Here is a 115,343-nt window from a genome sequence, read left to right as displayed (position 1 = left end):
AACTAGGAGCATAAGGAATTGCTCCATATCTTGAAATAGAACCATAAGTTGGTTTGAAACCAACTATACCTGTTAAACTAGCTGGTTTTCTAATAGAGTCACCTGTATCTCCTCCAGTAGCAAATGGCACAATTCCCTTTGCAACTGCATAAGCACTTCCACTTGAACTTCCCCCAGCAATTCTATTTTTATCATGAGGATTTCTAACTTCACCATTAAATGAGAATAAACCAGTTCCACCCATTGATAATTCATCCAATGCAGCTTTTCCTATTAGAATAGAGTTTGCGTCATTAAAGCATTCAGCAATTCTTGCATCATATGATGGGATATAATTAGATAAAATTTTTGAACCTGCAGTTGTTAAAATATTTTTTGTTGTAATATTGTCTTTATGAATAAAAGGAATTCCACTTAAAATATTTTCTTTGTCTATTTTATTTTCTATTTCCTGAGCTTTTTCCATTGCTTCTTTTTCACATAAAGTGATTAAAAAATTACTATCTCAATCAGCTTTTGATGAATCTAAAACACTCTTAATTAAGTCAGTAGTTTTTAACTCTTTATTTACTAATTGATCATGTAATTTCTTTAATGTAGTTTTTTTAAAATTCATATTATTTAACCACCTTTACAACTGTTATGAAATCCTCAAAAGTGCTAGGAGCATTTTTAAGAATTTCATCTTTTGATAAAGATTTTGTTTCTTCATCTTCTCTCAAGTCCTTTATAAAAATATCAAAGGGGTAATGAAGTTCTTCAACATTATCAGTATTAACTAGTAAAACTTTTTCAAATTTTTTTAATATACTATTTTCATATTTTAAAATATTTTGTAATTCTTTTTCTGATAAATCTAACATAGCATCATCTTGAAGCTCTTTTAATAATTCTAAATTAATTGTCATGTTTATTCTCCTATCATTTCTAAAAAATCTTCTTCTGATAAAATATTAATTCCTAACTTTTGAGCTTTTTCTAGTTTACTTCCAGCCTCATTGCCTGCTAATAAAAAATCAGTTTTTTTACTTACTGTATCAATAACTTTTGCACCATACTCTTCAAGTAAATCTTTGAAATAATTTCTTGGTCTGCTCAATGTCCCTGTTATAACAAAGCTTTTCAATGTTATTTTATCATTATTTTTAGTTCCTTCATTACCCAAATATTGCATATTAATTTTAAGTTTTTTTAGCTCTTTAATTAATTCTCTATTTTGTTTAATTTCAAATCAATCACAAACTGATTTAGCCACTATTGGCCCAACATCATTAACTTGTTCTAATTGATCAAAAGTTATTGAAGATATCATATCTATGTTTTTAAAATTAAGTGATAAAGTTTTTGCAGTTTTTTTACCAACATGTCTAATTCCTAAACCAAAAAATAATTTTTCTAAGGAATTTGTTTTTGAAACCTCTATTGACTCTAGCAAATTATTAACAGATTTTTCACCCATCTTATCTAGTTCTATTAATTGATCTTTATACTTATGTAATTTATAAATATCAGAAACTGTATTAACAAATTTATTATTAAAAAGTTTCTCAATAATTTTTATACTTAGTCCTTCAATATTCATAGCATCTCTTGAAACAAAGTGTTCCAATCCTCTAACAATTTTTCTCGGACATTGAGAGTTTATACAGTATTGATCAACTTCACCATCTACTCTTTCTAGTATTGAGTAACATTGTGGGCAGTTTTTTTCTTCACTTCATTTTTTTAAAGTCTTATAATTATCATCTTGTATTGGTGAAATGACTTCTGGAATTATATCACCAGCTTTTTTTACTTTTACTTCTCCACCAATTCTAATATCTCGTTGAATAATAAAATCTGCATTATGAAGAGTTGCTGCTTGTACTGTTGTTCCTGCAATTTGAACAGGTTCCAAAGAAGCATTATATGTAATTCTTCCTGTTCTTCCAACAGTTGCAAAAATATTTTTTAACTTAGTTTGCTTAGTTTCAGCAGGGAACTTAAAAGCTATAGCTCACTTTGGAGACTTTGCAGTATAACCTACTTTTTCATATAGATCAAAATCATTTATTTTAACTACAACACCATCTATTTCATATTGTAATTTTTCTCTTTGTGAAAGAATAAATTGAATATGACTATATACATCTTCAATGGTGTTACAGATTTTACCCAAACTATTTATTTTAAAATTCATTGTTTCTAAATAATTTAAAGAATCACTGTGAGTATGAAATTTTTCTCTATCCATAAAGTAATACAAGAATGCATCAAGTTTTCTTGAAGCAGCAATGCTTGAATCAAGTTGTCTTAAAGTTCCCGCTGCAGCATTTCTTGGATTTGCAAAAATCTCTTCATTATTTAATAATCTTTGCTTGTTTAATTTTTCAAATTCATTTTTGGATAAAAAAACTTCCCCTCTAATTTCTACATAATCATTTTTATCTGATATTGAAAGTGGAATACTTTTTATTGTTTTTACATTTGAAGTAACATCCTCACCATAAATTCCATCACCTCTAGTAACACCTTTGAATAGATTTCCATTTTTATATATTAATGAAATTGATAATCCATCTATTTTAGGCTCTACAAAAAAATTATATTTTTTATTTTCAATCTCTTTTATGATTTGATCATTGAAATTTTCCAAATCATCTTTATTAAAGGCATTAGCCAAACTTAACATTGGTTGTTTATGTTTATATTTCTCAAACTTATCTATAACAATTCCCCCAACCTTTTGTGTAGGAGAATCTGGTGTAATTAGTTCAGGATATTGTGTTTCTAATTTTATTAATTCATTTAAGCTTTTGTCATATTCTGAGTCATCCACTAAAGGCTTATCCAATACGTAATAAGCGTGACCTCACTTATTTAAATTATTTTTTAATTGTCCAATTTTTTCTAAAACTTCTTTCATTAAAATACCTCCTATTAAAAATTCACTCTTGAATATTTTTTTATAATTACTACATCATTTATTTCTTCAATTGTTTTCTTTGTTCTTATAGCATAAGGCAAAGTATTTACAAATGTAAATAGCAAGACTATTAAAACCACTCCATTTGTTTCAAACATTTTTGGATAAAATGTACTTATGAATCTTACAGAAATTGGATTATAGAATGTTAAATAACTAATTAAGAATAGATCAATAGAGTTCGTTATTAAATCATACTTAATTTTTTTTCTAAAGAAAACTCATACAAATGAACAAGTTAGTAAAGTCATTGATATTATAAAAGTTAAAAACTGTTTTGCAATATCATTCTTTATTAATGAGGTTCATATGTAAATTATATTTAGAGAGTTATACTCTTCAGATAAAATGTTTTCATTAAAAGTTAAAATAAATCCTGTTGATATCATCATAAAAAATAAAGGTACAAGTAAAACAGTGAATAGACTTCTTGTCTCTAAAAAAGTTTCAAATTTGACAACAAAAGAATATCTCCTATTCATTAAGTATGAAGCTAGTAACATAATTAAAAGTATAAATCCAAAAATAATAACTTGGAGATATAAACTTAGAATAATATTATAAAATATAAATCCAATCATGGGAAATATTGCAATTTTTAAAATATCTTTTGTAAAATTTTGATTAAATCTTCTTTGAATTGTAAAAATAAATGCATACAATAAAAATAATATTTGATAAGAACTATCTCAAGAAAAGGATATATATCCTCCTAATACAAACCCTATAAAAATTGGACTATACCTTTCCCTAACATTAGCTGTTGTATATCTTAATAATAGCGTTGCAGCATAAAATATTAAATAGAGAAGAATCATATCACCTGTAAAAATGGAGTAATCTAATCATCAGAAAATTATTCTTGTAATAATGAATGTTATAAAGCTAATAATAAAAACAGTTATTCTATTATTTATTTTCATTTTTGGAGTAAAAGATTCATAAAATAAGAACAATATTGAAGTAATTATAAAAGCATCTAAAATAATTAATAACGGAACAATTAAATCCTTATACTGATATGGTTCAATATTCACCATCATTATTACTGAAAGTTGAAAAGTATATCAACCCTGAAACGGCTTAAATCCAAGAAAGTTAAATAAAGTTGAATCATTAAAAAAGGATACAGGGTTATCTTTTAATCAATACAAAATAGCCAAAGTATTTTTATGTCTACTAAAATTTTCTTTTGAGATATAGTTAAGTGATGCATAATCAATAGCTATAAAAATAACCACTACTAATATAAATATTAGCGAGTCAATTTTTAAAAAATTAGTGTTTAGTCAAAACTTTATAAAAATAAAACAAAATAAAAGATAAATTAAAGAAATTGCAAATGTATAATACACAAAGAAAACATAAGGAAGAACTGATATTAATTGCAATGGAAAAGTGAATACTGATATAAAAGTAAAATAACTAAAAAAACCTGTAGCTATTGCTACAAAGTGATTCTTAATTTTAAATTTAAAAAATTCAATGAATATTAAGCCTGATGTATAAAACATAAACAAATATAACATTGATATTCCTATTGCAATAAATATTGAAGAACTTATCATATTTTCACCTTTATAAATTATAGCACCTAGAAAGTGCTTAAAGATTCTTAAAAACTAAATAAAAAAAATTGATTTATATCAATTTTATTTGCCTTTTAGAACATAAATATTTTCATTTTTTGGATTAACGTTAATTACTGTTGATTCATTAATTACTGAAGAACTAACTGTTGTATCTTCAATACCATACATAGCATGAGAAATTTGATTTCCTTTATCAACAATTTCATCTACATCTATTCCATATTCTTCTAAGTTTTTCTTTCTTGATTGAGAATTTTTTCTTAAAAGAGTTTTTTGAATAATTGGAAGATTTCTTATAATACCATTAAATAATTTAGCATTAAGAATATATGAGAATAAAATTAGAACAAAAATTGTTGAGAATATTGTCCCAAAGAATAAACCAATTAGAGGGGCAATATGAGCTCCTTCTCCTGTGGCACTTCTAATATCTAAATATTTACTAATTAAAAATGCATTTAATAAAATAGCAATAAATGTAGGAACAATCAATATTAAGAAATTATTTACAACATATTTTTTATTAGAGTTGTAAGTGACATATTTTCAAACATAAATTCATAAATAACCATATCTAATAATTAAGCAAAGTAACTTAATTAAATACATACTAACAACTCCAATAACTAAACTATTAATTCCCCCAACACCAGCTGTAACTAATATAAATGGTACCAAAACAGCTGTAATTATATAAACAACCCCAATTATATTTTGAAATTTTGAAACTTCTCCATATCTTCCTTTTGCCTGAATTAAAGTCATTTGACTATCACAAAGAATTGTAAATGCAGTAACTGCAGCATAAAGCATTGAAAAAATTGGTGTATAAAACATAAATTCAAAAGCCTTTGTACTTGGGTTTGTTGGGTCAGTTAAAGTAATATTTTTACCATAAAGTGCACTAACAAAGTATGGAGATAATATAGACATATTAATAAACGTAAAGGCTGCTATTAAATAGCTATAGAGCTCGTATTTTGCATAACTATTTCAATTAATTCTTCCTCTTCTTGCAACTAATGTAACAAAAAATTCTCTAAAGGATACAATAAAATTTGTCATTATTAGCCTAACGTTTAGAGCAACAACTAAATAAAGTGAAAGCGTTGATGAAACATTTAGGCCAAAAATTACTGAAGCTATTGCAATATCTGAATTTAATAATAATGTTGACCCTAAGTTAGATCAAGTTATTTTTGAAGTTGTGGTATTTAATTTAAAACTATTGAAATCTCGATAATATTTCAGTCATAAATATTTTTTTCTAACATATAAATATATTAATAATCCCTTTACAGGCGAATAGAGTAATATAGGAATAAATGCTATTACTGGATTACTAGCCTTTGCCAATAAATAGAAAGTTAATCCATTTACTAAAATATCTGTAAAAAGAATTGTTATTCTTCTTATAACATTTTTATTATCAGCTATAATTATAGTTTCATAAACACTAAATCAATAAGCAGAAACAAAGTTTTTTGATCCAAAGATTAAAGCAATAATCATTAATTGTCAATATGGGGCAAATTTGTCATCAGTTAAATTCAAGCCAATATTAGTTCAACTATTTGGATCAAAAATGCTACTATCTTGTGCATTTACTCCTGCATATAATGGGTAAGCAAGTGCAGTTACAGTAACTAAGACTAATCCAACAATAGCTGATCTTCTAAAACTTTTTTTTGCTGTTGAGTAAATCTCATTTGCACTAATTCAATCATTAGTTACTAGTGGTTTTACAAGTAAAATTGACGCAGCAATCCCTAAGGCTCCCTCTGCTGTTGCAATAATTGCAGAGAATGATGTTACTAAACGCACAAACCCGTTAAACTCAGTTCCAAATTTTTCTAAAACTCAGTACATTGTTAAAAATTGAATTATTGCATTTAGAGTAGATATTGTTGTACCAACAATAACACTAAAAATACCTTGTCTTGTAGATAACATCTCAAACCTCCTAATATATTATTTTAATTTTAACATTAAAAGCTATATTTTGATTTGTATTCATTACCATTTAAATATTCCAAATGACCTTCAAAATTATTAAAAACTATCTTATAGGCAATTAAATCAATTTCTCTTAAATGACTTCTCTTCCCACCATATCTAAAATCTTTACATATTGGAGATTTATAAAAATTGCAAACAGCTCTAATTTGGTGCTTTCTACCTGTTAATATTTGAACTTCATATATATTATTTTTTTCATCAATTAACTTATTTACTTGTTCAACCTTTTTTGCATTATTAAATTTATCAATTCTAAATTTTGCCTTTTGATTATCATTATCATATTTAATATATCCTGATATTTTTCCTGTCTGCAAATTATCATTTTCTGTTTTTGCTAAATAAAGTTTTTTGATTTTAGTTTTATTATTTAACTCATTTAAAAGAATATCCAAAGTAATTTTATTTTTTGCATAAATGACTAACCCCTTTGTTAGCTTATCAATTCTATGAACATGACTAATGACAAAACTATTTTCCAAATCTGGATTATATTCATTTTTATTTTTTAAATAACTCTTTACCATTTGATCTAAATTTATATTCACTGGTGAGTGCACTTCAAGATTAGCTGGTTTATCTACAATTACAATATTTTCATCTTCATAAACTATTTCTAGTTCAGAAAAGTCCACTTCCAAGAACTGATCTCTTTTCTCAGTTTCACTACTATCATAAATTTTAACCTCATCATTTAACTTTATTTTTTGTTTTGTATCTTTAATTTTGATATCATTAATTTTGATTTTTCCTTTTCTAAACCATTTATAAATGATAGATAAATTAGTGGATTTAAAATTTTTTTTAATAAAATTAAAGACTGTTTGATCAACATCGTTTTGATTGACTTTTATTATTGTCATAAGTAACCTCTTTTTTCTGTTTTTAAATAATAAATAAGATTAGAATAAATGCTAATAAGTTATTTAGCAAGTGTACTATTCATGAGAAAGTCATATTCCCTTTAGTAAATAAAAATACTCCTGATAATATAAAACCTGCTGAAGAATAACTAAGAATATGTTGAAAATCAAATGCTGGTCCGTAATGAACAAACCCGAAAAACATTGCACTTCCTACAAAACCTAATCATCTATTTGAAGCATTTAAATTGAAACAATTTCTAAGACATAATTCTTCACAAAATGGAGCGACAACAACAGTAAGTATAAATAATAAAATAATATATGTTATTTTAATTGACTTATCACTATCTCTCAGTATACCAATTAAGTTTTTTTGGTTTTCACTTTCTGAGGCTCCCATTAACTTTGTTTCAATTAAATTTAAAAAAATAAAAGTTGAAACGAAATACAGTATTACTGTACCTACAATTCCTATTATAATAATTTCTTTTCATTTATTTTTTAAAGTTTCTTTAAATCTTTTAAAGATTTTTCTATCATAAAATATAGCCAAAATTATGATTATAACCTCTATTAAAATCATAGTCAGAATTGAAGAAAAGGCAGATATTAATTCTTCATCATTATTTAAAGCCGAATTGATTAAAAGCATTATAAGCCCAGTAAAAATAAAAACTATTTGTGGACCTATAATTAGTAGATAAATTCAAAAATAGCCACCTTTAAAAAATCCAGGTCCATTTCTTAAAATATTAAAAACCATTCCAATAATAACTGATACTAAATATAAAAGAGCGAAAGCTTCCTTATTATTATTACCAAAAAGAGCAATAAATATAGACAAAATAAATGGGACTATTAGTACGGAAGTTATAAAAATCATTCCATCAGTTTTATAATTTAATATATCAAATCTAAATTTTGCCTCTTCGCTTAAACCGAAGTGTTTATCTCTAAATTTGCTTACCTTTTCTTTCATTAAATCACCTTTTTAATTTTACTCCAAAAAGCTTCTAAAAAAATAAAAAACACTAACTAATAGGGTCTTTTAAATATTTAAATTACTTAACTTCAATTATTAAATCACCTTTTTTTACTTTACCAGTCTTTAAAACTTCAAATTTTCTTCCACTCATAGAATCAGTTGTAAAAATTAATGGTGTATTCATTGAAGGTACTTTTTTAGATACCTTTGCCATATCTACGTTTACTAATAATTCTCCAGCTTTAATATTTGATCCTTGTTTTACTTTAATATCAAATCCTTCACCATTTAGTGAAACTGTATCTAATCCAATGTGTAATAATATTTCAACTCCATTTGAGTTTGCTATACCATATGCATGACCACTTGGAAAAACTGTTACAAGTTTTCCATCTATTGGTGCTACAAATTCTCCATTATCAGGAATAAATGCTATTCCATCTCCAAGCATTTTTTCTGAAAATACTTCGTCTTCTACTTTTGATAGGTCAATAATTTCACCATCAACTGGTGCAAAAACTTCTAACTTTTTATTTTTTGTGAATAATCCCATAATTTACCTTCTCCTCAAACATTATTTTACAATAAAAAAATGTTATTATTATATTTTTAAATAAAAAAAATAATTCTTACGAATTACTTGTTTTTCATTACTTCTTTAACTAATTTTAAAACCTCAGAAGAAGTTTCACATTCTAAAGCTTTATCTGCCAATTGCTTTACTTCTTTTAAAGTTAATTTTGACATAATGCTTCTAGCCTTTAAAATACTTGTTGCTGACATTGAATACGCATCAAGTCCTAAACCCATTAATAAAGGAAGAGCATCTGGTTCTCCTGCCATTTCTCCACACATTCCAGCTCATTTTCCGTGTTTGTGTGCTCCATCAATTGTCATTTTTAATAATCTTAAAATTGAGGGATTATATGGTTGATATAAGTAAGTAACGTTTTCACTCATTCTATCAGCTGCCATTGCATATTGAATTAAATCATTTGTTCCTACTGAAAAGAAGTCAGCATGTTTAGCAAAATTTTCAGCATTGACTGCTGCTGCTGGAATTTCAACCATCATTCCAATTTGTAAATCCTTACCAACTTTAATTCCTTCTTTTTTTAATTCTGCTTTACATTCTAATGTAAATTTTTTTGCAGCTAAAAATTCATCAATTGTTGCTATCATTGGAAACATTATTCCTACTGGACCAAAAGCACTAGCTCGTAGTAAAGCTCTTATTTGATCTCTAAAAATATCTTTTCTATCTAAAGTAAATCTAATTGCACGATATCCTAGAAATGGGTTCATTTCGTGTGGAAATGAGAAGTATGATAACTTTTTATCACCACCAATATCTAAAGTCCTAATAATAGTGATTTTACCTTTCATATCTTCAACAACTTTTTTATATGAAACAAATTGTTCTTCTTCTGTTGGAAAATGATCATTGTCCATATATAAGAATTCACTTCTAAATAAACCTATTCCTTCTCCACCATTTTCAAGAACAGATTCTACATCCTTAGGACTTCCAATATTTCCCTCTAAAACAAAGCCGTCAAATCCATCTTTAGTTAAAGTTGGTTTATCTTTTAATTTTTTTAATTCTTCTTTTTCTTTTTCAAAGTTTTCTGCTAATTTTTTTCATTGATTTTTATCTGAAGGATTAATTTCAATATCACCAGTTTCACCATTTATTGCTAAAACATCTTTATCTTTCACGTCACGTAAAATAGTTTTCAAACCTAAAACTGCAGGAATTTCTAAACTTCTTGCCATAATAGCGGCATGACTAGTTCTTCCTCCAATATTACATGCAAAACCCTTTACAAATTTTGGATTTAATTGTGCAGTTTGAGATGGAGTTAAATCTTCAGCAACAATAATAACTTCTTCACTAATTGTTGCTAAATCTGCTACAGGGAGATTTAAAACATATCTAATTAATCTTTCAGTTACATCTTTAATATCTGCAGCTCTTTCTTTAAAATATTCATCATCCATTGCTTCGAACATGGCCATATATTTATCGGTTACTTCTTTAATAGCTTTTGCAGCATTATAATTTTTATCTTTAATTAAAGTTGTAAATTCTTCTGCCATTGCTGGATCTTCCAATATTGAAGCATGAGCTTCAAAAATAGCTGCCTTTTCTTCCCCTAGTTTTTCTTTTGCAATTACTTGCAAATTTTCTAAATCAACTTTAGCTTTTGCAATTGATGAAGTTACAAGAGTTAATTCTGATTCAATATTTTTTGGTATTACATCTGAGATAATTATTGGTTGTTCATCTAATATATAAACCTTAGCGATTGATATACCATTACTTGCACCAATTCCTGACATTTTTTTAGACATTAAAATCTCTCCTTTAAAACAAATATATTATAACAAATATTGCATATATAGAGTGTAAACAGAATATAAAAAAACAACTATTTATTAGTTGTTTGATATTATTATTTTAAAAAGTTTAGGTTTTTAAATACTTAGTTAGAGATAATAATTTATCTAAAATTAGTTACTAAGACCTTTTTTCTTAATTTTTTATTTGATAAAACAATTAAATATTGCATAACCTATATACTTATCAGTTTCATTTGAGGCCAAAGCAAAATGCTCGCCACTACCTCCAGCATTATTTCCTCATCCTCTAAAGTTTATATTGCTTTCATTTATATCTTTATTTTTACTTAATTCAAGACCTAATTTAATGGCTTCATCTGAATCACGACTTTCTAGTTCAAGTTCAGTTTCTGAATAATTAAATTGTTCACTAAATGCTGTTACTTCTCTTCCTTTTAATCATCATGAGCGTATTTCCTTAAAATTATCTATCATTTCCTCAAGACCTTTTATTGACTCTGGAAATTCTGATAGATCTTGTGCTATCATTAGGTCTAGATCATGAAAAGCCTAATTTTCATCATAAAAATCTGATACTGATGCATATTTTCATAACACCATTTCAGTTTCTACTAATACATTATCTTCATTATACTCTCAAACACTAATGACAGTATCTTCGCTTTCCAATTTTACAATTTTATGGGCCGCTACCAGTATAATTGTATAATATTCCTCAAATCTACTTTCTATTTCAAAATTTTCAATTTCAGAATCATCTTTTCCCTCCTCATACATTTCAGCAGTTTTAAATTCAGTAACTGCTTGTTTCTTAGATAAATCTAATATAATTTTTTTAGCCTCATCCACATTAGTAGGGAATTTTGGAAGTTTAAAATCACTATTTTGTATTGTATTACAAGATACAACTGCTACACTTGCTGAAGCAACTAAACTAGTTGTTGCTAAAATCGATAATATTTTTCTCATTTCATTTTCCTTCTTGTCTTAATTGACATAAAAATTATATACCTATTAGGTATACTTTTATAGTTAAAAAGGTATAACTTTAAATTTTTTTTAACATTGTACTGTTCCTTTTTTTCGGACACCTATATTTTATAACTAACTCTATTATTATTATAAAAATATTGATACATTTTCAAATTATAAATATATTGATTTACAACATTGTATTTATAACCTTCCTTGATCGCTTCTCTTTTAAGAGTACTTCAAAAACCTTCAATATATCCATTGTCCGTTGATCTACCAATTCTAGACATACTTAAGCCAAAATCAAATCACATTGTAGCTAAGCGATATTGATAAGATTTAAATTCTGAGCCATTATCAGAGTGAATAATTGAGTTTGGTTTAAATGTTCCAAATTCATTAACCATATTAAAAAATGACTCTAATACTAATTTCATACCTTTAATATTTTTAGTTACCAAACCATAAACTTTTTTAGTGTTTACATGATAAAAGGCGCAAGTGTATAGTTTGCATCCTGCTATTATTTTCTCGGTAATATCAACAGAGAAAATATCTCCATAATTTTTCAAATCTGTTTGATATTTAAATAATCTAGGATACTTACCATTTTTTTCTGGAGTAACTGATTTATTCTTTTGTATTTTATAGTTATTAGGTTTTAACTTTAAAAACTTCATTATTCGCAAAACTTTTTTATGACTACAATTTAGATCTAAATACTTCATTAATCTTCTAGAACCATAGATTTTAACTTCATTTTTATAAACATCATTAATTCTCAAAACCAAACCTCAATTAATTGCCTTAATTTTTGGTTTACCTTTTGATAATCAATCATAGTAAGTACTTTTTGCTAAATCAATTATTCTACAAAGTCTTCTAATTGCAATATTTGGGTATTTAATTGTAAAGTTATAAACTACTTTTGATTTAAATGTATTTAACTCTCACTTATTTACTTCTTTCTATCAATCATTTCTCTTAATTCTTTAAAAATTTCATCTCTTAATTTTAAGTCTTCACTCTCTCTTTTTGATTTTTTAAGCTCTCTTTTTAAATTTATAATCTCCTCATTATTGGCTTTAAAGGATTTTTTAAATCCACTTCTTCCATTTTCGTCATAAATTTTTATTCAGTTTTTCAATCTTGATTTATCAATTCCTACTGCTTTTGAATACTGTGCTAATAACAAATTAGATTTGTAAAAATTTAATACTAATTCAATTTTTTGATTGATTGAATACTTAGTCAAAATAAAACCTCTCTTCGTTCACAAATATTTTATATCAATATATAAAGTATTTTTAAAATGTGTCCGAAAAAAGGTTACACTACAATTTTTTTTAACATCTAGATTTTTACTTTTATCTTGACATATTTTTGATGTTTAATAATAGACTTTACTGCTAAATTAATTTGTCAACAAAGTATTCTAATAACTATATTTAATTATAAAATTATGAGCTACTATTACTTTCATTTTATTTAACTCTTTAGATTAATTCTTATTTTTTTAAATCTCAATGCTTAATTTAAATTCTCTTTATCTCTTTTTATTTTTTTAAATTTATAATATCTTCATTACTATTTTTAAAAACTATTAAAACAAGGTCTTTTATATTAATCATATATTTTATTGACTATTTCAGTCTTAATTTATTAATTCATAATGTTTTTAAATAACAAATTGATAACAAATTAGATTTATAAAAATTTAATAGAAATCCAGTTTTTGGTTCATTAAATACTTCTTAAAAGATAAAACCTTTTTACATTAACAAATACTTTATATCGTTATATAAAGTATTTTATAAGTATGTTTGAAAAAATATTAAGCTACAACTAATAATTAGTTCTTTATAATATTTTTAATTTTTTTATTATCAATTATTTCTTTATTGACCTTATATGTTACTTTTTTTTCTACATAAATATTGTAACAACTCATAATTATGAAAATGGCTGCAAAAATAAACATTAAAGCTTGTTTCAATTTTCCTAATCTTGCCTTTTTCAAAACTTGCTGAGTAACTTTCCCATATGCATCAATTCATTGAGCATAAGCTACCATATAATTTATTGTACTCATTAATAATAAAAAGGAAGCTACCAAAATAATTGATGCACTGACAATTCTTCTAGTACCACCAGTTTTTTTCAATAAATTAAAATGATTTAATGTAAGCAAAAGAAGAAAAAAGAACCAACCAAAATAACCTCAAAGATTTTGATATGTGAATAAAGCAAAACTATAATCAAAATCTCAGGAAATTTTAGCTTCATAATTCTCTATTTGTTTTTGTGCAAAATAAATTGAACCTTCATTTTTACCAATTAGATTTAATTTTATGAGGTTTCCACTTTCCGCTTCAAATACCATAGGCATAAAAAATAATATAAGAATTGAAAGTAAAGATAAAATCAAATATAAAATAAATGTGGTTTTTCAATTATTTTTAGCATTAAAAATATTTTTAACTTTTATCATTTTAACTTTCTCCCTTATCTACTTCATATAAATCCTTAAATAAACCTTCTTTTTTTATTAACTCGTTAAAGGTTCCAACTTGTGCAATCTTTTTGAATGAGTCTAATACAAAAATCTTGTCATAATTTTTAATTGTAGTTAATCTATGTGCTATTGTTATTGTAGTTTTTCCTACTATTAATTTATCCAGTTCAATAGAAATTTCCTTTTCAACCAAATTATCTAAAGCACTTGTAGCTTCATCTAAAATAATTAGGCTTGGGTTCTTTAAAAATGTTCTTGCTATAACAAGTCTTTGTTTTTGACCACCTGATAATTGTTTTCCTCTTTCAAATAAAAATGTATCATACTGATTTTCTCAACTCATTATTAAATCATGAAGTTTGGCTTTTTGACAAGCTTCTACTATCTCATCATCAGTGGCATCATTTTTAACATAAAGTAAATTTTCTTTAACTGTTCCTGAAAGAATTTGTGGTTCTTGATCTACATAACCAATATTTTGAAGTCAGTTTTTTAAATCTATATCTTTTAATTCCATATCACCATTTACTTTTATTGAGCCTTCATAATTTTCATAAAATCTTAAAAGTAATCTTGTAACTGTAGATTTACCACATCCTGAGGGTCCAACAAAAGCATATGATTTTCCTTTTTCAAAACTTATTGATAAATTATTAAGAATATTATTTTCAGGAGAGGTTGGATAAGCAAAAGAAACATTTTCAAAAACAATGCTTTCTATTTCTTTTTCTTCAATAAATTTAGGTTCTTTAATATCAACTATGTTATCTTCATCATTTACAATACTTGCAATATTTTGAGATGATTTATTTGTTGAACTGATACTTTGGAGAATTGTATTTAATTGAAATATTGGTGTTACCATAACAAAAATACCTGCAGTAAATGTAGAAAAAACAGTTATTAATTTACTTGTATCTGAAGCATAAATGAAGACTCCAAAAACTATTGATGATAGAGTTAAACATCCTACTGCTCCAATTATAATTCCTGGAATTATAGATATTGCAAAATTTAATTTTTTATTATACTTATTTTGTTTTTCATTTTCTTCACTAAAATGTTCAATTTCTTTTTCTCATGTTCCTGTTGATTTAATTAATCTTATTGCAGATATTTTTTCAGTAATCTCAGAGTCACTTTTTGATTTAGCTTCCATACTTTTTTTTACTGGTTTTGCAATTAGTAAAACTACAAATAAAGCAATTAACATTACTCCTAGTATTAAACTAAACATTAATATGGAAATTAATTTATCAATATAAACTAACATTGCTGTAGATCCAATTGTTGAAAAAACTATAAATAATAAAATTATAGGTGCAACTTTTAATTGCTCAGAAATATTTTTACAATCTTTAACTATTGTTTCAGTTATTTTTCCTTGAGAGTTTTTATTATAAAAGTCCACATTTTTTGTTAATAAAGATTTAATTAATTTATTTTTTAAATCAGTTTGAGCTTCCTCACTAATAATCCCACAAAAACAATAAGCTATATACATACAAATTATTACAAGTACTATTGTTGCCAAAAGAATATATACTCATTGAATTTTTGTAATAGAAAGTCCTAAAAAGATAGCAACCACATTTTTACCATCATAACTTAAATAATCAAAATAAAATTTTTGTAAAATATTATTAATAAGTTCCTTTGGCATTTCTAACTCATTGCTCAAAATAAACTCTTCAATTTGGTTAAAAATTTCTTTTTGGTCTTCTTCAATAAATGGAATTAGACCGTTTATAATTTCAGATAATAATTCTTTATTATTTAAAGTTTCTATCAAAGACTCTCCAATTAAAATAGAGGTTATTTGCCTTGCTATTAGTATATTAAAAACAGAAAGACAAGAAACCAAAATTATAAAAGATATTGCAAAAATGGATTTTACTTTATGTTTTTTTCAATAAAAAAACCAGAGTCCAAAAAAGCCTTTGCTTTTTTTAAATTCTGTTTTTTCTTTATATTCAATTAAAGATTCATCATCTATGTATCTTATAAAAAAATCTTTATTCATTTATTTTCCCTTTTTATATTTTTGACTTTCTTGATCAAACTAAGTAAGCCAAATAGTTTAATCCACATGATAGTAATAAGTATATCATATAAATCACTGGTACGTTATAACCTATTTTTCTCTTTAAGTTAACTTTTGAAAAAATAGGGCTTAAAGGTTCATTACCCTCATTTTCTCTTAAATCATACTTAGCCAAATCTGTATAGTTAGAATAACCTGTTGTTATTCCTGTATATGATAATACAGAAGCAGAAAACATTAGGTCTTTATTTAAAGAACTTCCAAATAATTGACTATGCATTGATGAAAAATGTTGAAAAATATTAATATTATTTTTTAGAATAGATTCATTTGTCCAATTTTGATATGTATCATAAGCTTCATAAGGAGTCTTAAACAAATTACCATCTTCTGATGAACCAGAAGTTCAATCTGCATTATAAAGCTCTCCTCTTCAAAACATATTATTTAGTCATGCTTCTGTAAGAATATTATTAATAATTAATAGTTCTGGGTATCTTAGATAAACTTTATATATCTCGTCATTTTCTTCTATATCATTATTACTTATTGAAGTAGATAAATGACTAAAATTACTTGCAAATACATAAGTGCTATTATCAAAAAGGTCTCTTGTTGCTGATAAAGCAAAAACATACTTAGAGTAAATTGAATTTGTTCAATTTAATAGAGCGCTATATTTCTTTGTAGCTTCTTGTTTTTTTAGTCATTTAATTAATGGTGATAAATTATGAAATTCAAATTCACTCTCATAATCAAAATCTATATAACTGCCTTGATATCCTGGACTTGAAATAGTAGGTTTATTATTATCTGATTTCATACCTTGATAAATAGTTTGATAAATCTCATCCAAAATTTTAAAAATCTCTGTATTTTGTAAGACTGGTACTGGCTTTATTTCATCAATCTCAATTTCTTCATCCTCTTGAAAATAAACGCTTGGAGCTCCTCCATATAATGCAGCCATTAAAGTATTATAAGCATGACCTTCTTCTTTGCCCAATTTTGATAATTTATAATAATTAATATCTTCAGCATTTAAAGTTTCTATGTTCAAATTTTTTTGAACCTCACTTAAAAAAACTGAGTTACTTTGATTAACTACTGAATCTACAAAGATTGAGTTAACTGCTTCATCATCTTTAAATGTTTCATAAAATGATTTAGAAATATTTATTTTCAGATTTGTTTTCATAACTGAAATATTATTAATAGGTTTTGAGAACTCTATAATTGATGGTATTGAAGTAAACATTGATGATAAGCAAAGAATCATTGCTATCATTATATTTAACATCACACTTCAAGCAATAGAACAAATAATTGTTACTAAAAATACAATAGGACTTCAAGCAATAGTTAGAAAAAAATAAAATATACAATTGCTTAAAATAATACCTGATATTAAATCAAATTTAAACACAATTGATGAAGATATAATTATTTTTATAGCTGAATTTATAGCTGCCACTCCACCAACAAAACTAATAAATACAAATCATCTTAGCAAAAATGATTTTTTAAATTTAATACCAGATCTCGTTTCAATATTTTGAATACCATCCTGCATTTGTTTCTTTATTAATTCCGTCGAGATTATAACCATAAATACTATAAAGAAGAATACTTCACATATAAATGATATTGAGACAAATATAACTCCGATAGTAATAGCATTAAAAGGAGTTTTTAATAAACCTGCTGTGGTTGAAGAAAAGATAAAAGTTACAATAATTGAAATTATAGCTGTAGATAAAACTGCTTTATTTCTTATCAAACGCTTAAGATTAATAAGAAATAAAGTTTTAAATCCATTAAACTCTTTTATTTTCTTACTCTTTGAAGTTTTAATTTTAATTGCTTCCATATTAAACCACCATTTCCTTATTCATATAAATTTCCTTTAAAAGCTTCTCACCGTTATTTTTTTCAGCCATTATTTCCTTATATAATTTTGCAATTGATTCACTTTTATTATCAAAATCTTTTTCCAAAACTATTTCTCCATCTCTTATAAAAACAACATAATTTGCAACTTCTTGTAACTCTTCTAAGATATGACTAGTAATTAAGATTGTCACTCCTATTCGAGAAAGTTCATGCAAGATATTCATAAAAGATAATTTAGCTTCCACATCAACATTTGCTGTTGGTTCATCAAAAACAATATATTCAGGTGCTCTTACAAGTACACTTGCCATAATTGCCCTTTTCTTTCAACCAGCACTTAAACTTTTAATTTTTTTATTTTTATATGGTTCTAACGAAAGCATTTTAAAAACCTTATCAGCATTTTCCTTGGCTTCATTTTTCGATATATTATTAACTGCACAAATATATGCAACATAGTCTTTTAATTTCATATTTAAAGGAACACTATTTGAATCTGGGAAAAAAGCAATTCTTTGAAGATTTTGCTCTTCAAAGATACTTTTACCATCCATTAATATTTCTCCTTGCTCTAATTTTAATTCTCCGAAAAGAGCCTTAATTGTTGTAGTTTTACCAGCACCATTATCACCTACAAAGGCTACTACTGAACCTTTTTTAATTGTAAAACTAACTTGGTTTATAACAAAACCGCCTAAGTCTCTTGTAATATTTTTTACTTCAATCATCTTAAAGCTCCTTTCTATAATTTAGCTTTCTTATCAAAAATTAAATATCCAACATAGCCCAATGGCATAATAATTACAATATAGCAAAAGTAAGCAAGTGGTATTATGAATGATGTACTTTTCTTTATCTTGTTTTTTTCATAAACTGGTTTCATAGAAGAGCCTCTTGACTGATTTTCTGAACTAGAATTCTCAAAATCAAAAATATTTTTTATACTTAAAAATTGTCCTTGAAAGAAAACAGTACCTGTCGAATTATATGAATCATTTAATAATCTAGATGAAAATAATCCAGTTGACATTGCTGCAAAGTGTCTAGATATATCGGTTGTTAAAGTATTAGATTTTTTAGAAATATTAAAGTAAGAATATAATCCCTCGTCAATAGTTACCTCTTCATTATCTGGTAATATTGGCCTAACTACATCAAACTCCATTGACTCTTTTCATAAATTTATAATTAATGCATTAATAATTGTTAACTCAGGAAATTTTTTATAGACTTTAGCCATTTCATTATTTTGCTGTATAATTTCCTTATTTTGGCAAACTTCTAAATTTGTTTTACCATCTTCATCTGTTAAAGTTAAGTTACAAAAATCATCCGAGAAATTATCACTAAAATTTTCTTGACCAAATTCATATACTTTCTTTCAAGAGAAAAAATCAAAGTTTTTATGATAACTTAAACCTTTACTATTTACAAGAGCTAAGTCAAATATCTCATTATAAGTTTTATTGTTTGAATAATTTGAATAATTATTATCAGCAATAATTGAGGTTTTATATTTGTTATAAAAATTTTTAATAAATACAAGCATATTTGAATATTCTGGCAATATCTCAGAAATCTGATTTACAAAATTATCTATATCTATATCTTTGGATTCTACTTCGTTGGCATTATAATATTGAGATTCACCCTTTACGAATAATGAAGGAACCTCGTTTTCATTTTCAGAGATAAGTACATCCTTATTCTCCAGTGTAGTTTTATTTATTTTTTCAATTATTTTTCAAATAGGTGTTTTTTCCAATAAATATTGTTGCTCTACTTCATCGTTTGTTGAAAAAATATTATAGTTATAATAAACTTGACCAAATCCAATATTTTTAAGAAGAATATGTGTCGCCTTTTCATAATTATAGTTTCCATTATTGCTAAACTCATTTTTACTTAAATATCTTTTTGAATTTCATCCAGGGAAAAACTCTTCTGTAGGAACAATTTTATATGAAAATTTTTTATTAGCCTTATCTTCAATCTCTTCAGTTTCTTCATATTGCTTTAAAGGATCTAAAGTATTAATTAAGTAACTATTCATTCCTTGTAAAGACAATGAATTACCATTACCATCATCGTCATTAAATAATTCCTTATCTTTTTTAAAATTATTATAAAAGTCTTGTGCAGAAAACATTTTAATATTTGTTTTTCAATTATCTACTTTTGTTGTACTTATAATAAATTTAAGTGAAGCAAACATTGGTGCTAATCCTACAGTAATCATAAATATCATTGAGAATAAAGTTGCAAGTGATGTTTTAAAAACAACCATTATCAAAGATATAAAAATAGTTGAAAATAATGCTAAAAAATAAAAGAAGAACGTTTGTGAATAATGTAAATTAAAGAATAATGTACTATTATTTAAACTAATCAAATTTAAAAATATAGCAAATAATAAAGGTATTGTTATATAAATACAAGCTACAGTAAAAGTGATAAGAATTCTAATTAAATAAGATTTTCAGGTTTTATATCCAGCTCTTAATTCAATAGACGATATACCATCTTTGACTTGTCTTTTAAATAGATACAATGAATTTAATAATATATGAAAAATTAATGATGTTGCACCTACTAGAAATGTAAAATATTTTAATGATGAATAACTTGATATATCTGAAGTTTTAATAATTTTTGTATACTCGACTATAAAAAATATTATTGTTGCGAATGTAAATATTATTCCACTAATAATTGAGCCAATATTTTTCATACTTAGTTTTAAATTAATTGAATAAAGTAAAGTGAAATTTTTAAAATTTTTCTTTTTTAAGTTTTTATCTACTACAGTTTTTTCCATATTACCCATTTTCCTCTTTATTTCGATATAAATCTCTTAGAATATGCAAATCCTTAATTGGTTCATTCATATGTTTTTTATAAATATCCATTATGTGTTCTTTTTTTCTATCAAAATCATTTGCATAAACAATTTGTCCTTTTTTAATTAATACCAGATAATCAGCAAGTTCTTGTAATTCTTCAATTATATGACTTGTAATTAGAATTGTTATTCCCACTTTTGATAGTAGTTTAAAAATATTCATAAAATATAATTTTGATTCAACATCAACATTTGCTGTTGGTTCATCAAAAATAATATACTCTGGTGATCTAACCAAAACACTTGCCATAATAGCTTTCTTTTTTCATCCTGATGATAATTCTTTTATTTTTTTATCTTTATACGGTCTAAGCTCTAATAATCTATATACGTTATCAATGCTTAACTCTGTTCTATTTTTATCCATATTATTTGCAGCACAGATATAATGTAAATATTCATGAACTCTTATATCCAAAGGCACATTATTTGAATCTGGAAAAAAAGCCACCTTTGAAAGGTTATTATTTTTAAATAGACTTTGTCCATCAATTAATACTTCACCACTATCTAATTTAAGTTCGCCAAAAAGTGCTTTTATTGTTGTTGTTTTACCCGCACCATTATCACCAACAAAGGCTACTACTGAACCTTTTTTAATTGTAAAACTAACATCTTTTAACCCAAAACTCCCTAATTTTCTGGTTATATTTTTTATTTCAATCATAACATTCCCCTTTACAACTATTGTAAATTAATTAAACTGTTTTTTTTAATAAAAAAAAAAAAAAAACATCTTTTATGAGTAATAATCGATTATGTCCCTACATATTAACAAGCGACTTTGTCCTCCTTTATAATCAATAAATGGAGGTTTTATGAAAGGACTACTATTAAATACCATGAAACAAGAACAACTAAGATTAATTAAACAATTATCTTTAAGAAAAGACTCTATTAAAAATACAGCCTTTAAATTAGGTTATAGTGTTAGACACACAAGAAGAAAACTTAAGGAATATCAAGAAATTGGAGCAAAAGCTTTTATTCATAAAAATACAAATAAAATACCTATAAATAAAATTTCACAGTTATTTAAAGATGAAATAATTGAACTATTTCAAACAAAGTATTATGACTTTAGTATTAAACATTATTGAGAACTAACTTGAAAAAAGAAAATAAGTTACTCTGCAATTAGGCACATATTAATAGAAGAAAATATTTTAATTGAGACTCTTAACAGAAAAACAAAAAAAGATATTCGTAAAAATTTAAAGGCCGGAAACCAAGAAAATTTAACAAGCGAGTATCTTTCAAAATCAATTATAACAAGCAAACCCCATCCTACGCAAAAGAAAATTGTAAAATTTGGAGAGATATTTGAAACTGATGCTTCAAATCATCAGTGAATTAAAAATTTAAAATGTCATTTGCATATTGTAATTGATAAAGCTAGTAAAAGAATTTTGGCAGGCTATTTCAGCGAACAAGAAACTACTGAAAGTTATTATAATATCTATAAAAAAGCCTTTAAACATTATGGTTTACCAAAATTAAATGTTAGTGATAATCGAAATGTTTTTAGTAGTAAAAATAATCGTGATCACTTTGGTGATAGTGTTTCAAATACACAATTACAATTTATTTTTCACTCTTTAGGAGTAAATACAAAAACAACTTCAATTCCCCAAGAAAAAGCATTAGTTGAAAGAACTTTTGGAACATTACAAAGAAGATGACCTCAAATAATTAGACTCTTAGATTTAAAAAATATTGATCAGTTAAATGATTATTTACCCTATCTTATTCAAGAATGCAATCAAGATTTTTCAATACCTTTAGACCAATTAGAATCAGTAACTAGAAAGTTTGATCAAGATGAAGATATTGTTTTCTCTTATCGAAGTGAAAGAATTATTGATAATGGTCATAGTATTAGTTTTAAAAAAGATAAGTGATTTATATGTAAGGGTTATACTCCAATTTACTTTAAACCAAAATTAAAAGTAATGATTATGGAAACAATAAATAAAAAACATTATGCATTAATTGGAAATGACATTTACAATCTTATTCAAGTTGAAGATGAACGCTTACATGGAAATATTAAAACACTATCTAATGAAGAATTTGAAACTACTAAAGTACCCAAAATTGACTCTCCTTGAAAAGCAACTAACTGATATTTTTTTGATAGAAAAAGAAAAAATACAAGATCTATTTATTAGATAAATCTTGTATTTTGGGACATAATCGCTTATTATCTACAAATATAAAAAAAAAAAAAAAACATCTTTTGAGAAAATTGATAAATAGTAAAATTTATTTTATTATCTATTTCTTTTAAATGTTTTTGTTTAAAAATTTTTAAATAACACATGCATCACATTCATAATTTTCACTATCTTCAAGAACTTCTTGACGCACTCTAACATAGTATATTGAAGCACATCCTTTTTTAAAGGCTCTTACATATGCCTTATTTAAGTCTCTTGTAGTTACTTGATCAGTCATAAATAATGTTAATGATATAGCTTGATCAACATGTTGTTGAGCTGCCGCTGCAATATCAATAATAGGATCTGGACCAACTTCATAAGCTCCTAATGAATAGTAACCCATATTTTCAAAGTCAATTTTATATGCTGGCACATAAACTCTTCCAAGTTTTCCTTCTTTTCTAACTTCAACTGGTGCAACTACTGGTTGTAAGCTTGGAGTACAAGAAGATAAATAACTTATTGAACCTGTTGGAGCAACTGCCATTAAGTGTGAGTTTGCTAGTCCCGTTTTTTTAATTTCGTTTGATAATTCTATTCAATCTTTTTGAGTAGGAATTGAAACTTTATATTTATCAAATAAATTTTTGATTAATTCTGATTGGGGAGCTCACTTATTACTTTCACATTTTGTATATTTATTAAAATATGATCCATCTGCAAATTTTGAGATTTTAAATCCAGCAAAAGAACCATACTCTTTTGCCAATTTATTTGAAGCTTTAAAAGCATGAAAAGCCATTGTGTAAAAAAACATATTTGTAAAATCAATTGCTTCAGGTGAATTATAGTAAATATGATTTGTTGATAAAAATCCATGTAAATTCATAGCACCTAATCCAACTGCATGATTATTTTTATTTCCGTTTTCAATTGAAGGTGCACTTGATAAATCACTATTTCTTGAAACATGATCTAAAGCAAGAATTGAGTTATAGATAACCTCTGAGAATTCTTCTCCACTTTCCATTGTTTTAGCAATATTCATACTTCCCAAATTACAACAGATATCTTCACCTGTTTTCTTAAATGATAAATCTGAATTATATTCACTTGGAGTTGAGACTTGAACAATTTCACTACATAGGTTACTCATAACAATTCTTCCAGCTACTGGATGAGCATTATTATTATTTACAGTATCATCGAATAGTAAATAAGGATAACCACTTTCAAAATGTAATTCAGCAATTGCTTGAAATAATTTTCTAGCATTAATATATGTCTTTTTAATATTTTTATTTTTTAGCATATTTTCATATTCATCAGTTACTGAAATATCTGAGAAAGGTTTCTTATAAACTTTCTCAACATCATAAGGACTAAAAAGAGCCATATCTTTATTTTCTTTTGCTAAATCAAAAGTTATATTTGGAACTACTACTCCTAATGATAAAGATTTTATTCTTATTTTTTCATCAGCATTTTCACGTTTTGTATCAAGGAATGACATTATATCTGGGTGATGAACGTTTAAGTATACAGCTCCAGCTCCTTGTCTTTGTCCCAATTGATTTGCATAAGAAAATGAGTCTTCTAAAATTTTCATTACAGGAATTACACCTGTTGCTTGATTTTCAATGTTTTTAATTGGAGCACCAAATTCTCTTAAATTAGTTAAACAAATTGCAACTCCACCTCCACGTTTTGATAATTGTAAAGATGTTGTAACTGCTCTTGCAATTGACTCCATGTTATCTTCAATTCTAAGCAAGTAACATGAGACATATTCCCCTCTTTGTTTTTTTCCTGCATTTAAGAAAGTTGGAGTTGCTGGTTGAAATCTTCCTAATATTATTTGTTTTAAAATATTTTTAGCTTTATCAAAATTTCCACCACCTAAAAATAGTGCATTTAAAACTACTCTATCTTCATAAGTTTCAATATATTTTTTACCATCAAAACTTTTTAAACCATAAGCATTAAAAAATTTTAATGCTCCCATAAAACTAGGAAATTTAAATTTGAATGAATATGCATATTTGCTTAATTCATCAATTTGCTTAATTGTATATTTAGAAATAACTACTTCATCATAATATTGATTTTTTATTAAATAATCAATTCTTTCCTTAGTGGTTGAAAATTTCATCATATTTGGTTCAATATGTTCTTTCATATATAATTCTGCTGCTTGAATATCTAGTTTAAAGTTATCCTGACCTGGCACAAATAATTTTGCTCTAGCATTTAATTTTATATACTCATCTGATTCATTTGTACCAGAAAGATTTTTTATATTATCTTTGTTCATTATTTTATTCCTCTCAAAAATCTTCCAAGATTTTTCTTATTGTCTCAACATCATGTGCAGTTCCCAAAAGCTCAAATTGATATAGTAAAGGAACATTTAACTTCTTAGAAATTATTGGTCCTGCAATTGCAAATGTATCACCAAAATTAGTATTTCCAGAAGCTATTACTCCTCTACATAAATTTCTGTTATTCTCATTATTTAGAAATCTTATAACCTGAGCTGGTACAGCCCCTTTTGTATCTCCGCCACCTCCAGCATAAGTTGGAGTTATTAAAACATATTCCTTTTGAACAATTAGTTGATCATCTATTTCATAGGGAATTCTTGCATCATTTACATCTAGTTTTTCCATAAATCTATGGGTATTATTAGACACTGAAGAAAAGTATACAACAAATACTTTTCCCTTTGGTTTTTTAATATCTTTATTTGATATTTTAATAACATCGTCATGCATTAATTAAAATTCTCAATCCTCATCAGATGTTTCCTCAGTTACACCCATAACATAAGATGATCCATTACCTGAGAAAAAGTCATGATTTTCATCAGCTCTTGCTGACAATTGTGTAAATATTTCTGGTTCAATTCTAGTTTCTTCTTCTGTAAATGGAGATTCATAACCCAGGTTTTGTAAAAACTTACCTGCGTTATATAAACTAAATCTTACAGCATCTTCTGCAATACCAAACCCATCATATAATTCATATAAAAATTTATTTTCTAACTCTATTAATTCATATAGTAAGTCAAATACAAATTTTTTCATTTCTGCTTGTTTTGCAGGAGATAATTTTTCAACTTTTCTTTGATATTTGTATCCACTGTAATAATTATGAATAACCTTATCTCTTAAAATTAATCTTATAATATCTGAAGTATTTGGTAATTTTCCTCTTGCAGATAAATAAAAAGGTAAGTAAAATCCTCCATAAAGTAAAAACCCTGGCATAAGTGCTGCTGCAACTTTTGATTTTAATGGATCATTTCCTGTGTAATATGGTATTAATGCTTTTGCTCTTTCTTGTAAACTATCACAATTAATTACTCATTCATGTGCTTCCTCAATTTGGTCACTTGAACATAATGTTGAAAAAATTGTTCCATAAGATCTTGCATGAACAGCCACCATAAATGCAAAGTTAGTATAAATAACTTGCTCATGATCTGTTAATGAATTTGGCACTTGTGCAACATCTCCAACAGTTGCTTGAATAGTATCTAATAAAGTAAGTCCAGTAAAAGTTCTTGTTACTAATTCTTGTCATTCTGGAGTTAATGTTTTTCATGAAACTAAGTCATTTGAAACTGGGACTTTTTCAGGTAATCAAAAATTTTGTGTAGCTCTATTTCAAACTTCTAAATCCTTATCATCATTCATTACATTTCAATTTACCGATCTCATTCTTCCATTGAATTTATTCATAGCAAACTCAATTGGAGAAAGTGAGTCATAATAATATTGATTTTTTTTCTTTGCCATTTTTATATTTTCGCCTTTCATTTAATTCTATTTTTATAGAATAATGCACTACAATAGTGCCTGTAATTATAAATTATACCTAGAAAAGTAGATCATTTCACGTAACACTTTTTACTAAATAAATATTAAGTGAAACAAAAACACTATATTTGTATCGTGGTTAGAATATTATCTTATATTAATCCTTTTATAACCCAATAAAAAGATTAATATAAAAAACCCTTGTTTAACCTTAATTGCTATAAACTTACTCATTTATACTACTTCTACACATTTACCCCTAAGATAAATGTGTTGATATCCTTTATGTGAAATTTGTGTTTTTTATTTCTATAATGTTATAACTAAAAAAACCTAAAAAAGGTATAGTTTTTTCAAAAAAATTTAAGAAAATAATTCATTTAACTTCTCTAAATAAGATTTTTTTTCTAAAAGAGAATGTTAAGAATAAAAAAAGCCTTATAAGGGCTTATTAATACTAGATAATTGAGTTATCTTTCATTGCTTTCTCAATTGCCTCAATAGCTTCGTTTTCGTCTTCGCCATTTGCTTCAATTGTAATTTCAGCACCAGTTTTAACTGCTAATGCCATAACATTCATAATTGATTTTAAATTACCTTCTTTATCTCCACATTTTATTTTAATTTCTGATGCGTATTTTGAAGCTTCTTTTGTTAAAACTGATGCAGGTCTTGCATGTAATCCAACTGGATCAATTACTTTAGCTGTGAATGAAGTCATATATTATCCTCCTTAACAATATTATTGTATATAAAAATGTTAGATATACAATAAAAAAGACGCTTTAAATTTTAATTAATTTATTCTATTTTTTCTCAAGAAGCAGAGTTTATTGGTATCATTTTAACTCCTTGCTTTGGATCTGTAAAAGCCACCGAAATATATCTATCAATAATCTTAATAACTAGTCCATCTCCAAAAATCATATGCTTTATTTTATCGCCTTTAACTACGCCAGCCTCTAATTTATCAGGTTTTAGTTCTAAATTTGCTTTTCCTTTATAAGTACTTGAAACATCAGTATTAGAGTGAAAATAAATGCTTTTTTCTATTTCATATAATTCAGGATTAAGTTCTTGAATAAATCTAGAGGGTCCTAATTCACCATTAGATATATAAGAATATTCTCCTGAAACGTAAGATATAAAAAGTCTTTCTTGAGCTCTTGTGATGGCCACATAAAATGCTCTTCTTTCCTCTTCTAGATTTTCAATTGATAAAAAACTCATTTTTGAGGGAAATACATCTTTATTTAACCCAACAATAAATACAACCTTATTTTCCAATCCTTTTGCTGAGTGAATTGTTAATAATGTAACCTTATTTATCTCATTTTGATTTTCTTCATCACTTGACAAAGCCTCTTCTTGTAAAAAGATAACTGCTCTATTTAAGTCATTTTCAGTTTCATTATAATAAGTATCATATTTTTCCATTTGATCATAATAAGCTTCTAAGTTTTGTAATGCTTCAATATCTTCTTTATCTTTTAAATCCAAGCGGTCTCTATAACCAGATTCTTTAATTAGAATTTCTGTTAATTTTAATATACTTTTATTTTCTTCAAATATTTTTCTTGCATTTTTTAAACATTCTATAAGATCATTTAAATTTTTTGATATTTGATTAACTTCTTGACTTTTTGTAGTTAATAAATCAAATAAGTTTAAATTTAATTGTTCTGAAGCTACTTTTAATTTAGAAGCTGTTACAGCTCCGACTTTAGGAGTAAATGTAAAAACTCTTTCCATAGATAAATCATCTTTGAATACAACTGCTCGTAGTAGAGCAGTTACATCTTTAATTATTTTTCTATCTCTAAATTTAAACCCTCCAATTAGTTGAAAAGGAACTTTTTGATTTTGAAATTCCTTTTCAAATTCTTGAGACCAGGCATTTGTTCGATAAAGAACGAAAATATCTGAATACTTATAATTATTTTCCTCAACAAGTTCCTTTATTTTTTTAGATACAAATTTTGCTTCAAAGTTTCTTGAAGCAACTTCTTTAACTTGAACTATTTCACCCTCTTTTTTTTGAGTAAAAATATCCTTCTTTTCTCTATTTTTATTATTATCAATAAAGTTATTTGCAATATCCAAAATTGGTTTTGTTGATCTATAATTTTCATTTAGAATTATTGTGCGAGAGTTTGAAAACTCATTTCTAAAATTAAGAATAATATTTACCTTTGCACCTCTTCATGAATAAATAGTTTGATCTGGGTCCCCAACAACAGTCAAGTTATTTTTTTTGCCTGTTAATCATTTTACTAAATCAAATTGTATATAATTTGTATCTTGGAACTCATCGACCAATATATAGTCAAATCTATTTCTTCATTTTTCTCTTATATTTATATTATCGTTGAATAACTTATGAACTTTTAAAATTAAGTCATCAAAGTCCAAATAATTTTTTTCATATAAATATTGTTGATAATCTCTATAAGCTTTTGCTCATTTCTTTTCTTCAAAATTAAAAGTTTCTTCATATGCTTCATTTCAATCAATTTGTTTCGACTTTCAATTACTAATTTTAGATAGAATTTTTCTTTCTGGTCTATTTTTTTCTGTACTAATATCAAGTTTTTTAATTATATCTCTAATTACTTTTGCTTGATCTGAAGCATCAATAATGGTGAAGTCCTTTGATATACCAATATCTTCGCAATCTTCTCTAAGCACTCTAACGCAAAAAGAGTGAAATGTTGTGATTAAAGGACTTCTATCTAAATTTGGAATTATTTTACTAACTCTATCTTTCATTTCCTGAGCTGCCTTATTTGTAAAAGTAACTGCTAATATCTTTGATGGATAAATTCCCTCTTTTTCAATTAGATATCCAATCTTTGTTGTTATAACTCTTGTTTTACCACTTCCAGCTCCTGCTATTATTCTTACAGGCACATCAGTAGTAATTACTGAGTCAAGTTGCTCATCATTTAATTCTTTTAATAATTCTTTTATCATGTAAATAACTCCTATAACTTTTCTATAATATCAATTTTTAGAGATAAAACTTCAGAAATTAAAATAATTATTTAAATACTTTTTAGATCTTGATAAAGTTTTTCAAAAAATTCTGATTCAATTAATTTATTATGTCCCGGTTTAGAACTTAACATTAAACATACACTAAATTTATTTAAAGGATCAACTAATCCTGTTGAACCTAACAAGCCATCTCATCCAAATTCTCCAATTTCAGTTAGTGGAAAATTTTTATTTTCTATTCTTACTCTAACACCATAACCATAACTATAATCTTCATTTAAAGTTCATCTAAAATTTGATCTCAATTTTTTTAGTCTGTCTGTTGTCATTTCTTTTAAAATTTTTTCACTAATTATTTGCTTTCCATTTATATCTTTTCCATCAATTAAAAAATCTAAAAACTTCAAATAATCACCTACTGTTGTAAATAAACCAGCTCCACCCATTGGCATATTTGGAACATTGTCAATTTCTTGAATAAAGAAATTAAAATTCTCAACTTTTTCCAAAATAGGTTCATCTTCTAATAAACTTCAATTATAAACTTTTGCTTCTCTTTTTCTATCTTTTAAGTAGAAATCACTATCTAACATTTCTAACCTGTCAAATATTCTTTGCTTTACAAAATCTCTATAACTCATTGATGTTGCTTTTTCTATTACAGCTGCAATAACATCTAATGATAAACCATATCTTCAATTTGTTCCTGGTTCAAATTCTAAAGGTATTTTTGAAAGTTTATTTATAAAAGTAGAGTAATCCATAAATTTACCATCGATTGGTTTTGCAAATTCTGATAATAGTAAAGTTGTCTGTTTTTGGGTTATAGTTTTATTTCCAAAATATGCTAATCCTGAAGTCATTGTTAATAAATGTTTAATTAAAATTTCATTCTTAGCATCAACTATTTCATTATTATTTTGACTATTTAAAACTTTCATATTTTTAAATTCTGGAAAAAATTTATGTAGAGGATCATTTAAATTTATCACCTTTTCATCAATTAAAGTTAAAAATGCAGCCACTGTTACGGTTTTTGTTAGTGAATAGCCCCTAAAGATTAAATTTTCATTCATTTCAGATTTTGTATCTACATCATTAATTCCATAAGAGAAAGAAAAAATGTTTTGTTTCTCTTTATTAATTTTTAAAACTGCTCCTGTAAAATATTTTTTTTCAACTAACTCTATCAATTTCTTTTTAGTATTTTCAAAATTATTCATCTTCTTCTCCTATTATTTTTTTTATTTCTTCTAAATCAATTTTACCTGGCCTATTTTTTTGTAAATGAATATGTTCAATAGTTTCATCTTTTTTTTCAATAACTACTATTTTTTCTAAAAAATAAACTCTTATTTTTAATTTTAAATCTATTGAAGCAATATTATCTTTTTGTAAATAGATTGTTAAAGGAATATAAATAAATCACATTGCCAGAAAGGTATATCCTATATTATTTATTATTTTTAAAATAATCATATTATCAGAATCCTTTGGAGTAGTAAATAAAATAACTCCCATAATAATTTGAATAATTAATAAAAAAATTAAAGGAACATATAGAAAATATAATTCTCTTAAGAATATATCTGATATTCCTATTTTTTCATTATTTATTTTTTTTAGTCTTAAATTAAAAATTAATTTTCCCAAAGTATTTCCTTTACATAAGTATGGTAAAATTACAAAGTAAAAGAACAATACTATTTGACTTACAGGAATATTTATAAGTAAGCTTTTTAAATCATGGATAGGATTTAAAAATGACAATAGTAAAGTTGGAACTGAACAGATAATAATATCAAAAAGTCTTGCAAAAAAGATTCTTCCTAAATGTGGCTTAACCAAATTATGAGAAAAATCATTTTTATTATTTTGATTTATCATTAAAAACCATCCCTTTTATTTTGCTAATTTTAATAGGTTTTTCATATATGACGAAAAGCCTTTTACTACTTCTTTAAACTTTTCATCTTTGGTTTCTAGAAAAGCTTTATTATTTTTCATAAACTCTTCTCTTTTATCTTCAAATTTTCTGCTTGCAAAACTAGATGCCTTTTTAATTAATAATTTATTATCAAATTTTCTAATATTTCACAATCAGATATGTATCATAGTTTTATAATAAGCATAATTTAAATAATCTTTTAAATTTTTAAATTTACCAATTCTTCTAAAGTAATTTAAAATATGAGTTCATTGATTAACTAAGTCAAAAACTGAATATTGAACTTTTTGCAAACTCATTTCTTCTAATGGCTCTTTTATGTTTAAAAATAAATATGAACTTGCTTGTCCTAAAATTTTATATGCAAATAACATATCGTATCTTACAAATCTTCTGAATTTAAAACCAAATTCTTTTAATAAATTTGTTTTAAATAATTTGTTTGATAAAGTGCTACTTAAATAGGCAAACGGTTCAAATTCATTATTTAAATTATAAATTTTTCCTTTTTCTAAAAAAGTGTCAATACATTTATCTGATAAACCAGTTAATTGAGTAGTATATTCTAAAATATCAATTTCTTGATTTTTATATTTTCCTAATTCCTTTTTTAATAGACTAATAAAATTAGGATTAATTTTGTCACCTTGAGATATAAAATGTATATACTCACCATCAGCTAAATCAATAGCTGTATTTCAACAAACTGCAGCTCCTTGAATTGAACTATTTATAACTATTTTTATATTTTCAATATCTCAAAAATATTTTCTTGATATTGAAAGTTGTTCATTACTTTCTAGCATTTTATCTGCAATTAAAATTATTTCATAATCATTTTCACTTTGATCTAAAATACTTTGTAATGTAGTGTCTATATTTTCTTCAATATCTTGTCATGTAAGAACAAATGAGACTAACATAGAATACCCCCCTACTTATTACAATAATTTTACACTAATTTATAAGTACAAAAAACCTTTTCTAGAAATACATAAAAAAAAGCAAAGTAATTTGCTTCTAAAATATTAAATTTCTAGGAGTTCTTGGGAAAGAAATTACATCTCTTATATTTGAAGCCCCAGTTACATACATTATAAGTCTTTCAAAACCAAGACCAAATCCAGATGATTTATAATAACCATAATTTCTAAGTTCATTATATCAACTTAAATCACTTGGCTCAATTCCCATTTCTTTACATCTCTGAATAATTTTATCAAAACTATCTTCTCTTTGACTTCCACCAACTAATTCCCCAATACCTGGTACTAATAAATCTGCTGCTGCCACAGTTTTATTATTATCATCTTGTTTCATATAAAAGGCTTTAATATCTTTTGGATAATTAGTTACAAAAGTTGGACACTTATTAACAACTTCACATATGTATCTTTCATGTTCTGTTCCTAAATCAAGACCAAATTCTATATTTGATTCTTCAAATTTATGTCCATCTTTAACAGCTTTTTTAAGAACTTCAATAACTTGTTCATATTTATTTATAGCAAATTTTGAGTTTCTTACATTATTTAATTTATCAATTAATCCTGCTTCTAAATTTTCATTACAGAATTCCAATTCTTCTTTTGCAGTTTCAAAAATATAATTAATTGTATATTTAATTAAACTTTCAATAATTTCTAAATTTCCCTTTAAATCACAAAATGCCATTTCTGGTTCTATCATTCAAAATTCAGCTGCATGTTTTGATGTATTAGAATTCTCTGCTCTAAAAGTTGGACCAAAAGTATAAATATTTTTAAAGGCTTGTGCATAAGACTCACCATGTAATTGACCAGAAACAGTTAAACTTGCCTTTTTACCAAAGAAATCATCTTCATAATTAGCATCTTTTATAGTAGTAACTGTAAATGATTCTCCTGCTCCCTCAGCATCATTAGCTGTTAGAATTGGTGTATTTACATAAATATAGTTTTTTTCTTGAAAAAATTTATGAATAGCAAAAGCTGCTACTGACCTTATTTTAAAAATAGATTGAAAAGTCTTAGTTCTTGCTCTTAAATGAGATATTTCTCTCAAGAATTCAGGTGAGTGTTCTTTTTTTTGAAGTGGATAATCTTCAATTGCTTGATCCAATAAAATAATTTCTTCAGCTTGAACTTCAAATTCTTGCTGTTTTCCAGGCGTTAATACTACATTTCCCCTTATTTCTATAATAGAACCCACTCTAGATTGACTAGCTTGTTCATAGCCTTTAACATCAGACTTATAAACTACTTGAACATCTTTAATTGTTGTTCCGTCATTTATAATTAAAAAACTGACAGCTTTACCTTGTCTATTATTTCTTACTCTTGCAATCAAATTTACTTGCTTTGCATTTTTATATTTTAAATATAATTCTTTAATATCGTTCATATTAATACTTCCTTTTGCAATATTATTATACAAAAAAGAGAGTTAAAACTCCCTTTTATTTTTATTAACTAATTTAGTAATAAAGAAATTTTATCTTTTTTTTCAAATTTTAATAAACTTCATTCTTCTACTAAATTTTTAAAAAGTTCTTCATCTTTTTCATGCAAATTAATAAACTCAGCTAATTTATAATTATATGTTTTAAAATGATATCTTACTGATTGAGTATGCATTGAAAAATTAAAAACTAAATAGTCATCCTCTTTACAATTTCTTTTCAATAATAGTTCATAAGTATCAGAGCAGCTTGTAACTTTATCATCTGTTGAATGAAAAAATAAAGTTGGAAAGAGAGTTTTTTTATCAATATCTTCAAGAACTTTAAATATACTAACATCATGTAAATTTAAATTACTTTCTTGTCGGTTATGTTTCTCAATTAATCTATTAATAACTTTTTTAGTTCTTCTCTTTGGTAATAAAAATAAGTATATATTTCTAACATGTAAAAATAATCTAAATACACTTCCATAACCTGCATCTGAAACTAGAAATTGTAAGTTCAATTTCTTAAATTCTTCATTGTATGCTATCGAGCAATAATTAATTACAAAAGCTCCCATACTAGTTCCCATTAAAGCCAATTTATCAACTTTTTTATTTTTTTTAATTCAATCTACTGCTCCCATTAAATCATGTTGTTCATTTGCTCCCATTGTTGTAGAACCATTTTCTGATTGACCATGACCTCTAAAATCAAAAACCAGAATATTATATCCCATTTTTGCAAAAGCCATTGCATGATGAAGAGATCAGGTTTTATGACCAGCAAATCAATGACAAGCAATTACTCACTTATTAGAATTCTTATTTGGTTCATAAATTAAACCTGAAATATTCAAACCATCTCTTGCTTCAAAATTAATTGAAGATATATTTTCAATATCTTTTACTTCAATTTCTGGTCTTTTATAAAATCTTTTAACAATTTTATTTGTAGTAAGAATCTCTCTAAGTCAAATTTTATCTTCTCTAGATTTATTGTATTTTTTAACCTTTTTTGAAACCCTTAAAGAAGATTGCGAAAAAGGTTTTTCTAATCCTGAATAGAAAAATCTAAAACTTCTTTTAACACTATTTAATAAGGTATTCTTTCTTTGTTTTTGGGATTTTTTCATAAACTAATACTCATTCCTATAAAATTAATTATCTGAATTTAAAAAATGATAAATTAATAAGTCATTAAAATAATTAAATGGTACAGAACTTGATATATGTCCTTTATAAATACTCTTATCAGGATTATCTACTATTAAAGTATGAATTGAATTTAAATATTTTGTAATATCACTTGAAGCAACTTTTCCCGAGATATATATTATTTTTCTCTTCATTTCTCCTAATTCTGTTATTGCTTTGTCTAATCTTGAAGAATTACCATATCTAGTAAAGAAAATGAAAATATCCTCTTCTTTTGAAGTTTTAATTCTATCTTTTATTGTTTCTTGATCACTATCTAATAAATAAACATTAAATCCACTTTTGTAAAAAAAGTTTGAAAGCTCATGTGCTGGGCCTGAAAGTAAATTTTCTCAATAACAAAAAAATATTTTTTTTGAAGATTTGATAATATTTAAAGTATCAAATATTGATTTTTTTTCTATTAATGCATAATTTTGTTTAATTATATTTATATAACCTGAAACAACATTTTCATCATTTTTTGCTATATTAATTTCTTGATTCTCTGCATCATTTGCAAGAGAAATAGCAAAATCTCTAAACCCTTTAATGTTTAATTTTTTTAATAATCCATAAATTGCGCTGTAACCAGTTCCGGCTTCTTGTGCCATTCTTTCAATTTTCATATTTGTATCAACAATTTCTTTTAAGTGATCTCTAATATAGTCAACAATTTTCTTTTCCTTTATTGTTAAATCTTTATCATCAATTGTTGTTAATTTGCTTAAAAATGATCTCATAAATCTCTCCTACTTTTTATCTTTAATTAAATATTCATTTGTCAGCTCAGCTATCATAGCTGCATTATCTGTACAATACTTTAAATTTGGAATATTTACATTTTTTATATTATATTTTTTTCCTACTTTATAAAAAATATCTCTAATACTTTGATTTGCACTAACTCCTCCAACAACAGTTATTGTATTGGGTTTAAACTCCCCAATGGCCTTTTCAAATTTTAACATTAAACTTTCAATTGCTGTTTTTTGAAAACTTGCACAAAAGTCTTCTATTATAATTTTTTCATTATTTTGATTTAGCTTATTGATTAAATTAAGACTAGCTGTTTTTAATCCTGAGAATGAAAAATCATAACTATCATCATTTTTAGTAATAGGCAATTTATATTTTTTATCATTACCTTTTTGTGCTAATTTATCTATTTTTGGACCGCCTGGATAATTAAATCCTAAAACTCTTGCTACTTTATCATAACATTCTCCAACAGCATCATCTTGAGTTGTACCTATTAATTCAAAACTCAGTGGCTCTTTTAAAAATTGAATTTGAGTATGACCCCCGCTAACCACTAAAGCTAATACTGGATATTGAAATTTTTGTTCAATATTTGCTCCATATATATGACCCTGTATGTGGTTCATGTCCATTAACGGTTTTTTTAAATACATCGCAATAGTTTGTGCAACTAATTTCCCTATAATTAGACTTCCAATAAGTCCTGGATTTGATGTATAAGAAATATAATCTATATCTTCTAACTGAGAATTACTTTGTTGAAGTGACTCTAATAATACCCAATGGAAATTCTCCACATGTAATCTTGAAGCTAATTCAGGAATGACTCCTCCAAATTCAGAGTGTTCCTTTATTTGACTTGAAATTACGTTAGACAAAATTTTTCCATTATCCATAATTGAAATACTAAATTCATCGCAACTTGACTCAATAGCCAAAATTCTCATTTAAATCCTCCCTTTTAAAGTTAATTTTATTTTACTATATTTTAATGTCTAGTAAAAGATTTAATAGAATATTTCTCCAAAATGCAAAAATACACCAATATTAAGTTATTAAACAAAATATTCATTTTATCGCATGTTTCTATAATAATTTAACTCTTAAATTATTATTTTTCAAAGTTGAAGATATCTTTTATTTATTAAAAATCATTTAAGAAATAAAATAAAAAATTCTGCATCTTTTCGGGGTGCAGAATTATTTATTTTGATTTTAAAAATATGTTTTATTTTTCTATTATTTTAAATCTATAGATGTCTCTAGTGCTAATTCTATCATTCCCATAAAATTATTTTGTCTTTCTTCAGCTGTTGTTACTTCCTTAGTAACTAAGCTATCTGAAACAGTTAATAAACAAGCAGCTTGTTTATTTGTAAGTTTTGCATTTGCAAATAATGCAAAAGTTTCCATCTCAACAAGAGCTAAATTATTAGCTTTTGCAAAATCTAATATATTTTCATATCTATAAAAAACATCAGATGAGTGACATCTTCCACTATGAATTTTAATATTTTTTTTCTTTGCAACTTCCTCTATTTTTTCAAATAATACTTTACCAGCCTCAATTATATTTGAATCAATATTAGCAGCAATTTTTGCATAGTTATTTTCCCCAAATGATTCTTTAACATTAAAAATATCATAAACTTTAATTTCTTCTTTATAACTTCCTGCACTTCCAACTCTTATTATGTAATCAACATCATAAAATTTGAAAAGTTCATATGAGTAAATTCCAATACTTGGGCAACCCATCCCACTTCCAGCAACAGTTATTTTTACACCTTTGTAAGTTCCTGTATACATAAACATATTTCTAACTTCATTTACAAGTTTTACATTTTCTAAATATGTTTCTGCTATTTTTTTTGCTCTTAATGGATCTCCTGGCATTAATACAATTTTTGCTATGTCTTCTTTCTTAGCATTAATATGTGGTGTTGGTATATTCAATTTAATATTCCTCCTTTTACCAAGGTTATTTTAACCAAATAAAAAAAAATTTCCATAGAAATTTTTTTTTATTAATTTATCTTTGCGTTTTATCAAATGGTATTCCATTTGCTTTTGGTGGTTTTGATTTTCTTGCAAAAATCATCATAATTACTAATGACATTACAAATGGTAATATTCTGAATAATGAACCATTTGTTTTCATTCAATCTCCAGCATTTTCAATTACTGGAAGTCTTGTACCAAAGGCAAACATTAAAGAGAATACAAATGAGAATAATGCTATCATACTAATTCTTCATTGTCCTAGAATCATAATAGCAAGTGATATGTATCCATACCCTTGTACTGACCCTGCAAAACTACCTAATAGTCTTGATACAACGAATATAGCACCTGCTAATCCAGCAAGCATTCCTGAAATTAGTATACAAACTATTCTGTATTTTGTAACTGATATTCCAGCTGAATCTAGTGCATGCGGATTTTCACCTGCCGCTATATGTCTTGTACCTGTTTTTGTAAATGTAAAATAGAATCCAATAATAAGGGAAATAATTATAGCTATGACAAGATATAGCGTAATTATTATGTTAATTCCTGATCCAATCCCAATTACCATAAAATTAGTTGCAATATAGTTTTCTGGCCCTGTTAATGTTGAAGTTGCAAGAACTAATGCAATTCCTTGAGCCAAGATATTTATTGCAGTACCTGATATTATTTGATCTCCTTTTAATTTTATTGCTGTAAAAGCATGAAGTAATGATAATAGTCCTCCCATCATAGCTCCAATAAGTAATCCAACTAATTGTCATCATTGACTTATTTCAGCACCTGATGAATGAGCTACATATCCAAAAATACTATATCCTAAAGCTCCCATTGTCATAAATCCTTCAATTCCAAGATTTACAACTCCAGATCTTTCAGAAAACATCCCAGCAATAGCTGCTAACATAAATATTGCAAAGAAAGTAGATGTATCACTAAACAATGCACTAATGAAGTCTGTCATATTTATTTTTCACCTCCACTAATCTTTCAAAATATTCTATTTTTATTTTTTCAGTATCCTGATTTTCTTTCAAGTTTTCTTTATATTTAATTTTTAAATCTTTTATGAAGGCTTTTGCTTCTAATTTTGAAGCAAGATAACTTTCCTTTAATATTTTTATATCTTGTTTTGTATTCTCAATAAGCTCTGTACACTCTTTTGAGATATTTGCTTTTTCTTTTTTATCATAATGACTTATTTTTGCAATTATTATATCAAGAGTTATAAATTGTCTTTTTGTTTTTTTATTATGAAAATTAATATTTAAACCCTTAATTGAATTTAATTCATAATTTTTATATCCATTTTGAATTGCATCATTAATTGACTCTTTTAAAACAGAAATATTTTTTAGATATTTTCTATTATAAAAAGTTTTTAATTCATTATATTGATATGAAAGCTCTGAAAGTTTTTGTTTATCTGCTTTTGAGACATTATTAATTTCTTTTTTAATATTAGCCAATTCTTCCAAATTTGGAATTTCCTTAATTAATTTTTTTATATTTTTAATTTCCAGTTTATAAACTGCTATTTGATTTTTTGTAACTATATCTTTTTCAAGATACAATTTCTCTTTTATTTTTGTTCATAAATTTAGTTTAATAAATATGATATAAAGTGTTGAACAATAAATTATAATACCAAAAATTAAATCTGCCACCTCTGGTTGTAAATTGTTGAATCCTGGTGTTGTTATCGCAACTGCAGCTCCCTCTTTAACAATTGCTCAAAATAATGCAATTGGTACAATACCTAAAATATTGTTAAAGGCAACCAAAGCAATTGGGATACCATCAAAACCAAGTTGAGGAACTAAATCCTTATTAAAAGTTATACTACCTTGAATTAAGAAATAATAGAAGAACCCAGCCATACTTATTAGAGCTCCTTGAATAGCCATAACCATTAAGATGTAATATTCACTTTTAATACCAGCATATTTTGCAGCAGTTGGTGAGTTACCAATTACTTTAACTTTATAACCTGTTGTTGTAAATGTAAAGACAATGTACACTACAATAACAGATATTAATGCTAACATCACACATAATGCTCACAGTGAATTACCAAGCATAGCCATTGATTCATTTAATGAAGGCGACGCTGCAGGTGTTCCTGATACTGTCATATATCATTTTAATAAGTATCAAAATATTCAATTAAGTAATATTGAAGAGGCAACCTCATGTACATTTAAATAAACTTTCATGGCCCCACAAATTACAGATATTAACATTCCTGAAATTATAAACATTATAAAAATTAAGAAAGCATTTTTTGTATCATTACCAATTGAATTCATTATTATATATGACATTAATAACCCTGATAGGATTTGTCCTGATCCACCCATATTAAATATTTTTAATTTAAATCCGAGAGCTAATCCTAATCCAATTAGTATATATACTCCAAAGTAAACTAATGTTCTTTCAATATTTGTTGATAATGCTCTTACAAAAGCTGTTCCTAAAAAAGCAAAACCATTTTCACCATTAGTAAATATAAATAATATACCTACAAAAAGACCAAGTAAAATTGATATAACTGAAGACTTAACAAACCCCAATTTTTCTGTAAATCCTGGCGATTTAACAAAAGCTTCTGTTTTTACTTTCATAGTTCATAGTTTAATTTTAAACATTTACACTAACTCCTTCCACATTAGAAGTCATTAATTGACCAATTTTTTCTTTAGTCGCTTCTTTTTTACTTAACTTACCAATAATATTTCCAGAGTTAAGAACAACAATCTGATCTGCCAATTGCATTACTTCTGAAAGTTCATATGAAATTAACAATATTGCTTTTCTATCCTCTTTTGCTTTTAATATTTGTTGATGTATAAATTCAATTGAACCAACATCTAATCCTCTTGTAGGTTGAAAAATAATTATGAAATCATTTTCCCTTGACAGTTCTCTACCTATAATAACTTTTTGTTGATTACCTCCAGATAGATCTCTTACAACTCTAAAACCAGAGTCTGAGTTTCTTACATCATAGTCTTTTATTATTTTTTGAGTATGATTTTGTACTTTTGCAAAATTTACAAATCCCCATTTACTATACTTACTTGTTGAAATATCTTGTAAGGTTGTGTTATTTATAATATTTGCATCTAAGACTAAACCATGCTCATGTCTATCTTCTGGAATAAAACTCATTTTATTTTTTAAATATCTTTTTGAAACTGAAGACTTTGTAATATCTTCACCTCTATAAAATATTTTTCCACTTACTGGTTTTGTTAAACCACTAAGTACTTCAGCAATTTCGTTTTGTCCATTGCCTTCAACTCCAGCAATGGCAACTACTTCACCCTCTTTTAATTCTAGATTAAAATTTTTCAAACCAATAACTTTATTATTACTATGTTTTTTTACATTGATATTTTCAAATTTAATTACAGCCTCACCTGTTTTAGAAGTAGAATTATTTTTAACTTCAACAAGTGATCTTCCAACCATTGCTTTTGAAATATCTTTGATACCTATTTTTTTAACATCATAAGTACCAACATATTTTCCTTTTCTTATAACAGTTGCTTTATCAGCAACTTTTTCTATTTCAGCAAACTTATGAGTTATAAAGATAATTGTTTTACCCATTTTTTTAAACTCTAACATAACATCTAATAATCCATCAATCTCTGCTGGAGTTAACACAGCAGTAGGTTCATCAAAAACAAGAATATCTGCATCTCGATATAGAATTTTTAATATTTCAACTCTTTGTTTCATTCCTACAGATATATTTTGAACTTTTTTATTTAAATCTACTTCCAAATTATACTTATGCATTAATTCCACTGTTTTTTGAATAACTGTTTTTTTATTAATAAATTCTCAACCTATTACATCTTCAGCACCTAAAGCTATATTTTTTCAAACAGGTAAAATATCAATCATTTTAAAATGCTGATGAACCATTCCTATTCCTAATTTTGTAGCCTTTATTGGAGAAGTAATTATTTCTTCTTTACCATTTATTTTTATAGTGCCCTTTGTAGGTTGGTATATCCCAAACAGAATTGACATTAGTGTTGATTTACCAGCACCATTTTCACCAACTAAACAATGTATTTCTCCCTTTTCAACTTTAAAATTAATATTTTCATTTGCAATAACTTTTTTATTAAAAATCATTGAGATATCTTCCATTTCAATTGCATAATTAATCATTTAGAAAGTGCCTCCTAAAGTAATATTTAGAATTTTATCTGCATAAGCCTTAATTGTTTTTTCATTAATTAATGATTTTTCAAAACTGTTATTATCAATTGTTTCAAATAATTCTATTGATGCTTTTGTTAATACATCAGGTTCAAAAATTAAAAGTATTTTTTCTTTCAATTCTGGTGTAGCTAAATTTCTGCCCCCAGCTGACATGTTACCACCAACTCAAAATGTTCTTCCAACTTTACCTTCTTCTCATTGAGAACTACTTCAAGCTTTTTTATCATCAAGCGCAACTGTAACAAATTCTCCCTGTTCATTTTTTTCAGTTAAATTAATTTTATCTTTTAAATACTTTGCTGTTTTTTCAACAACATCGTCATTATATCAATATGGTGTATGTGCTAAACCAACTATAGTAGCATTTTGAAGATCCTTTTCAGCACTTGTTAAGAATATTCCTTTATTCTGAGGAAAAGCTTCTGCTTGATTAGTATCTACACCAATCACTTTTACAGTTTCTCCTCCATCTTTTTGTTTTGAAAGACCAACTACATCTATAGTTTGTGGTCCTGCAACTGGCATTATAAAGTTTGCTCCATTTTGTATCAAAGTACTTGATACAACTAGTCCATCTCCTTGTTGAAATGAATTCGAGTATCAACTAGCATCTGATGGAGAATTAGGAAATTGACTTTGAGTCATTTTGACTTTTTTTGTGAAATCTTCTTCCTTTAAATCAAAATCTTTCTTAAGTTTTTCCTTACCTTGATCAGTTTTTTTTAGTTCATTGAATACCTCAATAGCAGCTAAATATCCAACAATAAATGCATCTACTGCTCTTGGATTTGATATTCCACCAAAAGATCCAAGAGAGATTTCTTTGTACTTATCTCCTTGTTGGAGACCTCAAATTATAGCACTCATTCCTGCATAAAAGCCAGAAATATCTCCTCTAAAGCTAAATGCAATTTCATTTGTTGCAGAGCTTTCTCCATCTAGGAAAATAGTTGATCCTTTACCACTCATTACTTCTGGAGCATAATTTTCACCTTCTCCAGGCATTGCATGGTGAAAGCCAGGTAATAAAATAGTTTTTGCCCCATTATTTCTGGCATTTCTATATTGATTTTTCATTACCTTTGAACTACTATTTTCTGGTTCAATTTTAGATATTTTTAAATCTTTTTCTTGAAGAACTTCTTGAAGAAACTCATTTCCTGCTTTAAAAGTTGATTCATTAAAAGATTTATCAGAGATTTTACCTGCATCTGTTACTAAATATATTTCTGATATTGCAGATAATTTACTACACGAAACTAGACTAGAAGTTGATGAGCAAACAACAACCCCAGCCATTAATCCTGAAAGTAATTTTTTCACTTCGTTTTTTCTCCTATATTTATTTATTTGTGTAAACTAATTATTGCTATTATTTTTGATAAAAAGGACTTTATATATGTAAATTAAAAATTCCTTTAATTTATTTGCTTTTAGGTAATGTATTGGTACATTGTAGAAACATCAACCCTTTATGTCGACTTATAAAAGCTGTTATTTAATTTACACTTTTATTATAGAATGAATAGTTTTAAAATAAGAATTTTATTTATATTATTTTCAAATTTTATTAATAATAAAATATAATATAACAAGGTGAAAAAAATGGACTTTAAAATAATTAAAAAAGACTTAAGAAAGCCAATCCTATGATTTGCATCATTGACATTATCTTTCATGGTTATTTCTTCAATTGTAATTCTAAGTATAGAAAGTTTAGAATTACGAAAAAAAATATCTTTATTTTGTCAAATCAATCTTAACTTTTTATTAGTTTATCTAGTATGTTTATTAACAAACTTAAATAAAATTTCCATATCTCTATTTTACAATATAGAGGTTGTAACAAACTTAGAAACAAATGAAAAAGATATTAGAATTTTAAAAACCAGATTTGTAACTATCTTTACAACTATCTTTACAATCGGAGCTTTCTTTATTGAATTAACAAGTGGCTCAATAATTGATAAAGTAAGTTGAACTCAAAAAGCAGCTGAAGCTTGATGAGTATACTTTATTCTTTTTATTATAAATTTTATATATCTATATTTATTTTTCGAAATAAATAAATATCTAATTACACAAAACTTAGAATTCAAAAATTCCTATTTAGAATTTATTAAAAATCCACCAAAAAAAGAGGTTATAGAAAAAAACTAAACCTCTTTTTTAATTATAATCTTATTAATTTTTTTACCAATTGAATGAAATTTTTGCTCATATTCAGTTGCTATATTATCTTTCAATAGATCTTTATTTGAGTATAGATCACTAGTGTTATAAAGAATTTTAAATTTAGATTCTTTAATCTGATCTAAACTAAAATTATATAATTGATCATTATCTGTTTTAATTTCAATAATCCCATTATTTTCTAATAACTGTCAATAAATTTCTAGGAAAGTTAAATAAGTTAATCTTTTTTTATAATGCTTTGCTTTTGGTCAAGGATCTGAGAAATTTAGAAATATTCCTTTTAAAGAGTTTTCTTCAAAAATATCCAATAAGTTTTCAGCAAACTTATTTAAAAATAGTAAATTATTTAGATCAAAATTTTCTTTATTAAGTGCCTTTTTTAAGGCAACTCCTATTACAGTACTTTCTTTTTCCATAGCAATAAAATTTTTATTAGAATTTTGAATTGCTTGATTAATGGCAAATTGGCCTTTTCCACAACCTATTTCTAAAAAAGTATCTTGTTTTTTTAGAAAGAATTTTGTTGGGTTAATTTTTTCTTCTGTAGTTATTAAGAACTTTAAGTTTTCTTCAATAAAATCTTTTGTTCAATTTTTATTTCTTAATCTCATATAAATTCCTTAAATATAACTTGCAAAGAAAATTAAACCTACTGAGAAAAATAATGCAGTTGATAGAGCATCTACCAAAGTTGTCAATAATGGAGCTGCCATAAGTGCAGGATCTAATTTAAGTTTTTTAGCAATTATTGGAAGAGTTCCTCCAATTAATTTTGCCATTATTAATGATAGATACATAGCAATTGAAAGTGTAGCAATTGTATATCATATTCTAGGATCTTTTAAATCACCTTTAAACTCAATTGAATAAATAATAACCATTCTTATAAAATTTACTGAAACTAGTATTATACCTGTAATGATAGCTACTCTAAATTCTTTCCACATTACTCTTGCATAATCTTTTGTTTCAACCTCTTTTAAGGATAATGCCCTTACAATCATCGTTGAGGATTGACTTCCAGCATTACCTGTAGTTCCAGAGATTACAGTTAGCAAAGGAGTTAATAACATCATAATAATGTAACTTGGGTCTGAAATATTAGCTTCACTTTTGGAGTGATAAATTTTTATAAAAACTGAGATTATAATTTGTGAAAACGTAGCAGAAATCATTAACAGTAACAATCAAACACTTCTAGATTTAACCATTTTTCAAATACTTGTTTTAAAATATTCATCATCTGTTGGACTTATACCAGCCATTTTATGGATATCTTCAGTTACTTCTTCTTCAATCACATCTAAAACATCATCTACAGTAACAATTCCTACAAGTTTCTGTTGAACATTAATAACTGGAAGAGTTGTAATATCATATTTTTTAAATAATTCTATAACGCTTTCTTGATCATCTTTTGTATGAGCAAATATAACTCTTTCATCCATTACTTCAGATAATAGTGATTCACCTTTTGAAAAAACTAAGTCCTTTAATTCAACGATACCCTTTAAATTATTTAAATCATCAACTACATAAAATGTATTATGATCTTCTGACTCTTCATCTCTTTCTCTGATTTTTTCAATTGCTTCTGTAACAGTTCAATTAATTTTAAATCTAGTATAATCAACGCTCATGATACTTCCAGCAGTATCATCGTTATATTTTAAAATACTATTTATTTGAGCCCTAGCTTCTGGAGTTGAAGCCCTTAGAATCTTCTTTACAATATTTGAAGGCATCTCCTCTAATATATCTACAATATCATCTGTATATAATTCTGAGAATAACTGACTAACTTGTTTTGAAGACATTTTGTTAATTATTTCTTCTTGAATATCTGTATCAAGATGAGGAAAAATTTCACTACTTGTATCATTTGTGAATAATCTTAATGCAACAATTATTATTTTCTCATCTAATTTTTCAAGAGCCTCAGCAATATCTTGTGGATAATGATTTTCCTCTAATTTTCTTAACTCTTTAATATCATTTGCTTGAATCGCTTTTTCAATTTCTTCACTTAACGTCTTTAACTGTTCTTCTCTTTCCAACATATTATTCCCTCTTATTTCTTATTTATTTAATAAATATTTTAACTCATCTGATATATTTTCTCTTGGTTCTATTGAACTTCCAATTAATTCACCAGTAAATAATTTAACTCCTAATTGTTTAAGATGTTTATAAATCAAATAACTATTTACTGATGACGCTACTAATTTTGCCTCTAATTTTTTTGCTATTTTTAAACTTTCAATTACTATATTTTCGTTTTCCTTTACAAAATTTATTTTTTTTGATATTTCATTTTCTAGAACAATAAAATCAGGTTTATAAGAATTTAATAGAGTAAAGTCTGTTTTAAGAGAACCAAAATTACTTATTGATATTTGGATCCCTTGTTTTTTAAGTCTTTCAATATTTTTCTCTAACTCTTTTTTATCATCTACTTCTTTATTTATATCAAAATTAAGCACTAATTTAAATAAGTTTATTTTAAGATTTTTTAATTTTAAAATAAACTCGTCTGAATCAAAATCCTTATCAGATAAATAATCACTGTCATAATTTGTAAAAAATTTCTTATTCTTTATTTTATCATTTTGCTTAGCCATTTTTTTTAATGAATGAAGTGAGATGTATCTCAAAAATAAAGATGATAAACCCATATCCATTATCAATTGGCTTTTTTGAGAAAATTCATCTGCATTTATATCCATACCACCTATAAGACCGTTTAGAAAATAATACTCAAAGTCATTTTTATCAGTCGAATAAATTGGTTCAAATAGAGTTACAAACTGATTTAAATTTGCAATTTCATTCAGAGACAACATTTTCTTATTTTGGTTTTTCTCTTTTATTATTTCCATCGGATTAACAACTATATTTTCATCTTGATATTTAAGTAACAAATCTTTTTCAACATGTAAATTATATTCTAATAAAGTATCTAAATTATTTGAATGTAGTCCATAGAAGGAACAAATTGATTTTAATTTTACACTAATCTTATAATTGGAAATTATAAATGAGGTGTTGACCTTAGAAAAAATCTCTTTAATTTTTTTTAACTCCAAATTATTTTTTTCATTAAATTCATGTTTAATTTCAAATGGAATAAATGTTGCAAATGTTTTATAATTTGGTTTAAAGAATATTGCATTAGGAAATTGCTGTTGCAATAAAGTATAACTTTCCTCTGAAATTGAATTTACAACTTCCTCTCTTATACTTCCATTTACTTTTGCTTCAAACTTTTCAAAATTTGAAATAAAATATGTTACATATAATCCATACTTATATTTATGTTCTTGAATCTTATTTGAAATTTGTTGATGGGCTGATGTAAAGTTCAAATAATAAGTATTATCATATACTACAATATTTTGAAGTTTTAAAGCATGCAAGTATATTTGATTTATAACAGCAATATATGCATAAGCCAAATAACCACTTCCCAATCAAAAAAGTAAGTTTGTTAAATTATCAAGCGCAAGTGAATTTTTAATTGTAGCTAAAGCTCAAATTAAACCAACTATAAGTATACTAATTGTTGTTATTGACCAATTTGACCAATTTGAAACTTTAATTCAAAATCTTGATATTAAGTAATTTATAACAGGAATTATGTAAGCCAACGTTAACATTGTTATATTCCAAGCCCCAGTAGGTTTCCCAAAGTAATCACTAAAAAGTGAAGAAAAAACAGCTAGGTTTAAAATGTTACAAGTTAAAATTCCAATACCACTAAATGGTGAAATAAAAACTATAGCAACTCAATATAAGAAAGTTGGTAGCAAAATTGTTATTCCTAAATTACCCGTGTTAATTCCAAGAATTGAAATTATAATAAGAGAAAATGTTGAAACAAAACCTAAAATAAAACCTAAAAGTATTTCATAATATATTTCTATTTTCTTAAATAGATGTCTTGTTAAACCTCAAACTAAAGTATAACAAAAAGCAATAATTGCTGTATAAGAGAGACATGTAATTAAAACACTTATAATATCCATAAAATTACATTCCTTTCTTACAAAACAATTAAGCATAAAAAAATGGTGGAGATGGCGGGAATCGAACCCGCGTCCAAAATACTCCAACCCATAACGTCTACAGTTTAGTTGTCTCTAACTTACACTAAAAACCAACAGAGTCAACAAGATTTAAATTTCTAGCGCTAATAATTATTTTCAAACAAATTTATTATTAGAATCATTTGTTCTATTGTGCTAGGTAATACGTTAATCAATGAAGCACAAACACACTTCATAACGTTGAAATACTATAAACTTTAAAAGTTTATTAAGCTGCTAAAGCAACTCCAGCTGATGCATTATTGATCATAAATGCTGGCATTTCAAATTCATTTTTTTCTTCGTTTGCATTTTATCAAACCTAGTAGTATTAAGGTCTACCAAACCACTGCAGTTATGAGTCGGCCATATCCTGTCGAAACCGTGACACCCCCATAGTTATATTATAAAACATTATTCATACAAATTTTAGTGCTATTAAATTTTCTATAAATAAGTTGTTTTATTCTAAAAATCAACTATTATTTAATAGGAGGAAAAAAATATGACTAAAACATCAAAAGGTTTAGGTATAGCAGGAACTATAATATCAATAGTTTTTAGCGTACTAGTAACAGTATTAGCAAGTATTGCAATATTAGGTACTGCTTCATTAGTACAACAAGAAATAGAATCAGCATTTTATATAGTTTCAATTATATTTCTAATTGTTCCATTATCAATTTCACTGATTTTATACATTATAATTTTAGTATTTTTAAAATCAAAGAACAAAAAAAGAGTATTTACAGCAGGAATAATGGAAATAGTTGTAGCAGGTTTATCACTACTTTCATTATTTACAAGTAACTATGGTTTTTTAAATTTAGTACCCGCTGGTTTAATGCTTGCAAGTGGTATTATGATTTGTGTTGAATATAACAAATACAAAAAAGAACAAAAAAATAATGTAACTGAAGAAAATCATACAATTTTAACAGAAGAAAATAAAGATATTTAAAACTGATTAAAATTTGAAGATTAAATATAATTCTCTAAATATAAATAAGACTAAAAATCAAAATTTATATAAGGAGATTTTTTTTATATATAAATAAAAAAAATCTTATAAATTAATATAAGATTTAATAAACTATTGTTCTTCAGGAATTAAAATTAATATACCAGATACCAATCCTAACAGTCCCATAAAGAATATACTACAAATTCCTAAAGCGATATGTGGTTGGTTATCACCAATAGTTTTTTTAGTAGCTATTGTCATTGGAATCATTCAAATTAATGGTATTAATAAAAATGATGCTAATACTGTACTTATAATTGAACAAATATATGCTGCTTGTCTCATCTTTTTTTCTCCTTTTTATAACAATGAGATTATAGCACTTATTAAAAGTTAATAAAATATTTTATTTTCACAAAATAAATTTTATTTTATTTTACTTAATCTTCTTTCAATATCTCTTTTTTTAATTGTTTCTCTTTTATCAATTTCTCTTTTTCCCTTACCTAAAGCTATCTGCAATTTTGCCAAGTTATCTTTTAAATATAATTTTAAAGGAATTAGAGTAAGGTTCTCTAATTGAACTCTTTTTATAATCTTTTTTATTTCACTTTTGCGCATAAGCAAAACTCTATTTCTAGACGGATCTTGCTTAATGTGATTTGCAAATTCATAGTTTTTTATATTCATATTTAAAATTTCAACTTGACCTTTTCTAATAAGAATAAATGATTCCTCAATAGAAACATCTTTATTTCTAATTGATTTAATTTCTGGACCAGTTAAAACTATTCCCACTTCTCAAGTATCTAATATCTCATAACTAAAATATGCTTTTTTATTTTTTAATAATACATGCTCACCCATATTTATCACCACCGTTAAACAAGCACAAAGTCTATAATTCTTTTTTTAACATCTGCATTTTTTACTTTTATTTTTATTTTTTGACCTAGTCTAAAGATTTTGTTTTGTTTATTTACCATAATATTTGTCTTTTCTTCAAAAGTAAAATCAGGAAGTTCTGAGATATGAATTAATCCTTCTACACAATTTTCTAGTTGCACAAAAATACCAAACTTCAAGACTGCAGCAACTATTCCCTCGTACTCTTGACCAATTTTAGATTGCATATATTCAGCCATACATACTTTATTAACTTCTCTTTCGGCTGAAACTGCTTGTTTTTCAGTATCATTAATAATTCCACAAGCTTTTAAAACAAAATTTTTATTTTGCTCTAACTTTAGATCTCTTAAATCCTTACTAATTAAGTACTGCTTTAAAAATCTATGAACAATTAAATCACTATACCTTCTAATTGGACTTGTAAAATGTGTATAGCAATTACTTGCTAATCCAAAGTGACCTATATTTTCCAATTCATATGCAGCTTTTTCCATAAACTTTAATAAAGTAACATTAATAACATCTCTTTCAGTAGAATCTGTTATTTGACTTTCAATTTGAGTTAAGGCATGTTTAATCATTTTGGGATTTATTTTATCCAACTCATTTAATTTTACATTTACTCCTAAAGCTCTTAATATTGAATGCCATTCAATAAGATTTTCTTCTTTTGGAACATCATGATTTCTATAAATAAAGGGCAATTTCTTTTCAAAAATAACACTTGCTACACATTCATTTGCACTTACCATGAAGTTCTCAATTAGTTTTTCACTAATACCTCTTCCACGTTTTGCAATTTCAATTACATTAGAATCCTTATCTAATATTATCTTTGGTTCTGCAATATCAAATTCAATTGCTCCTCTATTTGATCTCTCCACATCAATTATTTCATGAAGTTCTTTTGCTGTCATTAGCATATCTATAATTTCTTCTTTAATATCTACATTTTTTTGAGAATAAAGTTCATTAACTTGTTTATAAGTTAAACGTGCTTTTGATATCATAATTGATTCATAAACTTTTTTATTTATAACATTTCCCTTTAGATCAAAATCCATTTCTGCTACCATACAAAGTTTTTCTTCATTGGGATTTAAACTACAAACTCCATTAGATAATTTTTCAGGCAGCATTGGTATTACTTTGTTTGCTAAATAAACAGAATTACCTCTAAATAAAGCTGTATTATCTAAAGGTGAAAATGGAGTTACATAATAACTTACATCTGCAATAGCTACAATAAGTTTATATCCATTATTTGTTTTTTCAACATAAATTGCATCATCTAAATCTTTGGAATCTGCACCATCAATTGTTACTAAATTTTTATTAATTAAAGAATTTGAAAGTCTTCTTTTAATTTTTTCATCTTTATAATCAATTGGTTTTGCAACCTCAATTGCATTATCTAATGTTAACTTATTAAATTCTGGTTTAATATCAAATTCATAGGCTATTGAAATAATTCTATCTATTGCCTTATTTGCATCTCCAATAATTTTTTGAATTCTTGTAAATAGTTTTCTATCTCTTACATCTAATATTTTAACTTTTACAATTAAATCTTCTTTTAATTTAAAATCTTTCAAATTAACTAATACAATTCTATAATTCTTAAATCCCGGTTCATTGGGAATAAAGTCTATAAACCTACCACAACTACTTTTTCTCATTTCTCCAATTAATGATGTTTTAGTTCTTAAAACAATGTCTTCTACATTTGCTTTAAGTCTATCATCATTTTCTTTTTGAACAGTAAAAATAACTTCATCAGATGAAATAGAACCATTAAGTGCATTTGGAGGAACAAAGAAATCATCATCTTCACTGTTTAATTCTTTTATAAATCCAAACCCTTTATCATTTATTTTTATTGACCCAATTCTATATTTTTCTCCCACAAAATAAATAACATTTTCTTTAGTCCAACCAATTAAATGCTCTTCTTGAAGTAATCTTAAAGCATCTGTAATACTTTCATATTTTCCATTAATATTATTAGTTAAATCATTTAAATGCAGTCTATCTTTTTTCTTTAACCGCTCCAATATTATATTTTTCATAAATTCTCTTTCTATTAAAAAAAACACTATTAACTTAGAACAGTGTTTGAAATAATTCCCATTACAATTGTAATTATAAATAGTGTAATTCCTAAGCTGAACATCCAAATTGATGTTGTCTTATCCATACCTCTCTCTTTGGAGTTTGAGAATAATTCATCATTACCACCATTTAAAGCACTTAATCCAGTTTGCGAGCTTTTGTTCTGTACTAAACCAACAATTATCATTAATATTGAGACAATTAATCCAAGAATTTCAAAACCTAAAATTATTTGATTTGCTAGTGTTTGTTGTGACGCTGTTCCGGCAAGTAAATTCATACAAGGCCTCCATTCATTAAGTATATAATACTACAATTGCTACAAAAAAAGAATATTTTATACATCTATCTTGCTATAAAATGGAATAATTAAGAGAATTATTCCAATAAGCATTATGAAAATTTATTATTTTCAAGTTATAATTAGTTTGGTGATAAAAAATGCAATGACTAGAATATGTATTTAAATTTTTAGAAAAGATTTTTAGAAAAAATGCTTTTAAGGCTAAATATAAAACGAAAAATATGAAAAGTCTCAATAATATTTTAAAGAGTAAAAAGTGACAAGTTATTGATATTAGAAATAGCATTTCATATAATCAAAATCACCTTAAAGGATCTATAAATATTCCTCTACTTACTTTTAATTTAAAGTATTTTAAAATATTAGATAAAAAAAATAAGGTACTTATTATTGATGAAGATTCAAGAAGTCATTTATCTATTTATAAGAGTTTAAAAGCAAAGGGTTTTAAATCATACATTCTGTATGAGGGTTACAAAAATATTAAGAATAATGCAGATTTTGATAATTTAACTAAAGTTATTGTTTATTAAAAAAAAAAAAAAAACAGAATCTAAGTTCTAAGCATATTATGTCAAGTATAGAATAGCTTTTTTATTCTATTTAGAACACCATGTTTCTCATGGTGTTTTTTCATGCTTTACCATTATTCTTTTGAAATTATAAAATTGAATATACTCCAAAACATTATTGTATACTTCTTGAAAAGAGTTCAAGTTCTTTTGATATCACTCTGTTTTTAAAGAAGAAAAAAAAGTTTCACAAGCAGCATTATCTAGTGAGTTTCCAGGTCTACTTAAAGATATAGAGATTTTATTCATCTTACAATACATCTGACTAAAAATTGATGTATATTGAAAGCCATTATCTGAGTGAATTATTAAGTTCTTATTTTTTAGCATATAGCCTTCAGCCATTTTCAATGTTCTAAAATAAATTTTATTATCATTTCTCATAGATATATCATATCCAACTATAAAGCCAGTATTAACATCTTTCATAATACTCAAATATGCAAACTTATTATAACCATAAGGCAAATATGTAACGTCCGTTACAAATAATTCACCTTTATCAAAACTATTTCATTGCCTATTAACAATATTAGGGTATTTAGAATTTCTAACTTTGATCTCTTTTGGTTTTATATTTCTCTTTATTCTAATTTTTGATCTTATTCCCAAAAGTTTCATATATTTATAAACTAATTTATTTGAAACATTGATATTATAAAAGCGCTTTAAAACTATATTGATTCTAGGATAACCATAAATATGATTATAATAATTAAATATCTCTAAAATATAATCGGCTAAAACCTCATCAAACTTATAATTAAATGAGGGCCTTTCTTTTTTTACTCACCTGTAATAACTTGATTGTGTTGTTTTAAGTGCTTTACATAAAAAAATAATTGATCAATCAGATTTATTTTTCTCAATATAGTTATACTTTAATTGTTGTTTTTTTCTCAATCCTCCAGGAACTGATTGAACTTTTTTAGTATCTCATTCTCCATTTCTAAAAGTTTATTTTTCTTTTTAAGTTCCAGAATCTCTTTTCTAAATGGGTTATTTTTTAGCTCTATATCAATTTTTTTAATTCCTGCGGTTTGTCCCTTTCTTGAAGAAATCTTCTTGAGATATTCAATTCCATATTCTTCATATCCTAAAGCTCATTTTCTTGCAGCAGAATATGAAACATTATGTTTTTTTGCTAATTTCTTTCAACTTTGTTGATTAATTGCTCAATCCTTTGCAACTTCTATTTTAGTTTCCAAAGATACCATATTTGATTTATTTCCTTTAAAATTTGCCATATAAAAAATCCTCTTCTATATAGATTATATTAGAATTTTTTTATTCTAACTCTATACATAGAGGATTATATTCACAGAATCTAAGTTCTGTTTTTTTAATACTAATCTACGTCCCTAAAAAATTCAATTGGCTCTACATTTAGTGCTTTTGCTATTTTTTCAACAGATTTTAATGATATATTTCTTTTACCTCTTTCAGTATCGGAAATATAATTTCTGTGTAGCTCTGAAGTGAAGCTTAATTCTTCCTGTGTTAATTTTGCATCTACCCTTATTCTTTTCATGTTCTTACTAAATGTTTTTATAATGTTTTTTTCCATATTTATTCTCCAATTGTATTTGCCAATTTATTTATCATTCTAAATAAATTGCTTATTCCAGATTTTGTTATTGATATATTTTTATCGTTCATTAAGACTTCCAATTCTGAAAACGATGCGTCTGGATTCTCTAATCTTATTTCTGACAGCAACTGAGCTTTAGGCGATAATTCAAGGAGAAGATTATTTTTTATAATTTTGTTAATCTCTTCTATCTGCTTTAATCCAGTCTCTGACGATTTCTGCTGATTATAGATATCTATATTTATCATTCTATTTATATTGTTACTAACATCTCTATTAATTCTTGTGTTTTCAAATTTCATAACAGAAATTGGAGCATCTATGAATTTTAGGAAATCAGAAACAGCTATAGATTTTTTAATATAGCAAACTATTTTATTTCTTTTATTTGTAGTTTTAAAGTTAAAGTGGTATTTCTTTAAAACTTTTCTAATATATTGAGCTGATTCATTTTCTTTAAATTGTAACTCTAAATGATAATTTGTAGTTTCAGGAGAATTAACACTTCCAATAGCTATAAATAGTCCAGAAATATAGGCTCGTGTTAATCCTTCTCAAGTTTTTTTAATATATTTTTCTAAATTAATTTCAATTATTTTATTTGCTAACTCTGGATGAAATATATCATTTTCTGATAAAAATTCAATGACATTTTCAGTTAGCGTAAGTTGATAACTTTTACTATTTCTAAGTTTTTGAACTTGTATAATTGATATCTCAATTTTTCCATTATATATTGTTTTTAAAAGCGAAAATACATGTCTAATAATGTTATTACTATTACTTGTAAGTCTTAAAGCAACTCCACTATTCGCATATATAATTTCACCATTATATTTTATAAAACCAGAGAGTAACATAATCTTTTGCTCATTTGTAAAAGTGTGGTTCAAAATTTCTTCTTTAACTTCCATTGCAAAAGACATATTACCCTCCTATTTTTTTTCTAATTTTTCTTTTAATTTTTGTCTTGCTTTTTCTTCTTTAATCTTGTTTTTCTCTATTTTCTTTGTTTCTATTTCCTTTTTAAACTCCTTATTATTTTCATGGTCTAAGTAGAAATATTCTTGTTCATATATAAAACCTGTAGTTCTAAATAAATATGGAAAAACAAATTGTGCCATTATTGCTACTAATAAACCAAAGAACATTGATAAACCAATTATGGTTAAAGATAAAGTTCTTTGATACATTAAGAATAAATGATCATCTGGTCTTCCTACTTCTAAAATGAATCTTACCAAGTTTCATGCAAAGAAATATGCTCCTGCTTGCACCCCCGATCTAATTAAAGTATAGTTTTCGGGGTTGTTACATTTGGATAAAAGTTTTCCTTGTTTTCATTTTCTTTTAACATAATTTTTATCATCAATTTTAGTTACTTCTGTCTTATATACTTCTATTTCTTTTTTATGATGATTTGCATATACTTCTTTTTTTCAAATATTAAATTTAGATAGTTGTCAAGCTTCATAACTAGAAAGTCCTGTAAATGATGTTTCTTGTTTTCAAGGTTTTTTCCCAAACCATTTACCAATGTTAGGTATTATAAAAGTTATTATTAGTCACGCTGCTATTAAACTCATTGACTCATATAAAAATATTGGTGACATAATATAATCTTTGCCATTTTCAAGTACTAAACCATTTAAAGTTTCGCCATCTTTTCCAGAATAAGTTCAAACCATGTTTCTTCTAATTACTTCTGGTAATCAATTTAAAGTAGTAGATTTTGAATTTCATTCTGCTAATGGTTTACCAAATATTTCATGATTGAAGAAATTTCCTCATCTTCCAATTCCCTGACCAATAAGAATATTTGGAATTATGCAATCAGTATATACCCATAATGATACTTTTGTTCTTCTACCTAAAAAATAAAATATTATCAATCCTGCCAAAGTTCCAACATAAACTCCACCATGAATTGCCATACCACCATTTCAGAAAGCAAAGAGTCCAAAAAAGCCAGAGTTATTTTGACCATAACCTGCTGCATTTAACTTACCAAAAAAACTTGCTCCTATTAAAGATACTGGAACAATTATAGCTGCTCCAATTCATAATTCAGTAAGTGAAACTCCTCTTCTATAAAGTTTTATTGCAGAAATACCGACAGCAAAAATAACTCCTAAAGTCATTGTTAGTGCATAAACATGAATAATTCCATAATCATCTCTGACAGTTCATCATTCTGTAGCTTCTTTTCAATTGTCCTTTTGTATTCAGCTATAAAACATTTTCTCAACACCTTTTTTAACTTAAATTATTTTAACATAGCAATTAATAAAAAACCTTGATAATTAATCAAGATTTTCAATATAATTTACAGCATTTTGACCCGCAATCGCTCCATCAGAAGTAGCTGTTGCAATTTGTCTAAACGGTGTATTTCTAACATCTCCCGCAACAAATAGACCTTCTATTTTAGTTTTCATTCTTTCATCACCAATAATGTGTTTTTCTTCATTTAAGATCTGAATTTGTTTTACAAAACTTGTGACTGGATAATGTCCAATAAATGGAAAAATAGCATTTACATCAATTTTTGATGTAGTATTTTCTAAAATGTTTTTTATTTTAATTAATGAGACTTTATCACTACCTTCAATACTTTCAACAACTGAGTCCAAAATAAATACTATTTTTTCATTAGATTTAGCCTTTTCCAATGTTTTATTATCCACTCTAAATTTTTTACTTCTATGAATTAAATATACTTTTGAGACAAATCTTGTTAAAAATATAGCTTCTTCAATTGCACTATATCCTCCACCAACAACTGCAACTGGCATTTCCTTATAAAAACTTCCATCACAAACAGCGCAATAAGATACTCCCTTACCATAAAGTTCAATTTCTCCAGGAACCCCCAATAAATTCTCTTTTGTTCCAGTAGCAATTACTAAAGCTTTTGATGTTAAAGTTTTTCCATTTTCTAATGTTATATTAAAGGATTCCTTTTTTTCAAAATCTTTTAAACCAGAGAACTCAAATTTTGCTCCCATTGCTGTAGCTTGCTCAAAAAAGTGCATAGCTAAATCTGGTCCTTGAATATTTGTAAACCCTGGATAATTTTCAATTTCTCCAGTTTTAATAACTTTACCTCCAGGTGCTTCTTTTTCTAAAACAAGTACATTTAAACCTGCTCTACCAGCATATATTGCTGCACTCAAACCAGCAGGTCCTGCACCTGCTATTATCAAATCATAATCAACATTAATATGATTTTTCATATAATCAACCTTCTTCCCTTCATTTTTTTGGAGCTATAAATTGTGCAAATATAATTACAGCTAACCCTAATAGCAAAAATCCTGCTAAAAATAAATAATTTAAAACCACATTATCTTTTACAGTTAACTCATAAGGATTTCTTAACTGATCAAGGATAAGTCTTATAATAGTATAACCTAAGATATATATTCCTGCTAATACTCCACTGTGAATAATTTTATAATTATTTGGATTATTTATTTCATACAGTTCTTTTGAATCACTTTTTAGAAAAACTACAAGTTGATTTTTTTCTAATTTTAATTTCTGTAATTCAACTTTACTACTTTTCTTTAATTCGCTTTTAAAGTTATAAAACTCTTGTTTTGTTATTTTATTACTTTTCAATTTAACTCTTTGCTTTTCAATTTCTTCATTATTTTTTCTAATTATAGACTGATATTTTTGTTTTGCCTTTATTGCTAATATTTTTCTTTTCTCTATTTTTTCTTGTGCTTTTTCAACTAAATCTTTTGGAGGTTCATACAATGTATAAGCTTTTTTTCAAGCTCATGATGTTGACAAATATAACTTACCATCTTTATCCTTTAAATATTCAATAGTAGTTTGTGTATTATAACTTTTTAAATCTTTTTCATAAATAGACTTAAAACTTTTATTTCATTTACATGGGAAGTTTTCTGGATCAACTTTTCATGGTTTTTTACTAATTACCTTTCATAGATTAGCAAAAACAAAAGTAATTAAAATTCAAAGAAGTAATGTGGCAAAAGATTCATACAGAAATAGAGGTTCACGAAATTGAAGTGTTTCCAATTCCGAAGATGTAGTTAAATCTTTAAAATAAAATAATCTATGTCAAATAAAATCTGGCAATCAGTTTATTTTATTTAAATCATGTACTTCTCTTCCTAATATTTCATGATTAAATAAGTTACCTCATCTTCCAATTGATTGACCTAATAATATATTTGGAACAATACAATCTGCATAAACATAAATTGAGATTTTAGTATATCTACTTTTATGTCATAGCCATAAAAATGCAGCAGTTCCTCCACAAAGCATCGAACCAAAAAAACTCATTCCAGGCTCCCAAAAGAAAATTAACATATATAACTTCCATTGATCTCCTGATGATCCTAATTTTCCAAATATACTTGCTCCAATAATTCCTACAGGTAGCGATATGTATATTCCATTCATAAAGTCTTTTAGTGGAATTCCTCTTTTATATAATTTGAAAGCAGAAACAAATATTACACTTAAAATACCAGCAACAACTAAAAGAGAATATAAAAATGATAGTGAGTCAGATTCATATGGAATCTTTTCTCCATTTTCTCAAATAATATTAGATAAAAAGCTAATCATTGTTAAACTTAATTGCTCTTTCACTTAATATTTCAGTTTCATCTTTATAAAGTCCACTTTGTTTAATTTTTAATTTAGCAACCGCTGCTTCAATTATATTTGGAATATTTCTTCCTGAAGAAACAGGAATTTTAATATAAGGAACTAAAACCCCTAATATTTCATATGTTGCAAAAGAAGTACCCAATCTCTCTGAATCATCAATACCATTTTTTTTAAATTGTGTTAATTCAATAACAAGATCGATTTTTGTTTTTTCTAAAATAACTTGATATCCATTTGTTTGTGAAACATCCACTATACCAATTCCTCTAACTTCAACTAAATTTTTTAATATTTCATGGCTTTTACCATATAATTCATTTGACTTTTTAGTAATAACTATTCTATCATCACCTACAAATAAGTGATTTGTTTTTACTAAGTCTAATGTAATTTCTGATTTCCCTATTCCTGATTCTCCAATTAATAAAACACCCTTACCAAAGATATTTACACAAGAAGCATGTACTTCAACTACAGGTGCGAAATAGTCATCCATAAACTCAAGAACATTTTGAGTAAAATCACTTGTTGATTCTGTTCTAGTTCTCACAAGTAAAGAGTCTGTCTCTTTGGCAACTTCAATTGCTAAATTATCTTCAAATTTATCTGTAAGAATTATCAAAGGTATATTTCTTGAAAAAAGCTTCTGATATCTTAGTCTTCTTTCTTTTTCTTCGAAGTTCATAATATACAAATATTCCTTTGTAGACATAACAATTATTCTATGAGACTTCTCTCCACTTTCAAAGTAACCAGTTAGTTCTAAACCTGCTCTATTAATTCCATAGACATCAATTTGATTTTCCAACTTATTTTGACCTGAAACTACTTTTAGTTTAAATTCTTCAATTATTTTTTTTGCATAAAGTTTACTCATTTTTTTACCTCAATAGTAATTATATCTAATAAATTAATTAAAAAATCTAGATTTAGTAATCTAGATTTTTTAATAAGTATTCCGTTTTAAAACACCATACAAACTCAGTATTTCAGCTTTTTAACATTTTTCTTATAGGTAAAAATGTTGAATAAGTAAAGGAAATATAAATTGGTAAAGTTATTGGTAACTTAATTAATTTAGCTGCAAAATCAACCCAAGCAGCATTTCCTTTTCAAGACATCATTCAAATTTGATTTAATATTAAACTTTGAAAAATATATGCTACTGAATATAAAATTATTACTTTTAATAATATTCTATTTTGTGCTCTTGTTAAGAAAACAAGAGATCCAAAAAATGCCAAAACACATTTACCAAACATATAACCACCATGATAACCGTAACTGCTAGGCATGACAATTGCCATTAAGGTATCTGTACAAATTGCAGAAATAACTCCACATAATGGACCAAATAAAAGACCTATTAGAAAGATAATTCAATCCCCTAAAGCTATATGAATATTTCCAAAAATTGGTGGAAAATTATAAGTGAAACCTGTCAATACTGCACTACAAGCTGCAAATAATGAAATTACAGTTAAGTGCTTTAAACTAATTTTTTTGAAAGTGAAATTTTCTAATGCCAAAGCGCACAATAGAATACCTAGGACAAGAAATATGGCTGCAATATTTGTATATAAATATAAAGACATTTTACTCCTCCTCCATTCATTTATATATTAATGGAATAAAGTATAGACTTCCACAAACTAATATATTTTTATGCCTATTTTCTTTAAGAAAATCTTTTCAATCTTTGACAATTGTAAAATCTGTAAAATCTTCTTTATTTATTTTTCAAGATTTTTTATGATCAAATTCTGTTAAATAAATTTTTCTATCTCTCTTTTTTAAGCCTTCCAATATTTTCTTATAGTCTTTACCTTCACTTGCACCAAACAAAATTATAAGGTCTTTAATTTGTTTTATTTGTTTAGATAGTTTTAAAGCTCCATCATAATTATGACAACCATCAATAATAAAAATTGGATCTTTCTTTAATAGGCTATACCTACCAAGTGGAGCTTCTTCAAATGAATTGATTGTAATACCCAAATAATTAAGTAGTTCAATAGCTAATCCTTTATTAAAACTTTGAAAATATATCGGGTCAATAATTTTTTTTGTAAAGAACTTTGGATTATCATTTACTTTTTTAATAATTTTTTTATATTTTATATTATCTGCACTTAAAAATATTTTGACATTCTCTTTTGCAATAGTTAATTTTTGATAAATAATTTCTTCGATTGTATATCCCAAAACTTCTTGATGATCCATACCAAGAGAAGTTACACAAACTGCCAATTGTTTTTCAAAAACACTTGTTGAATCTTTTAAACCACCAATTCCTGCTTCAATAACAGCTATATCAATTTTTAATTCATAGAAATATAGAATTGCAATAAGTGTTCAAATTTCAAAAAAAGTTAACTCATATTTTTTAATTAACTTTTGGTTTTCTGCAAGCAGCCTTTTTAAGTTTTCATCAGAAATCATTTCACCATTATATTGAATTCTCTCATTTTGATTTAAAAATGCAGGTGATATAAATAGGCCCACTTTTTTAAACTTGGTTTTTAGACCATTGAAAATAAATTGTGAAGTTGATCCTTTACCATTTGTTCCTACAACATTAATAACATTAAAACTATTTTGAGGATTACCAATATCTTCTAATAATTTTTTTAAATTATAGTTCTTTTTAAAAATTATTTCAGAAGGTATTAAATTTTCTTCGACACTAATCATTTAAATACTCCTTTAAATATTTGGCAGTAAAACTGTCTTTATTTTCAATTATTTGTTCTGGTGTACCAGTAGCAAGAATAGTTCCTCCTCCGCTTCCACCTTCAGGACCTAAATCAATTACATAGTCTGAAACTTTTATAAAATCAAGATTATGTTCAATTGTCAAAACTGTATTTCCTTGATCAACTAAAATATTTAGAACACTTATTAATCTTTTTACATCATCAATATGTAAACCTGTTGTTGGTTCATCTAATAAAAATAAAGTTTTTCCAGTTTGTCTTTTTAATAAGAAAGTTGATAATTTAACTCTTTGTGCTTCTCCACCAGAAAGTGTTGTTGCATTCTGTCCTAATTTTATATAACCAAGACCTACCGCTAGTATTGTTTCTAACTTCTCTCTAATTTTAGGAATATTTTCAAAAAAATCATGAGCTTCTTGAACAGTCATACTTAAGACATTTCAGATATTTTTTCCTCTATATTTTATTTGAAGAGTTTCTTCATTATATCTTTTTCCATCACATATTTCACAAACCACTTCTACATATCCAAGAAATTGCATATCAACACGAACAACACCATCTCCTCAACATGAATCACATCTTCCACCAGGAACATTAAAACTAAATCTTCCTTTTTTATAACCCCTAATTTTAGACTCGGGAATCTCTGTGTAAAGATCTCTAATATCATCAAAAACAGATGTATATGTTGCTGGATTAGATCTTGGTGTTTTACCAATAGGATCTTGTGATACATAAATTATTTTATCAATGTTTTCTCAACCTTTCATTGATTTATATTTACCTGGACGAATTAATTCTTTGTTTATTTCTTTTTTTAATCCTTTATAAATAACTTCTTCAACCAAAGTTGATTTTCCACTTCCACTAACTCCTGTAACTGAGATAAATTTACCTAATGGAAGAGTTACATCAATATTTTTTAAATTATTTTCACTAGCACCCTTTATTTCAATTTTTAAGCCATTACCACCTCTACGTTTTTTTGGGGTAGGAATTGATAATTGCTTAGATAGATATTTTCCTGTTAAGGAATTTGGATTTTTACAAATATCTTCATATGTACCTTGTGCTGTAATATTTCCACCTTCAACTCCAGCACCAGGCCCAATATCAACTATTCAATCTGATGCTTTCATTGTATCTTCATCGTGTTCTACAACAATTAAAGTATTTCCTAAATCTCTTAGTTTTTTTAAGGTAGTAATTAATTTATCATTGTCTCTTTGATGTAAACCAATTGAAGGTTCATCTAAAACATAAAGAACTCCTGATAATTTTGAACCTAATTGTTTTGCTAGTCTAATTCTTTGAGCTTCTCCTCCAGAAAGAGTTGTTGCACTTCTAGAAAGTGTTAAGTAATTTAAACCAACTTCATTTAAAAAACTAATTCTTGAAACAAGTTGATTTAAAACAAGACTTGCAATTTTTGCTTGTTGCTCATTTAAATTTAAGTTTAGTAGGAAAGTTAATTCCTCTTCAATAGTTAATTCTACAAAGTCAGCAATTGAGATGTCATTAATTTTAACACTTAATGCAATGTCATTTAATCTTTTTCCCTTACAAGTTTTACAAACCTTTGACATCATATATTTTCCATAATATTTTCTATTATCTTCTGATTTAGTTTCAATATATTTTCTTTCAATAATATTTGCAATTCCTTCAATATAATCAAAAGCTCTTAATGTATTTCCACTAACAGTAGTAATTTTAGTTTCAATTGGTTCATCACTTCCATATAAAATAACATTTATTTGTTTTTCATTTAATTTATTTATTTGTGAATTTATATCAATTAAATAATAATCACAAAGTAACTTAAATTTTTGTCATTCTATGTTTGTTGAATCAACAATATTTTTATAATATAAAATACCACCTTCACGAATAGATAATGAAGGGTCTGGAATTATCAGACCTGGATCTGCTTCTAAATTAACCCCTAAACCTGAACAAGTTTCGCAAGCTCCATTTTTTTTATTAAAAGAAAATAGATTAGCTTCTAAGTTTGGAATTGAAAAACCACATTCACTACAAGAATATTTTGTTGAGAATAATTTTGTTTCATTATTTCTCTTTGGATAATAAATTTTAATAAGACCATTTGAGTATCCTAACCCAACTTCTATTGCTGAATAAATTCTTGATTGAAGTTCTTCATCTCCTGCTTTAAAAATTAATCTGTCTACAACAATATCAATATTATGTCTTTTATTTTGTTCTAATTGAATATCTTCTTCAAGATTTCTTACTTCGCCATTTATTTGAACTCTTAAAAAGTTTTCTCTTTTTAATTTTATAAAGAGATCTTTATGAGTTCCTTTTTTATCTCTTATAACTGGAGCTAAAATAAAGATTTGATCTTCTTCTTTTGTTTCTTTTTTTAATGTCTCTATAATTTCTTTAAGAGATGATGTTTTAATTGGTCCATGACCGTTTACACAAAATGGAGTTCCAATATTTGCAAATAATAATCTAAGATGATCATGTATTTCTGTTGTTGTTCCTACAGTTGATCTTGGATTATGACTTGTTGTTTTTTGATCAATTGAAATAGCAGGACTTAAACCTTCAATTTCGTCAACGTCAGGCTTTTCTACAGATTTTAAAAATTGTCGTGAAAATGAAGATAATGATTCAATATATCTTCTTTCACCTTCAGCATAAATAGTATTAAAAGCTAGTGACGATTTTCCACTACCAGATAAACCTGTAAAAACTACAAGTTTCTCCTTTGGAATTTCTATATCAATATTTTTTAAATTATGCTCTCTTGCTCCTTTTATAATAATTTTTTTGTTCATAATAACCTTTACCCTTCTGCTTGTAACTCTAAAATAAGATCTCTAAGTTCAGCTGCCTTTTCATAATTTTGTTCTTTTGCAACACTCAACATTTGTTTTCTTAAATCAGAAATTAAATCTTCCTTTTTCTTTTCTTTTTCTTTTTTCTTTAGTTTTTTTAATTCATCAACTTTGTTTCTAATATTTGAATCAGAAATAATATCTGTAATTTTTTTGATAATAGTTTTTGGAGTAATTCCATGAAGTTCATTATATTCTTGTTGAATATTTCGTCTTCTATCAGTTTCTTCAATTGCTTCTTTCATAGCAGGAGAAGTTGAGTCTGCATAAAAAATTACACGACCTTCAGAGTTTCTAGCAGCTCTTCCTATTGTTTGAATTAAACTTCTTGTATTTCTTAAAAATCCTTGTTTATCTGCATCAAGAATACAAACTAAACTTACTTCAGGAATATCTAAACCCTCTCTTAATAAGTTAACACCAACAATAACATCATAAACACCTTTCCTTAAATCAGTTAGTACTTGATTTCTTTCCAAAGTTTTTAATTCTGAATGTAGGTAAGCTACTTTTAAATTTCTTGATTGTAAGTAAGTTGTAATATCTTCAGAAATTCTAATTGTAATTGCAGTTATAAAGACCTTTTGTTTTTTTGCAACTACTTTATTAATCTCATCTACAATATCATTCATTTGATTAATAGTTGAGCGAATTTCAATTTGAGGATCTACTAATCCTGTAGGTCTAATGATTTGTTCAATTACATCATTATTAACTAAATCAAGTTCATACGGACCTGGGGTTGCAGATGTATAGATTACATTTTTTAATTTACCTGCAAATTCTTGAAACTTCAAAGGTCTATTATCAATAGCACTTGGCAATCTAAAACCATGTTCAACCAAAGTTTCTTTTCTACTTCTATCAGTATTATACATAGCATTTAGTTGAGGAATCATCATATGAGATTCATCTATAATAGTTAAAAAGTCTTCACCAAAATAATCAATTAAAGTAAATGGTGGAGTACCTGGAGTTCTAAAGTCTAAGTGAGGTGAATAATTTTCAATTCCACTACATATTCCAAACTCACTCATTGTTTCCATATCATATTTAGTTCTTTTCATTAATCTATCTGCTTCAATAAATTTCTTTTGATCTTGAAATCATTGAACTCTCTGATTTAATTCTTTACCAATATTTTCTACAACTAATTTCATTTTATCAAAGTTTGTAACATAGGCTGCAGCTGGATAAACTGTAAACATTCTAATTTTTTCTAAAACCGTATTATTTAATACATCTATCATTTCAATTGCTTCAATCTCATCTCCAAACATTGAAATTCTAATATGATATTTATCAGTTCAACTTGGTGCAATTCTTATAACATCACCCTTTGCGCTAAAATAACCCATAGCTAAATCATTTTCGTCTCGAGTATAACCTGTTTGAACAAGAAAAGTTAATAACTCTTTTTTAGATAAAACTTGACCAACTTCTAATTCAAAAAAAACATCTCCGTACTCTTTTGGATCTTGTGTTGCATAGATACATGCAACAGATGCAACTACTATTGTATCTCTTCTAATCATTAAAGCATTCATAGAACTTAGTCTCATCATTTCTAAATCATTATTTCTTTTTGCATCTTTATCTATATATAAATCTCTTGATGGAATATATGCCTCTGGCTGATAAAAGTCGAAATTGGAAACATAATATTCAACTCTATTATTTGGAAATAGCTCTTTTAGCTCAATATACAATTGCATTGCTAATGTTTTATTATGAGCTAAAACAAGTGTTGGTTTATTCATTTCCTGAATTACATTTGCCATCGTGAAAGTTTTTCCTGTTCCTGTTGCACCCATTAAAACTTGATGTTTTACATTGTTTTTTAAGCCAGAGATTAACTTCTTAATTGCATTAGGTTGGTCTCCATCTGGTTTATATTCTGTAACTATACTAAATTTTTGATTTTTACTTTCCATATTATTACCTCTTTAATAAGACCTAAAAAATCTAGAGATTGGCCCCTAGAAATAATATTGCCTAGCAATATTTTACATAGATTAATTAAAAAAACAAGACTTTTGTCTTGTTGTAAAAAATAGAAAAAATATTCTATCCAATTTTTGTTTTTGTTTGAACTTGTTCAGTGTCTTCAATATCTTCTTCTGAAATTGAACCATCTGGGTTAGTTTTAAATGTTTTTTTAACTTTACCATTTTCATCTAAAACTTTAAATTCTTTTTGTTTTTTTTCTAATTCAGTTGCTAGTGCCATTAATATCTGTGTTTCAATTAGTAGTTTTGCTTTTTCAGCTTTATCAGTTTCTTTTTTAGCTAATTTTTCATAACTTGCTTTAACATCTTTTGCAGTAAAGATTTTTTTCAACTTAAATTTAGTTACCATTCTTTCAACTTCTTCAAAAGGAATTTCAGCTGATTGTTTTTGTTGCTGAGAGAAAATTTCATCAAGTTTTTTCATTAGACCCTCAAGAATTGCATATTGAAATTTAACTTTTTCTAACTCTTCTTTTTTACCTTTTAAGTCCTTTTTAAGTTCTTTAAATCTTTTATCAACATTTGCTCTTGCAAATTTTTCTTTAGGAATTTCTCATTCTTCTAGAATTTTATCGATATCTTTATCACTTATGTTAATAGTTTTTGGTTCTTCATTATTAAATTCAATAGTTTTTTCATTTGGACCAACTTCTCTTACAAATGATCCATATAGTTTAATAATTGTTTCTTCTGCAATCATTATTTTCATTTTATTGAATAACCTAGCTGATTCTTCTACATATTCATGCAATGGATTATTTTGTGCATATTGTTGTAAATAAATACCACTTCTCAATTTTTGATTTATATTAATATGTTTTTGTCAATGATAGTCAAGTGATTGAAGAATAGTTCTTCTTTCCATTTCACTTATAACTTCTTGTGGTACAGAGTTTGTTTTGCTTAAATATAATTCCATCATACTTTCAGAAATTTTTTTTGCAATTTGTGCTTTTTCTAATCCACCAAAGTCTTTTTCACTTAATGAACCTTCAATAACAAATCTTGAGTTAATTTCTTTTATTAGAGAAGAGATATTAATTGTTCTTTCTCCTCTAACAAGTTCTGAGTTTCTTTCCACAATTTCATATGCAATTGTATATTGAAATCTTGCAATAACTCCCTTTAAAGTTTCTTGTTCTAAAATTGAATCTCTTTGTGAGTAAATAGCTTCACGTTGTTGTGAAAGAATATTATCATAATCAAGAACATTTTTACGTTGGTCAAAATTTAATCCCTCAAGTTTTTTTTGAGCATTTGTAATTGCTCTTGTAAATAGTCTTGATTTAATATGATCATCACCCAATTTTAAAAACATCTGTCTTAATTTAGGAGCTGAGAAACGAATCATTAATTCATCTTCCATAGAAATATAAAATCTTGAACTTCCAGGATCACCTTGTCTACCAGCTCTACCTCTTAACTGATTGTCAATACGTCTTGCTTCGTTACGTTCAATACCCATAACAAACAGACCACCATTTTTTCTAGCTTCATCTGAAAGTTTAATATCTGTTCCACGTCCAGCCATGTTTGTTGCTAATGTTATAGATCCTACTTGTCCAGCTTTTTCAACTATTTCAGCTTCTCTATGGTGATTTTTAGCATTAATCATTTCAAACTTTAAACCAGCTTTTTGTAAATAATGAGAAACTTGTTCAGAAGAATCAACTGATGTTGTTCCAATAAGTACTGGTCTTCCAGATTGTGTTACTTCTTCTAAGTCTTTTACTAAGTGTTTTAATTTAGCATTAATTGTTCCAAAAGTTAAGTCTGGTTCATCTACTCTAATAATTGGTTTATTTGTTGGACAAACAATAACTCTTGTATTATATATTTTTAAGAATTCTTCTTCTTCAGTTTTTGCAGTTCCTGTCATTCCTGAAAGTTTATTATAAAGTCTGTAAAAATTTTGATAAGTAATTGTAGCTAAAGTTGTTGTTTCTTCTTCAATTTCAACACCCTCTTTTGCTTGTAATGCTTGTTGCAAACCATCACTATAAGCTCTACCTGGCATTGTTCTTCCTGTAAACTGATCAATTAAAATAATTTCATTACCTTGAACAGTATACTCAACTTCTTTCTTAAAAGTAAACATTGCTTTTAAAGCATTCATAATTAAGTGAAATACCTCAGTATTTCTAAAATCAAATAGATTATCAATACTAAAGAATTTATGTGCTTTTTGAATTCCTGGTTCAATTAAATAAACTTGTTTTGATTCTAAATCTATTTCAATGTCTGTTTTTTCATCCAATGATTTAGAAAATGAATCAGCTGCTTTATATAAATTAATTCTATTTTGGCTTCCCCCAGAAATAATTAAAGGTGTTCTTGCCTCATCAATAAGTATTGAGTCAGCCTCATCAATAATTGCAAAGTTAAGTTTTCTTTGAACTTTTTGATCTAAACGATATACCATATTATCTCTTAAGTAATCAAATCCCAATTCTGAGTTTGTTGTATAAGTAATATCTTTAGAATAAGCACTTCTTTTTTGTTCTTTAGATAAATCTCTACCATTTAATCCAACACTAATTCCTAACATGTCATAAACTTGACCATTAATTTCACTATCTCTTCTAGATAAATACTCATTAACAGTAACAACGTGAACTCCTAAACCAGATAAAGCATTTAGGTATGCAGGAAAAAGACCAGTTAAAGTTTTACCTTCACCAGTTCTCATCTCTGCAACATCACCTTGATGTAAAATAATAGCACCAATTAATTGAACTTTATAAGCTTTTAGTTTTAAAACCCTAAATGCAACTTCTCTAACTACTGCAAAAGCTTCAACTAAAAGTTCATCTAAAGTTTCACCGTTTGCTAATCTCTCTTTAAATTCTTGTGTTTTATTTGATAATTCTGTTTCACTTAATTTTTCATAGTCCGCTTCCAGTGAAATAATTTGATCTGCTATTTTACCGTGCTTCTTAACTATTGATTTGTCTCTTGCCATTAAAAACTACTCCTTTTTTTGCTAAGTCAAAAATCTTAATCATTATACAATTATTATTGCCAAATAGAAAGTTATAAACGGAAAAATATTTCATAAAAATTTTTTAATATATTAAATATCCAGTTATTTAAAATTTTCTTATGTAAAATTTGATATTAAACTAATTATATTATTTTTTATCAAAAAATAAATCCCAAATATAAATTAATTAGATTAAAATTTTAAATAAATTTACAATCCATATTATTTAATTAAAAAAACCAGTAAATAAAAATTACTGGTTAACTTGATTATAAATATAAATTATTTTATATATAAATGTTTTAGTAACCGAAGAATAAATCTACAGAAACTAGTCAACTAATTTAAATTGCAAAGTTCCTCTAATTTAAAAAGTTAAAGAAACTTATTTATTAAATTTTGCCCTCTGCTTTTAATTTCTCTTTTAATTTTTCTAACATTTCTTTTGTCATTGCATCTAAGTTATATTTAGGATTAGAATCTCATTCTTTTCGTGCACAACTATCATCAATACTATTTGGTCAAGAATCTGCAATTTTTTGACGAACAGTATCAACTTTATAATCCATTTTGAAATCTGGGATATACTTTTTAATTGATTCAAAAATTTCTTCTGGTGCAAAAGACATAGCAGTTATATTAAATGAATTTCTATGAATTAATTTTTTTGGATCTGCATTCATTAATTGGACAATTACATCAATTGTATCATCCATATACATCATGTCCATTTTTGTTCCTTTATCAATATAACTTTCATAGCTACCATTTAATAAAGCTTGATAATAAATATCAACAGCATAATCAGTAGTTCCTCCACCAGGTTCAACTTTATAAGATATTAATCCTGGGAACCTTACTGATCTTGAGTCAACACCATATTTCTTATTATAATAATTTTCTAATAATTCTCCAGCAACTTTTGTTACTCCATACATTGTTGTAGGGTTCATAACTGTATCTTGAGGAGTATTATTTGCTTCTGCATCTGGTCCATATGCTGCTATTGATGATGGAGCAAAAAATTTAGTATTTAATTCTTTAGCTATTTCCAAAGCATTCATCAATCCATTCATATTTAAGTCTCAAGCAAATTTAGGATTTTTTTCAGCAGTTGCTGACAATAAAGCTGCTAAATGAATAATTGTATCTACTTCATATTTTTTTGCCAATTGTAAAAATGAGTCATAATTAGTGACATCTAATTTTTCAAAAATTCCTTCATCACAAATAAAATTATCTTCAAGTTTTCTTATATCTGTTGCTATAACATTATCATTTCCCAAATCTTTTCTTAAACGTAAAACTAACTCTGAACCTATTTGTCCTAAAGCTCCTGTAATTAAAACTTTTTTCATATCTATTTCTCTCCTTTTGTTTTAATTTTTTCAAACTCTTCTGTAATAACTTTATAGACTTGATCTAATTGTTCTTTGGAATGTAATGATGAAATCATTAATCTTATTCTGACTTTTCCTTTTGAAACTGTTGGATAAATAATGGGAGATACTAAAATTTGTTTCTCAAATAATATCTTAGTTAATTCTGTAGCAATTGATTCTTCACCTACCATAAATGGTGTAATTGGAGTTTTTGTATTACCTATTGAATAACCATTATCAATAAACTTATTTTGAATATATTTTGTGTTTTCTCAAAGTTTTTTAATTCTATCATTTGATTTTTTCATCTCTTTTATAATTTTTATTCCAGCATAACAAATTCCTGTTTGTAGTGATGATGAGAATAAAAAGACTCTTGATTTTTGCTTTAGATATTCAATTAGTATTGACTTACCACAAACAAAACCTCCAACAAGTCCATAAGCCTTTGATAATGTTCCAACTTCTATAACAATTTTTCCTTCCAAACCAAAGTGGGCAATTGAGCCTTGACCATTTGGTCCAAGTACTCCTTCACCATGTGCATCATCAACAATGCTATAAGCATTATATTTTTTTGCTAAATAGCTAATTTTATCTAATGGAGCAATATCTCCATCCATAGAGAAAACACCATCTGTGATAATAAAAATATTGCCTGTTACTTCATTAGAATTAATTTTTAATATATTTTCTAAATCACTCATATCGCAATGTTTATAAACAACTCTTTTAGCTTTTGATAAACGAATTCCATCAATTATAGAAGCATGATTCAACTCATCAGAAATAATTAAATCATTATCATTTGTAATAGTTGGTATTAGTCCAGTATTTGCTTGAAATCCACTTTGAACAACTAAAGCATCTTCAGAATTTTTAAACTCTGCTAAAATTTTTTCAAATTCTCTATGAACAGAGTAACTACCCGAAATTGATCTTACAGCTCCAGGCCCTACTCCATATTTGTCTGCTGCTTCTTTAATTGCTTGGACTGTGATTGGATCATTTGCAAACCCTAAATAGTTATTCGAGCACATATTTAGAAAATCTTTATTATTAATTTTTACAATATCACTTTGAACTCCCTCAAGTATTTTTATAATGTTATAAAGTTTATCTTCTTTTCTAATTTTTAATTCTTCTTCTAAACGATTATATAAACTCATTTTATTCTCCTTTATTAACTTTCTGTTTTTGTTTAATTAAATAAAACTCAACTAACATAGATATTGAGACATAAAATATAACAGCTATTGCTAATCATTTAAGAACTATATCAAAAGTTCTTTTGTCCATTCCTGCTCCCATTTGCAATCCTACAAAGATTAATAAAAATGAACATACAACACCAAAAATAGCTGATATTAAAATTAAATTGGACGTTTGTTGTAAATATTTTTTTCTTTTTATAAAAGTATAGGCTGCAGGCAACATACATAAAGCTGAGCCACAAGCCATTATAGGAAACACTACTTCTTGTTGTAATCCTAAAAAAGATAATGTTGCCATTGCTGGTGCATATAAACCAATTCCAAATGATTGAATCATTCCTAAAAAGAAGAATACAACTGTTCCAATAATAATTCTTCAAGGTTTATCCATAAGTGATGTTTTATCTCCAATATCTGATGTACTAATTACGTTAACTTGAGGATGAGTTAAAATCATTAGTATTGCTACAAAAAATAAAACTACTCCCATAATAATTTTTATTGAAGTTTGATCTTTTATCTTTGATACAAATAAAGAACCTACAAAAGTTCCACAAATAATTGCTATAACTAAAATTAATAGAGTTGCAATGTTTACTTGAATGGAACCAACAAATAAAGCTGACTCTATCAAAGCACTCACACCTAAAGCCACATTTAATGTGCCAGGTAACTTTGTATCATCTTTTATTGCTCTTGTTCCTTTTAATAAACCAGTGATAACTCCAAAAGAACCAACACCAATTGTATCTGTAAATCCTCCAGTGAAACCTACTGCTAAAATTGCTTTTTCCTTTTCATTTACATCTTCGTATTTAACTTTTAATGTAAATCAAAAGTAAATTACACTAAAGACAACTGCCGATAATAATAAAAATATGCAAATTATAAAAGCAATTAATTGTTCTCCCTCTCAAATAACCTTCCCAGGGTTTTGTCAAGGGAAAAAAACTAAATAGTTAATTAAAATTGATATAATAGTTACTACCATTGCAATAGAAAAAAATAACATCCATTTAGCAAATTTTTTCTTATGTTCTTGCTTTGATAAAAGTAACTGTGAATCTTCTTTCACTATAATATTTTCCTTTCTCATTCTTTTCTTTCTATGGCTATAAAAACTTATAACCACTCATATGATAAAAAAAAAAAAAAAACCAATATTTTCTCCATTTTTTATTAAATTAATATAAATTTTTCCAATATAATAAAATAAAATATTTTAATAAAAACTATTATTTTTTGTAATAAAAGAGTAAAATAATTCGTGGTAAAGTTATGGTAAGTATAAAAATATTAAGCAATAACAATATTGTGATAAGAAGCTTCTTAACTAAGAAATCAAGATTCACTACCTATATTTCAAAAGTAACAAATAAAACTGAATTAGAAAATTTTATAAAAAAGTATACTGATAAAGGAGCAACTCATAATTGTTATGCTTTTAAGTATGGCCATGATAATTTAAATTATGGATACAACAATGATGGTGAACCAAATGGAACTGCAGGAGAACCATTATTAAAACTAATTGAAGTAAGTAATGTTACTGATATTATAATATTTGTTAAAAGATATTATGGTGGAGTAAAGTTAGGAACAGGCGGATTACAAAAAGCCTATACTAATTCAGCAATTGAAATAATGAAGGAAAGTGACTTTAAGAATTTAAGACTTCTAAATAATATAAAAATAAATTTTAATATAGCAGATATTAAAACTATTAATTTATTTTTATTAAAACAAGCTGAAGACATTAATTATACGTATACTGAAGATTTAGTTACGGTAGAATTCAATTTAGATAAAATTGAAAAAATGGACTCTATTAAAGATAAAATAAACATTTTAAAAATTAAGCAAGGGTATTATTAAAGGAGAACAATAATGGATAAGAAAAAAGTTGTGATTATAGATGGTTACCATCTTCTTCACAAAGGTTATTATGGAAGTTTAAAGAGAAAAAAAGTTGCTATAAATAGAGACGGAGTTTTAATAAATGCTGTATACGTCTTTGTAGCAAACGTCTTTCAATTAGTTCAATCAAATGAATATCATACTGTACTAGTTACATTTGATGTGGGAAAAGAATGTTGAAGAAAAGAAATATATCCAGAATATAAAGCAACAAGAAAAGAAACACCATCAGATTTAATTCCACAAATGCAATTAGTTAGAGATTTTTTAACAGCCGCAAATATACCATGATATGAAAAAGTTAAATATGAAGGTGACGATATCATGGGAACTATTTCTAGAATAGCTGTTAAACTTGGTTATCAAGTTGAAATAGTTTCAAATGATAAAGATACATATCAATTAATTTGTGATGATGTAAAGGTTGTTTCGCAACAATCAAAAAAATGTAAACAAGAAATAATAACAAAAAAAGAAGTTTTTGAAAAATTTGGTTGCAAACCTTGTCAAATACCTGATATAAAATCACTATTAGGTGATCAATCAGATAACATAAAGGGTGTTAGAGGAATGCATTATAATACAGCAACAAAATTAGTTGCAAAATATGGATGTGTTGAAAATATTTATAAAAACTTAACTGACTTTCCTGAAGAGCAAAGAAAAAAACTTGAGCTTTGCAAAGAAAAAGTTTTAATGAATAAACAGATTGCAAAAATATTAAAAAATGTTGATATTGGTAGAATTAACTTTAAACCTTTAAGAATTAACTACATAAGATTTATGGGTTTTCTAAAAAGAGAGAAAATGTGAGCATTTACTAAAATGATTGAAGATAAAGTTAAACAACAACTTAGTTATAGAGAAAAAATAAAAACAGAGATACAAGAACTTTCTTAAATCTCTGTTTTTATTTTTTGACCTTTTTCATCAACTTCATAAAGTCTTTGAGTTAGTATTCCAATTTGATCTTTCGAAACTCTTATTATTCCTCTATGAAGATGAATATATTTTATAGTTCCATCAATTTCATATTTCATATCACCAATAAGAAGTGTTGAAACAATTGAAGTATGGTTAGCATAAATTGTTATCTGTCCATCTGAAGTTTTTACATTTGCATATTCTACTTCTAAATCATCTATATATACACCCTCAGGAGTAATGATTTTTAATTTAGTTAGTTGCATTATTTTTTAGTTTTGAATCTTTCAATAACTTCTTCAACTGAACCTGCATACATAAATAAAATCTCAGGAATATGATCTAAACTACCATTTAATATAGATTCAAATGAGCTTACTGTATCTTTAACTGCAACATACTTACCACTTCTACCTGTAAACTTTTCACCAACAGTAAATGGTTGAGACATAAAATTTCTTATTTTTCTTGCTCTATTAACTACAATTTTATCTTCTTCTGAAAGTTCTTCCATACCAAGGATTGCTATTATTGATTGTAGCTCCTTATATTTTTGTAAAGTTTCTTGTACTTTTAAAGCTATCTGATAATGATTCTCTCCTACAATTTGTGGATCTAACATCCTAGAATTTGAATTTAGTGGATCAATTGCTGGATAAATTCCCAATGATGCAATAGTTCTATCCAAAACTACAGAAGCATCTAAGTGAGTAAATGTTGTAGCTGGCGCTGGATCAGTCAAGTCATCTGCTGGTACATAAACGGCTTGTACAGATGTAATTGAACCTTTTTGAGTTGATGTAATTCTCTCTTGAAGTGCTCCCATTTCAGTTGCTAATGTTGGTTGATATCCAACAGCTGAAGGCATTCTTCCTAAAAGCGCAGAAACCTCTGAACCTGCTTGCGTAAATCTAAAAATATTATCAATAAATAAAAGTACATCTTGATTTTTAATATCTCTAAAATATTCTGCAATTGTTAAACCAGTAAGAGCAACTCTCATTCTTGCACCAGGTGGTTCATTCATTTGACCAAAAACCAGAGATGTTTTATCAATAACTCCAGCATCTATCATTTCAAAATATAAATCATTACCTTCTCTTGTTCTTTCACCAACTCCTGCAAATACAGAAATACCACCATGGGCTTTAGCAACATTATTAATTAACTCTTGAACAAGAACTGTTTTTCCAACTCCCGCTCCACCAAATAAACCAATTTTACCTCCTTTTGCAAAAGGCATCATTAAATCTATAACTTTAATTCCTGTTTCTAAAATTTCAGCAGAAGTAGCAAGTTCGTCATAATTTGGAGCTAATCTATGAATTGGCATTCTTTCCCCTTTAACTGGAGGTTTATCATCTATTGGGTCACCTAAAACATTAAACATTCTTCCCAGAACTTTATCTCCTACTGGAACACTAATTGGTCCTCCAGTATTTGTTCCAGTGATTCCTCGAACTAAACCTTCAGTAGGACCCATAGCAATAGTTCTAACCAGGTCATCCCCAATATGTTGAACAACTTCTAAAACAAGTTTTACTCCATTATTATCCAATTCAATTGTATTATAAAGCTTTGGCATATCCTCTTGTTTGAATTTTACATCCACAACAGGACCCATTACTTGAACAACTTTACCTTGTGTAATTTTTTCTGTCATACTTATTACCTCTAATCTTCATTTTGAGCATTAGCTCCTCCAATAATTTCACTAATTTCTTGTGTAATATTTTCTTGTCTTTTTCTATTAAATACTACGCTTAAATTATCTGAAAGTTCTTTACCATTTTTATTTGCAGCTTCCATAGCCATTCTTCTACTTGCATGTTCTGAAACTTGTGATTCAATGACTGTACCAAATAAAATTGTATTCAAATACATTGAAACACTTGTTGTTAATACAGTTTCTGGATCTGGTTCTAAAATTAAATCTTGATGTAATTCATTCTCATCTTGTTTTTTTTCAATTGGAAACATATCTAAAACAGTTGGTTCAAAAGTAACATTGTTAATAAATTTTGTATAGACAATTTTTATTTGATCAAATTCTTTTTGAACAAAAGAGTTTAGTAAATTAACTGACATTTTTCTTGATTGCTCATTTGAGAAATCAACATCAATATCTAAAAATTCCTCTTTAATATTTATATTATTTGCTTTACAAAAGTTAACAACCTTTGTTCCAATAGCGATTACACTATCTGTTTTTTTATTTACTAAAGGTTTTAATACTTTAAAAATACTTGAGTTATATCCTCCACACAATCCTAAATTAGAACCAATAACAATTCATAAAGTACTATTTAATACTTGGTTTTGTTTTTTTAAATATATTGAGTCTTCTGAGTGTGAAATAATATAATTAAAAACATCGTATACTTCATCTAAATAAGTTTGAATGTTTCCCATCCTTTTAGATATTTTTTTTAATTTTGCTGTTGCAACTAATTCCATTGCCCCCGTAATTTTCCCAATATCTTTTATTGAACTTATCCCAGCTTTTAATTCACTTAAATTTGCCATACTAACCTAAACTTTCATACTCATCTTTTTTACCATACTCATCAACTTTATAACCTTGTAATTTTGAAGTAATATTTTTTAAAACCAGTATCAATTGAGATTTTACAGAAGCATATAAAGTATCACTAAACTCTTTTTCTGCTTCTAGCATTTTTCTAAGAGCTTTAGCATTTTTATCATTTTCAAAATGATAAAAAACTGACTCTTTAAAATTGATCATTTCACTTAGTGGTAATCATTTTATTAATCTTTCTTTTATAGATAATAATAAAATTGCTTGATCAATTTGTGCTGTTGGTTTATATTGTCTTTGCTTTAAAAGCTCAACAATTTTCTGACCATGATTTAATGTTTCTTTTGTAGTTTCATCAAGATCACTTCCAAATTTTGCAAATGCTTGCAACTCATAATATTGAGCCAATTCTAATTTTAAAGTACTAGCTACTTGTTTAACTGCTTTAATTTGAGCTGCAGAACCTACCCTTGATACTGACAATCCAGTATCAACAGCTGGTCTAATACCTGAGTTAAATAATTGCTCTGATAAAAATATTTGCCCATCAGTAATTGAAATTACATTGGTTGGTATATATGCAGATATATCTCCAGCTTGAGTTTCAACAATTGGTAAAGCTGTAATACTTCCTCCACCAAAATTTTCATTTACTCTTGCTGCTCTTTCAAGTAATCTTGAGTGTAGATAAAAAACATCTCCTGGATATGCTTCACGTCCTGGTGGACGTCTTAATAATAAAGCTAAAGTTCTATAAGCAATTGCATGTTTTGATAAGTCATCATAAATAATTAAAACATCATCACCTTTAGACATTCATTCCTCTGCAATTGAAACTCCAGTATAAGGAGCTATATATTGAATTGGTGCTGATTCACTTGCTGAAGCTGAAATAACTGTTGTATATTCCATTGACCCAGCTTGTTTTAATTTTTCAACAACTTGAGCAACTGTTGACTCTTTTTGACCAATAGCCACATAAATGCACTTAACATTTTTTCCTTTTTGATTAATAATTGCATCAATAGCAATTGCTGTTTTACCAGTTTGTCTATCACCAATAATTAATTCACGTTGACCTTTTCCAATAGGTATTATTGAGTCGATTGACATAATTCCAGTTTCCATTGGTTGATTAACTGATTTTCTAGACATAACTCCTGAAGCAATTTTTTCTACTGGTGCAAATTTTGTATTCTTTAATGGTCCATTTCCATCAATTGGTGAACCCATTCCATTTAAAACTCTTCCCAGAAGAGTATCACCAACTGGAGTTTCAACAACTTTGCAGGTTCTAACAACTTTATCACCCTGGCGAATTTTTGAATCATCACCCATAATAACTGCACCAACTGCACCCTCTTCTAAATTAAGAGCAATACCATAAATATCATTTGAGAAAATTAAAAGTTCACCCATCATAACATCTTCAAGTCCAAATAAAAGAGCAACACCATCACCAATACTTGCAACAGTACCTTCTTGTGATTGAATAATATTTTTGCCATATTCTTTAATTTGTTTTTTTATAACCTCTGATATTTCATTTATTTTAAGTGACATATCTTTACCTCTGCTCTCTATTTTCCAAAATAATATTTTTCATATCTTCAACTTTTCCTTTTAATGAAAAGTCAAAAATATTATTAGCAACTTCAATTCTAATACCAGCAATTAAAGAATTATCAATTTTGTTTTCTAGTTTTATATTTTGATTTATTTTATTTTTAATTTTTTCTTCAATGGTAGAAATATATTTTTGGTCAATTTTTAAAGTTGAGTAAATTATTCCTTTTTTAATATCTAAACTCTCTCATAATTTTTTTATTGCAGCATTTAAGATATATTCTATATATGAAAAAATTTCTCTTTCAACAATTAATTTTAAACAATTTAGAACTAAAGGTTCTAAATCTTTTTTAAAAATATCTTCAATAAATTTTATTCTAGTTTTAACATCAATAAATTTATTTGATAAAAAGTTTATTGCTTCTTGATTTAACTCAAAAATGTTTTTTAATTCTTCTAAAGTTTTTGTAAATGATTTGGCTTTTTTTTCTTCAACAATTAATTCACAAATTGCTGTCGCTCAATTATTAATTAAAGATTGTTTAATCACTTAATTAATCCAAACTATTTATAAACTCTTTAATCATTTTTTCATTTTTATCTTTAGAAATATTTTCGTTTAAAATTTTTTCAGCTGCTACAAATGCTAGATCAATAACCTCTTGTCTCATTTGTTCATACATTTCATTTTTTTCAAGTTGAATTGTCTTTTGAGCATGGTTTTGAATATTTGCAGCTTCTGCTCTTGCATTTTCCATAATCTCTAACTTTAAATTATCAGCTGATAATTTTGCTGAATTCATTATCATCTTAGATTCTTCTTTTGCTGAATCTAAGATTTGAAAAGCTTCTTTATTATTTTTATTTGCTTTTGCCTGTTTTGAAACAGCATCATCCAATAATTCACTAATTTTTTTTCTACGTTCTTTTATTGTTTCTCTAAAAGGTTTATAAACTAATTTAGTTAATAATATTAATATAATTATTGTTGATAGAATATGAGCAATAAAATTTGCTAAGTTAGGAAATAAATTTTCAATAATATTTGGTATTCCAGCGTCTAAAAACATAAAATTCATCTCATCTTTCTTAAGCTACAAAAATTAATAAAATTGCAATTACAAGTGCGTATATAGCTCCTGATTCTGCAAAACCAGCAGTAATAATTAGTGTAGAGGTAATTTTTGGTGCTGTTTCTGGATTTCTACCAATTGCTATACAAGCTCCATATCCTACTATTCCTTGTCCAATTGATGCTCCAACCATTCCCATTCCTGTAAGTCCTGCCCCAAGAAGTTTTAATCCATCTCCTACTTCTTTTGCTTCAGCAAAAAACATTAATAATGTTGAGTATAAGGGCATAATTGAAATAAAGTTACCCCCTAGATTTGTAAGTATTTGTGCAAACATATTTTTTTCTCCTTTTATAAATTATCTTTCAATTTTTTCTTCTCCATCATTAAGACCTTCACCTAGTTTAGCCCCAGATCAATAAGAAAGAGTTAACATTGAAAATACAACTGCTTGAATGGTTCCATCAAATAAATCAAAGTATAAATGTAACCATGGTAATGAAACTACTGTGAAAACATTAAATCCAGCTCATCAGTAGTTTAATTTATTATCTCAATCCATTCCAGGACCATTTGGTCAAAATATATTACCTTGAAGTTGTATCAGACTTGCATAAAGCAATCCTAATAAAATACTACCTCCAAGCATATTTCCAAATAGTCTAAAGGAAAGAGATATTAAAGGGACAAACTGTCCTAAAATCTCTATTGGATTATAATATCTTTTGAAAAAAGCTAACTTTTGATACCTTAATCCATAATAATAAATTCCTATAAATGTTACAAATCCCATTGAGAATGTAACTGTATAAGAAGTTGTTAATGACTCTATTCCCAAAATTGATACTACAGAAGAAACTATTATATACATAAAAATATACATTATGTATGGAGTTAATTTTCTGTATTTTTTACCCATGATCGTAATAACCATATTTTCAACCTTAGTAATAAACATTTCTGTTAAAACTAAAAATCCAGTTAATTTTTTATCTTCTTTATAATTTCTAATTTTTACATTATAAACTATACAAAATGTACAAATAATAATGCAAGTTATTAGTATTGATAGAAGTTGAGGGGTAATTGAAAATAGAACATCACCAAAACCTTTGTCATCTGCAAGGAACATATATACTCCTTTCTCTTTTAATAGTTACCATATAAAAATTCACTTACTTGGCTTTACTAAAATAAACTGAGGGAATTCAATTTACTATAAAAGCAATTACTAATCCATATATATTAAATATGTTAGGTAAGTAAAAACTTATAAGGAATGGAACAATATAAAACCCTATTCGCAATGTTGTAATAAACATATAACTATAAGGATTTAAATTATCGATCAAATTTTTTATTCCTAATTTCATAAAAAATAATGAAAAAAATAAAAAACAAGAACCTAAGATATACCCAGTAACTAATGAAAAATTTACCAATTTTAAAATAAATAAAATTGTTAATAAGCATGTAATCATTGATATAAGAGATATTAATATAATTTTTCCTTTATTTTTAAACAAATTATACTCTCCTTATTAAGTTCCATCTAATTAATAATACTCTTATTAATTTATAAAATCTAGGAAAATTATACTCATAATAAAAAAATTGTAAATAACATATGATAATGTCTCAATGTGTAACAAATAGAAATGTCCCAATATTTATATAAATATTGATATCCTCCAATTACAATTAAGTATTAGAGGTAACAAATTATGAAATTAAAAAGGAAATTAAGTTATATGGAGAATTTAAAATATAAAACAATTAAAAAAGTTATTTCTGGGGAAATAACAAAAATGAGAGCAGAGCAAATTCTTAACTGCACACGAAGAACAATTAATAGAAATATTAAAAGATTATCAAATGAAGGTATATCTGCATTTATACATAAAAACTGAGGTAAATTATCAAATAGATCTACACCCTATGAAATTGAACAAAAAATATTAAATTTGAGAAATGAAAAATATCATGACTATAATCTAGTTCATTTCAAAGAATCCTTAGAAGAATATGAAGATTTAAAAGTTAGTTACACTTACTTAAGAGATTTATTATTTAAAAATGAGGTTTACTCCCCTTATATGCACAGATCAACTAGAAAAGAATTAATTAGACAATTAAGACAAAAGTCCTTAGAAAATAAATTAACAAATAAGGAACAAGAGTTTTTTAAAGATAAGATTATTAGTTTAGAAGAATGTAGACCCATGCAAAATAGAAAGGAATATTTTGGAGAAAGAATTCAAACAGACGCATGTAGCCATAATTGAGTAACCAATGAAAAATGATCGCTACATGCTTTCATTGATGACTCAACAGGAAAAGTATTAGCAGGTTATTTTGATTATCAAGAAACATTATTTGGATATTATACAGCTACAAAACAAATGTTTCTAAATTATGGAACTCCTGAGGAAATACTTACAGATAAAAGAACAGTATTTTATTATAAGACAAAAGAAAAAGAGTCTACTGAAACAGACTCTAATATACAGTATGCCTTTACGTGTCAACAACTTGGAATTAAGCTAACAAGTACTAGTTGCGCGCAAACCAAAGGCAAGATTGAACGTCTTTGAGGTTCTTTTCAAAAACGACTTCCCCAAGAACTAAGACAATTCAATATCAAAACTATTGAGCAGGCCAATGATTACTTAATTAATGTTTTCATACCTAATTTTAATCACAAGTTCTCTACTCAAATTGATAATAACAAAAATAAAATGAAAATTTGAAATAAAAATACGGATATTAATTTTGTTTTAGCTAGAAGAGAAGAAAGACAAGTTCATAAAGGTGGAATAATTAAATATAAAACAAAAACATATTTAACATATGATGGATACGATATAACAACTTTTGCAAGTAAAACAAAATTACTAATAACTGAAACATATGATAATGAGCTCTATGCAAATTATACAGATAAGTTCTATAGATTAGTGGAAGTCAAAACTAAAAATACACCAGTTGGTCAGGTTAATGAAGTTAAAAAAACTGAGTCTAAAATTAAAAAACCTAGTGTTCCATCTAATCACTTTAGATATACAAATTATATTTACTTTTCTAAAACATGAAAGGAACAATATAAAAATCGTAGATTTACAGTTTAATAAATCTACGATTTTGAGACATTTTCATTTGTTATTGACAGGAAAATTATACTCATAATAAAAAAATAGATACATTAAATGTATCTATTTTGTTCCAAAAATTCTATCTCCAGCATCTCCAAGCCCAGGTTCTATAAATCCACTTTCGTTTAAAATTGGGTCTAAACTAGCAGTATAAATATCTACATCTGGATGATCTTTTATAATTCTGTCCACACCTTTTTGAACAGCAACTAAACAAACAAATTTTATTTGAACTGCTCCTCAAGATTTAGCTATTTCAATTGCTTTTGAAGCACTACCCCCGGTTGCTAACATGGGGTCAACAACAATAACATAACTACTTTCAATATCTCTTGTTGTTTTTGCAAAGTATTGCACAGGTTCTAAAGTTTCTTCATCTCTATAAAGTCCAATATGTGCAATTCTTGAAGTAGGTACTAATCTTTGTATTCCCTCTGTCATTCCTAATCCTGCTCTAATAATTGGTACTAAAACTACTGGAACATCTAACGTATATCCCTTTGTTAAAGTCACAGGTGTTTTGATATCAATTTCTTGTATAGGTACATCTCTAAAAATTTCATAAACCATTAGTTGCCCTATTTCATTTAAGTTTTCTCTAAAGTCTTTAGATGATGTATCTTCTTTTCTCATTCTAGTCAATTTATCTAGAATAAGAGGATGTTTAATAATTGTAAAAGCCATTTGATAACCCCCTTATTGATTATTTAATTTTTCTACTCTATTTTTATGTCTTTCTTCAAATTCTGTATTTAAAAAAAGTTCTACAAGTCTAACTGCTTTTTCATTTGCAATTATTCTTGCTCCAAGAGCTAAGATATTTGCATTATTATGTTGTCTTGCCAAGATTGTTGTTTGATCTTCATAACATAAAGCTGCACGTGCACCCTTTATTTTGTTTGCAGCTATTGATATTCCAATACCTGTCCCACAAATTATTATTCCATAGGTATTATTTTCAACAACTTTTTTTGCAACTTCTTTACCAAAATCAGGATAGTCTACTGAATGACTATTATCTGTTCCAATGTTTATCACTTCATGACCTTTTGTTTTTAAAAATTCCACTATTTGATTTTTCATTTCAACACCTGCATGATCATTTCCAATATATATTTTCATAATTAAAAGCTCCCTCAAAATGAATATACACTATTTTAAAATTAAAAAAACTTAAAATAAAAAAAGGTTTTCACCTTTTTTTAATATTCTGAGTCGTAAGTTTCCTTACCTTTTTTAATTATATCTGCACTACCAGTTAATCCTGTTCCAGCTGGAATTAAATTTCCTAACATAATGTTTTCTTTTAATCCTTCTAGTTTATCAATTTTTCCTTTGATTACTGCTTTTACAAGAACTCTTGCCGTATCTTGGAATGACGCACTTGATAATCAAGAATCTGATTCAAGTGGAGCTTTTTTAATACCAAAGATAACATGTTTTGCAAGTGGTGGTTTTTTACCAGCAATAATTGCAAGTTTAACTTCATTTCTGAATGTTCTTGAAGAAATAACTTCTCCAGGAAGTAATTCAGTTTCTCCTGAGTCAATAATTTTAACTTTATTTAACATTTGTTTAACAATAATTTCAATATACTTATCTGAAATTTCAATACCTTGTAGACGATATACTTTTTGAACTTCTTTTAAAATATAGTTCTGTACATCTTCAATTCTTGCAACTTCTAATAATTCTTTAATATTTATTGCACCTTCTGTTAATTTTTGACCACGAGTTACAAATTCACCTTCTGTTACTCTTAAAATAGCTCCATATTGTGATTTGTATTTTCTTTCGTCTTGTTCAGAAGCAACAACTATTGTTATAATTCCTTCTTCTTCTTTTGCTTCTTTAATAACACCATCAATTTGTGAAATTATAGCAATTGAACCTTTCGGATTTGTAACGTCAAGTAATTCTTTAATACGAGGTAACCCTTGAGTAATATCTGCTCCACCAGCAACCCCCCCAGTATGGAAAGTACGCATAGTTAGCTGAGTACCTGGTTCACCAATAGATTGTGCTGCAATAACTCCAACAGGTTCACCAATTGTAACAATCTCTCCTGTTGCTAAGTTTATTCCATAACATTTTCTACATACACCACGGTTTGTATCACATGTTAAAACTGTTCTAATTTGAACTTCTTCAATTCCAGCATTAATAATATCATCTGCTAATTGTAATGTAATAAGTTCATTAGCTTCAACAATTGTTTTTCCTTTTGAGCTAATAACATCATTGAAAGTAAATCTTCCAACTAATCTATCTTTTAAAGGAACAATTATATTATCATGCTTAGTTTCAATAATTGAATGCACATCAAATCCTTTTGTTGTTTTACAATCATCTTCAGTAACAATAATTTCTTGTGATATATCAACAAGTCTTCTTGTTAAATAACCTGAGTCAGCTGTTTTCAAGGCAACGTCAGCCATACCTTTTCTTGCTCCGTGAGTAGAAATGAAATATTCTGAAACAGTTAAACCTTCACGGAATGAAGACTTAATTGGAATTTCTTTAATATCACCTTTCGGGTCATTCATAAGACCCCTCATACCTACTAACTGTGTAAAGTTCGAAACATTACCACGAGCTCCTGAATCGGCCATAACAAATACTGGATTTTTTGGATCTTTTTTTAGAACTTCTTCAAGTTTATTTTGAATTTTATCTTTTACTTGAGATCATACAGTAATTACTCTACGTTTTTTCTCAGTTTTTGTTAACATACCCATATTATAGAAATTAGTAATTTGAGTTACTTTTTCATCTGCAATTTTAAAATCTTCAAATTTTTGTGTATAAGCAACAACGTCAGCTGCACTAATTGTTGTTCCAGATTTTGATGAGAATTTAAATCCTAAATCCTTCATATTATCTAACATTTGAGCAGTTCTTTGTGCCCCAAATAATTTGAAGTATCTTTCAATAATTGAAGATAATTCTTTTTTCTTAATTGGTTGTTGAATTTGATATTCTTTTTGAATATAAGTTCTTATATCAGTATTTCCATCAATCACAAATTTCTCAATTTCTTCTTCTGCATTGTTAATATTTGCATTAACAATTCAAGGGAATTCTTCAACAAACATTTGGTTAAAGAATATTTTACCAACAGTTGTAATTAAGAATTTATCCTTATGTTTATCTGATATTTTTTTATTTTTAAGTTCACTAATTGGAATTGCAACAATTGCATTCAATGAAACAGAATCAGTTTCATATGCGATTTTTACTTCATCATAATTTGTAAATAAAGTTCCCTCACCAAGTACACCTTTTTCCTCTGTTGTTATGTAATAGTTTCCTAAAATCATATCTTGAGTTGGAGTAACAATTGGCTTACCATCTTTTGGTCCAAGAATAGCTTTTGAACCTAACATAAGTGCTCTAGCTTCAGCAACAGCTTCATCACTAATTGGTAAATGGACAGCCATTTGATCACCATCGAAATCGGCATTAAATGCTGTTGTTACTAATGGGTGAAGTCTAATTGCTTTACCTTTAACTAATTTTGGTTCAAATGCTTGAATACCTAAACGGTGAAGAGTAGGAGCACGGTTTAATAAAACCGGTCTATCTTTAATTACTTCTTCTAAAACGTCTCATACTTTCGCATCATTTGTTAATATCATTTTTTCTGCAACTTTTACGTTCTCAGCAAGATCTTTTTCTTGTAATCTTCTAATGATAAATGGTTTAAATAATGTAATTGCCATATCTCTTGGAATACCAGCTTGATACATTTTTAAATCAGGTCCAATTGCAATAACTGAACGTCCTGAATAGTCGACACGTTTTCCTAAAAGGTTTTGACGGAATCTTCCTTGTTTACCTTTTAAAATTGATGTTAATGATTTTAAAGGACGTTTATCTTTACCAGTTACTGGTCTTGGTTTACGTTCATTATCTAATAAAGCATCAACTGCTTCTTGAAGCATACGTTTTTCATTATTAACAATAATGCTTGGAGCTCCCATTGATTTAACTTTTTTTAGACGTTCATTTCTAATAATAATTCTTCTATATAAATCGTTAATTTCAGAAGTAGTAAATCTACCACCATCCAATTGAATAATTGGTCTAATATCTGGTGGAATTACTGGAATAACATGTAAGATCATTCATTCCGGTCTTGATTTAGATTTTTTTAGTGAGTCTAAAACTTCTAAACGTTTCATTAGTTTATTTTGTTCAGATGATCCTCTTTTTTCTTTTAAGTCATATCTGATTTTTTCAATTTCTTTTTCTAAATTAATATTTTTTAATAAGTCTTCAATGGCATTAGCACCAATTCCAAACTTAGCATTAATATATCTTGAAATAAAAGTTGCTGCTTCATCCATTGAAAATGGTAAACTTGGAGTTCTTAATTGATTAATTAAATTCTCAGCTCTTTTTCAAGAAAATGTCTCTGGTTCAATTCCAGCTTTAATATCTTCAAGTGTTTTTAATAATTTTTCTCTTGTTTTTAAACTTGCTTTTGCATTCCCTAAATCTAAAACCATTCCTTTTTTAAGGTGTTTTGAATTTCCAGGATCTAAAACAATATAACTTACAAAATAAACAACTTCTTCAACTTCTTTAGTTTTTAAATCTAAAATTGAAGCAATTCTTGAAGGAGCAACTTTTAACATTCAAATATGAGTTACTGGCTCTTCAAGCTCAATATGTCCCATTCTTTCACGTCTAACAATTGATTCTGTAATTTCTACTCCACAACGCTCACAAATTTTACCTTTGTTTTTTACTTTTTTGTATTTCCCACAGGCACATTCATAATTTCTAGTTGGTCCAAATATTCTTTCGTCAAATAAACCTTCTTTTTCTGTTTTTAATGTTTTATAGTTAATAGTTTCTGGTTTTGTAACCTCACCACGTGATCAAGATCTAATCACATCTGGAGAAGCTAATTCAATTTTAATCATTCTCTTATTTGAAATTGCCATCTTAAAACTTCTCCTCTTTTATTCTTCTATACTTTCATCTTCAAAAGTAATAACATCATCTTCGCTAGTTTCACTAAATCCTGTAAGATCAGAATCATTAAATGATGAATCTGCTAATAATTCTTCGTCGATTTCAAAATCATCGTCATCATCATATGCATTGATTTGCACTTTTTTACCATCTTGGTCAATCATATGCATATCAAATCCTAATCCCATAATTTCTTTTGTAAGAACATTAAATGATTCAGGGATTCCTGGTTTAGGAATTGGTTTAGATCTAACAATTGATTCATATGTTTTAATACGACCTTTAATATCATCAGATTTAATAGTTAAGATTTCTCGTAATGTATAAGCAGCACCATAAGCTTCAAGTGCTCAAACTTCCATTTCTCCAAATCTTTGACCACCATTTTGAGCTTTTCCTCCTAATGGTTGTTGAGTAATTAATGAGTATGGACCAATGTTTCTTGTATGTAATTTATCATCAACCATGTGAGATAGTTTTAACATGTACATTACACCAACAGAGATTGGTTTATCAAACGCTTCTCCTGTTTGACCATCAATCAATGTTACTTTTCCATAGTTATCCATTCCAGCTTCTTTCATAATATCTTGTAATTCTTGTTCTTTAACTCCCTCAAAAACAGGAGTATTAACTTTAATTCCAAGTTTTTTTGCAGCCATTCCTAAGTGAATTTCTAGTACTTGTCCAATATTCATACGTGAAGGAACCCCTTGTGGATTTAACATAATGTCAACTGGAGTTCCATCTTCCATATGAGGCATATCTTCAACAGGTAAGATTTTTGAAATAACACCTTTGTTACCATGACGTCCAGCCATTTTATCTCCCTCTTGAATTTTACGTTTTTGAACAACATAAACTTTAATAATTTCTAAGATATCAGCTGGTAGATCATGTCCATCAACTCTTGAGAAACGTTTAATTGATTTAATAATTCCTTCACCACCATTTGGTACTCTTAATGAATTATCTTTAACATTTCTTGATTTTTCTCCAAAGATAGCATGTAACAATTTATCTTCTGGTGATAATTGAGTTTGTGATTTTGGAGTAACTTTACCTACTAAAATATCTCCAACTTTAACCTCTGCTCCAATTGCAACAATACCATCTTCATCTAAGTATTTTTTACTTGCTTCAGAAATATTTGGAATATCTCTAGTAATTTCTTCTGGTCCTTGTTTTGTTTGTCTTCTTTCAATTGTATATTCATCAATATGAATTGAAGTAAATCTATCTTCAATTACAATACGTTCAGAAACAATAACAGCATCTTCATAGTTATAACCATTTCAAGTTGTGAAAGCTACAACTACATTTTGTCCAAGAGCTAATTCCCCATTTTCCATTGATGGTCCATCAGCTAAAATATCTCTTGCTTTAACTTTATCTCCAATTTTAACAATTGGTAAATGAGTTAAAGCTGTTCCATTATTTGAACGACTAAAATCATTTAAGTCATATGTTTTAATTCCATCTTTTTGTTCAACAACAACTTTTTTAGAATCCACATATTTAATAATCCCTGGAGCTGTTGCAACAATAGCATCTCCTGAGTCACGAGCAGCTTCATGTTCAACACCAGTTCCAACAATTGGAGATTCTGGATTAATCAATGGTACAGCTTGACGTTGCATGTTAGCACCCATAAGTGCACGGTTAGCATCATCGTTTTCTAAGAATGGAATACATGAAGTAGCAATTGAAACAATTTGTTTTGGAGAAACGTCAACATAGTCAACATCCTTTGGACTAACCATTATGTCATCACCTCTATAACGAGCAATTACTTGGTCATCTAAAATTGTTCCATCTTCACCAAGATTAATATTTGCCTGAGCAACAACGTAATCTTTTTCTTTATCTGCAGTTAAATATTCGTATTCTCCTGACATAACTTTAGTATTTTTAACTTTTCTATACGGAGTCTCAATGAACCCATATTCGTTAATTTTTGCATAAGTTGATAAATTATTAATCAATCCAATATTTGGTCCCTCAGGGGTTTCAATTGGACATATTCTACCATAGTGAGAAGGGTGAACGTCACGCACTTCTAAAGCAGCTCTATCTCTACTTAGACCACCCGGTCCTAAAGCAGTTAGTCTACGTTTATTTGTTAATTCTGCTAATGGATTAGTTTGATCCATAAATTGTGATAATTGTGAAAGATTAAAAAATTCACCAATTATTGCAGTTAATGGCTTATTGTTAATAATACTTGATGGTTTCATTTTGAATGGATTTGAAGTAGCAAGTTTTTCTCTTACATTTTTTTCAATACGCATCATACCAATTCTAAATTGATTTTGTAGTAATTCTCCAACAGTTCTAACTCTTCTGTTTCCTAAATGATCAATATCATCTATTTCACCAATACCATCCATTAGATTTATAGCATATGAAATTGTTGCAACTATATCTGGTAGATTAATAAATTCATCTTTTGATTTTTTTGTAATCCCAATAATTGTTGCTGTTTCATCTCTTAAGTCATTATCTTTAAATACTTTTACTTTTTGAATTTCATTCCCTGAAGTTATTTGTTCATTAAAATTAATTTTTTGAACCATTGCTCCAGCTTCTAAAACTCTATCTAAGTCATCTAAAATATCTTTTGTAATTTCTGTTCCTTTTTCAAAAGCAACTTTACCTTTCACATCTATAATGTCTTCAGCTAAAACACGTCCAATTAATCTATTTTTTACAGATAATTTTTGTTGTAATTTAAATCTTCCTGCTTTTGTTAAATCATATTTTCTTTTATCAAATAGTAAACCATATAAATATTTACTTGCTCCATCAGCTGTTGCTGTTTCACCTTGACGTATTTTTTTATAAATTTCTTGAACTTGGTTTTCATAATCTATTTCAATATCACCAGTTAATGTATCTAAATCATAACTTGATGAAATTACTTCATTATTATCAAATAAGTCTAAAATTTGTTCTTTTTGCATTTTAAATGCAGTTAATAAACTTGTTGCAGTAGTTTTTCTAGATTTGTCAATTTTTACATAGAATACATTTAATACTTTATTATCTAAAGCTTTTTTTGAATCTAATTCAAATTCTAATCATGTTCCTCTTGAAGGAATAATATCTGCAAAGTAAATCATTTCCCCATTTTTACGGTTCATTTCTTCTTTAAAATAACTTCCTGGTGAACGAACTAATTGTGAAACAACTACTTTTTCACTACCATTAATAACAAATGTTCCTCTATCTGTCATTAGAGGGAATTCCCCAAAGAAAACTTCTCCAGTTTTGTAAACATCAATATTTGCTAAATAGAACTCTTCTTTGTCTTCTTTAATTTCAATTTGAATTGTATCTTTTTCCCCAACTTTACTTTTGAACTCAAAAAAGTAAAGTGATCCTTTACTGTCTTTAAATTCAACTCCAGTTGATTCTAATTTTTCTTGTAATCATCCTTTTAGGAATGTTTCCATTGATCCTGAAGTTTCTTCTTTAAAAACTTCAACATCTTCCATATGAATAGTTAAAGATAAATTTGAATAAATTGGTGCTTCAAATATTTTTGACTCTTCTTTTGCTTTTGTTATTGAAAGTCTTGGTTCTCTAAACTCTCAATCAGTCATTGATAATACTATATCTCCATCAGCTGAAACAACTGGAAAAACTTCTTCAAATACTTCATTTATTCCCTTATTTTTAAATCAATCAAATGTGTCTGTTTGTAACTCAATAAGATTTGGTAATTCTAAATCACCTGATACCTTGGCATAGTCACGCCTTTCCACTAGTGCATTAATTTTCTTGATTTTGTAATTCATTTAATAGTGTCCCCCGTTCAAATAAAACATACGCAAAAAAATTCTATCTTATTTTAAAGACTAAATCAATAGCAAATAGCAAAGAATAATTATTTCTTTGCATTTTTTTAGTTATTTAGTTAATTTCTCTAACATAGTCTTAATTGATTCTATACTTTCATTTCATCATTGCAAGTCTTCCAGCTCTTTTATTTTATTTTCTTCAAATCTTTTTCTTTTTACTTTTGCTGGATTTCCAGCAACAATTGAGTAAGGTTCTACGTCTTTTGTGACAACAGCCTTTGCTGCAATAATACTTCCATTACCAATCTTAACTCCTGGCATAATAGTTGCTCCATAGCCAATTCATACATCATGACCAATAATTGTATCTCCTTTACTTTTAAAAGGTTTGATATTTTTTTTGTTTACTTCAAACTCATCAAACATTTCAAAAGGATATGTTGAAACTGAATTAATTCTATGATTTGCACCATTCATTAAGAATTTAACATCTTCTGCAATTGCACAGAAATTACCAATGACTAGCTTATCTTTATGAACATTTGGAAAATGATATAAAATATTTCTATTTTGAAATTCTTTTGCTCCTTTTTCATTTTGAAAACTATAAAAGTAACTATACTCTCCAACTTCAATAGCAGCATTAGTAATGTAATCTTTAAGTAAATATATTTTTGATGATTTAGACATATAAAATTCCCTCTAATAAAAAATGACCTTCAAGGTCATTATAAATTAATTCTTATTTTAAATCTACTGAAGCTCCTGCTTCGATTAATTGTTTTTTCATTTCTTCTGCTTCTTCAACTTTTACATTTTCTTTAATAGCTACTGGTAATGTTCCATCAACTAATTTTTTAGCATCCATTAATCCTAAGCCAGTCATTTCTTTAACTAATTTAATAACTGAAACTTTATTTCCTCCAGCACTTGTTAACATAACACTAACTTCACTTGGTGCTGCTGCTCCTGCTGCTGCAGCTGGTGCAGCAGCAGGAGCAGCTGCTACAACTCCGAAGTGATCTTCTATTGATTTAACTAAATCGTTTAATTCTGTTAATTTCATTTCTTCTAATGCTTTAATAATATCGTCTTTTGTAATTGCCATTTTTGTTTTCTCCTTTTTTTCTTTCTTTTATTTTATTGCTATTTGTACGCTTAATTGTTTTTTTATTCTGCTTTTGTATTTGCTATTTCTTTTACAGTCAACATAAATTGACGTAATGGGTAAATAAGTGATGAAGCAAACATTGAGTATAACTCTTCTTTTGATGGAAGAGAAGCAATTTCATTAATTGCTGCTGTATCCATAACATTTCCTTCATAAATACCTGCTTTAAGAACTAGATCTGAATTTAATTTTGCAAATTCAGAAACTAATTTTGCTGGAAATAAAGCTTCTTCATCTGAAAAAATATAAATATTTTGTTGTACTAAATATGAATCTAGTCCTTTAATTTTTAATTCTTCAGTTGCTCTTCTAAATAATGAGTCTTTATAAACTTTAATAAAAATCCCTTTATCACGAGCCTTGTTTCTTAAGTCTGTCATTTGTGCTACAGTTAAATTTTTATATTCAGCAATTACCATACCTTTACAGTTTTGGATTCTGTCTGAAATTTCTTTAACTATCTCATTCTTTTTAGCATGAGTTGGTCTTGTGTTTGACATTATTAACAACCTCCTTTTTTTACTTTCGCATTTAAAATCAAAATAAAAACCTCAGATAATTTCCGAGGTCAATTAAAAATACAATAAACATTGTAAGCATTCTTACAATTAGTATATGTAATTTCATTCCTCGGTAACAAATTAAGGGATAAAATCCCAGTTACTTTCTTCGGTACGAATAGCACTTATATAATATCATATTTGTAGTACTTGATGAGAATTTTTATCTCTATATTATTAATTATTTTCTATTGTATAAATTTGATCAAGTTGTCTATATAAATCATCAATTTCAAACCCATAGCCCACTATAAATTTATTTGGAACTTCAAAGAGCGATTTATACTTATATTTAAAATTAGGATGACAACCTTGCTTATCGGCAAGAGCAATTATATCTAGTGTCTTGGGTTTTAACGAATCTAAATATTCATAAACAGTAGTTAAAGTTTTACCTGTATCAATAATATCTTCAATTATTAAAACATGTCTATTCTCAACAATTGGTTTTGTTACTTTTTTATAAAATTTTACTTCTCTTGTTGATTGAGTACCTAAGTAACTTGATACAGAAATAGTATCTATTTTAATTGGCATATTCAACTTTCTTGCTAAATCTGCAAAAAAGAAAACAGAACCATTAAGAATAAATATTAGACCTATTTCATTTTCCTTAAACTCCTCATTCAACTCATTTGCCAATTTTATTATTTGTTGTTCTATCTCCTGTTTTGAAATTAACAATTTTAATTTATGTTTAATATTTGTCATAGTCTTCTCCTAAAAAAATTATAAATTAATTAAAAAAAGTTGTTTCCTATTAAACAACTTTTAATTAGTTTTAAATATTTTTAAGTTCTATCAATTGTCTTATTTGCAGCTTCATTATATCTTTCACCAATAAGTTCAATTTTATCAAGTCTTTCTTTAATTTCATTTAATTCTTGTTTAGTAAATTTAACATCAGCACCTGTTAAATTTTCTTCTAATCTCTCAAGTTTTTTTGTACCAGGAATTGGAACAATTCACTCTTTTTGAGCTAAAACTCAACCAATTGCAACAGCTGCAGGTGTTGTTTTTTTTCTTTTAGCTAGTTCTTTTACAAATTCTACTAATTTAAGATTTTCTTTTAAGTACTCTCTATTTTGAAATCTTGGCATTGTTAATCTAAAGTCTCCTGGTTCCAATTTAGTATTTAAATCAATATTACCTGTTAAGAATCCTCTTCCTAAAGGAGAAAATGGTACAAAACCTATTCCCAATTCTTCAAGTGTTGGTATTATTTCTTTTTCTGGATCTCTTCAAAATAATGAATACTCACTTTGTAAAGCTGTCACAGGAAAAATTTTATGAGCTCTTCTTATAGTATTTGCAGAAGCCTCACTTAAACCTCAGTGTTTGATTTTTCCTTCTTTGTGAAGTTGTTTCATAACTTCTGCAACTTCTTCTATTGGAGTATTTGGGTCAACTCTATGTTGATAAAATAAATCTATATAGCTTGTTTTTAATCTTTTTAAAGAACCTTCTATTGCTCTTCTTATATTTTTCTCACTACTATCTGTGCCTTTTCTTGTTCCATCTTCATTAAAGCTAAATCCAAATTTTGTTGCAATAACAACTTTATCTCTAATTGATTCTAATGCTTCTCCTAAAATTTCTTCATTATCAAAAGGACCATATACTTCAGCAGTATCAAAAAATGTTACTCCCTTTTCATATGCTTTTTTAATAAAATTCACAGCCTCTTGTTTTGTTGGAAATGGCGGAAATGAGAAGCTAAGCCCCATACAACCCAAACCAATTTCAGAAACAATTAAGTCTTTTCCTAATTTTCTTGTTTTCAAAATATTTATTACCTCTCTTATTTATTTAACTTTTCTAAATATAAACTTTTTTTATACTCAATAAATTCAATTTGTTCTTGAATATCTTTGAGTTTATTTAAAACAATATCTTCTTGCTTTAATATCATTTCATATCTCTCTTTAATAGAGGAATCTCCTTTTTCAATAAAATCCAAATATTTCTTAATTTCTTTTAATGACATACCTGTTTTTTTTAAACATATAACTGTTTTTGGAAATGCTAAGTCTTCTTCAAGAATAAAGCGATAGTTATTTTTATCTCTTTGTAATTTTGTTATTAAACCTTGTGAGTCATAATATCTCAAAGCAGATTCATTAATTTTAAGAATCTTTGCAAGTTCATTTAAATATATTTTGTTCATGCCTGTCTCCAATTTTCTAAAAGACTAACTTTAAAAGTGATCCCTTATTAAAAATTATAATTCATTAAAGTTACTTTAATGCAATAGAGATTCTACTTTATTTAAAAGTTTTTTATTTCAAAAACATTATTTATAATATGTTTTGCAGCTTTATCTACTCCTTTTTGGTGATTTTTCATAGCAAAAGAGTTTTTTGTAAATTCTAACATTTCAATATCGTTTTCACCATCACCACTTGTATAAACGTCCTTAGATGAAAAGTTGTTAAGTTCTTGTATAACTTTAATACCATAAGCTTTTGAAACATCTTCTCTCATTATTTCAATAACATTTTTATGAGTTCTTACTGCTTTACATCCTTTTATTTTTCCTGATAATATTTTTTTAACTTCTTCTATTTCTGATTCTGCTAAGAAAAAATATAATAAATTTAAATCTTCTGAGTTTAAAATATCATAATTTCCTTGTTCAAAATTATTGTGTGTTGAAGCATATTTTTTTAAAAAAGCATTACCATAAACTTCAGGTTGATCAACTTTTGAATAACTCATTCTTTTATCTTTTAAACAATATCCCAAAACATATTTTTCTTTTAAACTATCAAAAATATCTTTTATTTCTTCTCTTGATTCTTTTGGAATTGATGCATTTGCAATTACTCCTTTACCATTTTCATATATAACAGCACCATTATTGCAGATCATATAATCATATGGTATTTTAGCTTTTTCCAGTACTGGTTGAATTTCATGTTCCATTCTTCCTGTAGCTATTGCAAATTTATTTCCCTCCTTAATTCAATCTTTAATAAATTCTAAATCTCTTGGGTCAATATAATCATTGTGTGTTAAATTAATTGTTCCATCATAATCTGAAAATCATCATTTCATAGTTTCATATTCCTTTCTTAATTATTATAAAATAAAAAAATAAAAATCTCACAAATGTGAGATTTTACTAATTTTCAATAAGCACTTTAATTCCAGGTCCCATAGTTGTTGAAAGAGATATATTTTTAATATATGTTCCCTTTACAGCTGCTGGTTTTGCTTTTTTTATTACATCTAAAATAGCTGTATAGTTTTTCATTAAATTATCTTCATTAAATGAAACTTTTCCTAATATTGAGTGAACATTTCCCTCTTTATCAGTTCTATATTCAACTTTACCTTTTTTAATTTCGTCTAATGCTTTTGCAATATCCATTGTTACTGTTCCTGTTTTAGGGTTTGGCATCAATCCTTTTGGTCCTAAGATTTTACCAATTTTACCTAATTCAGCCATCATTTCTGGTGTTGCAACAATAATATCAAAATCAAATCAGTTTTCTTTTGCAATTTTTTGAATTAAATCTTCTGCTCCTACAAAATCTGCTTTTGCATCTTCAGCTTCTTTAATCTTTGTTTTTGTTAGAACTAAAACTTTTTGAGTTTTACCAGTTCCACCAGGCATTACAATAGCCCCTCTTATTTGTTGGTCTGCATGTCTTGGATCTACATTTAAGTTAAATGCAATTTCCACAGTTGAGTCAAATTTAGTAACTGAAGTTTCTTTTACTAATTTAATAGCTTCTACAATTGGGTATAGTTTAGTTTTATCAACTTTTTGGTTAACAGCTTTTAATTTTTTACTTAATTTTGCCATTATTATTTACCTTCTTTTTCTGGCATTCCAGTAACTTTAATACCCATGTTTCTTGCTGAACCTTCAATAATTCTCATTGCTGCATCAATTGTATTTGCATTTAAATCAACCATTTTATACTCAGCAATTTTTTTAACATCTTCTGCTGTAATAGTTGCAACAGTTTCAGTTCCTGATTTTGATGATCCTTTAGCAATTCCTGCAGCCTTTTTTAACATAAATGCTGCTGGAGTAGTTTTTAAAATGAAATCAAAAGATTTATCATCATAAGCTGTAATAACTACAGGTACTACTTCTCCAGCTCTATCTTTAGTGGCATCATTAAATTGTTGTGTGAATTGAGGCATGTTAATTCCAAGTGAAGCTAATTCTGCACCTGGTTTTGCTTGCATTGCCATAAATTCTAATTTTGCTATACGTGTGATTCTTTTTGCCACGAACAACACCTCCTGTTTTCGCTGTGGTCCTAACGTAATGATATGCATTTGCTTATCTTACTTCCACAATTAAAATCTGCCATAATTAATAATAACATAATTTAAAAGTAAAATGAATCTCTTTTTACTAAATAAGATTCATCGTTATGAGTAATAAGCGATTATGTCCCTACATATTAACAAGCGACTTTGTCCTCCTTTATAATCAATAAATGGAGGTTTTATGAAAGGACTAATATTAAATACCATGAAACAAGAACAACTAAGATTAATTAAAGACTTATCTTTAAGAAAAGAATCTATTAAAAATACAGCCTATAAATTAGGTTATAGTGTTAGACACACAAGAAGAAAACTTAAAGAATATCAAGAGATTGGAGCAAAATCTTTTATTCATAAAAATACCAATAAAATACCTATAAATAAAATTTCACAGTTATTTAAAGATGAAATAATTGAATTATTTCAAACTAAATATTATGACTTTAGTATTAAACATTATTGAGAAAGAAATTGAAAAAGCAAAATAAGCTATTCTGCAATTAGACACATATTAATAGAAGAAAATATTTTAATTGATACTCTTAACAGAAAAACAAAAAAAGATATTCGTAAAAATTTAAAGGCAGCAAACCAAGAAAATTTAACAAGCGAGTATCTTTCAAAATCAATTATAACAAGCAAACCCCATCCTACTCAAAAGAAAATTGTAAAGTTTGGAGAAATCTATGAAACTGATGCTTCAAATCATCAATGGATTAAAAACTTAAAATGTCATTTGCATATTGTAATTGATAAAGCTAGTAAAAGGATTTTGGCAGGCTATTTCAGTGAACAAGAAACTACTGAAAGCTATTACAATATCTATAAAAAAACCTTTAAACATTACGGTTTACCAAAATTAAATGTTAGTGATAATAGAAATGTTTTTAGTAGTAAAAATAATCGTGATCACTTTGGTGATAGCGTTTCAAATACACAATTACAATTTATTTTTCACTCTCTTGGAGTAAATACAAAAACAACTTCAATCCCCCAAGAAAAAGCATTAGTTGAAAGAACTTTTGGAACATTGCAAAGAAGATGACCTCAAATAATTAGACTCTTAAATTTAAAAAATATTGATCAGTTAAATAATTATTTACCTCATCTTATTCAAGAATACAATCAAGATTTTTCAATCCCTTTAGACCAATTAGAATCAGTAACTAGAGAATTTGATCAAGATGAAGATATTGTTTTCTCTTATCGAAGTGAAAGAATTATTGATAATGGTCATAGTATTAGTTTTAAAAAAAATAAGTGATTTATATGTAAGGGCTTTACTCCAATTTACTTTAAGCCAAAGTTAAAAGTAATGGTTATGGAAACTGTAAATAAAAAGTATTATGCATTAATTGGAAATGACATTTACAATCTTATTCAAGTTGAAGATGAACGTTTACATGGAAGTATGAAAACACTATCTGATAAAGAATTTGAAACTACCAAAATACCCAAAATTGAATCTCCTTGAAAAGCAACTAACTGATATTTTTTTGATAGAAAAAGAAAAAATACAAGATCTATTTATTAGATAAATCTTGTATTTTGAGACATAATCGCTTATTATCTACAATCTCTTTTTACTAAATAAGATTCATCGTTTCTATAACAATTTGCTCTACTGGTACATCTTCATGAAAGCCATGTGTTGTTGTTTCACTATTACTAATTTCCAATGCTACTTTTAAACTTTCTTCATTAGATAACTTTCCAAATGATGCATATTGTCCATCTAGAAAACTTGCATCACCTGTTACAATAAAAAATTGACTATTTGCACTATTCATATCATTTGTTCTTGCCATTGATAAAACTCCAGGAGTGTGTTTTAAAGTAGATGTATTCTTATTTCATCCATTAATTGAGAATTCTCCCTTAATTGGTTTTAACCACCCTTCTCATTCATTTCAATATCCATTCCTCCACCTTGAATCATAAAATCTTTTATAACTCTGTGAAAAACTAGACCATTGAAATATTTTTCTTGAATTAAACTTACAAAATTTTTAACTGTAAGTGGTGCTAAATCTGGAAACATTTGAGCTTGCATTTTTCTGCCATCCCTTAAAATTATTTCAAATTCTATTATTTTCATATATTTTTACCTCATGAAATAATCATACAAGAAAATAAAAGAACTTTGTATAAAACAAAGTTCAAATTAATCAATATATGCTTTTTCTAAATTTGAAAATTCAAATTCTGTTTGTGTAATTCTTCCAAACAATTCAATATTAACAACGGCAATTCCTTTTTCGAAATCCATCTCCATTACTTGTCCTTCGGTACCTGCAAAAGGACCGTCTTTTACTCTAACAACTTCTTTTGTATTGAATTTCGCAGTAAACAACACTTTTTCCTTTTTAGGTTGATTTGCATTACCTTTTGATGTTTTTTCACTTTTATCTTGTTGACTATTTTGTTCTAACATTCTTGAAACTTCTTCAACTGTTAATGGTAATGGTTTTGCACCTTTACCTGATGAACCAATGAAACCAGTTACTCCTGGAGTATTTCTTACAATAAATCAAGTTTCATCAGTCATATTCATATTTATGAACAGATATCCTGGAAATTTATTTTTTTCATTAATTTTATTATTTTTTCCTACAACAGGTCCTTTTGAAATTCTAATATCGAATATTCTATCCTCTAATCCTGATGTTTCAATTTTTTGAAGTAAGTCAGTTCTAACACGATCTTCGTGTCCACTATTACAATTAATTACAAATCATTGTCCTTTATAAGATGCTAATTCATCTTCTAATTCAAATAAGCGTTGTTCCATGATAATCTCCTTTTAGATAATTTTAATAAGTTCAAATAAGCTTTGAAAACCTCAGTCAACAAAGAAAAAGAATACTCCAAATATTGCAATAAATATTATAACTCATAGAAACTTAGTTCCCAAATTTTTTCTTGAAGATCATTGAATTTTATTTACTTCTTTCAAGAATTTAATAGGAGCTTCTTTTATAGCTAATTTATAATTTATTTTTTCTTTTTCTTTTTTTACTTTTCTTTTTTTAGCTGCTTTGATTTTTCCTTCTTGTGTTCCATCATGCCCTTCAAACTCATTAAATAATTTAGTAAATTCCTCTTTTTTTTGAGTTTTTTGAGTTTTTTTACTATCCTTTTGAGTTTTTTTGTCCTGAATTTTTTTCAATTTTTCCTGAGCTTTTTGCTCTTTAGAATTATTTTTATCAGACATGTTTATCTTGTCTCCTTATGTAAAACATGTGCATTACAAGTAATACAATGTTTTTTAATTTGCAGTCTTTCTCTCTGAGAAATAGTACTTTTTTGAATAGTATAATTTCTTGAAAGACATTCACTACAAACTAGTATAACCTTTTTTTTTGATTGTGGCATGAAAACACTCTCTTCTTTTCCTACATATTATATATTAGAAGTATCTTTAATAAAACCCTTAAAAAGATTTTTTAGTTTTTCTTTAAACTCTAAAAAATCTTTTCTTTTAATCTTTAATTTCTCAATAATCTCTTTTTGGTTATATCCTTTATACAACATTTTTGCCATATTTGCCTCTGTTGTTACACACTCATACTTAATAAAATGTTTTAAAGTCTCTCTTATATAAATATTTTTTTGCTCATCATTATATTTTTGTAAAGAAAATCTATCTATATCTCTATCTATAAAAGTTTGGCCTTCTTCTGTAAGTCCACTTCTAAATGAGTTTATTATCAATAAAGTTATTTTTCTTTTATCTCTTTTAAGATATTTTGCATAATCTAAGATACGTCTTTTTATTATAAAATTTGCATATGCTAATAGAGGCACTTTTCTATTTATATCAAATTTGTTTTTAATCTCTTTAAGAGCAAAAAAAACATGAGATGTAAAATCATCTTTATCCAATTGGAGATAACCTAACTTAATATGTTCTGTATTGATAATTTTTATTACGGATTTTTGAAAATGTACTAATTCTTTTTCAGAAATATCATTTTCAAATTCTATTCTTATACTTTCTTTAATTGCGTCTACCGCGCCATATTGATTTGGCATTTGTTTTTCCTTTCAAAATCTATTTTTTAGATAATTCAAAAAGGATTATTCCTGTTGCAACAGAAACATTTAACGAGTCAATCACGTTATTAGTTTCAATTTTAAAAGTAAAATCAGACATTTCTATTATTTTACTTCCAATTCCATTTCCCTCATTCCCTATAATTACTACTGACTTATTATCAAAATCAATTTCCCCAATGGATTTACTATTCTCACTTAAATGAGAACTATATATCCAAAATCCCCTGTCTTTTAGACTGCTTATTGCAGACTTAAGATTACTAACTTTGATGATCGGTACATTGTAAATTGTTCCTGCAGACGCTTTCATAACTGCTGGTGTAACTTGAACTTGATTGGATTCTTGTATAATAATCCCATCAACTCCAAAAAGACTAGCTGTTCTAATTATTGATCCAAAATTCTGTGGATCTTGTATTTTGTCTAAAATTAAAACTTTTTGTTTTAATTTTGAATTATTATAGAAATCCTTTAATTCAAGATAATTGAAGTCTCTTACTTGTGCAATTAATCCTTGATGATTGACTCCCTCTTTTATTAGTGAGTTAAACTCTTGCCTTTCCAAAGAATGTCATTCCAAATTATTTTGTTTTATGATACTAAAGATCTCTGGATTAAATGAGCTTCCTTTTAAAATAAAAACTTGCTTAATTTCAATTAAGAAGTTTTTTATTGTATTTTCAACTGCATTTTTTCCATAAATATAGTTTTTCATTAAATGATATTCCCCTGTTTAAGAGTTTCTCTCAATTTATCTGCTTTGTCAAACTTTTTCTGATATATTAATAATTTTCACTCTTTTATTTTTTCAATGTCTTTTTTATCTAATTTTTTAATATCAAAATTAAATCCCAAGACCTTTATTATTTTTAATAATTTTTTATAAGTTAAATCAACTCTCTTATTTTTAATTTGAATATTAATATTTTTACACATTTCATCAATAAGAGAAATTACCATTGGTGTGTTTAAGTCATCATCTAATAAAGACTCAAAATTTGTAATAAATTTATATGAGTTAAAATCCTCATCAATTGGAGTTTCATTTATTAATACTACTTCTCCAATTGCCGTACCTCAATTAACTGTTCTTAATAAAGCTTCAACTTTTGTTACTCAGTCAATTGATTGGTTAATCAAATCTTGATTGATATTTAAAGGTTGTGTATAATTTGAGTTCAAAAAGATATATCTTAGTGAATTAACTCCATTTTCCTCTAAATAATCTTTTACAAGAATTGTATTTTTTAGAGATTTAGACATCTTAATATCATCAATTGACAAGTGACCATTGTGTAGTCAGATATTAGATAACTCTTTTGAGTTTTTTGCCATATATTGAATTCTTTCATTTTCATGATGGGGGAATTTTAAATCAATTCCTCCAACATGAATATCAATTGTATCTTTAAAAAAATCATCTATTAAAAGTGCACATTCAGTATGTCATCCGGGTCTTCCAAAACCTCATTTAGATAATCATTTTTTGCCAGTTTTAGTCTTTTTTCAAAGAATAAAATCTTGGGGATTTTTTTTATTCTCATCGATTTCAATTCTTTCACCCATATTTAGATTATTAATATTTTGATTTGATAAAGCTCCATATTCACCGTTTCATTGACCAATATCAAAATAAACATTTCCTTTTTTTTCATAAGCAAATCCTTTTTTTATTAAATCATCAATAAAAATTAGGATTTCACTTATTTTTGAAGAAATCGGTGTTATTAAAGTAGGACTTTTTATATTTAGGTTTTTAAGGTCATTAAAAAAAGCATCCGCATATATTTGGGCGTGATCTTCTTCTGTAATATTTTGCTCAGCTGCCTTTTGAATTATTTTGTCATCAATATCTGTGATATTTAAAAGGTATTTATACTTTATTTCCTTATATTCTAAGTATCTAACAATAATATCAGTTAGAATTAATGGTCTTGCATTACCAATGTGAATATAATCATAAACTGTTGGTCCACAAGTATAAATACAAAATTTAGGCACATTAATTTCAGTAAATTCCCTTTTTAAAGAATCATATAATTTCATTTACTTTTACCTCTAGGTTAAATTATCTATCTCTCTTAATTAACGGAGCTACAGCTTTATAGGTTAAATATAAAACTGCTGAATTAAATATTATTTTTAATGGTGCTTGAATAAGTCTTCCAATAAACATTGCTGTATATCCACCTTCTGATGGTATTCCTAAAAAACCAGCATCTCCCCAAGCCGAAATAACAGCTGTTACTAGATATTCTGAAGCCGTTGCAAAAAGTATTATTGGGAGTAGTACATGTAATGTCTTCCTTTGCCCTCGAATGAGAAGAACAAAATAAATAACTCAAAATAAAGCAAGACAAACAATTATTGAGCCTAAAAAAATTCACTTATAAACTTCCTTAGATACTTCAAAACTTAAAATTTTTATTGATTCACCCTCAGGATATGCGCTAATTACATATACAATAAAAATTGCAAACAATATTAAAAATAAATTAATTAAAGCTACTGGTACTCAATTATATCCTTTACCTAATCTTAAAAAACTTGATCCAATACCTGCAATAAAACCATAACAGATTATTACAATTATAAATGCAGGGTGTATAAATGATGGAACAAAAATCATTACTAAGACTTCTGTTATAAGTGCTACTAAAACTCCAATAATTGGTCCAAAAATAAAACCAGTTATTTTTACCATAACACCTTCAAAGGCAATTCTAATTGGTGGAAATACAGTTATTGGCAGTGTTAATGAAATAACAACAGTAACACTTACATTTATAGCTGTAAACATTGTTATATAGGCAATGTTTTTTGTAGTAAATCTTATACCATGATATCTTTCTTTAAGAACTCAATATGATATTGCATTATAAAAGAAATAGACAGCAATAAAGAAACCTATAAATGCAGACATTGCATAGGCCATATTATTTCCCTCTAATAACCATTTACTAATGTTATTCATATTATTGCTCCTTAGTCTTCTCAATAAATTTTTTCTTCATTATTATTTTTCAACATTGAGTTTATTTTTGAAAATGGTTTACTATTTTCAAATCCCCTTTTAAAACTAAATGGTGAGGGATGAGCAGAAAAAATAATTTTCTTCTCATTTTTACATACAAGACTATTATATAGTTTTTTTGCAAAATTTCCCCATAAACAATAAATAATATTTTCATTAAGATTATTGATTTCATTTAAAATTTTTAAAATTAGTTTATCTCATCCTAAATCTTTATGAGAATTTGGTAAGCCCTTTTCAACAGTAAGAGAAGAGTTAATTAAAAAAACACCTTGTTTAACTCAATTTGATAAGTCATTATTTTGAAAATGATCAATGTCTAAATCACTTTTTAATTCTTTAAAAATATTCTTTAAACTTGGGGGAGTCCTAACACTATTAGATACACTAAAAGCAATCCCGTTTGCTTGTTTTTTGCCATGATAGGGATCCTGTCCTATAATAATGACCTTAATATCTTTTGGTTTAATTAATTTAAAAACTCTAAAAATATCATCCTTTTCAGGATATATATTTTCAAAACTTTCAATCTTATTAAGAATATTTTCAATGTCTTTAATAATATCTTTATCTGAAAATAAATCAATTCACTCTTTTGGTAATTCTTTTAATATATTCATTATTTAAGTAGCTTTTCATATTTCTTTCTAGAGTTTTCTTCTCTTCTTTTAATTCTTCTTAGTTCTTTTTTTTCTTTTTTTGAAAGAGAAATATTATCTAAATCTTCTAATTCTGCATCTCTTCTTGGAGTTGAAAATATTTCATCATCTTCATTAACAGGTCCTAAGTCTATTACATTTGGATCTCTCTTTTTCAATAAATTATTCTCTGGAATTAAATTCTTTTGGTATATTTCTGTTATTGCTTTTTTTTCAAATTCCTCAGAGTCATCATCACCAATAGTAATATTTTTACTTGTTTCTGGTAAATCATCTAATCCAAATACTTTTTCCTCTTCAGGAATTTGATCAATTATTTCTTTTCCATTTTTTTGCTCTTGATGTTCTTTAATTAATTCACTAGCTACTTCACTTAAATATAAAGTTGGAGTTTCTTCGAAATCTGCATTTACTTCAGGTAAATCATCAAGTCCATTAATTTTAGCTTTTTTATTTTGCTTATCAATAAAATCCTGATTAACTATTTGTAAGTCATCTTCTAAATTAATATTTTCTTGCTCAATTACACTTTCACTATTATTTCTAAAAGTATTAAAGCTTGTTAAGTCTTTATATGCAGAAACTTCCCCTAAGCTATCATCATCAGTATTATTAATAAAAGCTTTATTTTCTTGAATAATAGCTCCTAATTTATCTTCTTCAAACAAACTTGAATCAATTGAAATAGTATTATCATTAAATCCAAATTTAAAATCTTCTTCATTATTTTGTTCTACTTCTTGTTTATCTTCAAATTGATATTTATCTTTAAATTGATATTTATCTTCAAGCTGAGATTTATTTTCAAATTCCTTTATCTTTGCTTGCTCATATCTATCTTCAAATTCATTTATCTTCTCTTGCTTATATCTGTCCTCAAACTTTTTATTACTAAATAAATTATGCTTAGAATTTCCAATAGATTCATTCATACTTTGTTCATTGATATTTAAGAAGTTATTAATCTTTTCATTAGGTTCTTCAAAATATATGTTCTTAATTTCAGATTCTCTATTATTTTCAATGTTATTATTTTCATCATTTCTTAATTTACCAGAAATACTATTTACTTGACCGCTTAAGTTTAGCAATTGATCAGAAAGATTATTTATCTGACCTGATAATATTTTAGAGTTAGAATCTTCATTATTTATTTTGTTATTCTCATTATTATTTTGATTATACATTTGATTATTAAAGTTTGAAGAATCAGCAACATAACCCCCATTTTGAAATGGTGCAAAAGGTACACTACTTTGACCGTTCATAATTCCAAAATTTTGTGTTGGCCCATTATATGTAGGATATGAAGGTTGTTGCATATTTGGATATCCAAAAGGTGGTTGTTGCATATTTGGATTATAAAAAGTTGGTTGTTGCATATTTGGATATGGTGATTGAATAAAATTCTGTACAATACTTGGAACTTGACTTTTTTCACAATTTTGTTGAGGAATACCATTTTGTACGTTGTTAACTGGTTGAGTATTTGACCCTCTATTTTCATTTAAATATTTATTAGAAACACCATAAGGAGCTGATTGTCCTAATTTTAATTGAAATGGATCTTCATGAATACCAATTTTTTTACTACTAAAATTATTGTCATACAAAAAATTATTTCTTTGAGGTTTTTGTCAATTTGAAATAGCCCTATTAGTAGTTTTTATAAGAGATTGTATAAATTTATTTGCTTCCAATTCACCAATAAAAGATGCCACTACTTGATTTGTTCTTCCGTCAACTATATTAAAAAAATCATTTTCAAATTTTACATAATAATTCATAGTGACCCTCACCCTTCTCGTTTTTTATTATTAAATAGTCTCTATTTCTAACTTTGCCTTTTGTAAATCTTTAAATATATCATCATTTCCAGCTCTAAAAATTTCTTCTTCAGTAAACTGATAAATACTTGGTTCATATCAATAGATAACTTCATCTGTTCTTTCTTTATTGTCGTTATCAAAACCTTTTTCTAATACTATTCCATTTAATTGATAACCCACAATCAAATTATCCAAAGTAAGTTTTAATTTATAATTTCTCTCTTTAGAATCTTTTTTATCCCCAGGAGCATTAAATATAAAATCTATACTTAATTTTTGATCATTATCTGATTTTCCATAAATAAAAGTTCTTTTATCATTTTCTTTTGAACCAACAACTTGTGCCTGCATTGATTTTCCATCATTTGCAGTATAAAAAGCAACTCCAGTTGATATGTCATGTCTTGCTTCTATACAATCTTCAGCATTACACTGTTTAAATTCTGCATCACTTTGAACAAAGTTGCCATCAAATTTTCCAGGCATTAATATACCATTTCTAAATTTTTCATCTACTTTATTTAATTGTGTATGTAATGTTTTAAATTGTGCTTGAGTCAAACTGTTTACACCCAAATCCTTTTTCATTTCTTCATTTTGAGATTCTTTAATCTTTGTGTAAAGTTCATTTGCATCTTCATCAGTCATATTATAAATTTTTTTATCTTTGTAACTACTAAACTCACCTTCATTAAAGTATTTATTGTAATTACTTTCTTTTCATTTAAGTTCAATATAATCTTTAAGATTCTTTTTATTTCCATCTTGATTTTCTTGAATTTTTTGAACCTTACCATCTTTATAATCTATTTTTGTATTCATTGTTAAAGCATTTGATGCTTCATATACTGAAGCATTTGATGCAGTTCACTTTTCATTTTCACTTAATTCAGATTTAGTAATACCTAAATTATAATTAATTTCAATAAAGTTTGAATTTTTTGGAGCTTCATAATCTTTTCTAAACGCTGATTCATCAGATTGTTTATCTATTGTATTATCAATAAATTCAACATAATCTTTTTCACCATCAATAAAAAGATTTTCTAACGCCATACCCAAGCCTTTTTCACCCAAAACTTTTTTTTGCTCTTCTCTTTTTTTAATATTTGGATATTTAGTTTCACTAAAAGTTAAAGACTCCAAAATTAAATTAGCTAAAACGGGTAAAGTTGCTGCACTACCAAAAAGTTTTTGAAAGTTAATTTTATTATTAGCAATTTTAAATTCTTCCTTTTCATCAATTGTAATTTTTATTGGATTTGTTTCAATACCACAAGATACAACAGCTGATATACTTGGAGCAACAACTAGTAATGAACCTAAAACCGATAATAACTTTTTCATAATTTAAACCTCTTTTAAAAAAATCTTTACTCTATTTTACCTTATTTGAAGGAAAAAAGCATTAGGAATTTTTAGACTGATCAATAAATTTACCATAACTTCTAAGGAAATTTACTTTAATAACTCCTGTAGCCCCATTACGATGTTTTGATATTATTACATCTGTTTCATCAGTTGGATCTTCAGAAGCAAGATTATATTCTTTTGTTTTATAATATGCATCTCTATATAAAAACATAATTATATCTGCATCTTGTTCAATAGCTCCACTATCCCTTAAATCAGACATTAATGGTGTTTTCTCTTCTCTCTTTTCAACACTACGAGATAATTGTGATAAACAAATTATTGGCATATTTAATTCCCTAGCTATTTTTTTTAAATGTCTAGATATAGTTGCCACTTCATTTTGTCTACTATCAAACTTATTTGACATTGAAGAAATCAATTGTAGATAATCAATAAAACAAATTTCTACTCCAAAATCTCTTTTCATTTTTCTAAGTTTTGATTGCAATTGTAAAACAGTAATTCCCGGAGTATCATCAATAACAATATTCATATTTTTTATTTGCTCACCACTAGCTGTAATTCTAGACCATTTTTCTGTTGTTAACCCTTGAGCATTTCTTAATGAACTAGATTCTATACCCGAGATTGAACTTAATATACGTTGAACTAATTGTTCTTTTGGCATTTCTAAAGAAAAAAATGCCACACCTTTTTGTCTTTCTGCTGCATTTACTGCCAAGTTAAGAGCAAATGCTGTTTTACCCATTGATGGACGAGCAGCTAAAATTATAAAATCTCCTTTTTGTCATCCATTAGTAATTTGATCCAAATCAGAAAACCCTGATGGGACCCCATTTACTAAACCTCCATTTTTTTCTAATGCTTCAATTTTTTTAATCACGTCAACTACAGTTTCTTTAACTTCGGTTGCATCATCTTTTTTAACATCAGTTTTTATATTAAGAATTTTTTGCTGAGCAATAACAAAAACTTCATCAATAGGTGATTTACTATCTCTTAATTGCTTAATGTGTATTAAAGCTCTATCTAATTGTCTTCCAATTGAATTTTTAAAAACTATTTCTACATAATCTTCAAAACCCTCATCTGTATAAAAGTAACCAGATACATCAGATAAATATGATACCCCTCCAACTTTTTCCAGTGACTTTTTATCTTCTAAATACTCAGCTAGTTTTGTAATAGTTATATTTTGACTATTAATTGAAACTGTATTTATTGCTTCAAAAATAATTTGATGTTTCTCTAAACTAAAATCTTCTGAATTTAACTGCGTTAAAATATCAAAACTTGCTTTTGGTGAATGCATTGCAATTGCTAAAACTGCTTTTTCCGAGTCAATTAAAACACTTTCAATACTAATATTCATATTTTCTTTCATTATTCTGTACCCTCTACAAAGACTTTTAGTGTCGCAATAATTTTAAAATCAAGCTTAATTTTTAAATAAAATAAACCAAGCTTATTAATATTTTCATGCTTCTCAAATTTTCTTTTATCTAAATCAATAAGAAATTCTTTTTTAATTCTATCTGTAATTTGAGAAAGTGAAATTGAGCCAAAGGGTTTCCCATCTTTTGTTTTTATTTTAAAGTTCAATTGAATATCTTCAATCTTTAACTTTAAATTGTTTACTTCAATTTCTTTTTCCTCTTTAATTTTTTCTTCTTTTACTTTTCTAACATTTAAGTGGCTTAAATCTCCTTTTGATGCAACAATTGCTAAACCCTTTGGAATTAAAAAATTTGTTGCATATCCATCAGATACATTTACAACATCATCTTTTTTACCATAGTTTTTTACATCACTTAATAGAATTACTTTCATTTTTTTCACCTTAATAATTATAACAAATAAAAAACACCTTGTTGGTGTTTGAAAAATTATTATTGAACAACAAAAGGTAATAAACCCATTCCTCTTGCTCTTTTAATTGCAATAGCTAACATTCTTTGATGTTTAGGTGATGTACCTGTTACTCTTTTTGGCAATATTTGCCCATTAGCTGATATAAATTTTTTTAAAAGATCTACATCTTTATAATCAATATAATCAATATTGTTTTTTGCAAAGAAATTAACTTTTTTTCTTCTTACAAATTTTTTCATTTTTTATTCTCCTTTTTTAGTCTTCTCATAAAATTGAATCATCATTTGATGATTTTGAATCGTCTATTAGATCAAAATCAAAATTATTTGATGTTTGTTGCGTAGATGATTTTGATTGGTTTGATTCAAATGAATTATTTGATCCAGATTGGTTATTACTTGAAGTTCCAGTACCACTCAAAAATTCTATTCTATTAGCTCTGACTGTAACTATTTGCGAAAATTGGCCATTATTATTTTCTTGTCTAACATTAATAGAACCCTCAACAGAAATCTGAGCTCCCTTTTTTACAAACTTTGCAAGATTTTCTGCTGTTTTTTCTCATGCAAAACATGGTACAAATTGTGTAAATTGATTACCACCAGAAAATTCATTAACAGCCAATGTGAACGCAACAAAAGATTTACCATTTGATGAACTTCTAAGTTCAGGGTCCTTTGTTATTCTTCCAATTAAATTTACTGAATTCATTTAAATTCTCCTTCAAATATATTAAGCAGCTTCTTTTTTAGCTTTTGTTAGTTTTACTTCTTTATCTTCAGTTTTGGCAACAACTTTTGGTTTTACTTCTTTTACTTCTTTTACTTCTCTATTAACTTTTGTTTCACTAAATTCTTGTGAATTACTATTTTCATCTCTTCTTGGCATTCTTCTATCGAATCCTCTTGAAGGTTTTTTCTCTTCTTTAAATTTAGACATATCAGTTTTTGATAATTTTGTTGATTGAATGTATCTTTTTTCATTTTCAGTATTAATTACTTGATATCTAACAACATTTTTATCAATTCTTGACACACGTTCAAATTCATTAATATTTGCAGAATCTGTTTCAGCTATTACAACAGTATAATAACCTTTTTTCTTTTTCTTAATCACATATGCAAAATCTTTTAAACCTCAGTCTTCTGATTCTAAAATTTTTCCGCCATTATTAGTAAGTATGTCATGTAATTTTTTTTGTACAGCTTTAATATCTGTTACTTCTTGATCAATGATATACATTATTTCGTATTTTCTAATCATATTCTATCTCCTTGTGGTCTTTTGGCCTAATTAAAGGCAAGGAGTTAATAAAAATTAACTCGCTTATTTATTATATAGTAAAATTTAATGTTTATTCAACATAGATTGAATTTATAAGGAACCTTCTATGAGTAATAAGCGATTATGTCCCTACATATTAACAAGCGACTTTGTCCTCCTTTATAATCAATAAATGGAGGTTTTATGAAAGGATTACTATTAAATACCATGAAACAAGAACAACTAAGATTAATTAAGGAATTATCTTTAAAAAAAAGAATCTATTAAAAATACAGCCTTTAAGTTAGGTTATAGTGTTAGACACACAAGAAGAAAACTTAAAGAATATCAAGAGATTGGAGCAAAAGTTTTTATTCATAAAAATACCAATAAAATACCTGTAAATAAAATTCAACAAATATTTAAAGATGAAATAATTGAATTATTTCAAGCAAAATATTAGGACTTTAGTATTAAACATTATTGAGAACTAAATTGAAAAAAGAGAATAAGTTACTCTGCAATTGGGCACATATTAATAGAAGAAAATATTTTAATTGAGACTCTTAACAGAAAAACAAAAAAAGATATTCGTAAAAATTTAAAGGCCGCAAACCAAGAAAATTTAACAATCGAGTATCTTTCAAAGTCAATTATAACAAGCAAACCCCATCCTACGCAAAAGAAAATTGTAAAGTTTGGAGAAATTTATGAAACTGATGCTTCAAATCATCAATGGATTAAAAACTTAAAATGTCATTTGCATATTGTAATTGATAAAGCTAGTAAAAGGATTTTGGCAGGTTATTTCAGTGAACAAGAAACTACTGAAAGTTATTACAATATCTATAAAAAAGTCTTTAAACATTACGGTTTACCAAAATTAAATGTTAGTGATAATAGAAATGTTTTTAGTAGTAAAAATAATCGTGATCACTTTGGTGATAGCGTTTCAAATACACAATTACAATTTATTTTTCACTCTCTTGGAGTAAATACAAAAACAACTTCAATCCCCCAAGAAAAAGCATTAGTTGAAAGAACTTTTGGAACATTGCAAAGAAGATGACCTCAAATAATTAGACTCTTAGATTTAAAAAATATTGAACAATTAAATAATTATTTACCCCATCTTATTCAAGAATACAATCAAGATTTTTCAATACCTTTAGACCAATTAGAATCAGTAACTAGAAAATTTGATCAAGATGAAGACATTGTTTTCTCTTATCGAAGTGAAAGAATTATTGATAATGGTCACAGTATTAGTTTTAAAAAAGATAAGTGATTTATATGTAAGGGCTTTACTCCAATTTACTTTAAACCAAAGTTAAAAGTAATGATTATGGAAACAATAAATAAAAAAAATTATGCATTAATTGGAAATGACATTTACAATCTTATTCAAGTTGAAGATGAACGCTTACATGGAAATGTTAAAACAATATCTAATGAAGAATTTGAAACTACTAAAGTACCCAAAATTGACTCTCCTTGAAAAGCAACTAACTGATATTTTTTTGATAGAAAAAGAAAAAATACAAGATCTATTTATTAGATAAATCTTGTATTTTGGGACATAATCGCTTATTATCTACAAACATAGATTGAATTTATAAGGAACCTTCTAAATCTTTTTTAAAAGTAATTTTTATATTACTTTCTTCACCATCAATAAATTTAACTTTATTATTTTGTTTTTCAATTAATTGACAATCATCAAAATTTTTATAATTTTTTTTACCATAGGCTTTTTTTATTATTTCAGTTTTAAAACCTTGGGGTGTTTGAGTTTGAATATAAAAATCTCTATTAACAGTTTTTATTTTATTATTTTTAATGAACTTTAAACAATTTGTTACTTTTAATGTAGGAACTACGCAATCATATTTTTTTAAATTTTCTATAATTGATTGAATAAGTTCTTTAGACACAAAAGGTCTTGCTCCATCATGAATTAACACATAATTTTCTCTACTTAATTCTAAACCTTTTTTTACAGAGTCAGCTCTTGTTTCT

107 protein-coding genes, 1 other RNA gene, 1 pseudogene and 1 other annotated feature (2 of these 110 only partly in view) are annotated in these 115,343 nt (G+C 26.6%); of the genes and pseudogenes, 9 read left to right on the top strand and 100 right to left on the bottom strand.

Translation table 4 applies throughout. The features are described 5' to 3' along the window. From AAHM99_RS04430 to AAHM99_RS04340, 19 genes are all read right to left on the bottom strand, one after another. Positions 1–616, bottom strand: the start of a protein-coding gene (locus tag AAHM99_RS04430) for an amidase family protein (protein ID WP_342275493.1). It extends 854 nt beyond the left edge of the window; only the first 616 of its 1,470 coding nucleotides appear in the window; its start codon is at positions 614–616; the stop codon falls past the left edge of the window. Between the two features lies 1 nt (position 617). Further along, the gene (gene gatC, locus AAHM99_RS04425; RefSeq protein ID WP_342275492.1) at positions 618–908 is read right to left on the bottom strand and encodes an Asp-tRNA(Asn)/Glu-tRNA(Gln) amidotransferase subunit GatC; all 291 of its coding nucleotides are present in this window, start codon (positions 906–908) and stop codon (positions 618–620) included. Positions 909–910: 2 nt separating this feature from the next. After that, positions 911–2,905 (bottom strand): NAD-dependent DNA ligase LigA, encoded by a 1,995-nt coding sequence (ligA, locus tag AAHM99_RS04420; protein ID WP_342275491.1) that lies wholly within the window; start codon positions 2,903–2,905, stop codon positions 911–913. Positions 2,906–2,919: 14 nt separating this feature from the next. After that, on the bottom strand, positions 2,920–4,533 hold the full coding sequence (locus AAHM99_RS04415) for a hypothetical protein (RefSeq protein ID WP_342275490.1): 1,614 nt from the start codon (positions 4,531–4,533) through the stop codon (positions 2,920–2,922). A gap of 84 nt (positions 4,534–4,617) precedes the next feature. After that, positions 4,618–6,510, bottom strand: a complete 1,893-nt coding sequence (locus tag AAHM99_RS04410; RefSeq protein ID WP_342275489.1) for a hypothetical protein — start codon at positions 6,508–6,510, stop codon at positions 4,618–4,620. 35 nt (positions 6,511–6,545) lie between these two features. After that, positions 6,546–7,439: a pseudouridine synthase gene (locus tag AAHM99_RS04405; protein ID WP_342275488.1), complete on the bottom strand. Its 894-nt coding sequence runs from the start codon at positions 7,437–7,439 to the stop codon at positions 6,546–6,548. 22 nt (positions 7,440–7,461) lie between these two features. Continuing rightward, a complete protein-coding gene (locus AAHM99_RS04400) occupies positions 7,462–8,421 on the bottom strand; it encodes a CPBP family intramembrane glutamic endopeptidase (protein ID WP_342275487.1) in 960 nt (319 codons plus the stop codon). An 82-nt stretch (positions 8,422–8,503) separates the two neighbouring features. Then, positions 8,504–8,980 (bottom strand): PTS sugar transporter subunit IIA, encoded by a 477-nt coding sequence (locus AAHM99_RS04395; RefSeq protein WP_339029782.1) that lies wholly within the window; start codon positions 8,978–8,980, stop codon positions 8,504–8,506. A gap of 83 nt (positions 8,981–9,063) precedes the next feature. Further along, on the bottom strand, positions 9,064–10,782 hold the full coding sequence (gene ptsP, locus AAHM99_RS04390; protein ID WP_342275486.1) for a phosphoenolpyruvate--protein phosphotransferase: 1,719 nt from the start codon (positions 10,780–10,782) through the stop codon (positions 9,064–9,066). 189 nt (positions 10,783–10,971) lie between these two features. Continuing rightward, complete coding sequence (locus AAHM99_RS04385) at positions 10,972–11,319, bottom strand: hypothetical protein (protein WP_342275485.1); 348 nt, start codon at positions 11,317–11,319, stop codon at positions 10,972–10,974. A 21-nt stretch (positions 11,320–11,340) separates the two neighbouring features. Beyond that, a complete protein-coding gene (locus AAHM99_RS04380; RefSeq protein ID WP_342275484.1) occupies positions 11,341–11,760 on the bottom strand; it encodes a lipoprotein in 420 nt (139 codons plus the stop codon). Between the two features lie 122 nt (positions 11,761–11,882). Then, a complete protein-coding gene (locus AAHM99_RS04375) occupies positions 11,883–12,446 on the bottom strand; it encodes a DDE-type integrase/transposase/recombinase (protein ID WP_342275483.1) in 564 nt (187 codons plus the stop codon). 278 nt (positions 12,447–12,724) lie between these two features. Then, a complete protein-coding gene (locus tag AAHM99_RS04370; RefSeq protein ID WP_342275482.1) occupies positions 12,725–13,021 on the bottom strand; it encodes a transposase in 297 nt (98 codons plus the stop codon). A gap of 597 nt (positions 13,022–13,618) precedes the next feature. Further along, positions 13,619–14,257 (bottom strand): hypothetical protein, encoded by a 639-nt coding sequence (locus AAHM99_RS04365; protein WP_342275481.1) that lies wholly within the window; start codon positions 14,255–14,257, stop codon positions 13,619–13,621. 1 nt (position 14,258) lies between these two features. Then, positions 14,259–16,304, bottom strand: coding sequence for an ABC transporter ATP-binding protein (locus AAHM99_RS04360; protein WP_342275480.1), 2,046 nt, complete (start codon positions 16,302–16,304; stop codon positions 14,259–14,261). 13 nt (positions 16,305–16,317) lie between these two features. Then, entirely contained in the window at positions 16,318–18,195 is a 1,878-nt protein-coding gene (locus tag AAHM99_RS04355) for a hypothetical protein (protein ID WP_342275479.1), read from the bottom strand. Between the two features lies 1 nt (position 18,196). Continuing rightward, entirely contained in the window at positions 18,197–18,946 is a 750-nt protein-coding gene (locus tag AAHM99_RS04350) for an ABC transporter ATP-binding protein (protein WP_342275478.1), read from the bottom strand. A gap of 14 nt (positions 18,947–18,960) precedes the next feature. Continuing rightward, positions 18,961–21,036, bottom strand: a complete 2,076-nt coding sequence (locus AAHM99_RS04345; protein WP_342275477.1) for a hypothetical protein — start codon at positions 21,034–21,036, stop codon at positions 18,961–18,963. A 1-nt stretch (position 21,037) separates the two neighbouring features. After that, positions 21,038–21,787: an ABC transporter ATP-binding protein gene (locus tag AAHM99_RS04340; protein WP_342275476.1), complete on the bottom strand. Its 750-nt coding sequence runs from the start codon at positions 21,785–21,787 to the stop codon at positions 21,038–21,040. Positions 21,788–21,938: 151 nt separating this feature from the next. On the opposite strand from AAHM99_RS04340, the gene AAHM99_RS04335 reads away from it, so the two are divergent. Beyond that, positions 21,939–23,291, top strand: coding sequence for a hypothetical protein (locus AAHM99_RS04335; protein WP_342275475.1), 1,353 nt, complete (start codon positions 21,939–21,941; stop codon positions 23,289–23,291). A 139-nt stretch (positions 23,292–23,430) separates the two neighbouring features. Here AAHM99_RS04335 and nrdE read toward each other — a convergent pair whose 3' ends face one another. From nrdE to AAHM99_RS04250, 17 genes are all read right to left on the bottom strand, one after another. Next, positions 23,431–25,596 carry a class 1b ribonucleoside-diphosphate reductase subunit alpha gene (nrdE, locus tag AAHM99_RS04330; RefSeq protein ID WP_342275474.1) on the bottom strand — a complete coding sequence of 722 codons (2,166 nt, stop codon included), beginning with the start codon at positions 25,594–25,596 and terminating at the stop codon, positions 23,431–23,433. 4 nt (positions 25,597–25,600) lie between these two features. Next, positions 25,601–26,056 (bottom strand): class Ib ribonucleoside-diphosphate reductase assembly flavoprotein NrdI, encoded by a 456-nt coding sequence (gene nrdI / locus AAHM99_RS04325; protein WP_339029800.1) that lies wholly within the window; start codon positions 26,054–26,056, stop codon positions 25,601–25,603. A 3-nt stretch (positions 26,057–26,059) separates the two neighbouring features. Next, entirely contained in the window at positions 26,060–27,082 is a 1,023-nt protein-coding gene (gene nrdF, locus AAHM99_RS04320; protein WP_342275473.1) for a class 1b ribonucleoside-diphosphate reductase subunit beta, read from the bottom strand. 478 nt (positions 27,083–27,560) lie between these two features. Beyond that, positions 27,561–27,824, bottom strand: a complete 264-nt coding sequence (locus AAHM99_RS04315; protein WP_342275472.1) for an HPr family phosphocarrier protein — start codon at positions 27,822–27,824, stop codon at positions 27,561–27,563. Between the two features lie 80 nt (positions 27,825–27,904). Further along, positions 27,905–30,076, bottom strand: coding sequence for an ATP-dependent helicase (locus tag AAHM99_RS04310; RefSeq protein ID WP_342275471.1), 2,172 nt, complete (start codon positions 30,074–30,076; stop codon positions 27,905–27,907). 71 nt (positions 30,077–30,147) lie between these two features. Beyond that, the gene (locus AAHM99_RS04305; RefSeq protein ID WP_342275470.1) at positions 30,148–31,323 is read right to left on the bottom strand and encodes a serine hydrolase domain-containing protein; all 1,176 of its coding nucleotides are present in this window, start codon (positions 31,321–31,323) and stop codon (positions 30,148–30,150) included. Continuing rightward, positions 31,316–31,987 (bottom strand): RDD family protein, encoded by a 672-nt coding sequence (locus tag AAHM99_RS04300; protein ID WP_342275469.1) that lies wholly within the window; start codon positions 31,985–31,987, stop codon positions 31,316–31,318. Before AAHM99_RS04300 ends, AAHM99_RS04305 begins: the two co-directional genes overlap by 8 nt. A gap of 15 nt (positions 31,988–32,002) precedes the next feature. Beyond that, complete coding sequence (locus AAHM99_RS04295; protein WP_342275468.1) at positions 32,003–32,971, bottom strand: glycosyltransferase family 2 protein; 969 nt, start codon at positions 32,969–32,971, stop codon at positions 32,003–32,005. A 97-nt stretch (positions 32,972–33,068) separates the two neighbouring features. Then, complete coding sequence (gene asnS, locus AAHM99_RS04290) at positions 33,069–34,430, bottom strand: asparagine--tRNA ligase (protein WP_342275467.1); 1,362 nt, start codon at positions 34,428–34,430, stop codon at positions 33,069–33,071. A 68-nt stretch (positions 34,431–34,498) separates the two neighbouring features. Then, on the bottom strand, positions 34,499–35,608 hold the full coding sequence (locus tag AAHM99_RS04285) for an alpha/beta hydrolase (protein WP_342275466.1): 1,110 nt from the start codon (positions 35,606–35,608) through the stop codon (positions 34,499–34,501). A 24-nt stretch (positions 35,609–35,632) separates the two neighbouring features. Continuing rightward, positions 35,633–36,412 carry a MurR/RpiR family transcriptional regulator gene (locus AAHM99_RS04280; protein WP_342275465.1) on the bottom strand — a complete coding sequence of 260 codons (780 nt, stop codon included), beginning with the start codon at positions 36,410–36,412 and terminating at the stop codon, positions 35,633–35,635. A gap of 9 nt (positions 36,413–36,421) precedes the next feature. Continuing rightward, complete coding sequence (gene tsaD / locus AAHM99_RS04275) at positions 36,422–37,378, bottom strand: tRNA (adenosine(37)-N6)-threonylcarbamoyltransferase complex transferase subunit TsaD (RefSeq protein WP_342275464.1); 957 nt, start codon at positions 37,376–37,378, stop codon at positions 36,422–36,424. 292 nt (positions 37,379–37,670) lie between these two features. After that, positions 37,671–38,381, bottom strand: coding sequence for a purine-nucleoside phosphorylase (gene deoD / locus AAHM99_RS04270; RefSeq protein ID WP_425288808.1), 711 nt, complete (start codon positions 38,379–38,381; stop codon positions 37,671–37,673). Positions 38,382–38,463: 82 nt separating this feature from the next. Beyond that, positions 38,464–39,405 carry an ABC transporter permease gene (locus tag AAHM99_RS04265; RefSeq protein ID WP_342275462.1) on the bottom strand — a complete coding sequence of 314 codons (942 nt, stop codon included), beginning with the start codon at positions 39,403–39,405 and terminating at the stop codon, positions 38,464–38,466. Next, the gene (locus AAHM99_RS04260; RefSeq protein WP_342275461.1) at positions 39,389–41,092 is read right to left on the bottom strand and encodes an ABC transporter permease; all 1,704 of its coding nucleotides are present in this window, start codon (positions 41,090–41,092) and stop codon (positions 39,389–39,391) included. The genes AAHM99_RS04265 and AAHM99_RS04260 overlap by 17 nt, the downstream gene beginning before the upstream one ends. Then, complete coding sequence (locus tag AAHM99_RS04255; protein ID WP_342275460.1) at positions 41,085–42,632, bottom strand: ABC transporter ATP-binding protein; 1,548 nt, start codon at positions 42,630–42,632, stop codon at positions 41,085–41,087. The genes AAHM99_RS04260 and AAHM99_RS04255 overlap by 8 nt, the downstream gene beginning before the upstream one ends. Next, positions 42,633–44,009, bottom strand: coding sequence for a type 1 periplasmic-binding domain-containing protein (locus AAHM99_RS04250; protein ID WP_342275459.1), 1,377 nt, complete (start codon positions 44,007–44,009; stop codon positions 42,633–42,635). Between the two features lie 282 nt (positions 44,010–44,291). Here AAHM99_RS04250 and AAHM99_RS04245 point away from each other — a divergent pair, with 282 nt between their 5' ends. Next, positions 44,292–44,846, top strand: coding sequence for a hypothetical protein (locus AAHM99_RS04245; protein WP_342275458.1), 555 nt, complete (start codon positions 44,292–44,294; stop codon positions 44,844–44,846). Here AAHM99_RS04245 and trmB read toward each other — a convergent pair. From trmB to ssrA, 4 genes are all read right to left on the bottom strand, one after another. Further along, positions 44,843–45,493, bottom strand: a complete 651-nt coding sequence (gene trmB / locus AAHM99_RS04240; protein ID WP_342275457.1) for a tRNA (guanosine(46)-N7)-methyltransferase TrmB — start codon at positions 45,491–45,493, stop codon at positions 44,843–44,845. The genes AAHM99_RS04245 and trmB overlap by 4 nt on opposite strands. Positions 45,494–45,502: 9 nt before the next feature. Further along, positions 45,503–46,942, bottom strand: a complete 1,440-nt coding sequence (mgtE, locus tag AAHM99_RS04235) for a magnesium transporter (RefSeq protein ID WP_342275456.1) — start codon at positions 46,940–46,942, stop codon at positions 45,503–45,505. An 18-nt stretch (positions 46,943–46,960) separates the two neighbouring features. Next, the gene (locus AAHM99_RS04230; protein WP_342275455.1) at positions 46,961–48,907 is read right to left on the bottom strand and encodes an EAL domain-containing protein; all 1,947 of its coding nucleotides are present in this window, start codon (positions 48,905–48,907) and stop codon (positions 46,961–46,963) included. A gap of 43 nt (positions 48,908–48,950) precedes the next feature. Beyond that, positions 48,951–49,362, bottom strand: a transfer-messenger RNA (tmRNA) gene (gene ssrA, locus AAHM99_RS04225). 110 nt (positions 49,363–49,472) lie between these two features. On the opposite strand from ssrA, the gene AAHM99_RS04220 reads away from it, so the two are divergent. Beyond that, entirely contained in the window at positions 49,473–49,928 is a 456-nt protein-coding gene (locus tag AAHM99_RS04220; protein ID WP_342275454.1) for a hypothetical protein, read from the top strand. Between the two features lie 132 nt (positions 49,929–50,060). Here AAHM99_RS04220 and AAHM99_RS04215 read toward each other — a convergent pair whose 3' ends face one another. The 4 genes from AAHM99_RS04215 to secG form a co-directional block, all read right to left on the bottom strand. After that, positions 50,061–50,276, bottom strand: coding sequence for a hypothetical protein (locus AAHM99_RS04215; protein ID WP_342275453.1), 216 nt, complete (start codon positions 50,274–50,276; stop codon positions 50,061–50,063). Positions 50,277–50,357: 81 nt separating this feature from the next. Continuing rightward, positions 50,358–50,798 (bottom strand): SsrA-binding protein SmpB, encoded by a 441-nt coding sequence (gene smpB / locus AAHM99_RS04210; RefSeq protein WP_342275452.1) that lies wholly within the window; start codon positions 50,796–50,798, stop codon positions 50,358–50,360. Positions 50,799–50,812: 14 nt separating this feature from the next. Continuing rightward, positions 50,813–52,909, bottom strand: coding sequence for a ribonuclease R (rnr, locus tag AAHM99_RS04205; protein ID WP_342275451.1), 2,097 nt, complete (start codon positions 52,907–52,909; stop codon positions 50,813–50,815). 29 nt (positions 52,910–52,938) lie between these two features. Then, positions 52,939–53,232 carry a preprotein translocase subunit SecG gene (gene secG / locus AAHM99_RS04200; RefSeq protein WP_053945765.1) on the bottom strand — a complete coding sequence of 98 codons (294 nt, stop codon included), beginning with the start codon at positions 53,230–53,232 and terminating at the stop codon, positions 52,939–52,941. Between the two features lie 161 nt (positions 53,233–53,393). Here secG and AAHM99_RS04195 point away from each other — a divergent pair, with 161 nt between their 5' ends. After that, on the top strand, positions 53,394–53,789 hold the full coding sequence (locus tag AAHM99_RS04195; RefSeq protein ID WP_342275450.1) for a rhodanese-like domain-containing protein: 396 nt from the start codon (positions 53,394–53,396) through the stop codon (positions 53,787–53,789). Positions 53,790–53,855: 66 nt separating this feature from the next. Here the strand turns inward: AAHM99_RS04195 and AAHM99_RS04190 are convergent, their stop codons facing one another. The 16 genes from AAHM99_RS04190 to AAHM99_RS04115 form a co-directional block, all read right to left on the bottom strand. Further along, a complete protein-coding gene (locus tag AAHM99_RS04190; RefSeq protein WP_342274829.1) occupies positions 53,856–54,731 on the bottom strand; it encodes an IS3 family transposase in 876 nt (291 codons plus the stop codon). Further along, positions 54,710–55,075, bottom strand: coding sequence for a helix-turn-helix domain-containing protein (locus AAHM99_RS04185; protein WP_342274828.1), 366 nt, complete (start codon positions 55,073–55,075; stop codon positions 54,710–54,712). The genes AAHM99_RS04190 and AAHM99_RS04185 overlap by 22 nt, the downstream gene beginning before the upstream one ends. A gap of 101 nt (positions 55,076–55,176) precedes the next feature. Continuing rightward, positions 55,177–55,395: a helix-turn-helix domain-containing protein gene (locus AAHM99_RS04180; protein WP_339029844.1), complete on the bottom strand. Its 219-nt coding sequence runs from the start codon at positions 55,393–55,395 to the stop codon at positions 55,177–55,179. Positions 55,396–55,397: 2 nt separating this feature from the next. Beyond that, a complete protein-coding gene (gene whiA / locus AAHM99_RS04175) occupies positions 55,398–56,345 on the bottom strand; it encodes a DNA-binding protein WhiA (RefSeq protein WP_342275449.1) in 948 nt (315 codons plus the stop codon). 9 nt (positions 56,346–56,354) lie between these two features. Then, complete coding sequence (locus tag AAHM99_RS04170) at positions 56,355–57,659, bottom strand: prolipoprotein diacylglyceryl transferase (RefSeq protein ID WP_342275448.1); 1,305 nt, start codon at positions 57,657–57,659, stop codon at positions 56,355–56,357. A gap of 63 nt (positions 57,660–57,722) precedes the next feature. Then, positions 57,723–58,655, bottom strand: coding sequence for a thioredoxin-disulfide reductase (trxB, locus tag AAHM99_RS04165; RefSeq protein ID WP_342275447.1), 933 nt, complete (start codon positions 58,653–58,655; stop codon positions 57,723–57,725). After that, positions 58,639–60,054, bottom strand: a complete 1,416-nt coding sequence (locus tag AAHM99_RS04160) for a prolipoprotein diacylglyceryl transferase (protein WP_342275446.1) — start codon at positions 60,052–60,054, stop codon at positions 58,639–58,641. Before AAHM99_RS04160 ends, trxB begins: the two co-directional genes overlap by 17 nt. After that, on the bottom strand, positions 60,023–60,952 hold the full coding sequence (gene hprK / locus AAHM99_RS04155; protein ID WP_342275445.1) for an HPr(Ser) kinase/phosphatase: 930 nt from the start codon (positions 60,950–60,952) through the stop codon (positions 60,023–60,025). Before hprK ends, AAHM99_RS04160 begins: the two co-directional genes overlap by 32 nt. Positions 60,953–61,004: 52 nt before the next feature. Next, a complete protein-coding gene (locus AAHM99_RS04150; protein ID WP_342275444.1) occupies positions 61,005–61,670 on the bottom strand; it encodes a folate family ECF transporter S component in 666 nt (221 codons plus the stop codon). A gap of 1 nt (position 61,671) precedes the next feature. Next, complete coding sequence (locus AAHM99_RS04145; RefSeq protein ID WP_342275443.1) at positions 61,672–62,769, bottom strand: bifunctional folylpolyglutamate synthase/dihydrofolate synthase; 1,098 nt, start codon at positions 62,767–62,769, stop codon at positions 61,672–61,674. After that, a complete protein-coding gene (gene uvrA / locus AAHM99_RS04140; protein WP_425288807.1) occupies positions 62,762–65,605 on the bottom strand; it encodes an excinuclease ABC subunit UvrA in 2,844 nt (947 codons plus the stop codon). The genes AAHM99_RS04145 and uvrA overlap by 8 nt, the downstream gene beginning before the upstream one ends. A gap of 5 nt (positions 65,606–65,610) precedes the next feature. Next, entirely contained in the window at positions 65,611–67,596 is a 1,986-nt protein-coding gene (uvrB, locus tag AAHM99_RS04135) for an excinuclease ABC subunit UvrB (protein WP_342275441.1), read from the bottom strand. A 133-nt stretch (positions 67,597–67,729) separates the two neighbouring features. Next, positions 67,730–70,633: a preprotein translocase subunit SecA gene (secA, locus tag AAHM99_RS04130; protein ID WP_342275440.1), complete on the bottom strand. Its 2,904-nt coding sequence runs from the start codon at positions 70,631–70,633 to the stop codon at positions 67,730–67,732. 413 nt (positions 70,634–71,046) lie between these two features. Further along, on the bottom strand, positions 71,047–72,012 hold the full coding sequence (locus tag AAHM99_RS04125) for an L-threonine 3-dehydrogenase (RefSeq protein WP_342275439.1): 966 nt from the start codon (positions 72,010–72,012) through the stop codon (positions 71,047–71,049). Positions 72,013–72,014: 2 nt separating this feature from the next. Beyond that, positions 72,015–73,205, bottom strand: coding sequence for an aminotransferase class I/II-fold pyridoxal phosphate-dependent enzyme (locus AAHM99_RS04120; RefSeq protein WP_342275438.1), 1,191 nt, complete (start codon positions 73,203–73,205; stop codon positions 72,015–72,017). Position 73,206: 1 nt separating this feature from the next. Further along, positions 73,207–74,325 (bottom strand): TSUP family transporter, encoded by a 1,119-nt coding sequence (locus AAHM99_RS04115; protein ID WP_342275437.1) that lies wholly within the window; start codon positions 74,323–74,325, stop codon positions 73,207–73,209. A gap of 203 nt (positions 74,326–74,528) precedes the next feature. Here AAHM99_RS04115 and AAHM99_RS04110 point away from each other — a divergent pair, with 203 nt between their 5' ends. Beyond that, positions 74,529–75,125 carry an IMPACT family protein gene (locus AAHM99_RS04110; protein WP_342275436.1) on the top strand — a complete coding sequence of 199 codons (597 nt, stop codon included), beginning with the start codon at positions 74,529–74,531 and terminating at the stop codon, positions 75,123–75,125. Positions 75,126–75,137: 12 nt separating this feature from the next. Further along, the gene (locus AAHM99_RS04105) at positions 75,138–76,067 is read left to right on the top strand and encodes a 5'-3' exonuclease (RefSeq protein ID WP_339034243.1); all 930 of its coding nucleotides are present in this window, start codon (positions 75,138–75,140) and stop codon (positions 76,065–76,067) included. Here the strand turns inward: AAHM99_RS04105 and AAHM99_RS04100 are convergent. From AAHM99_RS04100 to AAHM99_RS05675, 9 genes are all read right to left on the bottom strand, one after another. Then, the gene (locus tag AAHM99_RS04100; protein WP_342275435.1) at positions 76,064–76,357 is read right to left on the bottom strand and encodes a FoF1 ATP synthase subunit delta/epsilon; all 294 of its coding nucleotides are present in this window, start codon (positions 76,355–76,357) and stop codon (positions 76,064–76,066) included. The genes AAHM99_RS04105 and AAHM99_RS04100 overlap by 4 nt on opposite strands. Further along, a complete protein-coding gene (gene atpD / locus AAHM99_RS04095; RefSeq protein ID WP_342275434.1) occupies positions 76,357–77,754 on the bottom strand; it encodes a F0F1 ATP synthase subunit beta in 1,398 nt (465 codons plus the stop codon). The genes AAHM99_RS04100 and atpD overlap by 1 nt, the downstream gene beginning before the upstream one ends. An 11-nt stretch (positions 77,755–77,765) precedes the next feature. After that, positions 77,766–78,617, bottom strand: coding sequence for an ATP synthase F1 subunit gamma (gene atpG, locus AAHM99_RS04090; protein WP_342275433.1), 852 nt, complete (start codon positions 78,615–78,617; stop codon positions 77,766–77,768). Position 78,618: 1 nt separating this feature from the next. Beyond that, positions 78,619–80,193, bottom strand: coding sequence for a F0F1 ATP synthase subunit alpha (atpA, locus tag AAHM99_RS04085; RefSeq protein WP_342275432.1), 1,575 nt, complete (start codon positions 80,191–80,193; stop codon positions 78,619–78,621). Positions 80,194–80,197: 4 nt separating this feature from the next. Continuing rightward, a complete protein-coding gene (locus AAHM99_RS04080) occupies positions 80,198–80,749 on the bottom strand; it encodes a F0F1 ATP synthase subunit delta (RefSeq protein ID WP_342275431.1) in 552 nt (183 codons plus the stop codon). Between the two features lie 4 nt (positions 80,750–80,753). Beyond that, a complete protein-coding gene (gene atpF, locus AAHM99_RS04075; protein WP_339029880.1) occupies positions 80,754–81,269 on the bottom strand; it encodes a F0F1 ATP synthase subunit B in 516 nt (171 codons plus the stop codon). 19 nt (positions 81,270–81,288) lie between these two features. Next, entirely contained in the window at positions 81,289–81,537 is a 249-nt protein-coding gene (locus tag AAHM99_RS04070) for an ATP synthase subunit c family protein (protein WP_425288806.1), read from the bottom strand. A gap of 93 nt (positions 81,538–81,630) precedes the next feature. After that, positions 81,631–82,404 (bottom strand): F0F1 ATP synthase subunit A, encoded by a 774-nt coding sequence (locus AAHM99_RS04065; protein ID WP_342275429.1) that lies wholly within the window; start codon positions 82,402–82,404, stop codon positions 81,631–81,633. A 43-nt stretch (positions 82,405–82,447) separates the two neighbouring features. Next, entirely contained in the window at positions 82,448–82,798 is a 351-nt protein-coding gene (locus AAHM99_RS05675; RefSeq protein WP_425288802.1) for an MG406 family protein, read from the bottom strand. Between the two features lie 198 nt (positions 82,799–82,996). On the opposite strand from AAHM99_RS05675, the gene AAHM99_RS04060 reads away from it, so the two are divergent. Continuing rightward, positions 82,997–84,400 carry an ISNCY family transposase gene (locus tag AAHM99_RS04060; RefSeq protein ID WP_342275037.1) on the top strand — a complete coding sequence of 468 codons (1,404 nt, stop codon included), beginning with the start codon at positions 82,997–82,999 and terminating at the stop codon, positions 84,398–84,400. An 84-nt stretch (positions 84,401–84,484) separates the two neighbouring features. On the opposite strand, the gene upp is transcribed toward AAHM99_RS04060, so the two are convergent. From upp to rplK, 13 genes are all read right to left on the bottom strand, one after another. Beyond that, the gene (gene upp, locus AAHM99_RS04055) at positions 84,485–85,108 is read right to left on the bottom strand and encodes a uracil phosphoribosyltransferase (RefSeq protein WP_342275428.1); all 624 of its coding nucleotides are present in this window, start codon (positions 85,106–85,108) and stop codon (positions 84,485–84,487) included. 12 nt (positions 85,109–85,120) lie between these two features. Beyond that, entirely contained in the window at positions 85,121–85,546 is a 426-nt protein-coding gene (gene rpiB, locus AAHM99_RS04050; protein ID WP_342275427.1) for a ribose 5-phosphate isomerase B, read from the bottom strand. A gap of 80 nt (positions 85,547–85,626) precedes the next feature. Continuing rightward, positions 85,627–89,376, bottom strand: coding sequence for a DNA-directed RNA polymerase subunit beta' (rpoC, locus tag AAHM99_RS04045; RefSeq protein ID WP_342258694.1), 3,750 nt, complete (start codon positions 89,374–89,376; stop codon positions 85,627–85,629). A gap of 18 nt (positions 89,377–89,394) precedes the next feature. Then, positions 89,395–93,207, bottom strand: coding sequence for a DNA-directed RNA polymerase subunit beta (gene rpoB, locus AAHM99_RS04040; protein ID WP_342275426.1), 3,813 nt, complete (start codon positions 93,205–93,207; stop codon positions 89,395–89,397). A 111-nt stretch (positions 93,208–93,318) separates the two neighbouring features. Next, positions 93,319–93,900, bottom strand: a complete 582-nt coding sequence (locus AAHM99_RS04035; RefSeq protein ID WP_342275425.1) for a CatB-related O-acetyltransferase — start codon at positions 93,898–93,900, stop codon at positions 93,319–93,321. Between the two features lie 52 nt (positions 93,901–93,952). Then, positions 93,953–94,318: a 50S ribosomal protein L7/L12 gene (rplL, locus tag AAHM99_RS04030; protein WP_342275424.1), complete on the bottom strand. Its 366-nt coding sequence runs from the start codon at positions 94,316–94,318 to the stop codon at positions 93,953–93,955. Positions 94,319–94,380: 62 nt separating this feature from the next. Beyond that, a complete protein-coding gene (gene rplJ / locus AAHM99_RS04025) occupies positions 94,381–94,881 on the bottom strand; it encodes a 50S ribosomal protein L10 (RefSeq protein WP_342275423.1) in 501 nt (166 codons plus the stop codon). 34 nt (positions 94,882–94,915) lie between these two features. Continuing rightward, positions 94,916–95,072, bottom strand: a sequence feature (ribosomal protein L10 leader region). Positions 95,073–95,118: 46 nt separating this feature from the next. Beyond that, positions 95,119–95,652, bottom strand: coding sequence for a hypoxanthine phosphoribosyltransferase (gene hpt / locus AAHM99_RS04020; RefSeq protein ID WP_342275422.1), 534 nt, complete (start codon positions 95,650–95,652; stop codon positions 95,119–95,121). Positions 95,653–95,732: 80 nt separating this feature from the next. After that, the gene (locus tag AAHM99_RS04015) at positions 95,733–96,725 is read right to left on the bottom strand and encodes an aldo/keto reductase (RefSeq protein ID WP_342275421.1); all 993 of its coding nucleotides are present in this window, start codon (positions 96,723–96,725) and stop codon (positions 95,733–95,735) included. 17 nt (positions 96,726–96,742) lie between these two features. Then, entirely contained in the window at positions 96,743–97,108 is a 366-nt protein-coding gene (locus tag AAHM99_RS04010; protein ID WP_342275420.1) for a MerR family transcriptional regulator, read from the bottom strand. A gap of 101 nt (positions 97,109–97,209) precedes the next feature. After that, entirely contained in the window at positions 97,210–97,998 is a 789-nt protein-coding gene (locus AAHM99_RS04005; RefSeq protein WP_342275419.1) for a Cof-type HAD-IIB family hydrolase, read from the bottom strand. A 67-nt stretch (positions 97,999–98,065) separates the two neighbouring features. Next, positions 98,066–98,752, bottom strand: a complete 687-nt coding sequence (rplA, locus tag AAHM99_RS04000; RefSeq protein ID WP_342275418.1) for a 50S ribosomal protein L1 — start codon at positions 98,750–98,752, stop codon at positions 98,066–98,068. Between the two features lie 2 nt (positions 98,753–98,754). Next, positions 98,755–99,189 carry a 50S ribosomal protein L11 gene (gene rplK, locus AAHM99_RS03995; RefSeq protein ID WP_339029908.1) on the bottom strand — a complete coding sequence of 145 codons (435 nt, stop codon included), beginning with the start codon at positions 99,187–99,189 and terminating at the stop codon, positions 98,755–98,757. Between the two features lie 223 nt (positions 99,190–99,412). Between rplK and AAHM99_RS03990 the strand changes: the two genes are divergently transcribed. Next, positions 99,413–100,765, top strand: a complete 1,353-nt coding sequence (locus AAHM99_RS03990; protein WP_342275384.1) for a hypothetical protein — start codon at positions 99,413–99,415, stop codon at positions 100,763–100,765. Between the two features lie 52 nt (positions 100,766–100,817). On the opposite strand, the gene AAHM99_RS03985 is transcribed toward AAHM99_RS03990, so the two are convergent. The 17 genes from AAHM99_RS03985 to rpsF all read right to left on the bottom strand — a co-directional run bounded on the left by AAHM99_RS03985 (position 100,818) and on the right by rpsF (position 113,324). Then, on the bottom strand, positions 100,818–101,039 hold the full coding sequence (locus AAHM99_RS03985; protein ID WP_425288801.1) for a peptidylprolyl isomerase: 222 nt from the start codon (positions 101,037–101,039) through the stop codon (positions 100,818–100,820). An 80-nt stretch (positions 101,040–101,119) separates the two neighbouring features. Beyond that, positions 101,120–101,329, bottom strand: coding sequence for a peptidylprolyl isomerase (locus AAHM99_RS03980; protein ID WP_342275417.1), 210 nt, complete (start codon positions 101,327–101,329; stop codon positions 101,120–101,122). Positions 101,330–101,395: 66 nt separating this feature from the next. Further along, a complete protein-coding gene (gene nusG / locus AAHM99_RS03975) occupies positions 101,396–102,022 on the bottom strand; it encodes a transcription termination/antitermination protein NusG (RefSeq protein ID WP_342275416.1) in 627 nt (208 codons plus the stop codon). A 12-nt stretch (positions 102,023–102,034) separates the two neighbouring features. Continuing rightward, positions 102,035–102,445, bottom strand: a complete 411-nt coding sequence (gene secE, locus AAHM99_RS03970) for a preprotein translocase subunit SecE (protein WP_342275415.1) — start codon at positions 102,443–102,445, stop codon at positions 102,035–102,037. Between the two features lie 2 nt (positions 102,446–102,447). Then, positions 102,448–102,606 (bottom strand): 50S ribosomal protein L33, encoded by a 159-nt coding sequence (gene rpmG, locus AAHM99_RS03965; RefSeq protein WP_020835970.1) that lies wholly within the window; start codon positions 102,604–102,606, stop codon positions 102,448–102,450. 27 nt (positions 102,607–102,633) lie between these two features. Continuing rightward, on the bottom strand, positions 102,634–103,266 hold the full coding sequence (locus tag AAHM99_RS03960; protein ID WP_342275414.1) for a hypothetical protein: 633 nt from the start codon (positions 103,264–103,266) through the stop codon (positions 102,634–102,636). 19 nt (positions 103,267–103,285) lie between these two features. Then, positions 103,286–104,005, bottom strand: a complete 720-nt coding sequence (gene rlmB, locus AAHM99_RS03955) for a 23S rRNA (guanosine(2251)-2'-O)-methyltransferase RlmB (RefSeq protein WP_342275413.1) — start codon at positions 104,003–104,005, stop codon at positions 103,286–103,288. Continuing rightward, entirely contained in the window at positions 104,005–105,336 is a 1,332-nt protein-coding gene (gene cysS, locus AAHM99_RS03950) for a cysteine--tRNA ligase (RefSeq protein ID WP_342275412.1), read from the bottom strand. Before cysS ends, rlmB begins: the two co-directional genes overlap by 1 nt. Before the next feature lie 22 nt (positions 105,337–105,358). After that, positions 105,359–106,264: a hypothetical protein gene (locus AAHM99_RS03945; protein ID WP_342275411.1), complete on the bottom strand. Its 906-nt coding sequence runs from the start codon at positions 106,262–106,264 to the stop codon at positions 105,359–105,361. A gap of 11 nt (positions 106,265–106,275) precedes the next feature. After that, entirely contained in the window at positions 106,276–106,944 is a 669-nt protein-coding gene (locus AAHM99_RS03940; protein WP_342275410.1) for a uracil-DNA glycosylase, read from the bottom strand. Next, the gene (locus tag AAHM99_RS03935) at positions 106,944–108,770 is read right to left on the bottom strand and encodes a hypothetical protein (protein ID WP_342275409.1); all 1,827 of its coding nucleotides are present in this window, start codon (positions 108,768–108,770) and stop codon (positions 106,944–106,946) included. The genes AAHM99_RS03940 and AAHM99_RS03935 overlap by 1 nt, the downstream gene beginning before the upstream one ends. A 30-nt stretch (positions 108,771–108,800) precedes the next feature. Next, on the bottom strand, positions 108,801–110,159 hold the full coding sequence (locus AAHM99_RS03930) for a Vmc-like lipoprotein signal peptide domain-containing protein (protein WP_342275408.1): 1,359 nt from the start codon (positions 110,157–110,159) through the stop codon (positions 108,801–108,803). A gap of 61 nt (positions 110,160–110,220) precedes the next feature. Beyond that, positions 110,221–111,573 carry a replicative DNA helicase gene (dnaB, locus tag AAHM99_RS03925; protein ID WP_339029926.1) on the bottom strand — a complete coding sequence of 451 codons (1,353 nt, stop codon included), beginning with the start codon at positions 111,571–111,573 and terminating at the stop codon, positions 110,221–110,223. Further along, positions 111,573–112,019, bottom strand: a complete 447-nt coding sequence (rplI, locus tag AAHM99_RS03920; RefSeq protein WP_342275407.1) for a 50S ribosomal protein L9 — start codon at positions 112,017–112,019, stop codon at positions 111,573–111,575. The genes dnaB and rplI overlap by 1 nt, the downstream gene beginning before the upstream one ends. 59 nt (positions 112,020–112,078) lie before the next feature. Then, on the bottom strand, positions 112,079–112,300 hold the full coding sequence (gene rpsR, locus AAHM99_RS03915) for a 30S ribosomal protein S18 (protein WP_053945715.1): 222 nt from the start codon (positions 112,298–112,300) through the stop codon (positions 112,079–112,081). Positions 112,301–112,316: 16 nt separating this feature from the next. After that, positions 112,317–112,772, bottom strand: coding sequence for a single-stranded DNA-binding protein (locus AAHM99_RS03910; protein WP_342275406.1), 456 nt, complete (start codon positions 112,770–112,772; stop codon positions 112,317–112,319). A gap of 21 nt (positions 112,773–112,793) precedes the next feature. Next, entirely contained in the window at positions 112,794–113,324 is a 531-nt protein-coding gene (rpsF, locus tag AAHM99_RS03905; protein WP_342275405.1) for a 30S ribosomal protein S6, read from the bottom strand. A 204-nt stretch (positions 113,325–113,528) separates the two neighbouring features. Here rpsF and AAHM99_RS05670 point away from each other — a divergent pair. Beyond that, a pseudogene (locus tag AAHM99_RS05670) lies at positions 113,529–114,882 on the top strand (transposase family protein). Positions 114,883–114,937: 55 nt separating this feature from the next. On the opposite strand, the gene AAHM99_RS03895 reads toward AAHM99_RS05670, so the two are convergent. Further along, a protein-coding gene (locus AAHM99_RS03895; RefSeq protein WP_342275403.1) for an IspD/TarI family cytidylyltransferase crosses the window boundary here: on the bottom strand, positions 114,938–115,343 show its 3' portion. It continues 206 nt past the right edge of the window; the window shows 406 of its 612 coding nt (coding positions 207–612); the start codon falls outside the window, past its right edge; its stop codon occupies positions 114,938–114,940.

This window comes from Spiroplasma endosymbiont of Cantharis lateralis (genome assembly GCF_964030855.1).
In the GTDB taxonomy this organism is placed as follows: domain Bacteria; phylum Bacillota_I; class Bacilli_A; order Mycoplasmatales; family Mycoplasmataceae; genus Spiroplasma_A.
The sequence above is the reverse complement of the archived record's forward strand: the minus strand, read 5'-3'. Positions and strand labels throughout refer to the sequence as shown.